117 protein-coding genes and 1 tRNA gene (2 of these 118 running past the window's edge) are annotated in these 109,460 nt (G+C 62.1%); 69 read left to right on the plus strand and 49 right to left on the minus strand.

The features are described 5' to 3' along the window. On the plus strand, positions 1-373 hold the final stretch of the coding sequence (locus C443_RS16810; protein WP_005537872.1) for an MFS transporter. 977 nt of this gene lie to the left of the window's left edge; only the last 373 of its 1,350 coding nucleotides appear in the window; its start codon lies beyond the left edge, outside the window; the stop codon is at positions 371-373. Between the two features lie 15 nt (positions 374-388). On the opposite strand, the gene C443_RS22225 is transcribed toward C443_RS16810, so the two are convergent. Beyond that, complete coding sequence (locus C443_RS22225) at positions 389-517, minus strand: hypothetical protein (RefSeq protein ID WP_275039445.1); 129 nt, start codon at positions 515-517, stop codon at positions 389-391. A 146-nt stretch (positions 518-663) separates the two neighbouring features. On the opposite strand from C443_RS22225, the gene truD reads away from it, so the two are divergent. From truD to C443_RS16830, 4 genes are all read left to right on the plus strand, one after another. Continuing rightward, on the plus strand, positions 664-2,046 hold the full coding sequence (gene truD, locus C443_RS16815) for a tRNA pseudouridine(13) synthase TruD (protein WP_005537873.1): 1,383 nt from the start codon (positions 664-666) through the stop codon (positions 2,044-2,046). Positions 2,047-2,116: 70 nt separating this feature from the next. After that, positions 2,117-2,812: a phosphoribosyltransferase gene (locus C443_RS16820; protein WP_005537874.1), complete on the plus strand. Its 696-nt coding sequence runs from the start codon at positions 2,117-2,119 to the stop codon at positions 2,810-2,812. A 391-nt stretch (positions 2,813-3,203) separates the two neighbouring features. Continuing rightward, positions 3,204-3,866: a hypothetical protein gene (locus tag C443_RS16825; RefSeq protein ID WP_005537876.1), complete on the plus strand. Its 663-nt coding sequence runs from the start codon at positions 3,204-3,206 to the stop codon at positions 3,864-3,866. A 333-nt stretch (positions 3,867-4,199) separates the two neighbouring features. After that, positions 4,200-4,460: a hypothetical protein gene (locus C443_RS16830; protein ID WP_005537877.1), complete on the plus strand. Its 261-nt coding sequence runs from the start codon at positions 4,200-4,202 to the stop codon at positions 4,458-4,460. A 255-nt stretch (positions 4,461-4,715) separates the two neighbouring features. Here C443_RS16830 and C443_RS16835 read toward each other — a convergent pair whose 3' ends face one another. Further along, a complete protein-coding gene (locus tag C443_RS16835; protein WP_005537878.1) occupies positions 4,716-6,968 on the minus strand; it encodes an NADP-dependent malic enzyme in 2,253 nt (750 codons plus the stop codon). A gap of 116 nt (positions 6,969-7,084) precedes the next feature. Continuing rightward, positions 7,085-9,040 (minus strand): methyl-accepting chemotaxis protein, encoded by a 1,956-nt coding sequence (locus C443_RS16840; protein WP_318249603.1) that lies wholly within the window; start codon positions 9,038-9,040, stop codon positions 7,085-7,087. 128 nt (positions 9,041-9,168) lie between these two features. On the opposite strand from C443_RS16840, the gene C443_RS16845 reads away from it, so the two are divergent. From C443_RS16845 to C443_RS16865, 5 genes are all read left to right on the plus strand, one after another. Then, a complete protein-coding gene (locus tag C443_RS16845) occupies positions 9,169-9,657 on the plus strand; it encodes a COX15/CtaA family protein (RefSeq protein ID WP_005537880.1) in 489 nt (162 codons plus the stop codon). Positions 9,658-9,721: 64 nt separating this feature from the next. Further along, a complete protein-coding gene (locus tag C443_RS16850) occupies positions 9,722-10,522 on the plus strand; it encodes a basic amino acid ABC transporter substrate-binding protein (RefSeq protein WP_005537881.1) in 801 nt (266 codons plus the stop codon). Between the two features lie 3 nt (positions 10,523-10,525). After that, entirely contained in the window at positions 10,526-11,206 is a 681-nt protein-coding gene (locus C443_RS16855; protein ID WP_005537882.1) for an amino acid ABC transporter permease, read from the plus strand. Further along, a complete protein-coding gene (locus C443_RS16860; RefSeq protein WP_005537884.1) occupies positions 11,203-11,955 on the plus strand; it encodes an amino acid ABC transporter ATP-binding protein in 753 nt (250 codons plus the stop codon). The genes C443_RS16855 and C443_RS16860 overlap by 4 nt, the downstream gene beginning before the upstream one ends. A gap of 3 nt (positions 11,956-11,958) precedes the next feature. Next, a complete protein-coding gene (locus C443_RS16865; protein WP_005537885.1) occupies positions 11,959-12,939 on the plus strand; it encodes an amino acid ABC transporter permease in 981 nt (326 codons plus the stop codon). On the opposite strand, the gene C443_RS16870 is transcribed toward C443_RS16865, so the two are convergent. Beyond that, a complete protein-coding gene (locus C443_RS16870; RefSeq protein WP_005537886.1) occupies positions 12,940-14,466 on the minus strand; it encodes a replication factor C large subunit in 1,527 nt (508 codons plus the stop codon). 98 nt (positions 14,467-14,564) lie between these two features. Between C443_RS16870 and C443_RS16875 the strand changes: the two genes are divergently transcribed. Further along, complete coding sequence (locus C443_RS16875; protein WP_080505491.1) at positions 14,565-15,113, plus strand: type IV pilin; 549 nt, start codon at positions 14,565-14,567, stop codon at positions 15,111-15,113. A gap of 52 nt (positions 15,114-15,165) precedes the next feature. Next, positions 15,166-15,873, plus strand: coding sequence for a helix-turn-helix domain-containing protein (locus C443_RS16880; protein ID WP_005537888.1), 708 nt, complete (start codon positions 15,166-15,168; stop codon positions 15,871-15,873). A 121-nt stretch (positions 15,874-15,994) separates the two neighbouring features. Here C443_RS16880 and C443_RS16885 read toward each other — a convergent pair whose 3' ends face one another. The 3 genes from C443_RS16885 to C443_RS16895 all read right to left on the minus strand — a co-directional run bounded on the left by C443_RS16885 (position 15,995) and on the right by C443_RS16895 (position 18,953). Continuing rightward, complete coding sequence (locus C443_RS16885; RefSeq protein ID WP_005537889.1) at positions 15,995-16,516, minus strand: GrpB family protein; 522 nt, start codon at positions 16,514-16,516, stop codon at positions 15,995-15,997. Positions 16,517-16,830: 314 nt separating this feature from the next. Continuing rightward, positions 16,831-18,168, minus strand: coding sequence for a hydroxymethylglutaryl-CoA synthase (gene hmgB / locus C443_RS16890; RefSeq protein ID WP_005537891.1), 1,338 nt, complete (start codon positions 18,166-18,168; stop codon positions 16,831-16,833). Positions 18,169-18,266: 98 nt separating this feature from the next. Further along, the gene (locus C443_RS16895; RefSeq protein ID WP_005537892.1) at positions 18,267-18,953 is read right to left on the minus strand and encodes a hypothetical protein; all 687 of its coding nucleotides are present in this window, start codon (positions 18,951-18,953) and stop codon (positions 18,267-18,269) included. A 181-nt stretch (positions 18,954-19,134) separates the two neighbouring features. On the opposite strand from C443_RS16895, the gene C443_RS16900 reads away from it, so the two are divergent. Continuing rightward, complete coding sequence (locus tag C443_RS16900; RefSeq protein WP_005537894.1) at positions 19,135-19,884, plus strand: CAP domain-containing protein; 750 nt, start codon at positions 19,135-19,137, stop codon at positions 19,882-19,884. Positions 19,885-19,917: 33 nt separating this feature from the next. On the opposite strand, the gene C443_RS16905 is transcribed toward C443_RS16900, so the two are convergent. Together C443_RS16905 and C443_RS16910 are read right to left on the minus strand one after the other, a co-directional pair. Continuing rightward, positions 19,918-21,915, minus strand: coding sequence for a PKD domain-containing protein (locus C443_RS16905; protein WP_005537896.1), 1,998 nt, complete (start codon positions 21,913-21,915; stop codon positions 19,918-19,920). Between the two features lie 46 nt (positions 21,916-21,961). Then, on the minus strand, positions 21,962-22,543 hold the full coding sequence (locus C443_RS16910) for a DUF2150 family protein (protein WP_005537897.1): 582 nt from the start codon (positions 22,541-22,543) through the stop codon (positions 21,962-21,964). A gap of 212 nt (positions 22,544-22,755) precedes the next feature. On the opposite strand from C443_RS16910, the gene C443_RS16915 reads away from it, so the two are divergent. Beyond that, positions 22,756-23,064: a hypothetical protein gene (locus C443_RS16915; protein WP_005537899.1), complete on the plus strand. Its 309-nt coding sequence runs from the start codon at positions 22,756-22,758 to the stop codon at positions 23,062-23,064. Between the two features lies 1 nt (position 23,065). Here C443_RS16915 and C443_RS16920 read toward each other — a convergent pair whose 3' ends face one another. Next, the gene (locus C443_RS16920) at positions 23,066-24,289 is read right to left on the minus strand and encodes a mechanosensitive ion channel family protein (RefSeq protein WP_049944114.1); all 1,224 of its coding nucleotides are present in this window, start codon (positions 24,287-24,289) and stop codon (positions 23,066-23,068) included. Positions 24,290-24,383: 94 nt separating this feature from the next. Continuing rightward, a complete protein-coding gene (gene pdxS / locus C443_RS16925) occupies positions 24,384-25,292 on the minus strand; it encodes a pyridoxal 5'-phosphate synthase lyase subunit PdxS (RefSeq protein WP_005537902.1) in 909 nt (302 codons plus the stop codon). 166 nt (positions 25,293-25,458) lie between these two features. Here pdxS and C443_RS16930 point away from each other — a divergent pair, with 166 nt between their 5' ends. Continuing rightward, complete coding sequence (locus tag C443_RS16930; protein ID WP_005537903.1) at positions 25,459-26,229, plus strand: DUF1405 domain-containing protein; 771 nt, start codon at positions 25,459-25,461, stop codon at positions 26,227-26,229. Positions 26,230-26,263: 34 nt separating this feature from the next. On the opposite strand, the gene C443_RS21830 is transcribed toward C443_RS16930, so the two are convergent. Together C443_RS21830 and C443_RS16935 are read right to left on the minus strand one after the other, a co-directional pair. Next, positions 26,264-26,440: a hypothetical protein gene (locus C443_RS21830; protein ID WP_005537904.1), complete on the minus strand. Its 177-nt coding sequence runs from the start codon at positions 26,438-26,440 to the stop codon at positions 26,264-26,266. 93 nt (positions 26,441-26,533) lie between these two features. Next, positions 26,534-29,206, minus strand: coding sequence for a valine--tRNA ligase (locus tag C443_RS16935; RefSeq protein WP_005537905.1), 2,673 nt, complete (start codon positions 29,204-29,206; stop codon positions 26,534-26,536). 281 nt (positions 29,207-29,487) lie between these two features. Here C443_RS16935 and C443_RS16940 point away from each other — a divergent pair, with 281 nt between their 5' ends. Beyond that, complete coding sequence (locus C443_RS16940) at positions 29,488-31,140, plus strand: M48 family metallopeptidase (RefSeq protein ID WP_005537906.1); 1,653 nt, start codon at positions 29,488-29,490, stop codon at positions 31,138-31,140. A 183-nt stretch (positions 31,141-31,323) separates the two neighbouring features. On the opposite strand, the gene C443_RS16945 is transcribed toward C443_RS16940, so the two are convergent. Then, entirely contained in the window at positions 31,324-32,229 is a 906-nt protein-coding gene (locus C443_RS16945) for an HFX_2341 family transcriptional regulator (RefSeq protein ID WP_005537907.1), read from the minus strand. 514 nt (positions 32,230-32,743) lie between these two features. On the opposite strand from C443_RS16945, the gene C443_RS21295 reads away from it, so the two are divergent. Continuing rightward, positions 32,744-33,541: a hypothetical protein gene (locus tag C443_RS21295; RefSeq protein WP_152423058.1), complete on the plus strand. Its 798-nt coding sequence runs from the start codon at positions 32,744-32,746 to the stop codon at positions 33,539-33,541. Between the two features lie 52 nt (positions 33,542-33,593). Continuing rightward, positions 33,594-34,766, plus strand: coding sequence for an ISH3 family transposase (locus tag C443_RS16950; protein WP_005537908.1), 1,173 nt, complete (start codon positions 33,594-33,596; stop codon positions 34,764-34,766). Positions 34,767-35,209: 443 nt separating this feature from the next. On the opposite strand, the gene C443_RS16955 is transcribed toward C443_RS16950, so the two are convergent. The 5 genes from C443_RS16955 to C443_RS16980 form a co-directional block, all read right to left on the minus strand. Continuing rightward, positions 35,210-35,980, minus strand: coding sequence for an FkbM family methyltransferase (locus tag C443_RS16955; protein ID WP_005537909.1), 771 nt, complete (start codon positions 35,978-35,980; stop codon positions 35,210-35,212). A 748-nt stretch (positions 35,981-36,728) separates the two neighbouring features. Further along, positions 36,729-37,157, minus strand: a complete 429-nt coding sequence (locus C443_RS16965; RefSeq protein WP_005537911.1) for a YgaP family membrane protein — start codon at positions 37,155-37,157, stop codon at positions 36,729-36,731. A 101-nt stretch (positions 37,158-37,258) separates the two neighbouring features. Next, positions 37,259-38,785 carry a sodium:solute symporter family protein gene (locus tag C443_RS16970; RefSeq protein ID WP_005537912.1) on the minus strand — a complete coding sequence of 509 codons (1,527 nt, stop codon included), beginning with the start codon at positions 38,783-38,785 and terminating at the stop codon, positions 37,259-37,261. Position 38,786: 1 nt separating this feature from the next. Further along, positions 38,787-38,996, minus strand: coding sequence for a DUF3311 domain-containing protein (locus C443_RS16975; RefSeq protein WP_005537913.1), 210 nt, complete (start codon positions 38,994-38,996; stop codon positions 38,787-38,789). A gap of 75 nt (positions 38,997-39,071) precedes the next feature. Beyond that, on the minus strand, positions 39,072-39,416 hold the full coding sequence (locus C443_RS16980; protein WP_005537914.1) for a tRNA-binding protein: 345 nt from the start codon (positions 39,414-39,416) through the stop codon (positions 39,072-39,074). A gap of 51 nt (positions 39,417-39,467) precedes the next feature. Here C443_RS16980 and C443_RS16985 point away from each other — a divergent pair, with 51 nt between their 5' ends. Both C443_RS16985 and dnaG read left to right on the plus strand, forming a co-directional pair. Continuing rightward, positions 39,468-40,178, plus strand: coding sequence for a sugar phosphate isomerase/epimerase family protein (locus C443_RS16985; protein ID WP_005537915.1), 711 nt, complete (start codon positions 39,468-39,470; stop codon positions 40,176-40,178). A 179-nt stretch (positions 40,179-40,357) separates the two neighbouring features. Beyond that, on the plus strand, positions 40,358-41,680 hold the full coding sequence (gene dnaG, locus C443_RS16990) for a DNA primase DnaG (protein WP_005537918.1): 1,323 nt from the start codon (positions 40,358-40,360) through the stop codon (positions 41,678-41,680). On the opposite strand, the gene C443_RS16995 is transcribed toward dnaG, so the two are convergent. After that, positions 41,677-42,093, minus strand: a complete 417-nt coding sequence (locus C443_RS16995; RefSeq protein WP_005537919.1) for a GNAT family N-acetyltransferase — start codon at positions 42,091-42,093, stop codon at positions 41,677-41,679. The two genes, dnaG and C443_RS16995, sit on opposite strands and share 4 nt — an antisense overlap. Continuing rightward, a complete protein-coding gene (locus C443_RS17000; protein ID WP_005537920.1) occupies positions 42,090-43,448 on the minus strand; it encodes a DUF92 domain-containing protein in 1,359 nt (452 codons plus the stop codon). Before C443_RS17000 ends, C443_RS16995 begins: the two co-directional genes overlap by 4 nt. A gap of 95 nt (positions 43,449-43,543) precedes the next feature. Between C443_RS17000 and C443_RS17005 the strand changes: the two genes are divergently transcribed. Continuing rightward, positions 43,544-44,152 (plus strand): undecaprenyl diphosphate synthase family protein, encoded by a 609-nt coding sequence (locus C443_RS17005; protein ID WP_005537922.1) that lies wholly within the window; start codon positions 43,544-43,546, stop codon positions 44,150-44,152. On the opposite strand, the gene uppS is transcribed toward C443_RS17005, so the two are convergent. After that, positions 44,153-45,079 carry a polyprenyl diphosphate synthase gene (gene uppS, locus C443_RS17010; protein ID WP_005537923.1) on the minus strand — a complete coding sequence of 309 codons (927 nt, stop codon included), beginning with the start codon at positions 45,077-45,079 and terminating at the stop codon, positions 44,153-44,155. It lies immediately after the preceding gene. A gap of 115 nt (positions 45,080-45,194) precedes the next feature. Between uppS and C443_RS17015 the strand changes: the two genes are divergently transcribed. The 3 genes from C443_RS17015 to C443_RS17025 all read left to right on the plus strand — a co-directional run bounded on the left by C443_RS17015 (position 45,195) and on the right by C443_RS17025 (position 46,170). Further along, a complete protein-coding gene (locus tag C443_RS17015) occupies positions 45,195-45,389 on the plus strand; it encodes a cold-shock protein (RefSeq protein WP_004517065.1) in 195 nt (64 codons plus the stop codon). A 2-nt stretch (positions 45,390-45,391) separates the two neighbouring features. Then, complete coding sequence (locus C443_RS17020; protein ID WP_004957702.1) at positions 45,392-45,586, plus strand: cold-shock protein; 195 nt, start codon at positions 45,392-45,394, stop codon at positions 45,584-45,586. A gap of 173 nt (positions 45,587-45,759) precedes the next feature. Then, positions 45,760-46,170, plus strand: coding sequence for a DUF5778 family protein (locus C443_RS17025; RefSeq protein WP_005537929.1), 411 nt, complete (start codon positions 45,760-45,762; stop codon positions 46,168-46,170). A gap of 5 nt (positions 46,171-46,175) precedes the next feature. On the opposite strand, the gene C443_RS17030 is transcribed toward C443_RS17025, so the two are convergent. Continuing rightward, positions 46,176-46,466 carry a DUF7577 domain-containing protein gene (locus C443_RS17030; protein WP_005537930.1) on the minus strand — a complete coding sequence of 97 codons (291 nt, stop codon included), beginning with the start codon at positions 46,464-46,466 and terminating at the stop codon, positions 46,176-46,178. A gap of 101 nt (positions 46,467-46,567) precedes the next feature. Here C443_RS17030 and ahbB point away from each other — a divergent pair, with 101 nt between their 5' ends. From ahbB to C443_RS17060, 6 genes are all read left to right on the plus strand, one after another. After that, entirely contained in the window at positions 46,568-47,623 is a 1,056-nt protein-coding gene (gene ahbB, locus C443_RS17035) for a siroheme decarboxylase subunit beta (protein ID WP_005537931.1), read from the plus strand. A gap of 40 nt (positions 47,624-47,663) precedes the next feature. Further along, on the plus strand, positions 47,664-48,311 hold the full coding sequence (locus C443_RS17040) for a precorrin-2 dehydrogenase/sirohydrochlorin ferrochelatase family protein (RefSeq protein WP_005537933.1): 648 nt from the start codon (positions 47,664-47,666) through the stop codon (positions 48,309-48,311). Beyond that, positions 48,308-49,654, plus strand: a complete 1,347-nt coding sequence (gene hemA / locus C443_RS17045) for a glutamyl-tRNA reductase (RefSeq protein WP_005537934.1) — start codon at positions 48,308-48,310, stop codon at positions 49,652-49,654. Before C443_RS17040 ends, hemA begins: the two co-directional genes overlap by 4 nt. Positions 49,655-49,695: 41 nt before the next feature. Next, positions 49,696-49,974, plus strand: a complete 279-nt coding sequence (locus tag C443_RS17050; RefSeq protein WP_005537935.1) for a 4a-hydroxytetrahydrobiopterin dehydratase — start codon at positions 49,696-49,698, stop codon at positions 49,972-49,974. A gap of 10 nt (positions 49,975-49,984) precedes the next feature. Continuing rightward, complete coding sequence (lwrS, locus tag C443_RS17055; RefSeq protein WP_005537936.1) at positions 49,985-50,404, plus strand: LWR-salt protein; 420 nt, start codon at positions 49,985-49,987, stop codon at positions 50,402-50,404. A 108-nt stretch (positions 50,405-50,512) separates the two neighbouring features. Beyond that, positions 50,513-51,160: an HAD family hydrolase gene (locus tag C443_RS17060; protein WP_005537938.1), complete on the plus strand. Its 648-nt coding sequence runs from the start codon at positions 50,513-50,515 to the stop codon at positions 51,158-51,160. Here the strand turns inward: C443_RS17060 and C443_RS17065 are convergent. After that, positions 51,148-52,074 carry a molybdopterin-binding protein gene (locus C443_RS17065; protein WP_005537940.1) on the minus strand — a complete coding sequence of 309 codons (927 nt, stop codon included), beginning with the start codon at positions 52,072-52,074 and terminating at the stop codon, positions 51,148-51,150. The genes C443_RS17060 and C443_RS17065 overlap by 13 nt on opposite strands. A 110-nt stretch (positions 52,075-52,184) precedes the next feature. Between C443_RS17065 and C443_RS17070 the strand changes: the two genes are divergently transcribed. Genes C443_RS17070 through C443_RS17080 form a run of 3 tightly spaced genes read left to right on the plus strand, consistent with a single transcriptional unit; the run spans position 52,185 to position 55,102 of the window. Beyond that, positions 52,185-52,961 (plus strand): GIDE domain-containing protein, encoded by a 777-nt coding sequence (locus tag C443_RS17070; RefSeq protein WP_005537942.1) that lies wholly within the window; start codon positions 52,185-52,187, stop codon positions 52,959-52,961. 47 nt (positions 52,962-53,008) lie between these two features. Further along, the gene (locus tag C443_RS17075; RefSeq protein WP_004957670.1) at positions 53,009-53,365 is read left to right on the plus strand and encodes an Hsp20/alpha crystallin family protein; all 357 of its coding nucleotides are present in this window, start codon (positions 53,009-53,011) and stop codon (positions 53,363-53,365) included. 18 nt (positions 53,366-53,383) lie between these two features. Further along, on the plus strand, positions 53,384-55,102 hold the full coding sequence (locus tag C443_RS17080; RefSeq protein WP_005537943.1) for an ABC1 kinase family protein: 1,719 nt from the start codon (positions 53,384-53,386) through the stop codon (positions 55,100-55,102). A gap of 18 nt (positions 55,103-55,120) precedes the next feature. On the opposite strand, the gene C443_RS17085 is transcribed toward C443_RS17080, so the two are convergent. Then, positions 55,121-55,648, minus strand: a complete 528-nt coding sequence (locus C443_RS17085; RefSeq protein WP_005537945.1) for a GNAT family N-acetyltransferase — start codon at positions 55,646-55,648, stop codon at positions 55,121-55,123. A gap of 167 nt (positions 55,649-55,815) precedes the next feature. Then, positions 55,816-56,586: a class I SAM-dependent methyltransferase gene (locus C443_RS17090; RefSeq protein ID WP_005537946.1), complete on the minus strand. Its 771-nt coding sequence runs from the start codon at positions 56,584-56,586 to the stop codon at positions 55,816-55,818. 338 nt (positions 56,587-56,924) lie between these two features. Here C443_RS17090 and C443_RS17095 point away from each other — a divergent pair, with 338 nt between their 5' ends. Both C443_RS17095 and C443_RS17100 read left to right on the plus strand, forming a co-directional pair. Beyond that, complete coding sequence (locus tag C443_RS17095) at positions 56,925-58,343, plus strand: sulfatase (RefSeq protein ID WP_005537948.1); 1,419 nt, start codon at positions 56,925-56,927, stop codon at positions 58,341-58,343. A 6-nt stretch (positions 58,344-58,349) separates the two neighbouring features. After that, positions 58,350-58,760, plus strand: coding sequence for a GtrA family protein (locus tag C443_RS17100; protein ID WP_005537950.1), 411 nt, complete (start codon positions 58,350-58,352; stop codon positions 58,758-58,760). On the opposite strand, the gene C443_RS17105 is transcribed toward C443_RS17100, so the two are convergent. Next, entirely contained in the window at positions 58,757-59,704 is a 948-nt protein-coding gene (locus tag C443_RS17105; RefSeq protein ID WP_004591469.1) for an AAA family ATPase, read from the minus strand. The two genes, C443_RS17100 and C443_RS17105, sit on opposite strands and share 4 nt — an antisense overlap. An 85-nt stretch (positions 59,705-59,789) precedes the next feature. Here C443_RS17105 and C443_RS17110 point away from each other — a divergent pair. After that, a tRNA-Ser gene (locus tag C443_RS17110) sits at positions 59,790-59,874 on the plus strand. A 72-nt stretch (positions 59,875-59,946) separates the two neighbouring features. Here the strand turns inward: C443_RS17110 and C443_RS17115 are convergent. From C443_RS17115 to C443_RS17130, 4 genes are all read right to left on the minus strand, one after another. Then, a complete protein-coding gene (locus tag C443_RS17115; protein WP_005537952.1) occupies positions 59,947-61,803 on the minus strand; it encodes a DUF2070 family protein in 1,857 nt (618 codons plus the stop codon). A gap of 55 nt (positions 61,804-61,858) precedes the next feature. Next, positions 61,859-62,428 (minus strand): GMP synthase subunit A, encoded by a 570-nt coding sequence (locus C443_RS17120; protein WP_004517046.1) that lies wholly within the window; start codon positions 62,426-62,428, stop codon positions 61,859-61,861. A 69-nt stretch (positions 62,429-62,497) separates the two neighbouring features. Next, positions 62,498-63,595, minus strand: coding sequence for an ATP-binding protein (locus C443_RS17125; protein WP_005537953.1), 1,098 nt, complete (start codon positions 63,593-63,595; stop codon positions 62,498-62,500). 70 nt (positions 63,596-63,665) lie between these two features. After that, positions 63,666-64,214: a DUF7097 family protein gene (locus C443_RS17130; protein ID WP_005537954.1), complete on the minus strand. Its 549-nt coding sequence runs from the start codon at positions 64,212-64,214 to the stop codon at positions 63,666-63,668. An 81-nt stretch (positions 64,215-64,295) separates the two neighbouring features. On the opposite strand from C443_RS17130, the gene C443_RS17135 reads away from it, so the two are divergent. Further along, a complete protein-coding gene (locus tag C443_RS17135; protein WP_005537955.1) occupies positions 64,296-64,643 on the plus strand; it encodes a DUF192 domain-containing protein in 348 nt (115 codons plus the stop codon). A gap of 193 nt (positions 64,644-64,836) precedes the next feature. Further along, complete coding sequence (locus C443_RS17140; RefSeq protein WP_005537956.1) at positions 64,837-66,345, plus strand: (R)-citramalate synthase; 1,509 nt, start codon at positions 64,837-64,839, stop codon at positions 66,343-66,345. Positions 66,346-66,413: 68 nt separating this feature from the next. Here the strand turns inward: C443_RS17140 and C443_RS17145 are convergent, their stop codons facing one another. From C443_RS17145 to C443_RS17165, 5 genes are all read right to left on the minus strand, one after another. Next, positions 66,414-67,382 (minus strand): terpene synthase family protein, encoded by a 969-nt coding sequence (locus C443_RS17145; RefSeq protein ID WP_005537957.1) that lies wholly within the window; start codon positions 67,380-67,382, stop codon positions 66,414-66,416. A gap of 429 nt (positions 67,383-67,811) precedes the next feature. Continuing rightward, entirely contained in the window at positions 67,812-68,111 is a 300-nt protein-coding gene (locus C443_RS17150) for a HalOD1 output domain-containing protein (protein ID WP_005537958.1), read from the minus strand. Between the two features lie 99 nt (positions 68,112-68,210). Next, a complete protein-coding gene (locus C443_RS17155; protein ID WP_005537959.1) occupies positions 68,211-70,664 on the minus strand; it encodes a PAS domain S-box protein in 2,454 nt (817 codons plus the stop codon). 90 nt (positions 70,665-70,754) lie between these two features. Then, positions 70,755-71,429 carry an HAD family hydrolase gene (locus tag C443_RS17160; RefSeq protein WP_005537960.1) on the minus strand — a complete coding sequence of 225 codons (675 nt, stop codon included), beginning with the start codon at positions 71,427-71,429 and terminating at the stop codon, positions 70,755-70,757. Between the two features lie 43 nt (positions 71,430-71,472). Then, entirely contained in the window at positions 71,473-71,934 is a 462-nt protein-coding gene (locus C443_RS17165; RefSeq protein WP_005537961.1) for a bifunctional nuclease family protein, read from the minus strand. A gap of 314 nt (positions 71,935-72,248) precedes the next feature. Here C443_RS17165 and C443_RS17170 point away from each other — a divergent pair, with 314 nt between their 5' ends. Next, positions 72,249-72,758 carry a hypothetical protein gene (locus C443_RS17170; RefSeq protein WP_005537962.1) on the plus strand — a complete coding sequence of 170 codons (510 nt, stop codon included), beginning with the start codon at positions 72,249-72,251 and terminating at the stop codon, positions 72,756-72,758. 78 nt (positions 72,759-72,836) lie between these two features. Further along, positions 72,837-73,163 (plus strand): hypothetical protein, encoded by a 327-nt coding sequence (locus C443_RS17175; RefSeq protein WP_005537964.1) that lies wholly within the window; start codon positions 72,837-72,839, stop codon positions 73,161-73,163. Positions 73,164-73,216: 53 nt separating this feature from the next. Here C443_RS17175 and C443_RS17180 read toward each other — a convergent pair whose 3' ends face one another. Then, positions 73,217-73,453 carry a hypothetical protein gene (locus C443_RS17180; RefSeq protein WP_005537965.1) on the minus strand — a complete coding sequence of 79 codons (237 nt, stop codon included), beginning with the start codon at positions 73,451-73,453 and terminating at the stop codon, positions 73,217-73,219. 4 nt (positions 73,454-73,457) lie between these two features. Continuing rightward, complete coding sequence (locus C443_RS17185) at positions 73,458-73,847, minus strand: prefoldin subunit beta (protein ID WP_005537966.1); 390 nt, start codon at positions 73,845-73,847, stop codon at positions 73,458-73,460. A gap of 259 nt (positions 73,848-74,106) precedes the next feature. Between C443_RS17185 and C443_RS17190 the strand changes: the two genes are divergently transcribed. Then, complete coding sequence (locus tag C443_RS17190; protein WP_005537968.1) at positions 74,107-74,409, plus strand: hypothetical protein; 303 nt, start codon at positions 74,107-74,109, stop codon at positions 74,407-74,409. A gap of 13 nt (positions 74,410-74,422) precedes the next feature. Here the strand turns inward: C443_RS17190 and C443_RS17195 are convergent, their stop codons facing one another. The 3 genes from C443_RS17195 to C443_RS17205 form a co-directional block, all read right to left on the minus strand. Continuing rightward, entirely contained in the window at positions 74,423-74,740 is a 318-nt protein-coding gene (locus C443_RS17195) for a hypothetical protein (RefSeq protein WP_005537970.1), read from the minus strand. 129 nt (positions 74,741-74,869) lie between these two features. Then, positions 74,870-75,379: a hypothetical protein gene (locus tag C443_RS17200; protein WP_005537971.1), complete on the minus strand. Its 510-nt coding sequence runs from the start codon at positions 75,377-75,379 to the stop codon at positions 74,870-74,872. Beyond that, a complete protein-coding gene (locus C443_RS17205; protein WP_004517029.1) occupies positions 75,376-75,678 on the minus strand; it encodes a UPF0175 family protein in 303 nt (100 codons plus the stop codon). The genes C443_RS17200 and C443_RS17205 overlap by 4 nt, the downstream gene beginning before the upstream one ends. Positions 75,679-75,836: 158 nt before the next feature. Here C443_RS17205 and C443_RS17210 point away from each other — a divergent pair, with 158 nt between their 5' ends. Beyond that, positions 75,837-76,673, plus strand: a complete 837-nt coding sequence (locus C443_RS17210) for a pantoate kinase (protein WP_005537972.1) — start codon at positions 75,837-75,839, stop codon at positions 76,671-76,673. Positions 76,674-76,734: 61 nt separating this feature from the next. Then, entirely contained in the window at positions 76,735-77,463 is a 729-nt protein-coding gene (locus C443_RS17215) for a DUF2103 domain-containing protein (RefSeq protein ID WP_005537973.1), read from the plus strand. Between the two features lie 40 nt (positions 77,464-77,503). Here C443_RS17215 and C443_RS21520 read toward each other — a convergent pair whose 3' ends face one another. Together C443_RS21520 and C443_RS17220 are read right to left on the minus strand one after the other, a co-directional pair. Beyond that, complete coding sequence (locus tag C443_RS21520) at positions 77,504-77,677, minus strand: hypothetical protein (RefSeq protein WP_160163362.1); 174 nt, start codon at positions 77,675-77,677, stop codon at positions 77,504-77,506. Between the two features lie 45 nt (positions 77,678-77,722). Then, positions 77,723-78,367, minus strand: coding sequence for a hypothetical protein (locus C443_RS17220; RefSeq protein ID WP_005537974.1), 645 nt, complete (start codon positions 78,365-78,367; stop codon positions 77,723-77,725). 75 nt (positions 78,368-78,442) lie between these two features. Here C443_RS17220 and C443_RS17225 point away from each other — a divergent pair, with 75 nt between their 5' ends. The 3 genes from C443_RS17225 (at position 78,443) to C443_RS17235 (ending at position 79,262) form a co-directional block, all read left to right on the plus strand. After that, complete coding sequence (locus C443_RS17225) at positions 78,443-78,751, plus strand: 50S ribosomal protein L37ae (RefSeq protein ID WP_004591489.1); 309 nt, start codon at positions 78,443-78,445, stop codon at positions 78,749-78,751. 26 nt (positions 78,752-78,777) lie between these two features. Next, entirely contained in the window at positions 78,778-78,912 is a 135-nt protein-coding gene (locus tag C443_RS17230; protein ID WP_004517024.1) for a DNA-directed RNA polymerase subunit P, read from the plus strand. A 98-nt stretch (positions 78,913-79,010) separates the two neighbouring features. Continuing rightward, positions 79,011-79,262, plus strand: coding sequence for a KEOPS complex subunit Pcc1 (locus C443_RS17235; RefSeq protein ID WP_005537975.1), 252 nt, complete (start codon positions 79,011-79,013; stop codon positions 79,260-79,262). A gap of 24 nt (positions 79,263-79,286) precedes the next feature. Here the strand turns inward: C443_RS17235 and C443_RS17240 are convergent, their stop codons facing one another. Next, the gene (locus C443_RS17240) at positions 79,287-79,889 is read right to left on the minus strand and encodes a metal-dependent hydrolase (RefSeq protein WP_005537976.1); all 603 of its coding nucleotides are present in this window, start codon (positions 79,887-79,889) and stop codon (positions 79,287-79,289) included. Positions 79,890-79,964: 75 nt separating this feature from the next. On the opposite strand from C443_RS17240, the gene C443_RS17245 reads away from it, so the two are divergent. The 7 genes from C443_RS17245 to C443_RS17275 all read left to right on the plus strand — a co-directional run bounded on the left by C443_RS17245 (position 79,965) and on the right by C443_RS17275 (position 86,902). Then, positions 79,965-80,606, plus strand: coding sequence for a hypothetical protein (locus C443_RS17245; RefSeq protein ID WP_005537977.1), 642 nt, complete (start codon positions 79,965-79,967; stop codon positions 80,604-80,606). A 17-nt stretch (positions 80,607-80,623) separates the two neighbouring features. Then, the gene (locus C443_RS17250; protein WP_005537978.1) at positions 80,624-81,229 is read left to right on the plus strand and encodes a hypothetical protein; all 606 of its coding nucleotides are present in this window, start codon (positions 80,624-80,626) and stop codon (positions 81,227-81,229) included. A 238-nt stretch (positions 81,230-81,467) separates the two neighbouring features. Then, the gene (locus C443_RS17255) at positions 81,468-84,227 is read left to right on the plus strand and encodes a PAS domain S-box protein (RefSeq protein ID WP_005537979.1); all 2,760 of its coding nucleotides are present in this window, start codon (positions 81,468-81,470) and stop codon (positions 84,225-84,227) included. Between the two features lie 159 nt (positions 84,228-84,386). Then, on the plus strand, positions 84,387-84,746 hold the full coding sequence (locus C443_RS17260) for a DUF7344 domain-containing protein (protein ID WP_049944117.1): 360 nt from the start codon (positions 84,387-84,389) through the stop codon (positions 84,744-84,746). Between the two features lie 80 nt (positions 84,747-84,826). Then, positions 84,827-85,588 carry an aldo/keto reductase gene (locus C443_RS17265; protein ID WP_005537981.1) on the plus strand — a complete coding sequence of 254 codons (762 nt, stop codon included), beginning with the start codon at positions 84,827-84,829 and terminating at the stop codon, positions 85,586-85,588. Positions 85,589-85,756: 168 nt separating this feature from the next. After that, positions 85,757-86,587: a halorhodopsin gene (gene hop / locus C443_RS17270; protein WP_049944118.1), complete on the plus strand. Its 831-nt coding sequence runs from the start codon at positions 85,757-85,759 to the stop codon at positions 86,585-86,587. Between the two features lie 132 nt (positions 86,588-86,719). After that, complete coding sequence (locus C443_RS17275; protein WP_005537984.1) at positions 86,720-86,902, plus strand: hypothetical protein; 183 nt, start codon at positions 86,720-86,722, stop codon at positions 86,900-86,902. Positions 86,903-87,407: 505 nt separating this feature from the next. Here C443_RS17275 and aspS read toward each other — a convergent pair. After that, entirely contained in the window at positions 87,408-88,712 is a 1,305-nt protein-coding gene (aspS, locus tag C443_RS17280; RefSeq protein WP_005537985.1) for an aspartate--tRNA(Asn) ligase, read from the minus strand. A 190-nt stretch (positions 88,713-88,902) separates the two neighbouring features. Between aspS and C443_RS17285 the strand changes: the two genes are divergently transcribed. From C443_RS17285 to C443_RS17310, 6 genes are all read left to right on the plus strand, one after another. After that, positions 88,903-89,802, plus strand: coding sequence for an ABC transporter permease (locus tag C443_RS17285; protein ID WP_049944119.1), 900 nt, complete (start codon positions 88,903-88,905; stop codon positions 89,800-89,802). Next, complete coding sequence (locus C443_RS17290; RefSeq protein WP_005537988.1) at positions 89,799-90,548, plus strand: ABC transporter ATP-binding protein; 750 nt, start codon at positions 89,799-89,801, stop codon at positions 90,546-90,548. Before C443_RS17285 ends, C443_RS17290 begins: the two co-directional genes overlap by 4 nt. After that, positions 90,545-91,117 (plus strand): hypothetical protein, encoded by a 573-nt coding sequence (locus tag C443_RS17295; RefSeq protein ID WP_005537990.1) that lies wholly within the window; start codon positions 90,545-90,547, stop codon positions 91,115-91,117. The genes C443_RS17290 and C443_RS17295 overlap by 4 nt, the downstream gene beginning before the upstream one ends. A gap of 149 nt (positions 91,118-91,266) precedes the next feature. Next, positions 91,267-91,758 carry an Lrp/AsnC family transcriptional regulator gene (locus tag C443_RS17300; protein ID WP_005537991.1) on the plus strand — a complete coding sequence of 164 codons (492 nt, stop codon included), beginning with the start codon at positions 91,267-91,269 and terminating at the stop codon, positions 91,756-91,758. Positions 91,759-91,884: 126 nt separating this feature from the next. Further along, entirely contained in the window at positions 91,885-92,349 is a 465-nt protein-coding gene (locus C443_RS17305; RefSeq protein WP_005537992.1) for an NAD-binding protein, read from the plus strand. A gap of 2 nt (positions 92,350-92,351) precedes the next feature. Then, positions 92,352-94,556 carry an APC family permease gene (locus C443_RS17310; RefSeq protein WP_005537994.1) on the plus strand — a complete coding sequence of 735 codons (2,205 nt, stop codon included), beginning with the start codon at positions 92,352-92,354 and terminating at the stop codon, positions 94,554-94,556. Here the strand turns inward: C443_RS17310 and C443_RS17315 are convergent, their stop codons facing one another. After that, positions 94,557-95,270 carry a phosphoglycerol geranylgeranyltransferase gene (locus tag C443_RS17315; RefSeq protein ID WP_005537995.1) on the minus strand — a complete coding sequence of 238 codons (714 nt, stop codon included), beginning with the start codon at positions 95,268-95,270 and terminating at the stop codon, positions 94,557-94,559. It abuts the gene before it with no gap. 154 nt (positions 95,271-95,424) lie between these two features. Here C443_RS17315 and C443_RS17320 point away from each other — a divergent pair, with 154 nt between their 5' ends. The 3 genes from C443_RS17320 to C443_RS17330 all read left to right on the plus strand — a co-directional run bounded on the left by C443_RS17320 (position 95,425) and on the right by C443_RS17330 (position 96,558). Further along, on the plus strand, positions 95,425-95,901 hold the full coding sequence (locus C443_RS17320; protein WP_049944120.1) for a hypothetical protein: 477 nt from the start codon (positions 95,425-95,427) through the stop codon (positions 95,899-95,901). Between the two features lie 67 nt (positions 95,902-95,968). Next, positions 95,969-96,370, plus strand: coding sequence for a Rieske (2Fe-2S) protein (locus C443_RS17325; RefSeq protein ID WP_005537997.1), 402 nt, complete (start codon positions 95,969-95,971; stop codon positions 96,368-96,370). Further along, entirely contained in the window at positions 96,367-96,558 is a 192-nt protein-coding gene (locus C443_RS17330; RefSeq protein WP_005537999.1) for a hypothetical protein, read from the plus strand. The genes C443_RS17325 and C443_RS17330 overlap by 4 nt, the downstream gene beginning before the upstream one ends. 12 nt (positions 96,559-96,570) lie before the next feature. On the opposite strand, the gene C443_RS17335 is transcribed toward C443_RS17330, so the two are convergent. Further along, complete coding sequence (locus C443_RS17335; protein ID WP_005538001.1) at positions 96,571-99,054, minus strand: DNA topoisomerase I; 2,484 nt, start codon at positions 99,052-99,054, stop codon at positions 96,571-96,573. Between the two features lie 226 nt (positions 99,055-99,280). Here C443_RS17335 and C443_RS17340 point away from each other — a divergent pair, with 226 nt between their 5' ends. Continuing rightward, on the plus strand, positions 99,281-99,826 hold the full coding sequence (locus C443_RS17340) for a hypothetical protein (RefSeq protein WP_005538003.1): 546 nt from the start codon (positions 99,281-99,283) through the stop codon (positions 99,824-99,826). 170 nt (positions 99,827-99,996) lie between these two features. Then, the gene (locus C443_RS17345) at positions 99,997-100,293 is read left to right on the plus strand and encodes a hypothetical protein (protein WP_005538004.1); all 297 of its coding nucleotides are present in this window, start codon (positions 99,997-99,999) and stop codon (positions 100,291-100,293) included. A 53-nt stretch (positions 100,294-100,346) separates the two neighbouring features. Here C443_RS17345 and gatB read toward each other — a convergent pair whose 3' ends face one another. Continuing rightward, positions 100,347-101,864: an Asp-tRNA(Asn)/Glu-tRNA(Gln) amidotransferase subunit GatB gene (gatB, locus tag C443_RS17350; protein WP_005538005.1), complete on the minus strand. Its 1,518-nt coding sequence runs from the start codon at positions 101,862-101,864 to the stop codon at positions 100,347-100,349. 108 nt (positions 101,865-101,972) lie between these two features. Here gatB and C443_RS17355 point away from each other — a divergent pair, with 108 nt between their 5' ends. From C443_RS17355 to C443_RS17375, 5 genes are all read left to right on the plus strand, one after another. Beyond that, positions 101,973-102,764, plus strand: coding sequence for a hypothetical protein (locus C443_RS17355; RefSeq protein WP_005538007.1), 792 nt, complete (start codon positions 101,973-101,975; stop codon positions 102,762-102,764). Positions 102,765-102,841: 77 nt separating this feature from the next. After that, positions 102,842-103,144: a DUF7518 family protein gene (locus tag C443_RS17360; protein ID WP_005538008.1), complete on the plus strand. Its 303-nt coding sequence runs from the start codon at positions 102,842-102,844 to the stop codon at positions 103,142-103,144. A 21-nt stretch (positions 103,145-103,165) separates the two neighbouring features. Beyond that, a complete protein-coding gene (gene smc, locus C443_RS17365; RefSeq protein WP_005538009.1) occupies positions 103,166-106,753 on the plus strand; it encodes a chromosome segregation protein SMC in 3,588 nt (1,195 codons plus the stop codon). Continuing rightward, positions 106,746-107,771: a segregation/condensation protein A gene (locus tag C443_RS17370; RefSeq protein WP_005538011.1), complete on the plus strand. Its 1,026-nt coding sequence runs from the start codon at positions 106,746-106,748 to the stop codon at positions 107,769-107,771. The genes smc and C443_RS17370 overlap by 8 nt, the downstream gene beginning before the upstream one ends. Positions 107,772-107,852: 81 nt before the next feature. Next, positions 107,853-108,956, plus strand: a complete 1,104-nt coding sequence (locus C443_RS17375; protein ID WP_005538013.1) for a site-2 protease family protein — start codon at positions 107,853-107,855, stop codon at positions 108,954-108,956. 21 nt (positions 108,957-108,977) lie between these two features. Here C443_RS17375 and C443_RS17380 read toward each other — a convergent pair whose 3' ends face one another. Continuing rightward, on the minus strand, positions 108,978-109,460 hold the 3' portion of the coding sequence (locus tag C443_RS17380) for a hypothetical protein (protein WP_005538015.1). It continues 168 nt past the right edge of the window; only the last 483 of its 651 coding nucleotides appear in the window; the start codon falls outside the window, past its right edge; its stop codon occupies positions 108,978-108,980.

Consider the following 109,460-nt stretch of genomic DNA (forward strand, 5'->3'; position numbering starts at 1 on the left):
CTTTCTCGTCTACGCCGTCTTCCCGCTCTTGCTCATCTTCGCGCCGGGCAACCAGTGGGTGCTGGTGCTTCTGTTCGCGTTCTCCGGCCTGCGCTTTGCCGGCCTGCCTGCCCACAAGGCGCTCATCGTCGGCCCGGCAGAACAGGACGCTGGCGGCCGCGTCACCGGGACGTACTACCTGCTTCGCAACACGCTGGTCATCCCCAGCGCCGCGCTCGGGGGATGGCTCTACGGCAGTGAGTGGGCGGTGGCCATGGGCGATGTCGTCATACAGGCCGGTCCGGAACTGGCCTTCGGCGTCGCTACGGTCATCGGCCTCGTCGGTGTGGCCTACTTCATCGCCTTCGGCCGGGAGTTCGAGGCATACGAATAAACCGCGGTGCTGTGCCTACCACTCGTCGCGTGGCGGGAACTCCTCGCCACAGCGTGGACAGTACCGCATCGGTGCGCGGGACTCCTGGCCGTCCCTGTCGAACGTAATCTCTCGTCCGCAGCTCTTACATGCTAGCTTTGGCATCGTGGTGCTCTCCGGTCGCCCGCATAGCCACGACCTGTGGCTAGATAGAGTGTGTCCCGTGATAACACTAGGTATCGACTGAGAGACGGACCCACGCCGAGTTCGCAAACGCCAATCATAAGCGCCGAGCCGCGAACAGTCGACCAATGCAAGCGGCCCACCCAATCGAGCAGGCGGTCGGTATGGAGTATTACGTCAGCGACGCCGACGGGGTGGGCGGCCGCCTCCGCTCGTCGCCCGCGGACTTCCGCGTCCGGGAACTGGAGGCGTTCGACACCGAACCGGTCGACGCCGACACCGGCGCGTACCCGCATCTCGTCTTCCGGGCGGAGCTACGGAACTGGGAAACCAACGACTTCGCCAGCAAGCTCTCCGACCGCCTGGGCATCTCCCGTGAGCGGGTGTCGTGGGCGGGAACGAAGGACAAGCGCGCGGTCACGACACAGCTATTCTCAGTGAAAGGGGTCGCAGCCGGGGATCTGCCGGAGATCGGCGGCACGGACGTTGAGGTCATCGGCCGCGCCGGCCGCCCGATTCTCTTCGGCGACCTGGCGGGCAACGCCTTCGAGATAGTCGTCCGCGACACCGAGAATACCGATAACGCCGCCAGCGTGGTGGCGGACCTCCGGGCGTTCGCCAACGGGGACGACTCAGTGACGAGCGAAGGCCGGTCCAGCGACGCCACGCTGCCTGACGGCGACACGACGGTCGGCGTGCCCAACTACTTCGGCCAGCAGCGGTTCGGGTCGCGGCGGCCGGTCACCCACGAAGTCGGGCTGGCCATTGCCCGTGGCGAGTGGAAAGACGCAGTTCTCGCCTACGTCGGAAACCCGAACGAGCGCGAACCAGAGTCGACGCAGGAGGCGCGGGGATACGTCGACGAAACCCACGACTGGGCCGGTGCGCTGGACAAGCTCCCCGGCGCGCTGGGTTACGAGCGCTCTATCTGCCACCGGCTGGTCGAGAACGGAGCCGACGAGCCGGAAGATTTCCGCGAGGCACTGGAGGCGCTTCCGTCGAACCTCCAGTCGCTGTTCGTCAACGCCGCCCAGTCGTACGTCTTCAACCGCATCCTTTCCAAGCGGCTGGAACGGGGGTTGCCCTTCGACCGGCCCGTGGAAGGCGACGTAGTCTGTTTCCGGGACAGCGACGCGCCCGAGGACTTCCCGATTCCGGACGCCGGCCGCACCCAGCAGGTCACGGCGAAGCGGCTGTCGACCGTCGAGCGCCACTGCGAGCGCGGGAGGGCGTTTGTCACCGCGCCACTGGTCGGGACCGAAACCGAGCTAGGCAGTGGCGAACCGGGCGATATCGCCCGTGAAGTCCTTGACGACGTGGGCCTTGAACAGAGCGACTTTGACCTTCCCGGGGCGTTCGACAGCGACGGGACGCGGCGGGCTATCTTGCTCCGGACGGACTTGGGAGTGGAACGTGACGGCGCCGACCTGACGTTCTCGTTCTCGCTGCCAAAGGGAAGCTACGCAACGGTCCTCCTCCGGGAGTTCCGGAAAGGCGACCCGGGCGCGTAGCGGTTCAACCGTACTCGGCAACTGATGCGGAATATGCAACGGTTAAGTCCGGCCACACACGCCATCTCGTATGGGCGAGCTACCGGACGAGTTTTCGTGTACCATTACCGACTGGGAGTATATCTACGGCCTCTGTCGGGACGTGGCCGACGACGTGAAAGCCGCCGAGTTCGAACCCGACGTGGTCGTCGCGCTGGCACGGGGCGGCTGGTTCGGCGGGCGCTGTCTCTGTGACTTCCTCGGGCTGGACGACCTGGCGAGTCTGAAAGTCGAACACTACGTCGGGACCGCCGCGAAAGGCGAGGAGGCGCAGGTGAAATACCCGCTGGCCGACGGCGCGGTCGAGGGAAAGGACGTGCTGGTTGTCGACGACATCGCTGACACCGGCCAGTCTATCGAAACGGCCGCCGAATGCGTGCGTGACCGAAACCCCAGCAGCGTCCGAACGGCGACGCTCCAGTTACTCCAGACCAGCGACCACGAACCGGAGTTCGTGGGCGAGTCCCTCGACGAGTGGACCTGGGTCGTCTACCCTTGGAACTTCGTCGAGGACATGGTCGAACTCGTCGCGGGTGTGATGGACAAGAGCGGCCAGCAGACCCACACCGAGGACGATATCCGCCGTCTGCTGCGGGAGTACCACGGCGTTAGCCGCACGAATCTAGAGATCGCACAGCCGAACCGACTGAGTGAGGTCACGACCGAGATGGAGCGGCGGGGCGTCGTCGAATCGGTCGGCGACGGCTGGCAACTCACCGACGACTGAGCAGGTCAGCCGCGGTAGCTCGACAGAGATCGCTCAGATCCGCTAGTCTCGCCGTCCACTATCGCTAGTCGCGCGTCCTCCGCTAGTCAATAAAAAGCCGATTAGCGACGGCTGCGACCGTCGTCTCGGACGTACTCTAACGCGCTGACGAACAGCTCCGTGTCGACCCGGTCCTCTGACTCTTCGAGTCGTTCCCGGATTTTTGTTGGAGTCATGTGTATTGGTAACATTGTACTACGTCGATATAACTCTTTCTCACCCGCTAACATATTCCGTGCGGACACAAGTCTGAGACGGTAAATGAGCCGTCCGGTGGTCCGCCAAACCGCTGTACCGAGGTGACACCCCTGTCGAGGGAATATATTTATACCTTGCTCACCCAACGAAAAGTATGGCCGCTTACGGCCGGCCGTCACTTCGAGACCTGTTCGATGAATCACCGACGCCGCACATCGCGCATCCACCGCGGAGTCACCATCGAGACTTCTACATCGCCACAGACGGGTCGTTCAGACCCCACAACGGCACGACATCGCCCGACAGCGAGTCGGACAGCCCGACGGGCGGGCTGGGTGTCGTCGTCGAAACTCTCGACGGTGAGCGCGTTGTCAGGCTATCTGTCCCGGACACCTGTCCCGACAACAACGTCGCGGAGTATCGGGCGCTCCATCTGGGACTCGACGTGCTTGCGAGACGGGCCCCGCCCAACGCCCGCGTCGGCTTACTCATCGACCACGACCAGCTCGCTGAGAACGTGAACGCAGAGGTGCTAGCCTCCCACGGCTCCGCCTACGACCCGCCACACTCCGTGTCGGTCCCGCCGGCGACGGGGCTGCACTGGCGCGGGATCCAGGCGCGGATCAACGGGTTCGGTGAGGTCCGTGCCGCGCGGATCTCCGGCGACCGCAACCCTGCCCATCCACTGGCGAACGCCCCCGACCAGTACGCACACGTCAACGGCGAGCCGGACCGGTGTGTCCTCCCTGACGCGCCGACCGTAAACGAACGCGTCCCGCCGCCGTCACGTGCGGAGCGTGGCGGCGCATCGGACTGACGGGACCCGCCCGGTAACTGCCGACCGGCGACATCGTCTTCTTTCACATCGCTGTCGACAGTCGCGCGTCGCCGTAGTACCACCTCGCTCAGCACACGGCTGTCGTGCTTGAAATATCACATACGACTGCAGTTCTGAAAGGAAGATCGACTACGGATAGAAATACTTGTAGCAGGGGGCTCCGAGGCTTTCCGCCAGTCCCCTTTCACAGGTAATAATCTTCATAAGTTATCGAAATAGTTGCACCAGTTACTACGTACGTTCGGGGAACGTCACACAGACCAAATTTTATGTATTAGAAATGGGATAGTATGCGGTGGGAGGTGCGTTACGTTGAGTACCAGAACTAACGGACCGGACGGTTTCAGCGGACAGTACGTCGAGCAACTGTTGCCGCGTCAGTCGCCGACGCGGCACGACCTCGTCCTCGCCGTCATCCCCGCGGTGTTCGTCCTCACGCTCGCCGCCGCGGTCGTTCTGGACCTCTCGCTGCAGGTGGCAATCGCCGGCGGCGCACTCGTCGGTGCTGTGGCGGTCCTCGATGCACTCTTCCTCCATCCCCCGACTCGCGGTCGACGGCGAGACGATACGTGACATCGCGTTCCGGCGACGGGCCTGAACGCTGATCTTTTCTGAATTGGCTTCAGAACGAACCGAACTCAGTACCTTCCTCAGTAACCGCTGGCAAAAGCCGGCCGTATCGATTACTCCTGTTGTGCGTCGACGACGGCGACGCCAGCGAGGTTCACGATGTCGCGACCACCTTTTTCAGCGTCGGGTCTGCTCGCGTCGCTCGCACACTACTCCTCGAAAAACGTGGGCGAAAAAGCGCTCGCTCTGCTCGCGTCGCTACTCCTGCTGTGCGTCGACGACAGCGACGCCGGCAAGGTTCACGATGTCCTTGACCTCGTCGCCACGCTGGAGGACGTGGACCGGTTTGTCCATGCCGACGAGCATCGGGCCGATGGCCTCAGCGCCGCCCAGCCGCTGGAGGAGTTTGTAGCCGATGTTCCCGGCTTCGAGGTTGGGGAACACGAGGACGTTCGCGGGGTCGTCGAGTTCGGAGAACTCGTAGGTGTCTTGCAGGATGTCCTCGACGACAGCGGTGTCGGCCTGCATCTCGCCGTCGACCGGGAAGTCGACGCGGTCGTCGTCCTGCAGGCGCGAAACCGCCCGACGGATCTTCTTGGTCCCGGGGTTGTCGACGCTGCCGAAGTTCGAGTACGACAGCATCGCCGCCCGCGGCTCGACGTTGAACCGACGCGCCAGTTCCCCGGTGTGTCGGGTTACCTCCTCCAGCACGTCCGTATCGGGGTCCTGATTAACTGTGGTGTCCGCACAGAAGATGACGCGGTTCTTGAACGTCAGCATGTACACCCCGGCCGCGTAGTCGGCGTCGTCGGCCGTGCCGATGACCTGCAGCGGTGGGCGCAGGGCGGAGGGATAGTGGTGGGTCAGGCCGGTCAGCATCGCGTCGGCGTCGCCCATCTCGACCATCACACTGCCGAGGTAGTTGCCGTCCCGAATGAGTTCGTCAGCCTCGCGACGCGTGATGCCTTTCCGCTGGCGGAGTTCGTACAGTCGGTCGGCGTAGTCGGCCACGTCGGCCGTCTCGGGGTCGACGACGACAGGGTCGAACTCCAGGCCGAACTTCCGGCGCGTGGACTCGATGCGGTCGGCGTCGCCGATGAGTATCGGCTCGGCGATACCCTGTTCGACGAGCTGGTAGGCCGCGCGGATCATCTTCTCGTCGTGGCCCTCGGCGAGCACGACCCGTTGGGGGTCGCTCTTGGCCTTATTGAGCACGACGCGCATCATCTCGCGGGACTTGCCCAGCCGCGCTTCGAGCTCCTCGACGTAGGCTTCCGTATCGATTTCCGTCCGTGCTGCGCCGCTCTCGATGGCGGCCTCGGCGACCGCGGGAGTCACCTCGAACAGGACCCGCGGGTCCAGTGGTTTCGGAATGATGTAGTCAGGGCCGAACTGTAGCGGTTGGTCGCCGTAGGCCTTGACGACCTCGTCGGGCACGTCCTGCTTGGCGAGATCAGCCAGTGCGCGGGCCGCTGCCACCTTCATCTCCTCGTTGATTTCGGTCGCCCGCACGTCGAGCGCCCCACGGAAGATGAACGGGAACCCGAGGACGTTGTTGACCTGATTCGGATAGTCTGAACGGCCGGTCGCCATAATGACCGTGTCGTCGCGGGCGGCCTTGGCCGACTCGTAGTCGATCTCCGGATCCGGGTTCGCCATCGCGAAGATGATGGGGTCGCTGGCCATCGACTGCACCATCTCCTGATCAACGATGCCACCGACAGAGAGACCGACGAACACGTCCGCCCCCTCCATCGCGTCGGCGAGGTCACCCTCCGGGATGTCGCGTGCGAACTCCTGTTTGAACCGGTTGAGTTCCTCGTGAGTCGCTCGTTCCTCGGTGATGATGCCCGAGGAGTCACACATCGTGATGTTATCCTTCGAGACGCCCAGCGAGACGTAGAACTTCGCCGAGGCGATAGCCGAGGCCCCCGCCCCGGAGAAGACGACCTCCAGGTCCTCCAGTTCCTTGTCGGCGATGTCGGCCGCGTTGACGAGCGCCGCGCCGGAGATGATCGCGGTCCCGTGTTGGTCGTCGTGGAACACCGGGATGTCGAGTTTCTCGCTGAGCCGGCGCTCGACCTCGAAACACTCTGGGGCGGCGATATCTTCGAGATTGATGCCGCCGAAGGTCGGCTCCATCGCCTCTACCGTCTGTATCATGGCGTCGGCGTTGTCCGTGTCCAGCTCCACGTCGAACACGTCGATGTCGGCAAACCGCTTGAACAGCACGCCCTTTCCCTCCATGACCGGCTTCCCGGCTTCCGGACCGATGTCGCCGAGGCCGAGCACGGCGGACCCGTCGGAGACGACGCCAACGAGGTTCCCTTTCGCGGTGTACTCGAAGGCTTTCTCGGGATCTTTGTCGATCTCCTCACACGGCGCGGCCACGCCGGGTGAGTAGGCTAGCGAGAGATCCCGCTGTGTGTTCGTCGGCTTTGTCGTCGCAATCTCTATCTTCCCCGGCGGCTTGCTCCGGTGGTACTCCAGTGCGTCCTCGTCAAGTCCCATACCCGGATGTCGAACCCAACTGTAAAAAAGACAAGTTTACCGTCAATGGACGAGCGGTATAACGACGTTTGTCGAATGTCGGCTTGTTGCAGCGGTTTTGTCCCGCTCATATCCCATCAATTGGAAAATACCCATCGCCGGGACATCGTCGTGCTGGACCACCTTCGAAGCTCAGTTCTTGCTCTGTCTCTTATACACATCTCTGATGGNTCTTCCTGCTGGTCGGTCGCCTCGACGATCTCTTTCGTCGCCGCCTCGGCCTCTTGAGCGTGGTTCTGTGCGTCTTCGACCATCGAAGTCACGTTCTCGATAGCGCTCGCCTGGTCGTCGTTGGCGTCGGCGACCTCTTGGATACCTCTCGTCGCCTCCTCGACGGCGTCGGAAATCTCGTCCAGCGCATCCAGCGCGTCTGTGATCTCGGACTCCGCACGCTCGACCTGCTCGTGGGAGGTTTCGACCATGTCGGCCGTTTCGGTCGCCTGATCCTGAATCGTCGTGATGCTCGTCGAGATCTCGGAGGCGTACTCGCTCGTCTCGTTTGCGAGCGTCTTCACCTCGTCGGCCACGACAGCGAACCCGCTCCCGCTTTCGCCGGCCCTGGCCGCCTCGATGTTGGCGTTCAGCGCGAGCATATTCGTCTGCTCCGCCACGTCGGCGATTATCTCGACGATCTCGCTCACTTCGTCCATCTGGTCGTCGAGGTCTGTGACGGTGTCCACGAGGTCTTCGCTCGTCTCGGTGAGGCCATCGGTAACGTCCATGACTGCTTCACCGGCATTTGATCCGTCTTCCGCAGCCGCCTTCGCGCGCTGTGCTGCTGACGCTACTTCGCTAGACGTTGCGGCGACCTCCTCCATCCCAGCCCCGATGTCCTGAATGTTGTCGGCCGCCTGGGTGAGGGAGTCGGTCTGTTCGGCGACCCGGGTCTCGACGGCCGCTGCGGACGAATTCGCCTGCTCGATAGTGGTCGCAAGTTGCTGTGCCTGTGCGTCCACTTGGTCCGCCAACTGCTCGACCTGTTCGGCCATGTCGTTGAGCGAACCGACGACCTCGTACAGCTGGTCGTCGACGTACTCGCCGCCGTCAGTCCGGTCGAACGACGCCCGGGCGTCGAGGCGGCCATTTTTGAGTGCGGCCATGGTCGATTTGACTTCGTCGACCAGGCTCGTCACGGCCTCGTGGCGGTTAGCCTCGTCAGTTCGGTCCTGGACCATCTCGACGACCGCGATGAGTTCGCCGTCGCCGTCGTAAATCGGGGCAGCGCTGAACGAGATGTGGCGTTCGTTCCCGTGCTGGTCGGCCATTACGCTCGTGTCGCGGTACAGCGTGAAATCCTCGTCTTCGACCTTCGGCACGTCGTACTCTGTGTGGGTGGTCTCCGGGACATCGAGGACTTTGTCGGCGAGTGTCTTTCCGCGTCGGCCGTCCGGATAGAACGCCATACTCGCCATCTCCATCTCCTGTGCTTCGGCCTCGGAGACGCCGGTAAGGTTTTCTATCGAACTGTTCCAGCTGAGGATATCGCCGTTCGTATCCAGAACAAAGAGCGGCGTCCCGATATGCTGCAGTACGTCGTGGTAGTCGAACCCTTCGTTAGAGCCGCTTTTAGCTGTAGAGCCGGTGAACGAATCGATGCCGGCCTGGGAGACGGACCGTGTCGTTTCCAGTCCTTCGTGAAGCTCCGCCTCGACAGTGTCGATGGCGGCCTGGGCATCCGGGCCGAGTTCATCCCGAAGCTGCTCGAACGCACCTTCGACGAGCGATTCGGTGACGAAGCCTTGGGTTGCGATGAACTCGCGCTGGCTGATTCCGGCGCTTTCGTAGTCGCCGATCAGCGCTCGGAGTTCGTCAGGCTCGAGTTCGAACTGTCGCTCGACGTGCTGTGTCCCGGTAGCGGCCTTCTCGGGGTCGTCGAAGCAGTCGTTGAGGCGTGGCGAGTCCGGGTCAATGGCGTCGGCCAGAAAGCGAGTTTGCCCGTCGCTCGTGACGAGTCCGCCATCCGCCCGTCTGGCCGCAGCGTCCGGAGAACGGGACCGCTGGCCGTAGAGATAGGTGCGGATCTGTTCGAGCATAAGGTAGCTATGTTCCATTCCAACACACCTGTAGATAAAGATGACTCCGGGAGTATCAGCAAAGATAATTGTACTTGTCGGCAGAGCGGGAAAAGAGAGCATAAGTACGTGCAACCGAAGTGCTAGATATGACCACCCGTTTCCGCCGACTGGTGGCGACGACGACGGTGCTGACGTTCGCACTCATCCTGCTCGGCGTGTACACCGGTGCTATCGGTGCCGGGCTGACCTGTGAGGCACGCTGGCCGTTCTGTGACGGCTGGATGGGGCTGTTCCCCGCAAACTGGGCAAGCTTCGTCGAGTGGTTCCACCGTCTAGTCGCAATGGTTACCGGCTTCGGCATTCTCGGATCGACAATTGCCGCGTGGCGTGGCGAGTACAGCCGACGGATCAAGCTCGCGACTGCCGTCGCAACGGTCGTACTCCCAGTGCAAGTCCTCCTCGGCGCGAACACCATCTTCAACTTCGGTGCCACGGCGCAGGTGCTCCACCACGGGGCCGCACAGCTCATCTTCGGCGCGATGGTCGCGGCGACGGCGTGGGCCTACACCGATACGGCGGAGTCGCGGTCGGTACAATCGGCCGATACCCAGCACACAGCACGCGCTGACGATTGAATACGAGTCCCACCTCCGTGGGTAACACGTAAGATATATTCGGGTCTGTCGTGTGGTGAGGATTATGTCAGACAACGGCCTTTCGCGACGCCAGTATCTCTCCACGGTCGGTGGAACCGCAGTAACCGTCTCGCTTGCCGGCTGTTTCGGCGGCGGTGGCGGTGACGGCGGCGACGGCAGTACCGAAATCACTGCTGGAACTGCACCGGGGTTCCCCCCGTTCGAGATGAAGCAGGACGGCGAACTCGTCGGGTTCGACATCGATCTGCTCGAAGCGGTCGTCGACGAGACCGACTACACCCTGGCCGGCTGGGAGGAGTTCGAGTTCAAGTCCCTGATTCCGGCGCTGACCAACGAGAACATCGACGTGGTCGCCGCGGGGATGACGATCAACGACGAGCGCGACGAGACCATCGACTTCACCGATCCGTACTACAGTTCGAATCAGGCGATTGTCGTCCGTGAAGACGGTGACTTCTCACCGGCGTCACTGTCGGATCTCTCCGGACGTGCTATCGGCGCACAGAAGGGGACAACCGGTGAGAGTACGATCCAGTCGGAGCTCATCGAACCGGGGAACCTCGACGAGTCGAACTACAACTCCTACGGCAACTACGTGCTGGCAGTCGAAGACCTCCAGAACGGCAACATCGACGCCGTGGTCATTGACGAACCGGTCGCCCAGACCTTCGCCGCCCAGCGCCCGGTCGCCATTGCCTTCACCTACGAAACGGGCGAGAACTTCGGCTTTGGCGTCCGCGATGGCGACGACGAGTTCACGCAGGCGCTCAACGACGGCCTGTCCACCGTCAGGGATGGCAGCACCTACCAGGACCTGACGAACAAGTGGTTCGGCCAGCAGTAACCGATGCCACCCTTCCCGTTGCAGAGTGACTGGGCGTTCGTTGCCGGGAACCTCGACCTGCTACTCGCAGGCACGGGTATCACGATCGGCCTGACAGCCGCGAGCATTCTGCTCGGCTTTCTGCTCGGTTTCCCGGCGGGAGCCGTCGAGGTGTACAGCCGTGGCCCGCTCAAACGCGCCGTCGAGTCGGCCGGCGTCGTGCTCCGCGGAACGCCGCTGCTCGTCATCATTATCCTGCTGTTCTTTGGCCTCTCGGTGTCAAGCAGCGCCTTCGTGACGGCGACCATCGCGCTCGGCCTCCGGAGTGCTGCATACCAATCGCAGATCTTCCGCGGCGCGCTCCAGAGCGTCGACGAGGGGCAACTGGAAGCCGCGCGCGCCATCGGCATGGGTCGGCTCCAGGCCATCCGTAGCGTCGTCGTCCCGCAGGCGTTGCGCCGGAGCGTGCCCGGCTTCCAGAACGAGTTCACGATCGTCCTCAAAGACACGAGTATCGCCATCGTCATCGGCCTCGGCGAACTGCTGACCGTCGGCCAGAACCTCTATCAGGGCGGTCAGAGTACCGCTGCACTTGAGATTTTCCTGACTGTGAGCCTCATTTACTTCGTTCTCACGTTCGTGACGAACCGCTCGCTCGATTACGTCGACGACCACTTCAGCATCCCCGGAGGTGAGCGGGCGTGAGCGACCCGTTGCTGGAGCTTGACGATGTGTACAAGTCTTACGGCGAGGAACAGGTGCTCTCCGGTGTCAGCTTCGAGATGGACGCCGGCGATGTCGACGTCGTTATCGGCCCAAGCGGAAGCGGCAAATCGACGATGCTCCGTTGTGTGAACCGCCTCACCGAGATCAACGGCGGCGACATCTACCTCGACGGTGATTGCATCACTGACGCCGACACTGACGTGAACGAACTGCGAAAGCAGGTCGGGATGGTGTTTCAGGATTTCAACCTCTTTGCCCACCTCACGGCGCTCGGGAACGTCACACTCGGCTTGCGGAAAGTCCGCGACATGGACAAAGCGACAGCCCAAGAGCAGGGCTACGAACATCTGGAGCAGGTCGGGCTGCTGGATCAGGCGGACTCCTATCCCGCCGAACTTTCCGGCGGACAGAAACAGCGTGTCGGCATCGCCCGCGCGCTGGCGATGGACCCGAAGCTCCTCCTGTTCGACGAGCCGACCAGCGCGCTGGACCCCGAGCTCGTCGGCGAAGTCGTCGAGGTGATGCGCGACCTCGCCGCCGAAGGCATCACGATGCTTGTCGTCAGTCACGAGATGGGGTTCGCGCGGTCTGCAGCGTCGGACATCATCTTCCTTGACGATGGGCAAATTGTCGAACACGGCCCACCGGAACAACTGTTCGAGAACCCTCAGGCGGCCCGGACCGGTGAATTCCTCAGCCGTCTAGAGACAGCCCACGAGGAGGAGTGACCGATGGGGACGCCGGAGTCCACGACTTCCGGGCGAACGCTCCGTGCCCGCGCCGCCGGGCTGACAGACCAGCCACTGACGCTACTTACCGTCGGGGTCTTCTGGACGTGGCTCGTCGTCCGGTGGACGAACGACTTCCTGCTGGACGGCGCGCTCATCGAGCGCAACACGTCGTTCTTCCCGGTCGGGCCGTTCGAGGCAGCCGCGGCGACGCTCGGCGCTCTCGCCGCGAGTCTCGGTCCGGTCGGGTTCCCCGTCGGCTGGCTCGCCGGCTTCTTCGAGTTTCTGGCAGCGTCGATCCCCTACTTGCCGCAACTGGCGACCGGCGTGTGGGCCACGATACTGCTGACGGTACTTGGCATCGCGCTGGGGTTCCTCATCGCCGTCCCGCTCAGCGTCGCTCGGGTGTACGGCGGGAGTGCCACTCGTTTGCTCGCGCTGGGGTACACCGAACTGTTCCGCGGGACGCCGCTGCTCGCCCAACTGTTCGTCCTCTACTTCGCGACGCCGCTGACGACGATCATCCGTGAACTGCCCGCGGTCGGGACCGGATTCATCCCCGCGCAGGCGTTCTGGGTGGCCGTCATCGCGTTCATGCTCAACAGCGCCGCCTACCAGTCGGAGTACATCCGCTCGGCGCTGAACTCCGTCCCGGAGGGGCAACTCACCGCCGCACGTGCCATCGGCCTCTCGAAGGTCGATGGGATACGCCACGTCGTCCTGCCCCAGGGCCTTCGCTACGCCATTCCGGGCTGGTCGAACGAACTGGTGTACCTCATCAAGTACTCGTCGCTGGCGAGTTTCATCACCGTCCGCGAACTGTTCGAGCGGACCGACGCCATCGCCAGCGAAACCTACCGGTACACGGAGCTGTTCGTCCTCGCCGGCCTGCTGTATCTGGCGCTTGTTATCTCGGCGTCACTGGTGATGGAATACGTCGAGGACCGGGTCGCGATTCCCGGTCTCGGCACGACCAGTCGATGACTACATAAAGTCAGAAAGGCCGGACTGCTGGTCGTCGTCTTCGGCTGCGTCGCTCGCTGTTTCCGTCTCGTCATCGGTAGCGGTGCCGTCACTGGTGGCGTCGGATTCAGCGCCATCGTCCGCCGCAAGGGTCACCTGCTGGTCACCGCTCTCCTCGCCGGCATCGGTATCCGAAGCATCGCCACCTGTATCGCTTTCTCCGTCACCGCCTTCCGCACTCGCACCCTCGAAAACCCCGCCGGAGTGCTCGACGGCGGCTTCCTCCTTGAGTGCCTCGGCGTCAGCGACGATGTCCTGCACCTTGTTCGTGTCTTTGCCCGACCCGGTGACGAAGGAAACGTGTTCGGCCTCCATGTCGTAGGTCGCCGCCATTGCCACCGTTAGCTCGCGGTTCCGGCAGTGGTGAGTCATCGTCGAGAGGAACGGCATGATTTCCCGGCGAGCGGTCCGCATCGAGACGCCGTCGATAGCGGCGATCTGCTGGGCGACGTAGTCCCGCGTGTTTCGGGTTCCCTTCGACCGGCCGAGTTTCGACCAGTAGCTCGGCGGGCCGTAGCGGGTCCAGCCGCCCTTCGTTCCGTCCCGCGCCGCGGCGACGCCGGCGGTCATGTTGTCGCCAGCGTACCGCCAGAAGGAGTAGTTCTGTGTCTCGCGGACGCGGCCGAGCCACTGGTCGGCGTTCGAGAGGAACTCGTATGCGCGGACCAATTCGGTGCCCTCGTAGTCCTTTGGCATGTTGTCCTCGATCCAGTTGATGAGGTCGTCTGGCGTCTCGTCCACGTCGTAACTGGCCTCTAGCGCTTCCTGCGCGCCGGCCTCCTTGAGCACCACGTCGAGGTACTCGAAGATGCCCTCGGTCGTATCGCGCTCGCCGGTCACCACGTCGTCGGCGGTCAGGCGCTCCGTCGTCTCGGCGATAGCCTGGAGGTCCTTGACCGCGCCCCGCAGGTCGCCGCTGTTTTGCTCGGCGAGTTCCTGTAGCGCGTCGGACTCGTACTCGACGCCTTCCTGGCGACAGAGGTCACGCAGGACGGGGACGATAGAGCGGGGCGAGACATCCCGGAACTCGATGTCCTGGCAGTTGTTCCGCAGGCCGTTTGACATCTCGTAGTACTCGTTGGCGATGAGGATCATCGGCTGGCTGGCCTCCTTCACGAGGGCCGTTATCGCCCGTGCACCCCCGCGGTCGGCGTTGCCGTGGATGTTGTCCGCCTCGTCCATGATGACGAGTCGGCGGCCGCCACCGCCAGCGGTCAGTGTCCCGGACTTGGCGGCTTCGCCGGCCACCCGATTGATTACGTCCTTGGTCCGGGAGTCGCTGGCGTTGAGTTCGATGGTCGGCCACCCCATGTCGTTTGCCAGCGCGTGGGCGGCCGAGGTCTTCCCGATACCCGGGGACCCATAGAGGATGACCGCCTCGCGGTGGTCGTCCCACGTGTCCGCCCACTCTTTGAGTGCGTCGCGGGCCTTGTCGTTGCCCCGCACCTCCGACAGCGTCGTCGGGCGGTACTTCTCCGTCCAATCCATTTGATTGTGGTTGGCGCGACCGGCGTTTAGTGATTGCGGAGCAGTACCGGTCTACTGCTGAGGTTTTTATCGGAAGCAACGGACAGCGTGTCTCACCAGTGGCCGGACGAGATCTCCATTGTGACCCTCGCGGCGTCAGTCCCGTCATCGGCGTGGTCCTCATGCTCTCAATTACTGTCCTTCTGGCCGGGACAGTCGGCGGCGTTGTGCTCACTGCAAGCAGCGACCTGAACCAACGGACGCCCACCGTCGCCCGCTCGACCGGAAACTTCGTGACTGGCCCATCGGGGGGATGCGGCGGAAACACAGTAGCGGTTCGACACGACGGCGGCGACTCGGTCCCAGCGGACGAACTGGAAGTCGCTGTTGCACTACCGGACACCGACGCCCGCATCGTCGACCTGCCAGTGTCCGGGACAGCGCTGTCAGCGAGCAATACTGACGATCCGGCCAACGTCGTCTACGACTACTGTGTCGGTGGTGTCATCGCCAACGGGGGCCAACAGTGGTCGGCGGGTCGGGCCATCACCTTCCAGTTGAACGCCGGCGGCGGGACCGTCGAACCGGGCGATACCATCGAAATACGCGTCGTTCACACTCCGTCGAACGGTGTCCTTGCTGCCGTCGAGCTGACCGCCCGCCGGTAAGCGCCTGTGGTTCCGATACCCTTTTATTCGCGACCCTCCAGCGTGTGAACTAATGGCAGGGGGCGCACGCGATGACCTCGCGGAAAAAATGGCGGGTGAGGTGGCACTGAGCGACGACCCAGGGGCGACCCTGCGGAAGTGGCGCACTGACTTCGGCGTTGCACAGACCGAACTCGCCGACGAACTTGACGTCTCCCCGTCGGTGGTCTCGGACTACGAGAGCGGGCGGCGCGACAACCCCGGTATTGGCGTGGTCAGGCGACTCGTCGTCGCCCTGCTCGACATCGACGAAAACCGCGGCGGCGACCACATCCGCCAGCACGCCCGCGTGCTTTCGGCTGGGTTCGACAGCGACGTGGTCCACGACCTCCGCGAGTATTCCGCCAACGTCGGCGTCGAGCGCGTCTACGACGCTATCGACGCCGAAGAACTGTTCCGAGGCAGTCAGGACACCGTCGCAGGCCACACCGTCATCAACTCCATCGCCGCCATCACACGCCTCTCCTCGGACGAGTTCTACCAGCTATACGGTCAGTCGACGAACCGCGCGCTCGTGTTCACGAACGTGACCCGCGGTGAGTCCCCACTCGTCGCGCTTCGGGTCGTCTCGCCGACGCCAAACGCCGTCATCCTCCACGGGCTCGACGACGAGGCCGTCTGGGAGCACGCACAGGACCTCGCTCGCATCGACGACTTCTCGCTGGCGGTCACCGACACCGATCTGGAGGACTTGCTGGGCGGCCTGCGAGAGCTTCCCTGAACTCGCCGTTTCTGGCCGTACTGTTTTGCGCCCGCCAACGCACTTTCTGGAAAACGACTGCTGCCGTGACTGCGATCTCTTTGTGCACCGGACAGCGTGACATAACTGCTCCGTCAGACTGCTACTCATTCATTGCACTGTCAAGTACATCTCGAATGAAATCACTTTTTTCAGCAGTGTATTTCTCTCGTCTTTTCGGGTATTTCTCCGCTAGCGCCCTCTTTAGCGACGCATATTGTTCAGCGACCTCTGGATGTTCTCTGAGGTACTCTCTGAAGGCGATTTTTTCGTGATAGAAATCACTATCACATTCCACGAGTGAAAGGTAGTGCGTCCGTTTCGTACGTGGACCTTTGGCGAAGAATAGCCGATCGCATACGTCTTCATCGGGACGGTGCTCGTACCCGCTCTGTTCAAGAACTGGAACCAACGCTCCCGCTTCTTCCAGACTCTCGACAACTGCAAGGATATCGATTATCGGTTTCGCTGGCAAGCCTTCAATTGCGGTACTACCGATGTGTTCGAAATCAAGCAGTCGCTCACCAGCAACGGTTTTTAAGCGCTCAACTTCTTCCCCATAGGAGGCTTTCCACCCCTCTTGATACTGTACGAGTTCGACTGTCCCTCGTTCCAACCCGATCATTGGCTCCTCGGTTACGGTTCAAGTACGCATCTGGTGGAGAGCTGATAAATAGTTGCTGCATACTGCTCACTGCCGACGCAAATAGTGCTAGTATATTCACAGCAGCCGATAATATGTCCCTCGCTACTCCCCATGCCTATCGTCGCTTCTTTTCGAGGATTCCCCCTCGGTCACGGCCTCGGTATTCTCCACGGCTCCCTGCGGTCGGCGCTTCGATACGAGGTTCTCGCTCGCGTTGCCCGCCTCGAATTTCGCTATTCTCGCGGCTATGCCTCTCTTCGTGTCCGAGACCCCTCGCTTTGCTCGGGCTTTCGCTATTCCACGTACCGATATTTCCGCTCACCCATCCGGCCCCAGCCGTCGAAGGCGAACTCCTTTTCTGGTGCGGTGAACTCCTCGACATCGGTTTCAGTTTCGTGATTGTGGACGTCGTGGACCTGTTCGTACTCGGCGAAGGAGAGGTCGTAGCGGTTCCGGATCTGTTCGTCGATATCGAGTGCGCCGATCTCTTCTTCCCAGCCGGGGACAACGGTTTCGGCGTGGACTTCTGCCTGTGCGCCGGACCCGTAGGAGGCAACTAACAATCGGGCCTCGTCCAGATCCAGTCCGTTCTCGCGGGCGTGTTTCAGGCCTGCGGCGCGGGCGATGTGGACGGAACCGGTGTACCAGTTCCCGACCTCCCGGGAGATTTCGAGCGTTGGCTCGATGCTGTTGGCGTACCAGTCCTGATAGCGCTCGGTTTCGGTGAGTGCGTCCGTGTACTCCTTGATGGCCGCGTGGAACTCGTCGTCGGTCTCGAAGTCCGAACGCATAGGCTGGCGGCCGATTTCTTCGGCCATCAGGTCGCCCACGTCGGTGCCGCGGATAATGTGTCGGTAGCCCAGCGCCGCGGCCTTCCGGACCATCCCCGGGAACGGCGTGTGGAACGGAATCATCTCGTAGTCGCCCGGGTGGATGTCGCCGGCCACCTCGGCGAAGTCCTCCAGCGCCTCGCGCATACGGGCGAGGTAGACGTTCACCGAGCGCTTGCCGTCGACGGACGGGAACTGCTGATTGGGCTTGAGGAAGTCAGTTTCGTCGGCGCTACCGTACCCCTGCTCGGTCGAGAGTTCGACCAGATTCGGGTCTTCGTCGACGAGCATCGCCACCGCACCGGCTCCCTGCGTGGCCTCGCCGGGATCGTCGCGGGCGTACAGTGCGGTGTCAGTTGCGATGACGAGCGCGGCCCGACCGCGGTTCCGTCCGGCGCGGATCCAGTTGTATGCGTCGTCGAGGCTCTGTGTCCCGGAGATACAGGCGAACTTCCGCTCGCCCTTGTTGGCGTGGTGGAAGTTCTCGTCGTACACCTGTTCGAGACAGCCCGCGATGTACGTCGAAACGGGCTTCGAGTTGTCGAAAGCACTCTCAGTCGCCACGTCGATACGGCCGATGTCCTCGGGCGTCAGCCCCTTGCGCTCCATCAGACGATGGGCCGCGTTCGCCCCCATCGTGACGATGTCCTCGTACACGTCCGGGAACGACGACGCGCGCAGGCCGAGCCCCTTCGTGTACTTCCCCGGATCATCGCCTTGAGCCGGCGCGAACGTCTCCGCGAGGTCGAGTTTGAGCTTCCCGGTCCAGATCTCCATGGCATCGATACCGACTGCAGTCATGAGTCTAGCGTCAGCGTGGATGTATATGGGCTTGTCGACTGGCGTTTCGACGGTTGACTAGTATTGCGCAGATGGGCCACGAACCCGCTGTGAGACAGTTACTCGCTGGTCGCCGGTTCCGTATTAAAAGAGAAATCGACCATGCATTCGCCTTCGAGAACGTCGTACGGCTCGTCCGGTGACGGAACGGCACGTGACCAGTCGGTGTTGTTGACGACGAGCCGATACGTTCCCGGCGAGAGGGTAATTCGGTTGTCGGGGACGTTCGTCTCGTGGAACCGCGACACCTCGCCAGCGTACCGAGCCCGGTGGCGGCTCTGAAATGCCCGGTACTCGTCTTCGGTGAACAGAATGACGTCCACGGCCGGGCCACGCCGAACGATGAGGTCGTAGGTGAGCGTCGTCTGACCAGTCGCGTCAACTGTGAAGTCCTCGTATTCGTCTTCCTCCAGTCGGAATGTCGTATCGACCGACCGGTGGTTCGGCTCGGGTGTCGGCGTCGGTGTCTCAGTCTCGACCTGAATCCGTGCCGACGTCTCCGTAGAGTTGTTCGTCCGCGACGCCTCGGTGCGCTGCGCTGTTGACGTGTTCGCCGGAGCCGCAGCGCGATCTGTTGCTGGGGTCGAGGTAGTACCGACGCGATCAGTTGTAGCAGTCCGCTGTGACGCTGCCGGTTCCGGGACTGGCGTCGTCTCGGACTCCTGTGCAGGTCGATTCCCGAGACAGCCGGCGGAGAGCGCGGCGAGCACCGAGGCCCCGAAGCCGCGCCGCGACAGGTCACCCATACTTCAGGACACTCATCCACAGTAAAGATGTTTACGGGCGGGTTTTCGCCGCTGGTAATCGGAGCGCCAACACTGTCCAAACATATTTGTGGGGAGAGAGCCGAATCTACCCCGTTCGAGACGGTTCCGAGACAACTGTGACTCAGATATCAGTTCTCGGAACGGGACAGGAACGTTTCATATGAACAGATCGGTCATCACACTCGGTTTGGTAGTTCTGGCGGCACTCAGTGTCTTGGGACTCGCAGGAGTAGCGGTCGAAGGGACGCTTGGTGCAGACGCAACCGAGTCAGCACCGGCGGATTCCACGGAACCATCACCAGCAGCGACGCCCAGTGCAGAACGTGTGTCACCGGCGACGCCGAGTAGCCAAGAGACTGTGGCCGGAGTGACGCAGTCCGCAGAACCTACCGCGACGCCGGATGCGGCACAGACCACGCCAGCTGGTTCGGGGACAGATATTGATACGGACCGGCTTGAAAGCAGGCTCGTGGCAGCAATCAACGACCGGCGTGGCAACCCGGTTGCCAACGACGCCTTCGATGGTTCTCTCTCAGATGAGACTAAAACCGGGCAAAAGTTGTCGGCGATGGCCGGAAACCACAGTGAGCGAATGGCTGCACAGGGGTCGGCCTCCCCGATTGCGAACGGGTCAGACACGACAGACCGGTACGCAGCCGCCGGACTGTCTGAGCAGTGTCGCCTCCGCCACGAAGGGAACGCGTACTTCCGCCCGGTGACCGACCTCGAACTGGTCACGAGTGTCGACCCGAACGGCGCGAACGCGACCCGTATCGCCGACACCGTCGCCGACCACTGGTTCGACCTCTCCGGTCCCCGTGACACGTTGTACATGGCGAACGCGAACCACATCGGCGTCGGCGCGGCGACTGCCGACGGTGTCGTCTACATTACCGTGAATCTCTGCTGAGGTCGGTGACGGGACGGAATGACAAAACGGACGTTATGGCACTTCTTTGCGAACCGTGTCGGCGTTCCCTTCTGCGTCGACGACACGGAGCGCTACTTTCGTGCCAGACGACACCCGTCTCTTCTCTAATGTCTGGCCGTTCGCATCGTCGAAGATACCGTCGCCGTCGAGGTCCCACTCGTAGGCCGCGATGTCTCCCTGCGGGTCACTGGACTGGCTGGCATCGAAATCCCATTTCCCGTTCGATTCTCCCCCGTTGGAGGTTATCGTGAAGTCCGCGTTCGGTTGCGCGCTCGTGTTCGCGCCACCGGGGGTGACCGTGAACATCTTCGAATCGGTACCGCCACTCGATAGCTCGTAGGTGACGGTTATGGTGAGGCTTTCGCCGGTCATCCCTGTCTGGACACCGAACCGTTCGAACTCGAATAAATGAAACGTCGCAATCGAGCCGTCGGACATGACTGGATTCGGCCCGGCTAGATCTCGCTCTTGATTGTCGACATCGATGACACGTGGAATGTCTGTCCCACCATTGAAATCAGTGTAGCCGTCGGTGTCCGCTTCGATGTACAACTCGTTTTCTTGGGGCGCTGGGTCGCGGTAATTGCGGTAACTGTCACTAAGAAAGTCGATATTTTCGTCCACAGCGTCGATAGCAACCGTTGTTATAGTGATCGTATCACCTACCTCATTTGTGACGCTAAACTGCACACCCCCATCAGGACCTCCGTCACTGTCGAGGGCAACGGCGTCCTCGTTGTAGATGAGGCCACTGTTGCCGGACCCACCACCAGAGCCTTGGTTCGCCTCCGTCACCGTCACCGGAATCGAAACGTTTTCCGGAGTCTCACCGACGAACGAACCGTCGATTTCATCGAGGCTGAACTGGACGGTGTATGTTCCAGTTGCCGTTGACTGGCTTGCGTTGTAGACGAATTTGACGCGACCGTCGCTGTCAGACGATTCTGTGTCCGGGGTAAGCGACCCCGTGTTACTCCCTTCGACTGAGCCGTTGACTGTGACACCGCTTACAGGGTTGTTGTACGCGTCCCGAACCTCCAGTACGATTTCTCCGTCGCCGCCCTGCTGGACGCTGATCTCGTTATCATCGACAGTCGTAAGATACGCGTCGTTCTCCGCAGTTACCTTCGTCCCGACACCCGCCTTCGCCATCTTCAGGCGGTACGTCGCCCCTCGCTCGAAGACGATAGTGATGTTGTAGAGCGATCCCGGTCCCTCGGACTGGGTGACGTTCGCTACGTACCGTTCGTTGCTCATATTGCCCGGATTCGTGTCGAGTTCCTCGTCGAGCGTTTCGTTCCACTCTGATGCCGGAAGCCGTGAGAGAAACGAGACCGACACGTTCGATGTCCCCGTGGTATTTGTTACGCGGACCGTCCGGGAGGACTGGGATTTCGGCTCTACGTCGACCGTGACTGAGTCGCTTGCCGAGCGGCTCAGTGACCCGTTGAGTGCGACGAGCGTGATGTCGCGTCCATCGACCATTGCCTGTTCCGAGAGCGTGATGTTGCCCTCGCGGAACTGGTTGTAGACGACCGAGTGCTCGTAGACAGTTTCGGGGGCCTCGCCGTAGACGTTGTACTCCGGCTTGTACGCGATAGCTCCCGTGTTGTAGTGCCGTGGCGTGGCCCCGTCCCAGTAATCCGCCGTCTCAGGCGTAATTGCCTCGGCGTTGCGAACCGTGAGGTTCTGCGATTCGTTCGTCGTGCCGTCCGTGTACAGCAATCCTGACGGCGGCCCGGGATTCGTCGCTACCAGCCGACTCGGGTATCGCGTCCCCAACTGGACCGAGACGGCCTGCCGGCTCGGCTGTCCCGGGACTGAGATGATGGCGTTTCGCAGGTCCTGCAGTTGCGTCTGGACCTGCTGATTGTGGTTAAACTCCACCTCCCGGTTTTGCTCCGGGACAGCAAACGCCTGATACGAGGAGAAGGCGATGATAAGCACGCCGAACAGCAGTACAGCCCCGACCTGTACTGACTGCGCGCGCTCATCGCCCGTGAAAGTCATGGCGATGAGTTGCGGAGACGGCGGTAAAAACCTGACTGCCGAATTATCAACTCTCGTCTTCTTCGACGACTTCCGGGTCGCTCATCGCGGTCTGGAGACTGTCGAGTCCGTTGACCCACTCGGAGACGAGTCCGTATTCGAGGTCTTCGGCGACCTCCATCGGGAGCTCCGACCCGCCGATGATCTGCGTGCCGGCCTGCACACAGTAGCCCAGCGCCGCGTCGAGGTCTTCTTCGGCTTCCGCGTCCGCGGCGGCTTCGATGTAGTCCGTGATGGTCGCGTCGTCCGCGGCCCCTTCTGCGACGAACTCCTCGGCCGCGTAGAACACGCACAGTAGCGAGGTTTGGACCCCGTCGATCAGCATCACGGTCTCCTCGTCGTCGATGTCGATGTCGTCGAGGACGATCTCCCGGACGCCGGCAAGCTCGTCGAGCGTCGCTTCCTCGTCGAGCGGCCCGTCCTCGTAATCGGTGAGAATCTTCGCGACCGCGATCGCGGCGTCGTCCTGGAGGTTCAACAGGAGCCGCGCCGAATCCTCGTCTTCAGGGTCGACGTCTTCTTCCTCGATACGGTCTAGCCAGTTCTGCCAGCGTTCTTCGGTGTAATACTCCCCCGGCGGAGTGCTCATACCAGTCCGTTCGTCCCGTTGGGGATAGTAGTTTCGACCGGCGGCCGCTCCGCCGCGGCGTCTCTACAGTAAAGACCGACCAGCGATCCACGATGTTAGCGCCTGAAACAGCTCTTCCGTAGGTTTCCCTGATCGCTTGCGCACCCCGAATCAATATCATGGCCTCCGTCGAAGAACGTACTTTTATGTCAACAAACATGCTATGAAGTAGCATGGCACAGCGACAGCCGGTCTCGACCTGTGACCGACCCCTCGACCCGGCTGCAATCGCCGCGCTGGCCGAACGTGTCGGTCTGGTGCTGATCGCCGTGGCACTACCAGTCGCCGTCGGCGCATTCGCCGGATTGACCCTCACTGCCGGGTCGCTCTCGGCCGCGATCGATGCCGCGACCGCCACGCTGAGCGGGCCGCTGACAACAGAGCATAGGCTGTCCTGGCTGTTCTACGTCAGCACGCTCGGGACCGCACTGGGATGCTGGGTTCTCGGACTGGGGCTCCTTCTCGACGGTCTCGATCTGTAGGTCAGCCGTCGCCGTCCGGACGCATCTCCACGCCGCCTTCCAGCGCCTCCTCGTCCGCCGCGTCCACGCGGTTCGAGAGGGTCCGCTGTGGGAACGGGATGGAGATGTCTTCCTCGTCGAAGGTAGCTTTCACACCCCGGACGACTGCCGAGATGGCGCGCCACTTCCGCGGCGGTGTCGGATGATCGATCCAGAACCGGAGTTCCATCACCACGGCAGAGTCTCCGAAGTCCTTCGGGACAACGTCTGGCGTCGGCGAGTCGACGACGTGTTCGATGTCGGCCATCGCCTCACGAGCGAGGTCCATCGCCCGGTCGACATCGGTGTCGTAGTCCACACCGATGTCGACCGTGAGGCGCAACAGCCCCTTGCGGCTGCGGTTCGTCACCGCGCGGTCGCTCACGCGGTCGTTCGGGATGATGACGAACTCGCCGTCGAAGTTCTCCAGCCGCGTGTTGAAGATGGTGATATCCGTCACGATCCCTTCCTGGTCGCCGACGAGCACCCAGTCGCCGATAGTGAACGGGCGGGAAAACATCAGGACGAAGCCGGCGATGAGTGAACCGAGCGTCTGTCTGGCAGCCAGACCGACGACGATACCGAGGAACCCAGCCCCGACGAGCAGGCCGCTGAGGTCGATACCCCAGACGGCGAAGACCGTCGCACCGATAGTGACGAAGACGGTGACCTGCCCCAATCGGAGGAGAATCTCCTCCTGGTGTTCGGTGAAGCCGGTAACAGCCTGACTGAACCGGCCGATCCACCGCTGCATCTGGTCGGACAGGACAAAGGCCAGCATGACGAGAACGATCGTCTGTATCGTCGCCAGTACTGACTGATCGCTCCCGTCGAGGTACGGCCCAACCGTCTGGACGATATCGAGAACGCCCCAGACGATGAGAAACGAGATGACGACGAGAACGACCATCGAGAACTGGGCGATCCGGAGAAACACGCCCCGGATGGTCGTCGGCGTGTAGTCGGCCATGACCTGCAGCCAGTCGCCGGTTCGGTCCGACGTGGTAGACCGAAGCCGGGAGAGGACTGCTGGAACGACGACGACACTGACAAGCAGGACGATCAAGAGGATGAGCGTCGCGACGAGTCGACCTTGCGCCGCGACCAACTGGTCCAGCGACCGCTGTAACACGGTAAAGAGTTCCAGAAGGCCTTCACCGGTATCGTTGGCCGCTGGCGTGGGCGTTGCCGTCCCCTGCACAGCCACCTATCGCCGCCGTAGGAACTTGTGTCTTCGTCTTTGTGCGGCAGTCTGTACGGTGTCTGCTACCGAAAGAAAAGACGACTGGTCGCGGTCCCCGTTAGACGCCGCGGCCCTGCAACTGCTCTTCTTCGTCTAGATCCGCGTTCGCCTGGCCTTTCATCCCCTTGCCGGGGTTCTTCGCGATCTCCTTGAGCTGTTCGGGGTCATCGTAGTTGTTGACCGCTGCGACGACGGATTCGCCCATCGCCTGGGGGTTCTCCGCGCCGAAGATACCCGAACCGACGAAGATGCCGTCACAGCCGTGTTGCATCATCAGTGCGGCGTCGGCGGGCGTCGCGATGCCGCCGGCCGCGAAGTTGACGACCGGCAGCCGGCCGCGGTCCGCCGTCTCGTGGACGAGCCGGCGGGGCGCACCGTGTTCGCGGGCCCACTCGTCGCGCTCCTCGTAGGCCATCCCTTCGAGCTTGCCGATGGAGCGCTGGATGTTCCGCTGGTGCGTGACGGCCTGGTTCACGTCACCAGTACCCGCCTCGCCCTTCGTGCGAATCATCGCTGCGCCCTCGTCGATACGGCGCAGCGCCTCGGCGAGGTTCCGCGCCCCGCAGACGAACGGCGCGGTGAACTCGCGCTTGTCGATGTGATAGCGGTCGTCGGCCTGGGTCAGCACTTCCGATTCGTCGACCATATCCGCGCCAGCGGCTTCCAGAATCTGGGCCTCGGCGGTGTGGCCGATGCGGGCCTTGCCCATCACCGGAATCGAAACTTCCTCGATGATCTCTTCGAGTTTGGTGGGGTCAGCCATTCGGGCGACACCGCCCCGCTTGCGGATGTCGGCCGGGACCGACTCCAAGTGCATCACGGCGACCGCGCCGGCGTCCTCGGCGATTCGGGCTTGCTCACGGTTGACAACGTCCATAATGACGCCGCCCTTCTGCATCTTCGCGAAGCCGCGCTTGACGAGGTCAGTCCCGCGACGGAGGTCCTCGAGGTCGGTCTCTTCAGTCATTACCCAGACTTAGGACTGGATTTACTTAACGCGTGTCCTTTCGAGGGACAGAACGGCGTTTGACCCGCACGCGGGGGACCTGATATCGGACCAGCGACTGCGATATTATCCAGAAGACGGGGCTGAGACCACTACCGTTTTCATCGCGTCTCCCCACTGCATCGACATGGCTCCGGACGAGGGTGTCGGCGGGCGCATCGACGCGGCTGTCGCGCGGGTGTTCAGCCGGCGGCTCCCCGATACCGAGGGACTCCCGCGGTACGTCGCGCCGCTACCAGCGTGGCTGGAGAATGTCGGGCTCAGACTCGCCTGGCCCATCGCGCTCGTCAATCTGGTCGGGACGCTGTTTGGCTTCTGGTACTACGCCGGCCGGCCGCTGAACACAGCGCCGCCGCTCGTGGAGGGCCAACTCGGTGCGGCTCCGCTAGCCGCCTACCCCCTGATTCCGGACTCCCCAGTCGCGACGATGTTCATCGGGCTCTCGCTGGTGGCCTGGCGGCTCGACTGGAATGCCCAGTGGCTCCACATGCTCGGCTTCTTCGGCTGCATCAAGCTCGGCCTCTGGACGCCGTACGTCCAGCTCGCTCTCAATGGTCCCGGCGGGATTCCGCTGTGGCTCTACTGGTTCCTGGTTCTGAGCCATCTGGCGATGGCCGCCGAGGCATTTCTCATCCACCGCTACGCGAGTTTCTCTGTCATGTCCGTCGCCGTTGCAGTGTTCTGGTACGGCTTCAACGACATCGTGGACTACTTCGTCCCGGTTCTCGACGGGCCACACCACACCTGGCTCCGGGCCGAGCCAATTGTCGCTGCCGGCGGGTTCGACCACACGGTGCTCGCCCACGACCTCGCGGCGGGCTGGGCGGTCGTGTTGACGCTCATGGCGACGTTTCTCGCACTTGCGACGCGCATAGAGAAAGTAAAACGACAGGCGTGACCGACGCTGTCCTCCGCCAGTGTTCTGTCGCGTCTTAGGTCGTGAACCCGTCCTCTGCCTCGCGCTCGTCGAGGACCCACTCCAGTTCCTCAATAGCACGCAAGATGGCAACCTCGGCCTCGTCTTCTAGCTCGGTCGACGGCGGGTCGTGCCTGTCGTACTCGTCCTGCAGCGCCTCGATGCGGTCCCGAATCCGCTCCTCTGTTCGCATGGTTCAAATGACCGGACCCGCAGGTCTTGATGCTACTGGTCCCGGCGATAGGTGCGAACACGGTGATTCTGTAACGGCAAAAACGCGCCGAGCTTACCGAACCACGACGACGGCGCTCTCGGTTTCGGTCATCTCGCCCTCGCCGGAGTAGGTCCGGGACTCCTCGACGGTGAACATCTCGTCGTCGAGTTCGACGCCGGCGACCTGCAGCGTGTCGCCGTCGATCTCGTAGTCACCGTCCTCGATAGCGGCGTCGATAGCGCCGACTTCGCTGCCGAACTCGGGACCGACGAGCGAGTAGTCGAGGTCGATACCACTGACCTCCGTCGTGATGTCCGGGGCCTCGTCGTAGGTGTCCAGTTGGGCGACGTGCATCGCCTCGCCGACCGCGTCCTCGAAGCCGGCGATGTGGCCGAACACCTCGACGTGGTCGAGGTCGGCGTTCAGCGGCAGCCCGTTCTCGGTCTTGTACCGCCGGAGCGCGGAGACGACCTCCATCGCCGTCTCGCCCGCTTCGAGGTCGGCATCGTAGCCGCCCGAGGTCGGCCAGTCCGTCGTGTGGATTGAGCTATCTTCCTCATAGCACCGCTCCCACAGCTCCTCCGTGATATGCGGGAGGAACGGTGCGAACAGCTGCAGGAAGGTCCGGTGAGCCTGCAGGAGCGTGAACTCGGTCGACGTATCTTCTCCATCCGAAAGCCGCTGCTTGGCGATTTCGAGGTAGTCGTCACAGAACGTGTTCCAGAAAAAGGACCGGAGTTCGTTCCGGGCCTTCGAGAACTCGTAGTCCTCGAACTTCGTGGTGACTGACTCGACGGTTGCGTCCAGTTCGGCCAGCAGCCACTCGTCGACCGCGGCGAGGTCGTCGGGCTCCTCTGGCTGACTCGCAGGCGTGAGCTGGTCAACCAGCCGCGAGGCGTTCCAGAGCTTCTGGAGGAGCCGCTCGCCTGCTTCGAGGTCCCCCTCCTTGTACGGGAAGTCGTCGCCGATGGAGGTTCCGGCAGCCCAGTAGCGCGTTGCGTCGACCGGGAACTTCTCTAAGACCTCGCTGGGCGGGATGACGTTGCCCTTGGACTTGGACATCGCCTCGCGGTTTTCGTCCAGCACCATCCCGTTGATCATCACGTTCTCGAATGGCACCTCGCCGGTGTGCTCGTAGCACTTGACGACGGTGTGGAACAGCCAGAAGGAGATGATGTCGTGACCCTGCGGACGCAGGTCGAAGGGGTACAGCTCCGGCAGTTCCATGGTGAACGACTCGCTGTCCGCGTCCCAGTCCCAGCCGGCATTCACCAGCGGGGTTAGCGACGAAGTCGCCCACGTGTCGAAGACGTCCTCCTCGGGCGTCAGCGAGTCGTGGCCACACTCGGGACAGCTATCGACCGGCGGGTCGTCCGACAGCGGGTCGACCGGGAGCTGCTCGCGCTCGGCCATCACGGGCTCGCCGCAGTCGTCGCAGTACCACACCGGAATCGGGATACCCGAATCGCGCTGGCGGGAGATACACCAGTCCCATTCGAGCCCCTCGATCCAGTGCTCGTAGCGGGTTGCCATCTTCTCGGGATACCACTCCATCTGGCGGCCAGCCTCGATGTATTCCTCTTTCTTGTCGAGTAGCTCGATGTACCACTGTTCGGTGACGAGGTACTCGACCTCCTCTTCACAGCGCTCGTGGACCTGCACGGTGTGGTCGTGGTCGCGGCTCTCAAGCAGCGAGCCCTCTTCGCGCAGGTCCTCGATGATGGCCTCGCGGGCCTCGGTAGTGTGCATTCCCTCATACTCGCCGGCCACGTCCGTCATCGTCGCCGACTCGTCGATGGCGAGCCGCAGCGGCAGGTCGTGGGCCTGATACCACTCGATGTCGTTCTGGTCGCCGAACGTACAGCACATCACGATGCCGCTGCCGGTCTCCATGTCGACGCGCTCGTCGGCGATAACGGGAACCTCCTGCTCGAAAAGGGGCACCCGCGCACTGCCGCCGACGAGGTGTTGATTCTCGTCGTCGTCGGGATGGACGAAGACGGCGACACACGCCGGCAGTAGCTCGGGCCGGGTCGTCGAAATGGTGAAGGTTGCGTCCTCGTCGGCCGGTCCGTCGCCCGTCTCGACGAGGTCGAAGGCGATGTCGTTGAACAGCGTCGACTTGTCCTTGTCCTCCTGTTCGACCTGTGAGATGGCCGTTTCACAGTCCGGACACCAAATGGTCGGCGCGCGCTGGCGGTACTCCCGACCCTGCTCGTAGAGATCGAGGAACGACAGCTGGGAGACCCGCTGGACATCCGGCGCGATGGTCTTGTAGGTGTTGTCCCAGTCGATGGAGATCGCAAGCGACTGCACGTCCTCGGTGAACTCGTCCTCGAACTGCGTACACACGTCGCGGCACTTCTCCTGGAACTCCCGTCGCGGATAATCCTGATGTCGGATGTCGAGCTCGCGCTCGGTCAGTCGCTCCGAGGCGATGCCGTTGTCGTCGTAGCCGAATGGGAAGTAGACGGTGTCGTCGCGCATCCGGTGGAAGCGAGCGACGAAGTCCTGTAGCGTGAACTGGTAGAGGTGGCCCATGTGGAGGTTCCCCGACACCGTCGGCGGCGGCGTGTCGATGGTGAAGCGGGTATCAGCGTCCTCGTCGTAGGCGTAGGTCTTGTCCGCGACCCACTGGTCCTGCCACTCTGGCTCTACCTCACGAGGGTCGTACTCCCCGTCGAGGGTATTCTCTGATTGGTCTGCGGTCGATTCGTCCTGCGGTGGGTCCTGTGTATCACTCATGTGTCTGAAGCTGAAGCAGTCGTAGAACGGTTCGGTCGCCGAGAGGTGGTGTTAGTGGGGCATAGGAGCCCCTACTACGGGTACGAACGCGGCCGTGAACGTGGCTCGGCGCGTCATCTAAATCGAAGTATACTGGACGAGGCGTTAATGACTTCGGTTTTTGTGTGGTAGTAGATCGGATCGATGCTCTGTCTCGTATCGAGGATTTTATTCAAAATGAAGATGAGTGAATTTACATGCGCAAGAGCTTATTTATATTTGGAATCGCTATTCTGTGCGTCGTGAGCGTCGCCTCGTCCGTCGGTGCGGCACAGGCGCAACAGACTTCCGAAGTCGACACCATACGGATCGAGATCAACCCGGAATCGACAGACACAGTGACGCTCTTTTTCCGTGTCGCTGAGACCGACGACCCGAAGGTACGGGCATCTGAACTCGCCGCTGACGCCGATATACCGGTTTACGATATCAGCGTCACGAAGCAACGGGCAACAGTTACACAATTTGCCAACGGGCAGGTCGTTTCCGGGGGTGATCTCTACCGGACGTCTATCGCGACGAGCGTTGGGAGCCGAACTGGACTGCTCGGCGGACAGATTGAGGGAGAATCACTGGCCAGAATCGCACCGACAGACTCGCCCACATTTGTTGTCGTCGTCACGGACGGCATGTCGGTGACCCCTGGTGAACCGCGCTCGCTGTTTGGAGAGCAGTACGAACTGACGACGGCAGAGATGTCTGTCGGAACAATCAATTACGGCTTTAGCGGTATGACATTGGCAGCACTGGGAACTGTTCTGTGTGGGTCGTTTGGCGGAGCGTACGGACTGATCCGAGTTCTCACGCACCCACGAGAGCGGGGGGATGCGCGGCTGGTCGACTGGGCACACGTGATTCGGAAGACGATGACGGAGGGAAGGCTGTTTGCGCCGATTGTCCCCGCGGCGGCCGGTTTCCTGCTCGGCGCCGTGCCACTCGTCTCGTATGTCGCTAGTGAGGTATTTCCGGCTCTTCCCGCATCGCCATGGGTGACTGTGACACTGTGGTTCGTCGCATTGACTCCATTCGTCTGTGCCACGTGGCTCGGATCGGCACTGGCAGCGAAGCGTTCGTACTACGAACTCATAGCCATCGAATACGACGTACGGAGCGTCCTTGCAGAGTGCGGACGAAGCACCGTGTTTTCGGTCTTCTGGCACTGGGCGGCTGCCGTTGTCATGCTGACGTTCGCATCTCAGATTACACGGCAACCAGTGGTAGGTGCAGTCCTCGTGACACTCCTGCTGATCTTTCGCCAAACTATTGCACTGCTCGTACGGCGTTCGGTCATTGACGGTGAACCGCTCTCTGATGAACTTCGAGACGACATCACCGATTTCGCTGCTCAACAGGGGGTATCGTTGCGGTCAATCCGCCGGCTGGAGACTGGAATCGAGCCGATGGCTAACGCGTTCGCGACCAATCTGCCCAGATATCACGGGATCTGTCTCACTGCTGACCTCATCGACGAACTTCCCCGCAGCGAGTTACGCGCAGTTGTCGCACACGAGCTCGGACATATCGACAACCATCACCACCTCAAGCAATATCTGTTCACTCTCGGGTACTGGTATATAGTATTCACACTCCACACACACGTCTTTCCGAACGCTTTGGTAATTGCGGTCGGTACAGTCGCGTATTTGCAGTTCGCAGCCGGATGGGTCTCACAGCGTCACGAATACGAAGCGGACGAATACGCAGCGACGGTCACCAGCGAGGAAGCTGTCGTCGGCGCACTGGACCGAATCGTTTCCGTCAACAACGTTCCGAAGGACGTGACGATGGGCCACAATCTTACGACCACGCATCCATCCTTCGACGACCGGACTGAGAAACTGCTCGGTGAACAGTCGCCATCACAGGTACCGGACGCTGATCAAAGAGACAGCTGATCGTTCGATAAATGGCCTAGCCCGCTCTCTGTGATAGTCGCACTCAGCACTGAGTCATGTTTGCTCTGCGAGTCCATTCCACAACGAGATCGCGGACCCGCGAGTCAAACGCGATGTCGGATGTATGTAATCCCGGAGAGACGAGAGGGAACCACGAGAGCGAGGTACGGATAAGAATCGCTGTCAGGAATGGGGCTGGCGTTCCTCGTCTGAGTGAGCGCGGACCCACAGCTGTCCGATCCGCGAGAGCGTTGTCCGGTAGGATTTCCCGTGTTCCTCCTGCTCAATGTATCCCTTTCCGCCGGGGCCGAGCCGGTCGACGTTGTAGATGACCTTTGAGCGGAAGGAGTCGGTGTATTCCTCACCCAGATCCCGGGCCAGCTGCTGTGCGAGTTCGGAGACGGACTCGAACTCACCGTGTTCGCCGAGGGTAAAGAGGATGACTTCCTCGAAGGGCTTGACATTCGAGAAGGATGCGACGGGGAGCTCTACCACGTGGGAGCCGTCGATCTCCTTCGCGCCGATGGTCGTCCCGCGCTCGTCGAACTCCGCCAGCAGGTCCCGTGCGGTTTCGAGTCGGTCGTCGACTCGTTCGTCGACATCCTCGCCCGTGCGCATGTCCTCCAGCATGTCGATCTGCTTGCGCAGTTCTTCGGCGAGTTCTGTCTCCAAGTACTTCTCGGGGACCGTGTAGTAGGTGTGGATGCGGTCCCGGTCACCCTCGCGCTCGACCATGATCGAGTGGGCCGCGGTCGCAAAGGCAAAGGAGACAGTCCGGGGCATCGCGGAGACATTGACCCACACCTCGCTGCCCGCGTCGAGTTCGGCGTTGATGAGTTCGAATGCCTGCTCGAAGGCCTCATCGTAGTCGTACACGTCGGCAACGACGAACCGTTCGGTTTCGGCCCCGAGCAGGTTCTGGTAGTCCTTTTCCAGCTTCTCGGCGAGGTTGCGAGAGTACTCGACGTTGGCTTCGCTGCCGACCGCCCCCTCAAGTAGGATGACGCGGTCAACGTCGAGTTGCTCGCGCACCAGCGGCGCGATGAGCCGGTCGTAGTCGAACCCGACCGGGACGATGTGGGTCTGCATACCCAGAACAACGGTATGGTGTTTAAATAAAACACCAGTTTCGTTACCGGTGTTTGTGACCTGCCCCTCTCGGGCTTCTATGAACCTGTAGGGGAAATCACCATTCCGCCCTTTCTCCGATTCCGAAGTGAGTACGTGGGTTAGATCCCGCTAATGGGGTTATTTGATGGGTTTTGGAGAAAGTTCGTTTTCCTGTTACCCAACAGAAGCCCATTCTATGATTTATCTTCGGTAATTCGTGTGGTTCTGAGACCCGAGTGCGAAAGAGAATTGCCACTGGAGTGCCGACAGCAGTCATACAATCGCCGAGGGGATTCGTGAGGTAGATTGGACACCTCTGCTGTGCCCGCTTGTGACTCACCCACGGTGGTCAAGAACGGTCGTATCTCAGGGGCGACCGCAGGTCGTGGGCCAGGCGAGGCAATTCGCTGGTAGCTAGTGTGGCACGGGGGATACCGCAGGAATTAGTGCCTCAGAGCGCACTACTTTTTACATGTACTCCTGAAGAGTGAGTATGCTCCCCGAGCGATATAATATAAGTAATATACAACGAATTTTCGATAATCCGTCACTTGTCAGACGAGAACTTGGACGTCTGGTTTCAAAATTTATATTCCCTATAAATAACCGCTTGTTTGAAAGGAAGTACGGGAATGGAATTGATGTAATGTCTAAAGACTGGGATAACTTGATTATCCTTGATGCGTGCCGATATGATTATTTCTCAGAACAAAATACGATCCCAGGTTCGCTGGATCGAGTTCTCTCCAAAGGAGCACACAGTTGGGAATTTATGAGGGGAAATTTCGCCGGTGAGTCGCTTCATGATACGGTTTACGTAACGGGGAATCCACACACACCAAAGTTACCTGATAATACATTCCACCATATTGATATGCTACATAACCCATCTAAGCCCGAAAGTACGGTAGAAAGGGCGATCAACGCTCATGAGGAATATCCTGACAAGCGTCTCATAGTCCACATTATGTCACCTCATGCACCTCATCTTGGGAAAACTGCCAAGAAACTTAGAGAGCGAAATTCTGCGCTGAATATGTCAGAAAATGACGGCGGAATCAACATATGGAAAGCAGTAATAGAAAAACAAGTTACACGAAAAGAACTTTGTCAGGCATATCAAGAGTCGGTTGACATTGCCTTAGAATGTGCTGAAACACTAACTAAGGAACTTAACGGTAAATCAGTTATAACCTCAGACCATGGCGAAATGCTTGGCGAAAAGACGTTTCCATTAACCCATCGTCAATACTCCCACCCACATAATTTCGGTACTTCCCGAGCGGTGTAACCAGCTGAATTGAATCGACGAACTGACCACACGAAAGTGTCTGGATCTGGATGTGTTCAAGATCCCCGATCCAGACGGTTACCTTTCGGCGTCGGACGTAAAAGACGTAGCGGAAGCAATCATTACCCCGCTTCCATTGCCGGGCGTCGAGGGGAGCCCCCTCGACCCCGGCGACATCTGGCTCGTTGTCATCCTAGCCTGCACTAATCAGAACTCAATTTGGGACACCTGCAACGATACCGACGGTACACCGTGTGACGACACCGTTCTCACGTGGCTCCACACAATCAACCGCCAGTGGCTTGAGGTCGTTGCCAACCTTCTGCTTGGACGTCTTGCCATGACGATTCTCGACCCTGACCGGTCGAGAATCGTCTCTATCGACTTCATCGATAACCCCTATCACGGCAAGCACTACGCCGACGAAGGCGAACTCTGTTCGATGGCTCCCAAAGACGGAACAACGACCTGCCACCGCTACTGTACGGCGTACGTCGTCTCGAATGGGAAGCCGGTGACGTTGGCAATGACCTACGTCCGCAACGACGAAGACGAGGCCGACGCGGTCGAGCGCGTGCTCGCCCGCGTCGAGAACTATCCCTTCGATATCGAGCTTCTGCTTGCCGACAGCGGTTTCTACAACGAGCGCGTCATCCGCCGTGCTCGTGATATCGCCGCAACGGTCGTTCACGTACCCAAGAAGGGTGAGCGGATGAAGAACAAACTCGACGTACACAAGTCGTACATGACGACCTATCGTATGTACAAGGGTAGCGAGCGGGAACTGCGCTTCCCGCTCGCGGTCACTGTCTCCTACCAGAACGGAGATCGGGGCAAGCACGGCGAAGTTGTTCGTGGCTACGTCGCCTGCGGCGTTACTGATCGATCAGCAAAGCAGGTCGAACGCCTCTACAGAAAACGTTCAGGCATCGAAACGACCTATCGCTTGCTGCGGCAAGCACGCGGGATCACGACGACACGTGATCCCGTCGTGCGGTTTGCGATCATGCTCGTAGCAGCACTGCTGGAGAACCTGTGGCTGGTGCTGCGGTGGGCGGTCGTCGCCCGCCCGCAACGGGGCGGGCGCGACCTGCCCGAAGAGTTCACGTTCAAGACGTTCTGTGACTGGATTCGTCATGAGCTGGAAGAGGAGTTACGCCGCCGGTGGAAGATCAAGGCGAACGGGGTTGGTGTATCGGCGTCACAGGCAACGGCCGCGGGCTGACCGGGGTCAGCCCACGGCCTGCCCACTCGGCGGTGAGCAACAGCTTTCGTCAGATACCGCCGAGATTCGGTTGCTATCGTCTGTTCGGAGCGGTGGATTGGACTTGCCTCGACCTACTCGGCGGTAGCAGTCGAGACTGATCGTCAAATCATATAGAAAGTGACTATTTCGTGGCATTCAGGCAGCGTTCCCTCGACTCGTTTGGGAAGTACCGAATTTGTACACCAGTGATTTACGATTTGTTCCTTGGCTTGAGGTGGAAGAAATTTCAGAAGATCGACGTGAAGTGGTCAGCGAACCACCTACGGAGTTCAATAGGCCAGATAAGGAGACTGTTGACGATCGTCTTGAAGCATTAGGTTACAAATCGTAAAATATTCGATAGCGAATGCTTTTGCAGAAGTCTACCGACAGTCCTCGATCCCCTGCATTATGATGTGTACCTAATCCAGCAACTTCTCATTTTTAAAGGCGTGAGTTCCGCCTACTTCATCCAGTTCGACAAACCCGGCGGAGAGTATCTTATCGACATATTCTTTTTCACTAAATCCCTCAAATGGGTGAAATTCGATAATTGCAAAAGGAACAGACTCAGAAATAACGCCGATTTCTTCATCAATCATTCTGAATTCTCCTCCTTCCATGTCAGATATCAATACGAATTCTTCCAACTCATACTCAGAACATATTCTTGATATGCTGACCCCTTGAACACTAACTTTTTTACTCGACATTTTCTTTTCTGTGCTTCCAGAAGAAAATTTACTGTCCAAGCTCAATTCCACGTCCTCGCCATGTGGAGAGTATGCGCCTTCTAGCAAAAAATAGTCACACCCATTTAGACTCCTTGTCGTTTTATTACAATTAACGTTCTCCGGATTTGGTTCTACAACAACCTGTATCTCGCCTTCGCTGAGTTTGTTATTAATATAGGCAGAAATATACCCGATTCCGCCACCGAACTCAATTACCGAATAGTCCACTGGAAGGTACTTATCGATGAGGGTCTTTTCTCTTATAGAGTGTTCATTGCGGAAATAATACGTAAAAAAACGGGCTTTATTTTTGGTTCTTATCGCCCCACAGTTTGTATCTATTTTTATGCCGTTGTAATTAACCGGATTTAAGAAATTCTCAACAGCATAGCCAGACCCCATTTGATATATATCTATTATTTCATTCTTGATTGAGTTTAATAGCGTTTCCTGCGACATACGATATAAAGTGTTAGAAGTGAACATACATAATCATATGCTTAAAATTCTGCCAGCAAATTAAAAGAATAGTTGACATGTTTCCAGAACTTGTCGGTACCTGTGACCCTCTCTGTAGGCCCGATTATAGGATCGAAACATTCTCAAAAGATTCGTGCCGTGTATCTATGATCTAAATATGTTGATTAGGGTATTCCCTCTCACAAGTCGCTAATCGAATTTGCGATTGCCAAATCTTTCTCCTGCTCGGACTATTACATCGTTTTCATCGCTATCGACAGGTATGTCCGGGCAAGCCGGGCATGGCTACCCAAGAAGAGGGTCACTTTGATTTCGTTCTGGCTCCCTCAAGATATCCTGACCCTGTTCAGGTCTTGTACGTGATACTCCTTGAACCACAGCAGGTCACGTCCCGAGAGCGAATTCAGGTCCTCTACGTCTCCCGCATCGCACCACTCTACAAACTTTTCGAGTTCGTATCGGTAGGTGTCGATGGTCGGGTCAGCTAACTCGGTCCGTTGGCCGCGAAAGTAGGGGAGCCACCTCGTCTAGTGCAATGGGTTCGAGCATGGACTCGGTCACTCGTGAAAACCTCCGAAAGCCCGAAAGAGGCCGTGAGCGACTCAGGGTTCCATAACCCAGTCGTAGTCGAACCCGACTGGGACGATGTGGGTCTGCATACGTGAATGACTGGGACGGTGATTATAAAAAGAACCAGACTCGGGCCGCTGAGCGGTCGGGGCCGACGTTACTCGCAGGTCTCGTGGACGATAGCGCCGTCGTCGTTCGGCCCACGGCGCTCACCGGGAACGATAGGGTCCTCACAGACGGCACAGGTCAGCTCGCCGCTGGCGTGACCGTTCGCGGTTTCGGTGTCGTCAGCGGAGGTAAAGTCGACGCTCACGTCCGTCGACTCGTCGGCTGCCGACTCGTCGTCCATATCCGGCGCGAACACGTCGTCGTCTTCACTGGCCGTCGTATCGATATCGAAGGTGTCGTTGAATCCACAGTAGCCCGTCGAAGCGTTGAATCCCAGGCCGAGCGCGCCGATGCCGGCGAGCAGGCCGCGCTTGCGCTTCCCGCTCCGAAGCCAGCGCAGGGAGACGATTGTCAGGACGACTGCCAGCACCGCTCGAATGAGGCGGTCGCGACCGCCGACGTTCTTATCGGAGTCCATACCTGCACATTGGGCTGGATGCTTTTGTAGGTTTACATGTCCGCCGGTGGCCGCTGTCCGGTGGTTGTCGCGGTGAACGGTCAGCACGGACCGACGGCGTTTCAGTCGCTTTCGATGCCGGTGACGGCGTAGGCGGTGCGGTTCTCGGTCGCAGCGGGGGCAGTCACCAGCGAGATGGCGACCGTCAGCACGAGGCCAACCAGGATGCCGACGATGCCGGGCGTCCAGCCCAGGTACGCCGTCGGCAGGGCGACGTCAAGGCCGACAAGTCTGCCAAGTGTCGAGAGGATCGGGAAGACGTGCAGGCCATAGAACACCTGGCTGCCGATCACGCCGGCGTACATCCCCGAACGCGTCGTTCCCTGCCAGTACAGCGCAAGTGCGACAGGAATCGTAAGCTGTGCGAAGCCGCTGAAGGCCGTGTCGCCGATCTGGACCAGCGTTCCCGGCGTGTAGAGACTCGCAACGAACGAGAGGGTAGCAAAGATGACGACGCCGACGCGGGCGACGAGCGCCTCGCGGCGGTCGGTCGCTTCGTCGCTAGCATCGCTGCGGCCAGTCAGCGGCCGGTAGAGGTCCCGCGTGAGGTACGACGAGCCCGACAGCAGCATCGAGTCACTGGAGGACATCATCGCGGCCATCGCGCCGGCGATGACCAGCGCAGTGAACCACGTCGGCGTGTACTCGCCCAGCAGCGCCGGGATGACGTTGCCACCCTCCGGGACGGTGACGCCGAGTCCCGCGGCCCACGCGCCCAGCATGAACGCCGGAACGAACAGGAGCAGGACCAGCACCGGCCAGAGTGCAAACGTGCGCTTGAGCACTTTCTTCGAGCCGGCGGCGAAGAAGCGCTGATTGATCTGTGGGAACATTGTCACGCCGAAGGCGATGCTGACCGCGGTGGAGATGATGTACTGGGGCGTGTAGAGTCCGCCACCAAGGCCGACGAAGGCGGGCTCTTCGGACGCCAACAGGGCCGTTGCCTCGCCAGCGCCGCCAACGGCAGAGAGGACCCAGGCGACGGCGACCCAGATTAGCGAGAGCATGAACAGGCCCTGGAGCGTGTCGGTCCAGGCGACGCCGCGCATCCCCGAGAGCGCGACGTAGAGAATCATAAACAGCGTGATGCCGCCGGCCCCGACCCAGAACCGGACCGCACCGTTCGTGAGGCCGACGATGGCCTGGCCGGCCCCCTTCTGCTGGAGCATCACGTACGGGAACAGCCAGACCAGGCTCACGCCGGCGACGACGACCCGCAGCGCCGTCGACCCGAATCGGTCGCCCAGCATTTCACCAAGCGTCACGTAGCCGTGGCGCTTGCCGACCAGCCACTGCTTGTACCCCAGCACGTACCAGAGGACAGCAAAAATAACGCCGTCCATGAGCCCCATCACGAGAATCCATTCGGGGCCGGCGCTGAACGCGAGGTTCGGGCCGCCGAAGAACGTAAACGCCGACAGTAGCGTCGCGAAGGTCGTAAACAGCAGGACGACCGTGCCGAGCGTCCGGCTAGCGAGGTAGTAGTCCTCGGCGGTCCGGTCGGTGAGGCGGTAGGCGACAGCACCCACCGCGAGTGCGACGATCATGTACGCGCCGACGATACCCAGTTGGAGTGCGGTGTCAGCCATCTCACCGCACCTCCTCGACGCCGAGGCCCCAGTCGGTGCGCGCGAACACGGCGAAGACGACGCTGGCAAGCGCCATCCATCCGATATGCCACCATAGCCACACAGGCAGTCCGGCCGCGATCGTGCTGGTGTCCCAGAGGAACCATGGCACTGCCAACGCCATCAACACGAGCGCGACGACTGTCCACCCAGCGGCCCTGACCGTACTCATATTACGACAGTCTAGCCGCTGGCGGTACTAATGGGTAACGAATCTTCACCGACAGTCGTTGAAGAACTATATTCTTCAATACACGCGGGTCCCGGGTTCGACGTCCCTTTCGGGTGTCAGGTGGACGACGCCGTCCTCGCTGTCGACGCCGGTCACCAGACACTCGCTCTCGAAGCCGGCGATAGAGACCGTCCCGAGGTTGACGACGGCAACGACCTGCGATCCAAGCAGGTCCTCAGGATCGTACACGTCTGTCAGCCCCGCGGCGGACTGGCGCGTCTCGTCGCCGAAATCAACGTCGAGTTTGTACACGTCTTTGCGTGCTTCGGGGAACGGCTCAACGGCAACGATTTCACCGATACGCATCTCTACGTCTTCGAGGAACCGTGCGGGGTCGATCTCGGTTTCAGTGAATCCCATGCCCCCCGATTGTCCGTCCAGTTATTTTATGACAGCGTTCGCAGCAACGGTATGCAGACAGCGATCCAGCTCTGGACGCTCCGTGAACTCCGGGAACCGCTCTCGGACGTGCTCGACCGCATCAGCGCCGCGGGCTACGACGGCGTGGAGTTCGCCGGTATCGGCGACCCGGGTGCGTCCCGGCGCGCGCTCGACGAAGCGGGACTCGGCATTGCCGGCGTCCACGTCCAACTGGAAGACCTGCAGTCCGACCCGCGCACCGTTGGCAATCAGGCCCGGACACTCGACGCGCCGTACATCGTCCTCCCGTATCTCGACGACGACCACTTCGCCAGCGAGCGGGCAGTCGAGTCGACGGCGACCCTGCTCGGGATGCTTACGGCTGACCTCGACCGACCGCTACTGTACCACAACCACGACCACGAGTTCGTCCCGTTCGGCGACGGGACCGCCTTCGACGCGCTCGCCGACCAGACGACCATCGGCTTCGAGTTCGACGCCGGGTGGGCGCACGCGGCGGGGCAGGACCCCGTCGAACTGATCCGGCGACTTGATGGGCGCGTTCCTATCGTCCACCTCAAGGATATGACAGCGGACGGGAAGCCGACGGTGCTCGGCGACGGTGTGGTGCCGCTCCAGGCAGTAGTTGATGCGGCCCGCGAGGCCGGAACTGACTGGCTCGTCTTCGAGCACGACGACCCCAAGGACCCGGTCGACGCCATTCAGGCCGGTATCGACGGCATGAGTTCGTTACTAAACTGAGTGGCCGATCTGTCGGGAATGGCGCGTTTCACAGAAGCGGTGTCGGGTCGCTGCGTCCCTGCGAGAGGGTTTGATCCTCGACTCGCGTGCGCAAGGTTATTCCGCTGTACTACCCAACATCAGTATAGTGACAGCAGTCCGTCGGAACACCGGTTGACGGGCTGGAAAACAGGATAATCATGCAAGATACGGCGAAATATCTGATACATGCCGACATCACGGCGGCGGGAGTCGTCGAGCGCAGCGACGTCGTCGGCGCGGTGTTCGGCCAGACGGAAGGATTACTCGGCGACGAACTGGACCTGCGGGACCTGCAGGACTCGAAAAAGGTCGGCCGCATCGACGTGGAGATACGCTCGGAGGGTGGACAGTCCTTCGGCGAGATTACCGTCGCGAGCGGGCTCGATAGAGTCGAGACTGCGATTCTCGCCGCGGCACTGGAGACCATCGAACAGGTGGGGCCGTGCCGCGCCGAGATCGAGGTCGCCGAGATCGAGGACGTGCGCAGCGCCAAGCGGCGCGAGGTCGTCGAGCGCGCGACGGAGCTGCTGAACGACTTCGAGGAGAAGTCTATCCAGACTGCAGACATCGTCGAGACGGTCAGACAGCAGGTCCGGGTCGCCGACGTGACCGACTACGAGGGGCTCCCGGCCGGACCGCGGGTGGCCGACTCCGACGCGATTGTCGTCGTCGAAGGGCGCTCTGACGTGATGCAACTGCTGAAATACGGTATCAAGAACGCCGTAGCTGTCGAAGGTACGGATGTCCCGGATGCTATCGCGGACCTGACAGCCGGCCGGACGGTGACGTCGTTCCTCGACGGCGACCGCGGCGGGGATCTCATCCTGAAGGAACTCGCGCAGGTCGGCGACGTGGATTACGTCGCCGTCACGCCCACTGGCAAGTCCGTCGAGGACCTCTCCCGGAGCGAGGTGATGTCGGCGCTCCGGGACAAGGTGCCTTACGAGACGGTCGCAAGCGCCAAGAGCCTCGACAGCATCCGCGAGGAGATGTCTCAGACAGGGGAGTCAACGACCGCCGATGGCGGTGCCGTGACCGCCGCGATATCGGACGACACCGCTGACAACCAGCCCGCGCCCGATGCACAGACCGGGTCGGCGCAGACAGAGACAGCCGACGGAGCGACGAACGGCGCGAACAGTCCGAACGCGGCCGCCGTGACGGATGCCGCGACCGAAAGCGATGACGGACCGACCATCCCGTCGCTCTCGGACCACATCGAAGCCGTCATTCGGAACCACAGCGAGACGGCCAGGCTGGTCGACGAGGACGCGACACTGCTCGCAGAGGGCGTCGCCGACGACGTCGTCTCGTTGCTTGAATCCACCGAGGACGTTCCCAACACTGTCGTCATCGATGCCGACTGCTCGCAGAAGCTCCTCGACGTTGCCGCCCAGCGCGGTGTCGATGTCGTCGTCGCGGCCGGCCACGGCGAGTACGTCAAACAACCGACGGCCGTGCAGGTCCGAATCGAGGGCTAGAGGGCTCGAACGAGCAACACCCCGTCGCCGTCGTCGTAGTGATCGGGGAGTTCATCGGCGACAGAGAACCCGAATCCATCATAGAACGAGCGCGCTCGCTCGTCGTCCGCGCGCGCTGTGAGTCTGATTGTCTCGAACCCACCAGTCCGGAGCCTGTCCAGCAGCCCGTCCATCAGTGCCGTCCCGAGGCCCTGCCCCTGTTTGCCGGGTGCGATTGCGAACTCCGCTAGGTACGCGATCGGATGGTCCGGCACGACCAGCGCGTAGCCGAGCGGTTCGCCAATATCGAGCACCAGCACGAGCGGCGGGCCGTCGATTCCGACACCCAGGAGTTCCGGCCACGGCTCGTCAAGCGCGTTTGTCTGAATAACCCGGAGCCGGGATTCGTCCCCGGGACGGGCCTCGCGAATCATGGGAGACCGACGACCAGCACGACGCCGACCCCGGCCAGTGCGGCCGCCAGGGTTGCGAGCATATTGACGCCCTGGTTGCCGACGACTGAGCCCTCGACGGTGGCGCCAAGCAGGCTGTCGACGATCATCCCGACCAGCCCACACAGGAGTATGACGCCACTGCCCACTGTGGTGATGTCTTGTGTGAGCGCAGCGATACCGGCGATGATGCCCGCGCCGACGGCCCCGGCGGCCACACCCTGCCAGGTGACGCCGCCGTCAGTGCCCGGCTCAACGGGTTTGAGCGTCGTAATGAGCCGTGGGTTGTCGTAGAGCCCGCCGAACTCACTGGAGAACGTGTCGGTCATCGCGGCGGCGACAGCCCCGGCGAAGGCATAGAAGAACAAGAGCGGGTTGACAGCGATGTGGCTCGGACTCGCCGCCGCCGCGACGACGGCGAACAACGCGACGATGGAGTTTGCGAGTACGTTCCCACTCCCACGTGCGCCCTCGTTCTCCTCGGCGATGCCGCGGTCCAGTTTCTCCTCGTAGCGGAACTTCGTCGAGAGGCCACCGAGCGCGAAAAAGGAAATCAGCATAGCGAACCAGCCGAAGCCGCCGAGTACGATGGTCAAAAAGGAGAGGAGAACGCCAGTGAGCATCCCCGGAAGGGATGCGGTGTCGAGCGCGTAGGAGAGATAGCCGAGCAGGACTGTCACGGCGAGCGCGATGACGACGCGCTGTGCCGTCACCGACGGATCGAGTTCGAAAAACAGCCACAGTAGCAGTCCCACAGTGAGCATCACCAGCGGGTCGTCCCGTTCGAACAGGACCGACCGAAGCAGTGCGGCGACGAACGCGCCGCTGGCGGCGAGAAACAGCACGAGTGGAATATCGACAGCGGCCGCTCCCTCGCCGACAGCGGCCTGAATCTGCGCCCCGAGAACCTGCCCCGCGACGCCGGCGACGAAGCCAACGAGAACGAAGCCCGCAGTTGCGACCACATCGTCGGAGCGGACGGTGTATGCGAGCCGCTGGCCGAGGTTGCCGTAGGCGACGATGACAACGACACCGACGAACACCGGCACCGGTAAACTGAAGCGAACGGCAAGCAGTGCGAGCCCGGCGGCGGCAAGCGAGAAGGCCGCTAGCCCGTACAGTTTCCCGTCCTCGTAGTCACCGGGGCGCGCGAACAGGTCGAACAACCGCGAGTCCTGCCCGATGATCGTCACGCCGAGCGCGGCGACGAGGACGAAAGGTGCGATAGCGGCGACAGTCGCGAGTTCGAGCGAGCGAAAGCCCGTTGCGGCCGGAACGGCGACCGCAAGGGTCCCCACGGCGGCGAACGCGCCTGCCCGACGGACTGTGCCAGTCACGTCCCACCGGTATCCCCGAGAGGCACTTACCCTTTCCGAACTGTGGAGGCGACGGTACCGTGAGATTTACTGGGGCTGTCAGCATACCGGCGGACGTGGGACTATACGACCGATATCTCGCGACGCGCGTTCGGCGCAGCGACGCCGACCTGCCCGAGACGGTCGCGCTGGTGATTACGGAGCGGGATCTGCTTGGAGACGGTGCATACCGGACCTTGGAGCGATTTTTCGACTGGGCGGTCCAGTACGGCACCGATACCGTCGTCGTCTACGTGAGCGTTCTCGACGAGGAAGCGATTCCGACGCTGCAGCGCGAACTCGAAAGTGTCACCGCGCCACGGGAGATAGCGGTCAGAGTACCGGACGACGAGACGACGGCTGATGCCCCGATTCAGATTTCAATCGGCCTCGGCGGACAGTCTGAGTTCGCAACGGCCGTCCAGAAACTGGCAGAAGATGTCGATGCGGGATCGCTCGACCCGAGCGACATCGACGAGGCCGCAGTAGAGGAACATCTCGTCTTCCCGGCCGACCCGGATCTGGTGATCAAAACCGGGGCCGAGCGGCTCTCGGATTTCATGATCTGGCAGTCCGTGTATTCGGAACTGTACTTCACAGACGTGAACTGGCAGAACTTCAGACTGCGGGATTACCTGCGGGCGTTACGGGATTACCAGGAGCGACAGCGTCGGTTCGGGCGGTAATCAGTCCGCGAGATCGTACTCCTCGTCGAGTTGCTCGCGTTCGGTACTCGGGAGCGCGTCCCGGAACCGTCCGAGCATCCGTTTAGCCGTCGGGAGTTCCGACTGCTCGATAGCACGAACCAGTGCGAGCGAGCGCTCAGCACGGGTCGTCCGCCAGGACTGCTCGCGGTTCTGGTACGTCCGGATCGCTCGCAGGAAGTCGACTTTCCGGAACTCGGGCCAGTAGGGGGTACAGAAGAACGTGGCGGCCTCGTTGCCGTTGGCGTGCCACGGCAGGAAGTTCGAGGTCCGCTCGTCGCCGCCGGTCCGGACGATGAGGTCGACATCGCGGGTCGGCCCCTCGTACAGTCGCTCCTCAATGGCTTCCGCGGAGACATCCGTCGGGTCAAGCGTCCCGGCCTCGACGGCAGTGGCGACGTCGCGAGCCGCACCGAGCAGTTCGGCCCGGCCGCCGTAGGCCAGCGCGATGTTGAGGTTGAGCTGATCGTACTGGGCGGTTCGCTCTTCAGCGTAGTCGATAGCGTCTCGGACCCGCTCGGGCAGCATCTCCGTCTCGCCGATGGCGCGGATACACACGCTGGCCTCGTGGACCCGTTCGGCGTCGGCAAAGGTCCGGAGCTTCCGTTCGACGAGGTCGAAGATGTGTTCGCGTTCCTCGGGGTCGCGGTCGAAGTTCTCCGTCGAGAACGTGTACAGCGTCACCTCACGAACGCCGAGTTCGTCGCACCAGTTCAACAGCGCCTCCGTCGTTTGGGCCCCTTCCCTGTGGCCCTCCTGCTTTTTCGCGCCCTGCTTTTCAGCGTATCTTCGGTTCCCATCCATAATGACGGCGACGTGGTCGGGCGTCCCTGACAGTTCCCACTGGAGCAATCGCTCGTAGGCCGCATATCCCAGTCGCTTCCCCCTCGATAGCATCGTTGTGTACATTTCAACCACTCAATAAGGGCTTTGTGGAAGGGATCGGGTACAGTTATTTCCTCCCTAATCTATCGAAATATATGCGCATAGTTTTAATATACCCCGGCTTAACGTTCAAATTGCAATGGCGACCGGTACGGTAGACTTCTTCAACGACACAGGCGGTTACGGTTTCATCGATACCGAAGACTCCGACGAGGACGTCTTCTTCCACATGGAGGACATCGACGGTCCTGACCTCGAGGAGGGGCAAGAAGTGGAATTCGAGATCGAGCAGGCCGACAAAGGCCCGCGCGCGAAAAACCTCACGCGGCTGTAACCATGGCGACAGGCACTGTCGACTTCTTCAACGATACGGGTGGCTACGGTTTCATCGAAACCGACGATGCCGACGAAGACGTGTTCTTCCACATGGAAGACGTCGGCGGCCCGGACTTAGAAGAAGGACAAGAAGTCGAATTCGACATCGAACAGGCAGACAAAGGCCCGCGGGCGAAGAACCTCGAGCGACTGTAAGCGAGAACGACTCGCTTTTCAACAGGTTCGCTACTGACCGAGCGGCGCGACTCGGCAGCGCGTGGGTTCCCACCGCTGTGGCCGCGCCGTCTCTCGATCCGAATATCTTCGGGTAGACCGATCAGCGCTCCGAATCCGAAGTGTCTTAGGGACAGCAACACCGACCGCAAGGTATGAGCGAGGCCGACGCACTCGACGATGACCTTTACCGCCGGACCAAGCAACTGCTCGAACCGGGCGAGATTCAGCTCAACGGCGCTGTCGTCCACACGGAGTACGACGGCAGCGACGAGATCGAGATGATGCAGGCCACCATCGAGGTCGGCGAACTCATCGCCGAGGGCACGGGCTTGGACCCGACCGACACGTACGTCTACTCCGGCAGCGATGATCCGGAATTCGCGTCGAACCAGCACCAGGGCCTCACGCTGGACGGCGAGGAGTTCGTCTGGGAGTGCCAGCAGCTCCTACGCAACGGCTCCTTCGATCTGGTGTTCTACTACGAGGCGAGCGCCGACCACGATGGGATTCTCGAAGCGATCGAGGACGCTGGCTACGCGGTCACCGGCGTCGAAGGCGAGTAAACGCGTCAGTCGCTAGCCGACAACCGTTCTTGACAGTTGTGACAGTAGGTGTAATCGGGGCCGTTCGCCGCGCCACAAATACGGCAGTCCGTGGCCTCGACGGCGGCCTGTTCGAAGTAGGCGTTGAGCTGGCCGGTGTCGCGGCCATTGCGTCGGCCGCTGAACTGCTCGACGAGCGTGTCATGAGCGGCGTAATCCATGAGCCGGAACATCAGCACGAACCACAGCGGCACCCCTACCAGGACGAACAGGTAGACCAGCAGCCGGACTGTCAGTTCGGCTGTCGAAATCTGCACGTGTACGGTTGGGACGTGAGCGGCTAAAACGCTCCGACGACCCGGATACTGGTACCGGCTATCCCGGACTGCTTTTATTCGCAGAACCCCCAGCTTTCCGTATGAGCGAAGACCTCGGGACGGTAGACCGGGCGGTGTTGAACGCCTTCCAGGGCGGCTTCCCGGTCGTCGAACGGCCGTTCGAGCCGGCCGCGGCGGCCCTCGCCGACCACGGCGTCGACATCGACGCGGACGAGCTGCTAACGCGCGTACAGGACCTCGACGACGCGGGCGTGCTCACGCGGTTCGGGGCACTCATCAACGCCGAAGCGATCGGCGGCACTGCCACGCTCGTCGCAACCCACGCCCCCGAGGACAGCTACGACGAACACGCCGAGATGATAAACGCGTACCCGGAGGTCGCGCACAATTACGAGCGCGAACATCCGCATCTGAACATGTGGTTCGTTCTCTCGGTGGCCGAGGAAGGACGGGTCGAGGAGGTTCTGGCCGAAATCGAGGCCGAAACTGGCGAGGAGACGTACAACCTCCCGAAACAGCAGGAGTTTCACGTCGGCGCGAAGTTCCCCGTTGAGGGGCCACAGACGCAGGATATCGACTGCTCGGATCTGGGACCGGACGTAACACCGACGGATAGCCAGTCCCTGACCGCCGACGAACTGGACCTCGTGCTGGAAATCCAAGACGGTCTCCCGGTCACTGCCACACCGTACGCCGACGTGGCCGACGAAATCGACGCTGACGTTGATTGGGTACTGGAGACGATCAAGCGCTTCAACGCGGAGGGGAAAGTCCGCCGCGTCGGCGTCATCCCGAACCACTACGCGTTGGGCTACAGCGAGAACGGGATGACCGTCTGGGACGTGCCCGACGAGGTCATCGACGAGGTCGGCCCGGCCATCGCCGAGTTCGACTTCGTAACCCACTGTTACGAGCGGCCCCGTCACGACGGTGTCTGGCCGTACAACTTCTTCGCGATGACCCACGGGCGAAGCGAAGCGGAGAGTCAAGAGCGCATCCAGCAAGTCCGCGACCGGATGGCCGACCACTGGGACGTGTCCGAGGACGACTGGGACACGCTGTTCTCGACGCGCATCCTGAAGAAGACAGGTATCAGACTGGACGAACGAGCGCGGCAGAACACAGAGACGGCGTGACCGAACCGATGCAGTGGCTCCTGGCGGGAGGCGGTTGCCGATGATTCCGCTTATGCACGATTTCGAGGGCGAGACAGTACTCGTCGTCGGTGGCGGTCCAGTCGGTGCGCGCAAGGCCCGAACGTTCGCCGCGGAAGCGAGCGTCGTCGTCCTCAGCCCCGAGTTCGGCGACCGGACGTTCGCTGACGCCGAAAAGGTCCGGGCCGCACCGGCCCCCGAGGACGCCACGGAGTGGGTCGAGCGGACCGACCCGGCGCTGGTCGTCGCCGCGACGGACGACTCCGACCTGAACGACGCCTTCAGCACAGCCGCTGAGGAGCACGGCGCGCTCGTCAACCGCGCCGACGACCACGGCGACCAGTCGTTTGGCAACGTCGTCGTGCCGGCCACTGTACGGGACGACCCGGTGACGCTCGCGATTGCGACCGGCGGGCGCGCGCCGGCGCTATCGAAACACCTTCGCGAGCGGTTCGAAGACGAGTTCGGAAACGCTGGTCTGATGGCTGAGGTCGTCGGCGACCTCCGTGAGGACCTGCGCGACCGGGGGGTCCCGGCGGCCGAACGGCGCGACGCCGTCAGGTTCGTTGTCAGGTCACGGGAAGTTTGGAAGGCTTTAGATAGTGGCAGGTACAAGGGAGAGCAAGTAGCTAGAGACGTGATCGGAGAGTTACCTGGTGATCAAACGTGAGAGGGGACACTGGTGCAATCGTTGGGGTCTGTATCTCCCATGAGCGCGCAAGCGTCGACCAATTAGAGACCGCTGCGGCGGACAGCGAGCGCCACGCCGTCGAATCCCTGCTCGCCAACCCAGAGGTCGAAGAGGCGATTGCGCTGCAGACGTGCAACCGTACCGAAGGGTACGTCGTCGTCTCTGATCACGAGGACGGGCTTGACGCGCTCGAACTGTTCACCCGTGCCGTGCCCGATGACGTCGTCGTCGAGATGGGTCACGAGGAGAGCCTCCGTCACTTGCTCCGAGTAGCCGCCGGGCTCGAATCGATTGTGCTGGGCGAGGACCAGATCCTCGGCCAGCTCCGGACCGCCTACGAGACCGCCCGCGGCGTTGGCGGCATCGGACCGATGCTGGAAGACGGTGTCACGAAGGCGATTCACGTCGGCGAGCGCGCCCGCACGGAGACGAAAATCAACGAGGGCGTCGTCTCGATTGCCTCCGCCGCGGTTCGCCTTCTCAAACAGGAGAGTTCGCTAGCGGATGGGACAGCGCTCGTTGTCGGGGCCGGCGAGATGGGCCAACTCGCTGCGGAGGCGCTCAGCGAGGAAGTCGACCGGCTGCTCGTGGCCAACCGGACGGTCCCACACGCGGAGCACATCGCTGAATCGGTCGATATCGACGCCAGCGCACTCGCACTCGACGGTATCGAAGCCGCCGTCTCCGAGGCCAGTGCCGTCATTTCGGCAACGGGAAGCGGCGATCAGGTGTTCGATATCGGGACCTTCAGCGATTCCGGCGACGTATCCATTGTCGATATTGCCCAACCGCGTGATGTCCCGGCGGGCGCGGACCGCCTCCCGTCGGTGACGGTGTACGATCTCGATGCGCTGGAGTCGGTGACCGCCGAAACACGGAACAAGCGCCAGAAAGCCGCCGAGGCGGTCGAGCGCATCGTCGACGAGGAGTTCGACCGCCTGCTCACGCAGTACAAGCGCAAACGCGCAGACAGAGTTATTTCGACGATGTACGAGAGCGCCGAACAGGTCAAGGCGGCAGAAATAAACAGCGCACTTTCGGCAGCTGACTTCGACGATGAGCAGGCGGAGGTCGTCGAAGCAATGGCCGACGCCATCGTCTCGCAGATCCTCGCCGCGCCAACCAAGAGCCTGCGCGACGCCGCGGAGGAGGACGACTGGTCGACGATCCATACGGCGCTCCAGTTGTTCGATCCGGACTTCGGCGGCCCGGATCAGGCCACGCCGCCCGAGTTCACCCAGGGTATGTCGGTCGACGACATCCCCGACGGCATGCGCGACGAGATCCCGAACGCGATGCTCGACCGACTCTCTGACGACTGACCACGCCCACCTTTTTGCCCACGCCGCCCGACGTAGCCGATATGGCAGACTTGCTCTCTGACGACGAGATTAGCGACCGACTACCCGAGCAATGGACCCGCGAGGGCGACGAAATCGTCCGCGCCTTCGAGTTCGACGGCTATCTGGACGCGTCGGGCTTTCTGAGCGCCGCAGCCGGTCTCGCCGAGGACGCGTGGCATCACCCGGAGATGACAATTCGCTGGGGTGAGGTCGAAGTTCGACTCACGACCCACGACGCCGGCGGCATCACGGAAAACGACATCGACCTCGCCGAGCGGCTGAACGGCATCCACGACTGACGGTGTAACCGTGGACACGACCGACGGACTCGCGTCGCTCCAGCCGACTGACCCCGACGGCGCGACCGTACAGTATGTTTTCCGGGTAGAAATTCGACTGGAGCCGGACGCAGATGGGCTGTGGACCGACCCTGACCGCTTCGAGACGACGCTGTACCGGACGGCTGACGACCCGGGCAAAAGCGGCTGGCTGTTCTTCTGGGACACGCTCTGGCGGGGCGAACTCGCTGACGAACCGCACTTCCGTCGGCTCGTCGAGGATGAACTCGGCTGTCCAGTCATCTCGGCGTCGTTCAGTGAACTCCGGACCGACGAGGCGTATCTGGATTCGCTGAAAGCCGAAATTGCCGACGATCTGGCTCTGTTCAACGCTGACTCGGTCAGCGAGGTGCTCACCAAGTATCTCGGAAGTTCGATACGGGTGACATAAGCAGAGCCGCTGCTGTGTAGTCAGTGACTACAGGTGTGTTATACACCTCAAAACTGACAGTAGGGCCCGAAAGACTATATTCGAAAATCTCCAATAAATCTACCTCTCATGACCACCGACTACGACTTCTGGCTGTTCGACCTCGACGGGACGCTCGTCGACATCGAGCCAGCGTACCCCCGGAAGGTAATGGGCGCCGTCGGCGACCGCCTCGGCGTCGAGTTCACCGACCGGGAACGGGATGCACTCTGGTACGGATTCGGTGGGACACGGTCGCGGACGCTTCGAGAACGCGGCATCGACCAGCAGGAGTTCTGGCGGCTGTTTCATGAGGAGGAAGACCCCCTCGCCCGGGCCGAGGCGACGTACCTCTACGACGACGCCGAGACGTTTCTCGCCACCCTCGACACACCGGTCGGACTGGTCACACACTGCCAACAGTACCTCACCGAGCCGGTGCTCGACCATCTTGACATCGCCGACTGGTTCGAGACGGTCGTCTGCTGTGACGACGACATCGGCTGGAAGCCCGACCCGAAGCCGGTCGAACTGGCGATGCGGGAGATGGATGTCTGGTACAACGGCCACAGCGGCGTGCTGGCGGGAGATAATCCGTCAGACATCGGCGCGGCGTGGAACGCGGGCCTCGATGGCGTCCACGTCGGCCGGCGGTCCCCGGCAGAGACAGGTCGGTGCGTGCGTGGTGACAAACGCGTCGCTACGTTACTCGACCTGGCGTCGTCTCAGGGCAGGTAGTCCCAGTTTTCCACAGAAACGGTCGTTCCGGCATCGATACCAGCCTCGTCAGCGGCCACGGATACCCAGCCGTCAGCCCGGGTCGCCGTCGCCAGGTCAACGCCGGGCAGCGGCGTTGCTGTCCCGTCGTTCACGGCGACCGGCGTAAACGTCCTGACACCGTGTTGACTGTCGATGGCCGCCGCCAGCGTCGCTCGTGTCTCCGGGTGTGCAGACAGTGGTGCATCGGCAAACGCCTTCAGTAGCGGGCGAAGGAGCTGTACCGCGCCGACACGGGCTGCACTTGGTGACTTCGGCAACAGCAGGACCGGACGGTCCTCGACGACGGCGACGCCCGTCCGCTGGCCCGGGTCGATATCGACGTAGTCGGTGAACACCTCACCGAGATCTGCAACGACCTCGCGAAGCGTATCCCCCGGCTCGGTCCCGGTGATGACGAGCGCATCACGGGTGAGGTCGCGCTGGACAGCCATCCGAAGCGCCGGAGCATCGTCGGCGACGGGGTCCCGGTAGGTCACCTTCCCACCCCACCGGTCGACGTACTGAGCCAGCGTGAACCCCGCTGTCTCGACCTCGTGAGCGGCGCTGGCCTCCGCTTGGAGTTCGTCACCAGTCGGTACGATTCCGATCTGCGGTCGCTGGCGGACGAGCAGTTCGGAGACGCCGGTCGCCCGCAGCAGTCCCACATCGCCGGGCCGTACCTGATGGCCCCGGTCGAAAACGGTATCATCGACCGAGATATCCGCTTCCTCCACGGGTTCGTTCGCCGTCGCATCTGTCGCCAGAACTCGTCCGACAGCGACGGAGAGCGGAATTCTGTCCGTTCGGTCGACGGGGACGGCGAAGCTGCCGAGCTGTCTGCGAGCGGTCTCCAGTGCGAGCGACTCGGCCTCCGACGGCGGGGAGCCAGCCATACCCTTGCTAGTGGGTACTGTGGCAAAAACGCCCCGAGTGGCCACGGCACATCCGTCACATCTCCACACGGACTGGGAACGTTTTTCCTCGGTCGGGTCGGCATCGACGTATGGTCCTCCCGCAACTGGTTGGCATCGTGTTCATGACCATCGGCGGTTTCGTCCTCTTCCGCGGCGGCCGGGAGCTCAAAACGGTGTTCCACATTCTTCGAAACGACCCAGTCCCGGTGCGCTCACTCGACGGGCACACTGGTCCCGTCGAAATCACTGGCACAGCCGTCACCAGCGATGATGCCGGAACCGTCACCGCCCCTTTTACCGGTAGCGAGTGTCTGGCCTACACCTACGAGGTCGAGGAGTACCGGTCGTCGGGCAAACACTCGAACTGGGAGACGCTGGACGAGGGGCAGGACGGCGTCGACTTCATCGTCGACGACGGGAACGCGCGCGTCCGCGTGAACCCAGATGGAGCGGACGTACGGTTCGAATCACAATCGGTGACGGTGTCCCCCGGGACTGAGCTTCCCGACCGCCTGGCCGACTACGTCGAGCGAACGGAGGGCGTCGAGGCCCAAGATGGGTCGGTGAACCTGCTCGTGACGGAAATCAGCCTGGGGAACAAACAGCGCTTTACCGAGCGTCGGCTGGACGTTGGCGAGGACGTGTACGTCTACGGCCAGGCGATGCGTGGCCCCGCAACGGCGTGGGGGAGCAATCTGGTCGACGCTATCGTCGGGGACGGCGACGGGACGCCGGTGTTCGTCATCTCCGACACCAGCGAGCGTGGCACTGCGCGGCGGATTGTTCGGGGTGCTATCGCCGAGACTGTGTTCGGTCTTGCCGCGGTTATCATCGGCAGCGTTGCCCTCTTGTCCGGGCTTCTGTAGTGGCCGAGACCGTCGGGTTTACCACTGCGTACCACTTAGATGGGCGCATGTCTGCCCTGCGTGAAGCGCTTCGGGACCTTCCCGACGCCGTGTTCGCGGACGTGCTCGAATCCGAGGACGAATACCTGCTCGTGCTCGATCTGCCGGGCGTGACCGCGGAGACAATCGACGTAACGGTTGAAGGGGGCCGCCTTCGCATCGACGGGCAACGGACCAAGGACGTGCCCGGCGAGTTCACGTTCGTCCGCGAGGACCGCTCCGTGTTCCTCGACGCCGAGCTCCCGCTCCCGCCGGACACGACCGGGCAGGGCGGGGAGGGGACCGTGGAAAACGGCGTCCTCGAACTCCGCCTGCCGAAGGCGACAGCCGCACCGAGCACGACAATCCCGATCGACGGGGACTGACCCAGAGGTGGCAAGCCGGTGAATCTTCGCGCGTACTGGCGGTTCCTCGTCGTTGCACGCCACTTCCTGCCCCTGTTGGTCGCGTACGCACGAGACCGAAAGCGGTTCTTCGTGGTCGGCTCATCGCGCCGGGTCACGTCCGAACAGCGTCGCAAACGTGCACAGCAGCTGCTGGATTCGTTGCTGACCCTCGGCCCGACGTTCATCAAACTCGGACAGATTCTCTCGACGCGGCCGGACGTCCTGCCACCGGAGTACATCGAGGAGTTTTCGAAGTTACAGGACCGCGTGCCGCCGGCCGACTGGGACGAGGCACGGATTGTCATTGAGGACGAACTGGGGTCTGTCGACGACCGCTTCGACGAGTTCGAGACGGAGGCGATAAGCGGCGCGTCGCTCGGTCAGGTGTATCTGGCAGAGATCGACGGCGAGAAGGTCGCCGTCAAGATTCGCCGTCCCGGTATCGAAGCGCTCGTCGAGGCCGACCTGCGGGTCGTCCGCTGGTCGCTCCCGCTGTTGATGTACTTCATCGACGATTCCCGGTCGTTCTCGCTTGAGACGCTCGCCGACGAGTTCTCCAAGACCATCCGCGAGGAGATGGACTACCAGCGAGAGGGCCGGATGCTCACCGAGATCCGGGAGAACTTCCGGGACAACGACCGCATCTGCATCCCCAAGGTCAAGGAGTCCCACTCCACGCGGCGCGTCCTGACGATGGAGTACGTTCCCGGCACGAAGATCAACGACATCGACAGCCTCGACGCCGGCGGTATCAACCGGACGGAGCTGGCCGAGACGCTCCAGCGGGCGTACCTCCAGATGATTATCGACGACGGCGTGTTCCACGCCGACCCGCACCCCGGAAACCTCGCCGTGCAAGACGATGGGACGCTCGTCTTCTACGACTTCGGGATGTCCGGCCGTGTCGACCCGTTCGTACAGGACAAGATCATCGACTTCTACGCCGCCGTCGCCGACCAAGACATCGACGCCATCCTCGATGCCCTCATCGAGATGGGGACGCTCTCGCCGGAGGCCGACCGGCAGGTGATGGGCGACGTGATGGAACTGGCCATCGCCGACGCCCGTGGCGAGGACATCGAGCAGTACCGCGTCCAGCAGATTATTCAGCAGGTCGAGGACACCATCTACGAGTTCCCGCTTCGCCTGCCGGCGAACCTGGCGCTCGTGTTGCGCGTCGCCACGGTCGTCGAAGGCGTCTGTGTCACGCTCGACGAGGACTTCGACTTTATCGGCGTCGCGACTGACTACCTCCGTGAAGAGGGGTACATCGCCGAAGGTGTGCGGAACTTCGTCGAAGACCGGGCGACCGAAGTGTCCGATGCCGCCCGGTCAGCCGTCCGAATCCCCCCGAAACTGGAGTCCGCGCTCGACAGGGTCGAACGAGAGGACTTCCGCGTGCAGGCCGACATCGAGGACTCCGATGGCTTGCTCGCAACGATGACTAAGCGACTCATCCTCGGGATGTTGCTCGCGAGCACGCTGTTCTCGACAGCGTTCCTGTACACGCAGGCGTCGCTGCCGGCCACTGGTGTCGGCATCGCCGGAACCATCGGCCTCTCCCTGGCGCTGTGGTGGTCGTTCCGCTCGAAGAAGGCCGTCCGCGCCAAGCCGCAGTTCACGCGCCAGAGTATGCGCGAGCAAGACCGGGAGAGCCCGGGTGGGCTCAACACCTCCTTTGGCGAGGACACTGACGACGCCTACAGCGGCGACTGAACGCCGACTGGGAAGCGGTCAGAGCCGCTTTTCGAAGTGGACGAGTTCGTACTCCCCCTGCGTCGACCGGCCGACCTCTTGGTACCCCTCGTCGCGGTAGAACGCGACTGCGGCGGGCTGGCTCTGTGATGTCGTCGCAAGCAGGACCTCGTACCCCCGCTCGGCCACTTGCTGTTCGAGCTTGTGGAGGAGGTTGCGACCGTAGCCGCGCCGCTGCCGGGAGGGAGCGACTCGCATCCGGTGGAGTTCGGCCGCGCCGGGGACGGTGCGCTCGTCCGCGTGGCCGACGTCGTTCGGGAGGAACCCGCCCATCGCGGCTAGGCCGCCGTCGAACGTCTGTGGGAGTTCGTCGGTGTCGTCGGGAACGACACCGACGAGAAACGCGCCGCCGCTGTCGAAATACCGCGTCTCGATGTTTTCCAGGTCCGACGTTCCGGGGATGTCGCTGGGGTCGTTGCCAGTCGCTCGTATCGCCCATTCGTGGAGACGCCAGACAGCGTCGGCGTCCCGGTCATCGTAGGACCGAAATTGAATCTGGTCGGTCATCGAATACGTCCAAGATTGTCATTGTCGGAGAGGGGGTTTAATTGGCTCTGTTGAAACTCTCAGGCGGTGATACAAACGGTGCGGTGAATAGAGAGCTTGTAGTCAGCAATCATCCAGACGATCACACGTAAACATTGTACACCCCCTACAGAAGTCCGTTCATACGTTCACTCTGCAACGGCCCAGAAGCGAACGCTCCCCGGCACCCTCCACAGTAGTTCGGGGAGATCGCTATCGTTTCGATCATCGAGTGTGGTCTGGTGGTGCCGTGGTTCGAGAAGTCGCTTGACGGTGAATCCGGCATCAACGAGGGAATTGTGAAGATCGGCAACCGTGTGATCAAAGGCGATCAAGTTCGCTTCGTAGTCGTCGTTAATCGTGATTTCCCGCCGACCGGTGTCGTAGTAGCTGCGTTCGAAAATCTCTTTTTCGACATCCAGACTCTCGTGTATGGGGTGTGGCACGCTGAGGACGAAGATGCCGCCGTCTCGGAGAACGCGGTGAACTTCTCGAAACGCCTCATCGAGATGCTTGATCATCTGGTAGACTGTCTCGGAAGACGCTACATCGAAGCTGTCGTCGGGGAGCGGGAGGTTCGTGATATCTCCTTTGAGAAACTGTGCATCAACATCGTAGAAATCTCGCAACTGCCGTGCGTGCTGCAGTTGTTCGCCTGAGATATCCACTCCGACGACGGTTTCCGCACCAAGCTCAGCGGTCCCGATACTTGCTTGGCCGCCTCCACATCCTAGTTCGACGTAGTCCTTCTCTGCAACTGAATCAAGAATGTCGGGTTGAGGCTCGCCCGGACCATCCGAACCGAATGGCGATGGCGCCGGCGGAAGCTCCCCATCCACGGTATTTGCGTTCCATAACGCTTGGAAATCATCGCTCCATTCGTTCCAGAGTTGCTGGTTTTCGTGTTTGTGTTCGGTCATCAGCCCTGTGTCTGGGTCATTCTAGTCGCCTTGTATCAATTGTTTCGTTAATTTCACTTTTCAGTCATTCTCTCATAGAACACTGCACGAGATATACCACCCTGTATTCAGCCGCCTGCTGAGACCTATCGGCGTTTGAGGGTTTCACAAGACTGCTTAATTCTACCTTATCAGTGTATGGTTCTATTATACGCCTTTGAATTTATCCGGAACGTTCAGTATTCAGTGTCTGGTATAGGGGGTATGAGAAAACACGGTGGCACGTGCTGGGTGCAACCCCCAGTCTGCGGACGCGATACGTCGGTAACATTGCGAGTGAGGGGGAAGGTGGGTCGGTTATGACGGCTTCAGCAACCCAGAACGTGGTGCTAGTCACGGTTGACTCGCTGCGGGCCGACGCGCTGGGTGGCGCTGACAGCGTCTCCCCTGTCATGGATTCTCTCGCCGACTCGGGCGTCGTCTTCGAAAACGCCGTGGCACAGGGGAACTGGACGCCGTTCTCGTTCCCTAGCATTCACGGATCACGCCCAGTATTCTCGGAAAGCGAGGACATCGGTCTGGCGTCAACGCCGACGCTGGCCGAGCAGGTGTCCGATGCCGGTATCGAGACGGCTGGGTTCAACGCCGCAAACGGCTTTCTCACCGACCACTGGGGATACAACCGCGGATTCGACGAGTTCGAGCCGTTCGTCGACAGCGACGGCTACAGCAAGTACCTGGCAGCTCACCCGACGATTCAGGCATGGGTCCAGCTCGGCACTTCACCGTTCCGTCGTGCCGCGACCGTCCTCAGCGGGGGGTCCGACGAGCGCCCCTTCGCCGACGTGTCTCGTATGGGGGACCTCGAAGACCACGCCACCGAGTTCCTAGAGACGACCGACGGACCGTTCTTCCTGTGGGTCCACTACATGGACACGCACACGCCGTACGTCCCGGCCCCGCGGCATATCCGCGAGGTATCGGACAACCACTTCGGCGTCCTCCGGATGCTCAGCTCTCACCTCCGAACCGGGCTGGGCTGGGAGGTCGACGACCGGACGCTGGAGACGCTCCGGACGCTGTACGAGGCGACAGTCCGGCAGGTCGACGCCAGCGTCGGTCGGCTTCTCGACACTCTCGAAACCGAGGGGCACCGCGACGACACAGCCGTCATCGTCGCCGGCGACCACGGTGAGGAGTTCCTCGAACACGGTCACCTTGCTCACTATCCCAAGCTCTACCGGGAGCTCATCGATGTTCCCTACATCGTCTCAACGCCGGAGAGCGAGGGCCAATCGGTCGAGACGCCGGTCGGCCTCGACACGATCGCACCGACGGTGTGTGATCTGCTGTCGCTCACGCCGGCGACGGAGTGGGACGGGGCGTCCGTCGCTCCAGCGATCCACGGCGAGACCATTGAGGATCGCGGCCCCATCGTCTCCGCGGCGGTCCGGGGCGAGAGCGTGACCAGTCAGCCGATTCCGCGGAGCCGTGCGGACGGCGAACTCCTCCTCAGTGCGCGCGACGAGCGGTACACGTACATCGAGTTCACGGAATCAGGGCGCCAGGAACTGTACGACCGGACGAACGACTCTGAGGAACAAGTCAACCTCTGCTCGGACACGACGGACGCCGACCCGCCCGCGACCGTCCTCGACCGGCTGTCGGATGCCGTTGCCGACCACCTCGCCGAACTCGACAGCGACGGGAATCGGGCTGGAAACACTGAAGCGTCCGACGAGATAACAGCACGGTTAAAAGCGCTCGGTTATCAGTAAGGCTGTATGGCGTCCGCTGTCGTCACACCGGCCCGGCGACAGCAACTCATCCGGTTTTTCCTCGTTGGTGTGTTTGCCGCGTCGGTTCAGCAAGCGCTGCTATGGTTGTTCAACGATATCGGTGGCCTGAATTACATTTTCGCAGCCGCTATCGCAATTGAGTGTACGATTTTGCTCCAGTACGTCCTCAACAACGCCTGGACGTTCCACCGGTCACAGCATTCGGATCTGCGGGAGTACGTCGTCGGGTTAGGGAAGACAAATCTCGTTCGTGGGACGGCGATCCCGCTCCAGTTAGGCCTCCTCTACGCCTTTGTCACCTGGGGTGGCGTCGTGCCGCTGGTCGGCAATGGTGGGGCTATCGTCATTACGGGTGTGTACCGGTACGCGCTGGACACCCACTGGACGTGGGGTTAGACGGTTGGGACGGGGACCTCGTCGAGCACGCTCTGGATGACTGTTCCCTTGTCGACTTGCTCGACGCGGGCATCAGGTGTCAACACCAGCCTGTGGGCCAGCACCGGCTGTGCGACCCGCTTGATGTCGTCCGGCGCAACGTACTCCCGACCGGCAATCGTCGCCATCGCTCGCGTCGCCTCGAACAGTCGCTGGGTCCCGCGCGGTGAGACCCCGACGTCCACGCGGTAGTCGTCTCTGGTCGCCCGGACGAGGTCAGCCATGTACTGCAGCAGGTCGTCGTCGACGGTAACCGTCTCCGGTACGCTCCGGAGTTCTTTGACTGATTCCGCGTCGAGTATCGGTTTCACCGTTGGACTCTGTGTCGTCCGGCCGGCACGCCGCCGGAGGAGTTCGACCTCGCCTTCGTCGTCAGGATAGCCAAGTGAGGTTTTTGCCAGGAACCGGTCGACCTGCGCCTCTGGTAACTCGAAGGTCCCCTCCATGTCGACTGGGTTCTGCGTGGCGATGACGAAGAACGGTTCGGGCAGGTCGTACGTGTCCCCGTCGACAGTTACCTGTCCCTCTTCCATCGCTTCGAGCAGCGCGGACTGGGTCTTTGGCGGTGCGCGGTTGATCTCGTCGGCCAACAGGACGTTGGCAAACACCGGCCCCTCAGTGAATTCGAAGCTCCGGGATTCCTCGTTGAAGATGTGTGTCCCAGTGATATCGGCCGGCAGGAGGTCCGGCGTGAACTGGATACGGGAGAACGACAGTCCCAGCGCGGTCGCAACGCTGCGGGCGGTCAGCGTCTTTCCCGTGCCGGGCACGTCCTCAAGCAGGACGTGGCCCTTCGCGACGACTCCCAGCAGCACCGTCTCGAAGAAGCCACGGTCAGCGATGACGGCACTCCCGATCTCGTCGAGGATCTGACTCGACACTTCGCTTGCCTCGGTAGCGTCCATAGCCTGTCATGTTACGGGTTCGATAAAGGGGTGTCGAGTCCGAAATCGAAACCCCTAAAGAGCAAACGGCGGTACTGATGGGTGAGCCGAGGTAGCCTAGCCTGGCCAAGGCGGTTGCTTCGAGAGCAACTGTCCTCACGGACTCAGGAGTTCAAATCTCCTCCTCGGCGTTCTCTGTAACAGAACCGACGAGCGTGGCGAGTCGGCAGTGTTACAGAAGCGGATCGTATCCGGTCGAGCCGTCAGGTCAGCAGGAAGATCAGCACGCTGATCGTCATGACGATGAGAATAAACGCGCCAGCCAGCGCGCCACCCATCGAGACCATCGCGTTGGCAGTCGAGGCCAGCGTCTCGGTCCGGTCGTTGCCGAACACCGTCACGGTCGCCTGTTCGCTCGCCATCCCGGCCTCGACGGGTTCGAGGTCGGCGACAGCTCTGTCGACGAGGTCGCCGATGAGCGCAACGATCTCCTTCTCGGAGATCGCCTGTCCGACCTGGTTCTCGGCCTCGACAGTATTGACGATATGGGTGTCACTGGTCATTACCTCCACTATATCCACGCCTTCGGTGGCGTCGATGATGCGCTGGCGGAGGCCCGGCTCCATGTTGTTGCCGTCGATGAGTACGTACGCCGTTCGCTGGTCGTTGACCTCGAAGACACAGACACGGATCCCGAGTGGGCCGATGCCATCTTTGGGTTCCCAGGGGGTTTCGTCCCAGGCGACGCCACAGCTGAGTCGGCCAGTTTCGGCGTCCGTGAGCAGGCTTCCAAGCTGTCCGGCTCCGTGGAGCATATCGAAGGACCGCTGACTGCCGGGAACGACGTGGCCGAGGTCGTCACCCTCGAGTCCGTCGTTGGAGTTGTGTGCGTCGACTAGAAGTACGTCCTCGAGCCCGTCAGCCCGCGCTTCCGACATCGCCGAGAGTCCGACAGCGTACTCAACGTCGTCGGCACAGCCCGGCGCGTACGTGTTCACGACGAGCGCGTCGTCGCCGAAGGCTTGGCCGGTCAGCGTGGCTTCCCCTTCGGTGACGCGAGTCCCTGCCGTCGCCTGGTCGTCGTATTCGAGGTTCTGGTACGCCGTCTCGGCCGTCGACAGGATGGTGTCGACCTCCCGTTCCGTGACGAGGTTGAAGTCGTGGCCGGCGGTCGCGTGTGGCGGGAAGGCCAGACCCTCAGCCGACTCGGCGACGCGTCTGGGGAGGTTCCCACCGCCGATTTCGCCCATCGGGCCGGGGTGAATCATCGGCAGGACGAATCGGGCTTTCTCCTCGCCGCCCGACCGGCGGACCGACAATACGGTGACCGGGACGACGGCTTCTTCGCCGATGTCCTCGAAGAATTCCTCCAGTTCTCGCGTGCCTTCGGCGATGTGCCCGATGAAACCACGGAGGAAATCCAGCGCGGAAACGCCGAGAGAGGAGCGCCACGGTTGGTCGATGACAACGAGGAACAGCCAGACCGCCAGCGCGTAGATGACACAGATAACCGCGAGAATGATGAAATCCTGTGGAATAAACCCCTGTACCTGTGGCGGAACCTCTTCCGGGCGGGAAAGGTACTCCCGGAGCATCGGGTCTTCAAGGATGAACGCGGTCGCCCCGCTGTATATGGCCAGCAACACGGCGGCAGTGACTGTCTGGACACTCGCCGGGATCGCCGCTTTCAGCAGTGAGTGTCGCGAGACGGCCATCAGTATCAGTAGCCGGAACGCGAATATCGACGCTAGCGCGACTAGCAATACGTCGAAGACGAAGTTCTGCCCGAGGCGGACGGTAAAGATGGCGATAACGCCGGCAATGGTCAGCATCGCAATCGTGATGAGCTCACAGATGACCGCAAGCAGGGTAGCCCGGTTCGGGGTGAGTTGTCCGCCCAACTGCCGGTCGACCCACGGCGTCACGGCACTGGCGATTGAGGTCGGCAGACCGATGAGAAACACGCCCTGCCAGGCGTCATCGAGAATGAATCGTGAATCAAACGCAACAATGCCGGTCATCGCGGCGATGACCAGCGCGAAGGCTAGGCTCGTATACCAGGTCGGAGCCCTGAAAATAAATCGCGAAAGGCTAGCAAGATTGCCCTGTGTCGCCGTCATTTTTGTATCACACCCTACGAGCGAATATAAAACCAGTTACATTCTTCCCCGACGGTTACTGGCGAGCGACAGACTGCTGGTCACAGACCGACAGGAAGTTCTCGAACACTTCCTCGCCTTCTTCGGTGTGAGCGACCTCCGGATGCCACTGGACGCCGTATATCGCTTCGTCTGTGTTGCTCATCGCCTCGACGCCACAGACGTCGGAGGTCGCGGTCCGCTCGAATCCGGGCGGGACTTCCTTCACTTCGTCGGCGTGGCTGGCCCACACGCGCGTTTCGGGATACAACGAGCCCAGAAGCGGGTCGTCCTCGTCGAGGATGTCGACCGTCACGTCCGCGTAGCCGCCGTACTCGCCGCCGCCGACCCGGCCGCCGAGTTCGTCGGCGATGAGTTGCATCCCCAGACAGATACCGAGTACGGGAACGTCGAGGTCGAGGTACTCGGGGCAGTTCCCGATATCGTCCATGTCCGGGCCGCCCGAGAGGACGATGCCGTCGGCGTCGATTTCCTCCGGGGGTGTCGTGTTGTCCCTGAGCGAGACGTCGACACCCATGTCACGGAGCGCGCGTTGCTCCAGATGTGTGAACTGTCCGTGATTGTCGATAACGTCGATTCGGGTCATTACTGACGCGAAGGCTACGAAGGCGTATATATCTCCTGATGCGGTCGACGGATGGCTTCGTGTCCGGCTTCAGGGCCACTCTCGAAGGGTTTGGCGAATCTCGTCGATCACGGTTGGGCCACACAGTTCTAACGTCACGACATTGCCGTCGTCCGAGGTCGTGAGGTGTACCGCCCCGCCGTAACTCTCGACGATCCACGTCGTCAGCCACAGCCCGACACCCTTTGAGTGGCGCAGTTGCGTCTCAGCGCCGCTGTCGAGGACCTCCTGTTCGTGCTGTGGAATCGACGGACAGTTATCGCCGATATGCACGAACACGGTTCGGCCGTGCTCCTCGACGGAGACATACAGCGTCGGGGTTGCCTCACAGTGGACGACCGCGTTCTCGATGACGTTCTGTAACACCACGTCGAGCATCCAGTCGGCATACACTTTCGACTGGTCCGGGAGGTCGAGATCAACAGTCGTCTCCGGATACGATTGTGTGATCTTTTTCGCCTGTTCTCTGACGCATGGCACGAGGTCGATCGGTTGCTGTGCGCGATGGTCCGCGTCGAACGCGAACTCTATCTGTCTCGCCTTCTCCGTAGTGTCGATGATATCGTCGATAGTGTCGTTCAACTGTTCGACGTGTGCACGCGATTTGGGGTCACCACGCTCTGCCGTTTCCCGCTGTAGTTCGCCGAGGTGGCCGAGCGCGACGTTGAGATCGTTCCGGAGGTCGTGTCGAAGCACCCGAAACAACACCTCGTTGCTCTGGGCGAGTCGGCGTCGGGACCGCCGGAGTTCGAGTAGCCACCCGAACAAAATGCCGCCGAACCCGCCGACCGCAACCCCGCTTGCGAGTATCGACGGGACCATCGAGGACTGCGGTACCGGGGCGAGCAACACGACGATTTTGATGAGCGTAAACAGTGCGATACCGAGTCCACACCACTCTGCAGCGGTCCATATCTGGTCGCCGGACAGCCCACTCACCGGGAGCCAGTAGTTCGCCGCTACCAGAGCTAGCGCCGGTGTCAACCCCACGCTGAGGATGACCACGTCTATCGGGGACGGCCGGACGAGAGACATGCCGTGGGCGAGTAATGCGCCGGAAATCACGACGCCCGTCGCGACGACATATCCCGTCCCCAGCGACTGTTTCGTGAGCGCTGGAGAGGTCACTTTAGTAACTGGTTACGACGTGCCTACTTATCTGTGCGGCAGTAATTATCAAATAAGATATTCGGCGCGCCTACGAGTCGTCGTAGCGGTCGGCTGCCGATTCGAAGCCCAGTTCGGATTGCTCCTTAGAGCGGCGCTGTTCCCGCTGTGCGATGGCTTCCGGGTCCGGATTCACGTCGTCGTCGAGTCGCGCCCACGACTGGTGAATCTTCGCGTGACACCACCGGCAGAGAAAGACCGTTATTTCGTGTGATAGCTCGTCACCGCCTTCGCGGTACGAGAGGTGGTGTTCCTCTAGTAGCGGCTGCTCGTCGGAGTGGGCCATCCGCCGCTCTTCGAGTCCGCAGCGAACACACTCCCGGTCGTGGTTCCGGGAACGGAAATGCGGGCAGTCGGCCCAGTCCCACTCCGGCTCCGCGTCTGCGTCCGTGTCATCGGGCGCAATCGCCGCCGGACAGCGAAAGTTGTCGGCACTCCGTGCGTTGGCGAACTCGGGATCGTGGCGGCCGTGTTCGCGCGCCCAGCGGCACTTCCCTTCGCTGGTAACGAAGTCACACCGCTTCACATGGTCGTACGGGTCGTCGACGCCGACGGACGTTCCCCCGGGAGCCTTCTCCATATCATGTAGCCCGTGCCGTACCCCCTCAAACCCTCCGTTCCGACAGAAGCCTTTTTGCCCACCTACGACTTCCGCGGTGGTATGCGGCTCGTTCACGACCCCGATGGCGCGGCTCGCCCCCTCGCGACGGAGGTAGAGTACGCCGAGTCGATGCTCGAACAGGGCCGGGGGTTGATGTTCCGGGCATCGATCCCCGACGACTACGCGCTCGTCTTTCCCTTCGACCGCGCGAGCCGACAGTTCATCCATATGCTGTTCGTCCGGTTCCCGCTCGACGTGCTCTGGCTCGTCGACGAGGAGGTCCAGGCCGTCGAAACCCTGCACCCCTGGCGCTCGGTCGGCTACGCGAATGCGGACACTGTCATTGAGCTGCCCGGTGGCGCGGCGTCGGCTGTTTCTGAAGGTGACACGGTCCGTCTGGAATCCTGAATGCGACAGGCATGAGGTGTGGTAGTCAGTTCCGTCACCTTTTAGACCGTGAAGAGTAGAGTAGACACCACTATGTCGGAACACCCGACGGAGGATAGAGGAAGTCGCCGCGAGGCGGCTGGCCGCGAAATTCGTGGCGCGTGATGGAGCATCTTCTGTGAGTCAGAACACATTGTTCGAGGGGCACCCAGCGATGCGTGCGCTCTCAGATGTCGGTGAGGTACAGTTTCTCGACACGACACTGCGCGACGGTGAGCAAGCCCCCGGCGTCTCGCTGACGCCGGACGACAAGGCCGATATCGCCCGCTCGCTCAATGCGGCGCGTATCGATGTCATCGAGGCCGGAAGCGCCTGTACCGGCCCCGGCGAACGCGAGACGATTTCTCGCGTCGCGGGGCTCGACCTCGACAGCACTGTCACCAGCTTCTGTCGCGGTATCCAGAACGATATCGACCTCGCGCTCGACTGTGGTGTCGACGGCATCAACCTCGTCGTCCCGGCCAGTGACAAGCACGTGGAACAGAAGGTCGGCACCTCCAAGAGCGAAAACGTCGACAACACCGTCGAACTGGTGGAGTACGCCGTCGATCACGGGCTCTGGGTCGAGGTCATCGGCGAGGACGGCTCGCGAGCCGATCTGGACTACCTCGAAGAACTGCTCGGCGCTGCCGTCGAGGCCGGCGCGGACCGCATCTGCTGGGCCGACACTGTCGGCCACGCGACGCCGGACCGCGCGCTCGAATGCGTCTCACGGCTCTCTGATCTGGGTCCGGTCAGCACTCACACCCACGACGACTTGGGGCTCGCAGTGACGAACGCCCTGGTCTCCATCGCGGCAGGTGCAGACCTCGTCCACGGGACGATAAACGGTATCGGCGAGCGCGCCGGCAACGTCGCCCTCGAAGAGGTCGCCATCGCGCTCGACCACGGTTACGGCGTCGAATCGATGGACCTTACCGAGGTGTACGACCTCGCGCAACTCATCGCCAACCGGACCGGTATCCCGCTGGCTCCCAACAAGGCGGTCGTCGGCGAGAACGCCTTCACCCACGAGTCCGGTATCCACACCGACGGCACGCTCAAGGACGACTCGATGTACGAGCCGTACCCGCCGGAGAAGGTGGGCCGCGAACGCCGCCTGGCACTCGGCAAGCACGCGGGCCGGGCCGGTGTCAAGGCTGCACTCGACGAGCACGACGTCGAGGTCACCGATGATCAGCTCTCGGAGATCGTCAGCCGCGTCAAGGAGATCGGCGACCGCGGCAAGCGCGTCACCGATGCCGACCTGTTGACCATCGCTGACGAGGTGACCGGCGACGCGCGCGACCGACGGGTCGAACTGCTCGGCCTGACCGCCGTTTCCGGCTCCGATACGCCGACTGCAAGCGTCCGGCTCGCGGTCGACGGCGAGGAACGCAAGGAGGCAGCGGTCGGCTCCGGGCCGGTCGACGCCGCGATGAACGCCGCCGAGGTGGCACTGTCACACACCGCCGATGCGACGCTCGAAGACTACCACGTCGACGCTATCACCGGGGGGACGGACGCGCTCGTGACGGTCGAAATCGAGATGTCACGCGGCGACGACCACGTCGTCGTTTCCGCCAGCGACTCGGACATCACGCGAGCGTCCGTACGTGCGATGGTTGACGCGATGGACCGCCTCGTCGCCGACGACGAGGAACCGCTCGTCGCTGACGACTGACGGCACAGCATCCGTTTCAACTGATATTCCGTAGAATTAGACGCCAGTGTTCCCGTGGATGGGGTACGTTACTTGTATCCGCGGCTGGCTTCGTGGTACTGAAACACGGTTTCCATGCCCTGCACCAGCGCGTCCAGATCGACACTGTCCGTGTCGAACTTGCGATCACGAACGGATTGATAGATATCGGCCCACCGGTCTCGGAACCTAGCCTCGAACTGCTCGGCTTTGATTTTGTCGATGAGTTCGGCTTTCCCGTCGGGGTTTTCCAGTTCTTCGGGAGTGACGAACCCCTCTTGGAGGGCCAGCACGACGATTCCCGCGGTGTAGTCCCCTTCCTTGACCTCTCGTTCCCAGGTGGTGAGCCAGTTGCCGATGCGGGCCATCTCCTGCAGATCCCAGATGAGGTCCCGGACCGTGCCGTAATCGGCGAGTTTGAACTCCGGCGAATACATGAGGTCAACGGCCGCGTAGGGGAACATTACCATGTTATGTGCCCCATAGGTTTCGGCCCCGCTGAGGTTCGCAATCCGTGGGTTCTCGTTGACGACGGCGCTGTAGTCCATCGCGTTTAGCGTCTGTCGCATATCGTAGGTGAACACGTCGTAGAACTCGTCGACGCGCGGTGCGTCAGTCAGGCCGCCCTCGAACTCCCGCCACACACGCTGGATAAAGGAGAAGAAGTCATCGCTTACCGCCGCACGACTCGGGTTAACGGACGACGGGTCCTGCACGAGTCGTCGGGCCTCTTCGAAGGTGTCTCGGTCCCCGTCGTTCTCGACGATGTCGTCCAGAATCGTGACGTACATCGTGAGTATCGTCTTCTGTGTCCGGACGTGGTCGGCGTGATCCGGGTGGACAGAAGAGAGCGTGAACTCGGGGAACAGCGAGTAGATCCACTGCCAGAGGAACCGGTCACGCTCGCCACAGACCCGCTCGTACTCGTCTGCCAATTCTGTAACCCGTTCCGGAAGGCTGGTCGTCCGAACCTCTTCGAGGAGGTCCTGTGTCTCGACCGAGGGCGACTCAACGCTCATTGTGACTGTCCCCCAACGCTTGCACCCCGAACCTCGGCACAGCCAGCGGAATAATGCTCGATTAACTGAAATTTGGGTATTTCTACTTCTTTAGATTGATTGGTCACTGCCTCGATGCTCTTGCCCGACTGCGAGCCGGTTTCGATCAGTTGGCGTCCACGGTCCATATATTCGAGAGGCGAAGTTGCGCTTATAGTGGTACTGACGTGTGGGATGCTAGTAGTATACTATTAACAAAGCATTTGGTCGACTTTACTCCAATTTACGTACCAGTTTTTCAATTGCTACCGCAAAAGAAATATCTACTTACTGAAAAATACCGGCAGCATGTGAGATGAAGAGGAAAATAAGGTGACATTAATAGCTCTGTCATCGGCAATGCTACTCACAACAGAGAGTGCCAGCAGAACAGCCGCACGCGGAGCGCAGTTACGCTTCGAGTCCAGTTGCCGCCGAGACGTCGCGGGACGGTGTCACCAGCACCGAACGATTCCCTTCGACTTCGATACGACAGCCAGCCATACTGAACACGACTAGCCCGTCAGGACTCGGAGTGCCATCCGTATCGGGACGGAACAGCCGGTCCAGGGCATCAGGGTCGATACAGTCACTGATTCGGTCATCGAGGTCGACGGGGTCGACACCCAGTGTGTCGGCTACGGCGTGGACGATGGTTTCGCTCAGCGGTTCGTTGGGTGTCGGTCTGTAGACCAGTTTTGCCTGGGACATGGTTCGTCGCTGTTTATCCTTTGATGAGTGATTGAAAAGGTGATTGTGGCTATACAGATACAGCCCGCCGGACTGGTCACTAACACTATAGCGACGGCCTCAGCTATCGCCGAACACGAGTTCGAGCAGTTTTCGCTCGCTGACGCGGAGGTGCCGGTTGACCGTCGGCTGTGACACGTCCAGGCTGGACGCGATTTCCTGACCGGTTGTCTCCCGGGGCCAGTCGAAGAAGCCACTCAGATACGCTGTCTGGAGTACTTCGAGCTGTCTATCGGTGAGTTGCTCCTCCAGTGCTGACCGGACTGTACTGTCTCGCTGGCCATTGGACTGTGTGCCGTCACGGCGCGCGATCAGCGTGACGTCCGCATAGCGCTCGCCGAGTTGTTCGACGAACTGGCGAATATCGGTTTCGCCCGAAACGACAACTGTCACCGTGAGTCCGCCCGTCGACGTTCGGATCGTTTTCAACCGCCCGCCCTGTTCCAGTAGCGTCTCCGCGACGGTCTGGCCCGTCACGACGACCTCGTAAAGCCCGTCCAACTGGTCGGTCGAGATCGCTCGTGCGGTGTCGACACGAGCCATCGACAGCATCCGTTCCTTGACGACAGCCGGGTCACAGTCCGAGATAGCGAGGAAGAGACGGATCGCACCGTCGTTCCGCTGTACGGCCCCCTCACAGATGACCGGGACGCCGACCCGGTCTGAGAGGTGCGTCAGGAACGACTGCGGGGCCGACAGCGACAGTTCGAGTTCGACAGTCCCGTCGCCGGCCCGCCGCTGTCGGGACTCGACCTCCCGTATCGCGTTCGCGATGGTTTCACCGAGTTCGGTAAACACTTCTTGGAGCATCTCGTCGAACCCGTCTTCCTGCCCGGCGTACACCGTCAGGACGCCGTAGACGAAGTCGTCGTATTCGAGCGGGATGCTGAGCGCCGACTGGAACTCGCGGGAGAGCGCTTCCGTCCGCCAGTGATCGCCCCGAAGGTTGTCAGCCACCGACGGGACAATAGTCATCGCTTCGGACTGTGCAGTCTGGACGGCCGGCGGCCCGCCCTCGCGCTCAAGCGACAGCGAGATAGCGTCCAGATAGCTGGCGGTGTTGCCCGCCCAGGCTCTGGGAACGAGTTCCGTCGCGTCCTGTCGGCCGATCCAGGCGAAGGAGAACCACTGGGATTCGGCCAACTGGTCACACACCGCCTGTTCAATCTCCTCGGTGGTCTCCGCTTCGACGAGCACCTGATCGATCCGACGGATGATCGCGTTGACCTGCTTGAGCCGTCGCAGTTCGCGGTTCTGTTCGCGGCGCTCGGCCTCGCGTTCGCGGAGCGTCGTCTCGCGATCCACGCGCGCGAGCGCGGCTTCCGCGCTGGCGGCGAGCAGGTCCACCATCTCTCGGGTCCTGGCGTCGCTGTGTTGCTCGCCCAGTTCGATGTAGAACACGCCATGGTCTTCGAGCGGGAGGCAGAGCCGTTTCGCGTCGGTTGTGACCGGTCCCGCCCCAAGGTCGATGCGCTCGCCGGGGGCGACCTCGACGGCACTGTCCTGCACGAACACGTCCCACACTGTGCCCTCTCCCGGCCCGATTGACGCGCTTCGGTCCGCCTCGGTATCGCCGACGCTACGAAGGGTGTTGTCGCTTCGGTCGAACAGGTAGATCTCTACGCCGGGGAGTTCCAGCACGTCGACGGCCGTCTCGAGTATCTGTTCGGCTACGGCTGTCTTGGTTTCCGTGTGCAGCAGCTTTCTGGTCGACTCGTGCAGCGCCGCGAGCGTCTCCTCGAACCGCTTCCGGTCCGAGATGTCCCGAACGACGCCGACCTGCCGGTAGCTCCCGTCTTTGCGGTCGTATGTCGTGAACTTGGTCTCTATGGGGAGCGTGTCCCCGTCAGCGGTTCTGAGGTCCGTCGTCAGCGTCCCGACGTCGCGCTCGCCCTCGATGAACTGCCGCGACATCTCCGCTGCCTCCTCGATAACGGATTCGTCCGCCAGCAGCGTCGCGTTCGATCCGATCAGCGTGTCCTTGTCGTAGCCGGTCATCGACTCGACAGCGCTGTTGACCGTCTGCATCGTGAACCCTTCGTCGAGCGTGTAGATACCGTCCTCTATCGTCTCGACGATCCGCTCGTACTGCTCGAGCATCTCCGTCCGCTCGTGGCGCTCGGTGATGTCGTGGACGATTCCCAGATACAACTCCTCGCCGTCCCACTGCTGGGGCTCGAAGGAGATCTCGACCCACCGTTCCGTGTCGCCGACCGAACACGACGACGTCAGCGGTGATTCCGGTGACTGACTGCAGTGGGTTCCGAGGTCAATGTCACGGAGGTCCGGGAAGAGCTCAGCTATCTGGCTTCCAAACACGTCCGACGGGTCCGAGTCGAGGAGGTCACAGAGGTGATCGTTACCGGTCTGTATCTCCCCGTCTGCGGCGGTGACGACCACCGGTTCGGGCATTCGTGCGGCGAGTGTCTCCAACAGCACAGGGGGGGACTGCTGTGCCGGTGTGTCACGTGCCGCTTGTTCGTTCTCATCCGTTCCACCGACCGGCTTCTCCATACCGTTCCACGGCACTTGCCATGGGAAAGGTTGTTTTCAGTATACGTACCAGAACACGAAGAGTGCGTATTCGTTAGGTCCGGATACGGCTCAGTCGCTCCCGCTGCGTCGACTGGCGAGCTGAACCACGTCTTCGAGGCCGGACACGTCGTGGTCCGGCGTCACGTCGAGTCGGGTGTCGGTCCGGTGCGGACGACGGATGAACGCCGAGTCGATTCCAGCCCGGTGTGCTGCCTCGATGTCGGATTCGTTGTCGCCGACGAACAGGGCGTCGCTGACACCGAGGTCCTCCATCGCCCGCTCGATGTAGTACGGCTGCGGTTTCTTCCGATGGAGGCTCTCGACTGTCGGCTCGCGCGCCCAGACGGTGTCGAAGTAGTGGCCGATATTGAAGTGCTCAAAGGCGAAGGCGACGGTGTCGAGCTGATTCGAGGAAACCACACCCAGCGGACAGTCTAGCCGGTCGAGCACAGATACATCGGCGTAGGGCTGTTTCTCTCCAGCCCGGATAAGCGCCCGCTGCACCGCTGTCAGAGCCTCGTCACGAGCTCGGAAGAGCCGCTCGGGGTCGATATCGTACTGCGTACAGATGTCAGTGAGTTCGGGCACCGTCACGCCGATGCTCATCGCCTCGACGTGGGCTGTCGACGGCGAGACTACGCCCAGTTCCTCGAATGCCTGGCGCGCGCCGACGTAATGTGCATCCATGTCCGTCAGCGTCAGCAACACGCCGTCGTTGTCGAAGATGACCGACTCGTACCCCATCACGTAGTTTCAGGGCGGACAGACGCAGAAAGGTTTCGCGTCCTCACAGCCCAAGATCCTCGCTGCCACTCCCGCTTTGGTCGAACTGCTCCGGCGATCGCCCAGCCTCGTCGATAACATCGTCTGTCACGACGACCGGACAGTCTACTCGGAGGGCAATCGCGATGGCATCCGAGGGGCGAGCGTCAAACACCATGTCCTTGCGCCGGTCGTCGGTGTACTGCTCTGCGTCGATCTTCCCGTAGAATGTCCCGTCAGCCAAGTCGTCGATACGGACCCGGTCGATAGCTCCCCCGAACTCTGTCACCATCTCGACCAGCAGGTCGTGAGTGAGGGGGCGCTCGAAGGGTTCGCCGGCAATCGCCAGTTGCATCGATTGGGCCTGGTCCTTGCTGACGAAGATGGGGACGATCTCCTCGCGTGCACGGAGCAAGACGACCGGCGTGCCGCCCCCCTCTTCGTTGACCCCGACGCCGACCCCTTCGACCGTGGCATCGTGTTCCATGGACCAGTGTTGGGTTCGCGGGTATGAAAAGCTACCCCGGGGCGGTTTCAGCGGTCTGTCCTGTCCGTTATTCTTCGCTGACTCCGGATACGCTATCGCGACCGGACCGACCGTGCGACGCGCACGACAGCTATCCCGCCCAGCAGTCCAGTCTAGACGCGACGGAGTGGCGAGCGCCCGCTGAAGCGGAATTAAACCGAATTAAAACGGGCAGTAGATCGGCCAATTCGGATAAATTCGACTTAAATCGCCTTTTGGGCTTGCCCCCTTCATATGCCACTGGGCCAGAGAGACGAGCGGAGGCAACGATCAGAATGAAACTCACTACGATCGCCGGCGGCCTGCTTGCCGTGCTCGTCATCACGGGCTCGGCGGCGGCACTCCCCGGCGCAGCAGGCGCACAGGCCGACGACCATGCGGACAACGCACAGGCAGACAACGCTGCCGAGCAGGCGGCGAACGAAACAGCGAACGCAGCCGAGAACGAATCCGACGGCGCTACCGAGGCGGCTGACCGCCGCGGCCCGCCCGCTGATGCCGGTCAGGCAGGCGACCAGCGCGGCCCGCCGTCGGATCTCCCCGAACAGGTCCCTGACTTCGTCAGCGAGATCCACACGCTCATCGGGCAGAAGCAGGCCGGCGAACTCACGGGCGATCTGGGCGCACAGATCAGCGACCTGACGCCCGGTGACGAGAGCGACGCGACCGAGAACGAGACCGAATCGCCGTCTGAGAGTGGTGGCGCGGACGATGCTGCTGCGGAGTCGACTGAGGACGCGGATAAAGACGATGAGCAGTCCACCGACGACGACAGCGACGCGTAATCCCCCTGACCTGACGGCTCTTCACCTGCCGAGTAACCAAGCGCGGTTTTTTTGCTTGCTGAACTCTGAGTGATGGCTATGGATGACACCGCCGAGTCCAGCGTCCACGCTGGCGACGGAACCCGTGACCGCACGACGGCAGACCTACTTGCGGGTGACGAGGACTCGTCGGCGTCGGAATCGTCGGGTGAGATGAACCGGAAGCGGGCTCTCCTGTTCGTCTCGCCGTTTCTCGCTATCGGACTGTTCGATCTGGCCCTCCTACTTGGCTGGGGACTGGACCCGCTATGGGGGTTCATGATTCTCCCGCCGATACTGTTCGTCTCAGTGCTCGGCTGGATCGCCTTCCGAACCGGGTTTGCGAGCGACCGGACCGGGGATCCAGCCGTCGATAGCCACGACTGACGGTTCGCGGCGTCGATAGAACACCGAGTGACTGCCCGCTCCGGTGCGGGTCCCTATTCCTCGAACAGGTCGTCGACAGCGGCCCGGGCAGCAAGGGCAGCGTCGTCCGCGACCTGTGCCTCGTCCTGTCGACTGTCGGGCGCGTTGACGTACACGTCGACGTCCAAGACGCCGTCTTCGAAGGTGACAGTCACGTCGAGGTCCTCGACCGCGCTGACATCGTATCGCGAGAAGACAACGTCTTCGGCTGCGGTCGAGGCTGTCTCGACGACCTCATCGTCTGTCGGCATCGCCTTATGCGCCGCCAGCGCCGGGGCCGCCGGCCGGACCCGCGCCACCTGCGCCGCCGAGCATCTGCTGGAGCTCGCTCTGGAGATCTTCGAACTGCTCCTGCACGCGCTCTTCCTGCTTTTCGAGCGTTTCCACGCGGACTTCGAGGCTGTTGACCTTCTCTTCGAGGTCGTCCTGCGCCTCGTCGAACTCGGTCTTCACGAGGAGTTCGCCGACCTCGCGGTACATGGTCGAGTCCTCGTCGATGTCGTCGAGCTCGTCCAGCGCCGTCTGGGACTCCTGGAGCTCCGTCTCAGCCTGCTGTTTCTGTGCGGCGACCTGCTGTGCTGTCTCTTGAAGATCCTGCAGTTCCTCGAGCTTCTCCTGTGCTTCAGGCGGAAGATTACCCTGCATACCTCCAGAGTTGGGAGCCGGAGTGTTAAACCCATGCATCTAGCTCCGAACGATGGTGGCGGCATCCCGGCTCGCTCAGGGTCCGAAACGTCTGAAACCGGCGTATGTCGTCGGAATTGGCGGGCAGAGTCAGTACACGCACCGATAGCGGAATGACATGGGCCTGGGCCAATTTCTGATACCATGGCATTATACCGGTGTCGGGACACGGTACCCGAGTCGGCGTAACACGTTTGCGTCTCACAGCCTTTACTACGGTATGTCCCACCCGTCACCGGAGACAGCCGCTGACCCGGAGGAGTTGGTCGCTGCACTGCCGACTCCGCCGGCACCGTGGCAGCGAAGTGACGCCAACGGCGGCATCGTCGAATATCGGATTCCGGACGACGATGGCGTCTGTGCTGCGGCCAAACTCGTCGTTCGCCCCGAACTTTTCGACGACAGCGCGGTCCGGGTCGATAGAAAACAGGGGTGCAAAGACGTCGGAACGGGGCGACATCCAGATATCGAGAGCGCCGTCGACGCCGTTACCGCGGAACTGGCCGCCGCAGTCGGCGAATAGCTGTCGCGGCTATCTACGCTGGCCCGTCGGTCAGCCCGGCGACCGTGACGTACAGTCCGAACGTCGAGATGACCGTTCCGGCAAGCTGTGTTCCCGCAGTCGCCAGAAACCCGATATCCGTGTACAACAGCGGGGCGAGCATGAACCAGCCGCCGAAGATCGTCGTCAGGACAGCCGGTGGTAAACTCGGTTCGCCGGTCGCACGGAGCAGTTGGAGGTTTCGAACCGTAAAAACGAGTCCGAGAAGCCCGCTCGAAGTCACGCTCCCGGTAAACGCGGCGGTCGACCCGACGACGATCGGGAGCAGCGCACCGACGAGACAGCCCAGCACGCAGATGATAGCTGAAGCCACGAGGAACTGAGGCGCAGATTGTTGTGACACGATAGGAAGTACGGACGATATTTATTAGTTCCTTGTCCCGGCATAGATAGGCTGGCTCCGTCCCGGCTTCGGTCGATCTTATGCGACCTCACCGACTGCCCGCTCCCGCAGTTCCCCGGTCAGATGCATCCCGTGTTGATCGATCCGCCTGACAATCCGCTTCGCCTGGGTTGGTTTGAGGTACTTGTCCTCGATAGCGGCCCGGACCACGACGCCGAAACTGCTCGTCACCTCTGCGCCGAGGCCCTGCGCCATCCGGCGAACAGTGCGGTCCTCGGAGACGACAGCTACGGCGGAGCGGTCGTCGCTATCGCGGTGAGCTAACACGCCGGCGAGCACCGTCACGGCGGCTCCGAGGTCGGCGTCGCCCAGCAGGGACCTGGCCTGGTCAATATGGTCCTCGTCGACGCCGGTGTCGATGCCGTTCTCGCGGTATTCAGCCAGGTTCGTCGCGGTCGGCTCAACGTGCACCTCGTCGATGACTGGCTCTGGGATGACGATCTCGCCGTCAAAGGCGTCCAGCAGCGACAGCTCCCCTACCTGCCCCAGCGAGTACAGCGCCGTCGGCCCGACGTAGATGCGAGTCATAGCTCCGCGGCCGTGTCGGCATCGAGCTCCAGATCGGACAGCTCAAGCTGTGTCGTCAGGTTACGCTCGCGGGCCACGTCGAGCCACTCCGCGATGGAGAGATCAGCGAGCTGTGCGGCTTCGGCCGCCGACACGTCGCCGGACTGATACTGCTCGACGGCGACGCGGAGTCGAAGCGTCTCCAGTCCCTCCCGGAGGGCCTTTCGAATCGTGGTCGACCGGTCCTCAGAGAGCAACTCGGCGACGTCGTCCAGTTCATCTTTCTCTTCACTTGGGAGTCGCGCGCTTATTGTCGGCATGTTTGCACAGTCATCCGCCGTAAACACACATCAAACTACGGGTCGGAGAACCGCCTGTCGGTCGTCTGAAACTCTGTACGGAGAGAACGTCCGACAGCCTGTGTGGCCGGAGCGGCCGATCACCAATCCTTAACGCCACCGGGTCCCACGGAGAGGCAATGAGCGACGAAGCACACGCGTTCGTTCCCGGTCACATCACGGGCTTTTTTACCGTTGACCGGGGCGATGACCCGATCGAGACCGGCTCTCGCGGGGGCGGACTGGCCCTGTCTGACGGTGTTTCTGTTACCGTCAGCCGCGGGGCTGAAACCGAGATAACGCTGAACGGCGAGCCGATTGAGGTGGAGGCCGTCGAGCGAGTGCTGGACGCCCTGCGAACCACGGCGACTGTCACCGCCGAAACGCCGCTCCCGCTCGGGTCCGGTTTCGGCGTCTCCGGCGGACTGGCACTCGGCACGGCGCTGGCGGCCAACGCCGTCTTCGGCCATGGACTCTCGTACAACGAACTGGTGACCATCGCCCACGGCGCGGAAGTTCAGGCCGGTTCGGGCCTCGGCGACGTCGTCGCGCAGGCTCGCGGCGGCGTGCCGCTCCGCCTCGAACCCGGTGGGCCGCAGTTCAACTACCTCGACGCCATTCCAGCCCGGAGCCGCGTCGAGTACGTCACGCTCGGCGAGCTATCGACGGCGGACGTGGTCGGCGGCGACACGGAGACACTGACGGCCGCCGGAGAGCGCGCGCTCTCTACCGTGGTCAAAGAGCCGAAGCTCTCGACGTTCATGCAGGCCGCCCGGCAGTTCTCCCGTGAAGCGGACCTGCTGACGCCGGAGGTCAAGGCGGTCATCGATGACGTGGCCGAAGCCGGCGGTGACGCCGCGATGGCAATGCTCGGTGAGACGGTGGTCGCGCTCGGGACTGGCCTCTCCGACGCCGGCTACGACGCTGCTGTCTGTGCCATCTACCCGCCGGGCGCGACCATCGAAGACGAGGGCTGAATCTGTCGTTGCGTAAGATGTGAACCGTCTCGCTTATCAGCACGGACCCGTAGCCACAGCTATGGACTGTCGGCAGTGTGCCACGCCGCTCGACCGACCGGGCGACTACTGCCTGGTCTGTCACACTGCCAATACGGACGCCGCCGTCCTCGAACTCGACCGTGAGCGGGCGACGGTGACCTCGCTGCTGGACGGAGCAGTCGTCGGCCAGCGGACGGTGACGACGACGCCGGAGGGCGATGGAAGCGACGAAACAGTTGTCGTCGAACTGCGGAACTTCGCCGGCCTCGTCGCGGACGAGGTACGACGAAAACGGCCGGAGGAAGTGTACGTCACGGGCGACCGCGACGTTATCGCCGCCGTCCGCCCACAACTGCACTACGAGTTCTTCCGCGTTGAGGGCGACGACCCGGTTCAGCGGGTCATCGACCGCCAGGGCGAGCCCGCGCTCGAAGTGGTCGACGCCGCGCCGGCGGAGAAACTGGGCGGGAGCCACTCGACGCTCATCGGCGGCCGGTCGGGCCAGCGGGTCATCCAGACCGTTGCCGGCCACCCCCACGTCAAGAAGGTTATTCCCGGTCCCATCGACGCTGGCGGCGCGAGCTCGCCGACGGGCGTCCGGGCGAAGGCGACCCGCGCCGACGCCAACGGCAACGTCCGGGTGCTCATCCGCGACGGCTCCAGCGTGCAGGAGAACCGCGTCGTCACGACGGCCGGCGACCGCGAACTCGGCGAACACGTCCGGGCAGATCTGAACGAGGCACTCAAGGAAGCCGAACTGCAGGAGTAGCCGGCCAGTGGCTCGGCCGCTATGTCTCGGTCCCGGCGGCTCAAACTTGTACTGGCTGGCCCCGCGTATACCACCAAGCGACGACCGCGATGAAACCGTTCAACACCATCGAAGCGGCGAGCAGCAACCGATTAGAGAAGAGGAACCAGCCGCCACTGAGCAACAGAAACACCGCTGCAAGCCCCCAGAACACGTCTTGGTGCGAAATCTCCATACAGGGACCTGTTGGCGGTGAATAAAGAGCCGATTGGTTCCAGCGTTAGGCAACTATAACACCAGCAACGAGCACCGCGGCCACCGCGACACCGACGACACCAGTCCGGTGAACAGCCGGTAACGCTGTTCGAACGTCAAGGACCATCGGGAGCGCATGGAGCGCGGCGAGCGCCAGATAGCCGGCTGGGGTGACAAGCGGATACGCTACCGCCCCGACGGTCAACAGACCGAGCCCGACGACGCCCGCACCCAGATAGCCGCGCCCGCGAGCGGGCTGGCCAGCCCCTTCGAGAACGCCACCGGTCCAACAGTAGCCGACGGTTGTCGATGCCACCCACGCGTGCCAGAACGCCAGTTGCCCGGGCACGACACCGAGGAGGCCGCCGACGGTCAACGCCATCGCAGTGGTGTTGACCGTCCCCCAGGCGAGCATCGCGTCGGAGAAGCGGACGGAGTCCGGCGCGTGCAGAACCGTCAGGCCGATGAAGCCGCCGATCAGGACGACCCACAGCGCCGTGGCGAGCAGCGCGCCGACAGCGCGGTCCGACCACGCAATCGCCTGCGTGCCACCCCAGCCGAACAGACCCGCCGCTGCGCCCGAAAGCAAGAACTCCGAGGCGGTAAGCCGCCCGCTCGTGGCCGGTGCGACCCGTTGGAGGTGACTACGGAGTTCGTCGAGCACTGCCATCGCTTGCTGGTTTGCCCGCCTCCCTCTTGAGTTGTGTCGCCGTGGGGTCATCGGGAACCGAATCTCGAAGGCCTTATGTGGCCGCTCGGCGGACAACAGACCACTATGGCTAGCAAGAGCGGAAAGACCGGCAGCTCGGGCCGTTTCGGCGCTCGCTACGGTCGCGTGTCCCGACGCCGCGTTGCGGAGATTGAATCGGAGATGAACGAGGACCACGCCTGTCCGAACTGCGGCGAAGACCGCGTCGACCGCCAGGGCACGGGCATCTGGCAGTGCAGCTACTGTGACTACAAGTTCACCGGCGGCAGCTACAAGCCGGAGACGCCTGGCGGCAAGACTGTTCGACGCTCCATTCGGGCCGCACTGTCCGAAGACGAGGAGTAAAGGACCTCCATCCCTATCTCTCAGCTATGAGCTACAAGTGTTCACGCTGTAAGCGCGACGTGACGCTGGACGAGTACGGCGGCGTTCGCTGCCCGTACTGCGGACACCGCGTCCTGCTGAAGGAGCGGTCGCCCGACGTCAAAGAGATCAACGTCAACTAAGGCAGTCGGGACGCGGCCGACAGTCGACGGCCGACTGCGCCACGTTGCACGCGGCTTTTCTGGGGCAGTCCGGCAACCGATGCGATACCCCAAACAGCATGACTGCACCACATCAGACCTCCCTCACCGCCGAATACGATAGCGCTGACCGGGCTTGCGCCATCGAGCGAAGCATCCGTCCCGAAATCGACGATATCGAGGGCGACCGGACGACGGCGCGGCTCAGCCGGAATGGACGGCAGGTCGAACTCGCTGTTGAGGCGGCCGACCTCGTCGCACTACGGGCCGGCATCAACACATGGCTGACGCTGCGTGGTGTTGCCGAGGACGCTCTCGCAGGACATTCGTGAAGACAGCGGCGCGGCAGTCAAGCGTTACTTCCGGTAGCGGTCCGGGACGTGGCCTGCAATCGATTCGGGAACGTTGCCGAACACGACCGGGGCAAGGGCTGCCAGTCGACGACGCAGGAGCCCGTAGGTCACGCCGGTGAGGAGGGCCGCGGCGACGGCCCACCGGAACGGCCCGTCCAGAACGAGGAACAGCGGCGCACCGACGAGTACCATCAGCCCCACGTCCGCGGGCGAACCGTCGTACAGTATCCATCGCTTCGGCGACCGCCATCGGCCGCGGACGTGGTCGTACACGGCGCGCTCGGACGTGGCCTCCCACGGACGGAGTTCGAGACCGCCGCCGTACCGGTCCATCCGGCAGTGGAGGGCAGCGCCCATCAGAACGAAGGTGAGCGCAACGAGCAGTGGTGTCTGGAGGATGGCGGCGAACCCAGCAGCCGGGACAACCGCGAGCGTGTACCCGCTGGGGTAATGCAGCGTGCGCCGGTGGCCCGAGTACAGGTCGAGGTCGGGCAGGACGCCACCGACGAGGCCGCCCGCGAGCGCGACCGCGGCGTGGTCTGGCGCAAGGACGAGCAGCGGTGTCGCAATGGCGAGCCCCGCTATCGCGTGCGTCGGCAGCATCATATACCTGTGTAAGGGCCTGTTAGTGGTATAAACACGTCGCTGGGTTTATTCGCCGTCGTGTCCCAGTTGAACGCAATGACGGATGGGTCCGAGCGTCCCGAGGGCAGCCTCGGGAACATCGACCTCGACGACACGTTCGAGAAGCTCTTCCGCGATGGGCGAACAAACGCACTCATCGCGTGGCTGTTCGTCGCGATTCTCACGGCTGTGTTCGTCGAAAGCGTCCTCGATATCGACTATCAGTGGATACTGCTCGTCGGTGTCGTGGGCGCTGTCGTGCTTGTCCCCCCAGTCGCCTACCGCGAGTGGCGCGTCATGCTGCCCTGGGAACTGCTCTTTCTCGCCTGCCTGCCGATCTTGGTCCGCGGCCTCGTCGGCGGGACGGTCGGGACCTTTGCCACGTATCTCTCGTTGGCAGCACTGTCGCTGCTCGTTATCGTGGAACTGCATATGTTCACTGAACTGGAAGTCACACACTGGTTTGCCGTCTGTCTCGTCGTCCTGACGACGCTCGCCGCCGTGGCGGCCTGGACAGTGTTCCGGTGGAACGCCGACCGGTTTCTCGGAACGTCGTATCTCACGACCAACGAGGCGCTGATGACCGAGTGGCTGTACGTCACCCTCGCTGGACTCGTCGCAGGTGTGTTGTTCGATGGCTACTTCAGACGACGGGACCGCCGCCTCTGGCGCGTCATCAGACGTATGGTGCGACGATGAGGCTGCCCCGGCCGTCGATGCGGAACCAGCGGCGGGTCACCCGCGCGATGCAACTCGTCTTGCTCGGGCTGGTCGGCTACGGCATTGTCACCGGCCGGCCGAAGCCGATTACGAACGGCAGTGTCGGCCTGCTCGTGACGTTCCTCCCCGCAGTGATGCGGCGAAACTACAATCTCGCGCTGGACCCGTGGCTCGCCCTCTGGATCACGACCGCGGTGTTTCTGCACACGCTCGGGTCGGCCGGGCTCTACGGACAGATCGGCTGGTGGGACCACCTCACCCACGCGATGTCAGCCTCGCTCATCGCCGCGTTCGGGTACACGACGGCCCGGACTATCGACCTCCACAGCGATTCGATTCACATTCCCAACCGCGTCTTCTTCGTGTACATCTTCGTCGTCGTGCTCTCCTTCGGGGTGATCTGGGAACTGTTCGAGTTCGCACTCGATATCGTCGCCGCCGAAACGGGTCTCACAATGCCGCTGGCGCAACACGGTCTCGACGACACAGTTCGGGACACGATGTTCAATTCACTCGGGGCGCTGCTGGTCGCGGCGTTCGGACAGGCCCATCTCACCGACGTCGCCGAAACTCTCCGGGAGCGGCTGCTCGTTGTCGACTGATCTCAGGTGTTCCGCTGGGTTCGATGGCCGGGATACCAGCTAGCGAGGATATGTGGCCGAGCACAGTACACAATCAGCCCGAGCGTTTTGTGTCCGATAGGCCACGACAGGAGCCGTGGCACTCCCGACTGTCTGGCCACTGTGACTGCCGAACGTGTGATCTGACCGTCCGGACATAACTGTCGCCGCCGAACAGTTATTACGTCTCAGCAAAGTGATTGAACAGCATACCAGGGTGATGATTGGAAACGACCTCGACAACATCGCGTTTGCGGGAGCGAGACAGACCGACGCTGCCAGCCGAGAGATCGAAGTCGTGTATCTCGATTCCGACCCGACGGCACGAGAGCAAATACACGAGGGGCTGGCGGACCACGACGCTGAGATAGCGGTGACGAGCGTGGCAACAACAGATGCCGCCTTGGAGGCCGCCGCGTCGACGGATGTCTCCTGTCTCGTCCTCGACCCGACCGGGCTGGGCGATATCCCGGCTGCACTGGTGTCGAACGACCGCTACCCGGTCGTCCTCTACACCGACGCCACTCCGCCAAACAGCGTTGCGACTGTCTTCGACGACGCAGAGACAATCGTCACAAAACAGGGGGACGGACAGCTGCGGCTGCTGGCGGAGAAGGTCGTCGGCGTCGCATCAGCGTCAGTCGATCGGACCGAGTCCGCCCTCCGAGATGCAGTGTCCGGAATCGAATCGCGTGCAGAAGCGAACGAAATCGCCATCCTACTGTCGGATGACGGGTCGGTACAGTGGTCGAGCGAAGCGGTGTCGGCGTTCGTCTCCGGTCTCGACGACACTGTCGAGGTCGAGGATTTTTACGACACCATGGCTGGGGCACTTCCTGATACGCCCAGCGGCCGTCGGCAGCGACAGCGACTACGGGACTCTCCGACCGAATCGGTTGCTATCCGGGTTCCGGGAAACGACCGCGATCAGTGTCTTCTTCGACGTGGGTACGAGCTACCGGACGTAGCTGGTGGGCTCACGCTCGTCCTGCTGCGAGACATCACCGAAACTGCTCGGCGTGGCGCTCGCATGGCGCTGCTTGATCTTCTCGTCGAGCGAGCACAGGACGGGCTCTACACGCTTGATGAACGCGGCGTCATTGGTTTCTGTAACGATTCGTTTGCGGCGACCCTCGGGTACGAGGCAGATGACCTGTGCGGCAAACACATCTCAGCAGTCCTTGCACCCGGTGAACTTCCGAAGGGACAGGCGGCTGTCGAAGAGCTACTCGAAGCACCTGAACAGGGGAGCACGACCGTCGACCTGACGTTTCGCCGGAAAGACGGTGCCGAACGGGAGTTCTCATTCAACCACACACTGACTCGCGACGACGCCGGCAACTACAACGGGGTCATCGGCGTCGCACGGGATGTTACGGAGCGAAATCGTCGTGAGCGAGAGTACCAGGAGATGATGGAGCGATTTAACTTTGCACTTGAGGGCGCGGAACTCGGCGTCTGGGACTGGAATCCCAAAACCAACGATGTCACCTTCGACGAGCGCTGGACTGGAATGCTCGGTTACACTACGGCCGAACTGGAGCCACACTACGAGACGTGGGCTGACCTCGTCCATCCAGACGACCTCGACCGAGCGGAACAGGCGCTCGAGGAACTGAAAGACGGAGAGACCGACCTGTATCAGTGCGAGTTCCGAATGCGGACGAAAGACGGGGACTGGCGATGGATCCGGGACATCGGCAAAGTGTTCGAATGGAACGACGGCGAGGCGATCAGGGCAGTCGGAATCCACCAGGATATCACTGAAGAGCGGAAACGCCAGAACGCAATCGAACGACAGCGTGACGAGCTGGTAACGCTTGACCGGGTTAACGTTCTGGTTCAGGATCTCGTCCGTGCGCTGGGAGCGACGACAACGCAGGACGAACTCGCCGTGACAGTATGCGACCGGATCGTCGAGTCTGAGCTGTGGGATCTGGCCTGGATCGGTGAGCGATCCGGGGTCAACGACAACCTCACTCCAACGGCGGTCGCCGGCGGCGATGAAGGGTGTTTTGATAGCATTACCAGTGACAATCAGACCGACTCCAGTCCGGGTGAAACGGCGCTTCGGACGGGAACAATTCAGACAACGACAATTAAATGCGGGTCCGAAGTCACGTCAGGGGAAGGGACTGGGAATGACCGCGGAACCCGCTCTATTGCGGCGATTCCAATCGTTCACAGCGACATAGTCCACGGAGTCCTGTGTGTGTGTACCGACCAGCCAGATGCGTTCACCACACGTGTCGAGGAGAGTTTCGCCGTCCTCGGAGAGATGCTCGGCTTCGCGTTCACGGCTGTCCAGAACCGGCGGCTGCTTTCCCACGACAAGATTCTCGAACTGACTTTCGAATCGCAAAACGCTGATACGCCCCTCGTCTCGGCGGCGAACGCATGCGGTTGCCGAATCGAGGCCGTCGGATCCGTCGATATCGGCCCGGCCCATCTGCTGTATCTCGCTGTCGATGGAGGACCAATTGATGCAGTCTCGGAACAACTTCGCTCTCACGAGGACGTTCTCGACTCGCGGGTCGTTTGTACAGATGACGACGGTGGTGTCCTTGAACTGCAGGTGACGGAAACCATCCAGTCTCTCCTGCTGGATGTCGGCGCTCGCCGCCAAACGCTGGTCGCAGAGGAAGGGGCACTTTCGGTAACGGTTGAGGCACCACTCGACGCTGATTCCCGAACAATACAGGAGGCACTCGCTGTCTGTACGTCTGACTTTACACTGACGGCGAAACAGGAGCGTGAACAGGCAAACGACGTACTCGACGCCGAATCGGACCCGCGTGATCACCTGACTGATCGCCAGCAAGAAGTCCTTCGCACGGCGTTTCTAGCCGGGTACTACGCGTGGCCACGAGATACGAACGCAGAGCAACTCGCGGCTACGCTTGATATCGCCTCGTCGACACTCCTCCAGCATCTCCGGCGGGCAGAACGGAACCTCATTGCTGCTATTTTTGATATCTAGTCGTGTAGTATAGTTGTATTGTTGGGTGATTCATACCTGTGTCTCGGACACTACCTAGTAATCTAGGCGTGTGATTGATGATTACTGCGGCAGTTAATTTATTGCGCACAAATGAGTAACCAAAGGAATGCTGGGCCACAAAGTGACCAGTGGTGTGGGATGAGGCCGTCAGACAGGACACTGTCTACGGCAGATGTAGATAACGTGTTCGAGGTTTTGGCTGACTGGCGGCGCCGTGCCGTCTGTCACTACTTTACGAGCGCTGACCAGACGGCCGCTGACGTTGGGGCGCTCGCATCGGCAATCTCGGAGCTGGGGGGCACGAGCACGGTCGATGCAGCAGATACGTCACCCTCGACTATCCAAACACAACTGGAAGAGGAGCACCTGCCAGTGCTCCATCGGATCGGACTCATCGACTACGACGAGCGAAGCGGCGCAGTGAAGTACTGGGGATCGCCTACTGTTGAAAAGTGGGCCGATCACGCGGCGGCTGTCACGCAGCAGACCGATTTCTGACCGATCGGCGGGCCGCATCTGGGGGGATGTGGGCCGACGAAGCCGCTACTCCTTTTTAAGCGCGGTCCGAACGCTGGAGCATGGACCTCCCGCCAGTCGGGCTCGGCACGATGGGTATCGAAGACGAGGCTGTCGTTCGGACAGCGATCGACTGTGGGTACCGCCATCTCGACACCGCGCAGATCTATGACAACGAGCGCACTGTCGGTGCGGGTATCGCCTCCGCCGAAACCGACCGGGTCGACCTAACCGTCGCGACGAAGCTCTGGATCGATGCACTCGGGGCGACCGCCGTCCGTCCAGCGACGGAAGCGAGCCTCGACCGACTCGGCCTCGACGCCATCGATCTGCTGTACATCCACCGCCCACGTGGGGACTACGACCCAGAAACGACGCTACCCGCCGTCGAGGCCCTGCGCGAGAGAGGACTGACTGAGCACGTCGGGCTCTCGAACTTCGACCCGGACCAGTTGGCTGTCGCGCGCGACCACCTCGATGGGATTGCTGCACATCAGGTCGAGTTCCATCCACTGTTCTGGCGCGAACCGCTGCTCGCTGACGCCCAGAAACACGGCTACCCGCTGGTCGCGTACGCACCGCTGGCCGGCGGTCGCGTCTTCGAGAACCCGACCATCGTCGACATCGCTGACCAGCACAACACGTCGCCGGCCGCTGTCAGCATCGCCTGGGTGACCAGCTACGAAAACGTCGTCACGATTCCAAAAGCCTCCTCCCGATCCCATCTCGAAGCCAACCTCGCTGCTGCCGACCTAGAGCTGACCGACGCCGAAATTGCGCGCATCGAGGCCATCGAGCGTGAAGAAGAGCTGTTCCCGGAGTGAGTCGCCCGGTCGCTAGCGAGCCGGCAGGCGTGGTCTGAGGCTGTTTAGCACGGTGATTCCACCCTCGTGTCCGGGACTGGCCCGGCCCTTCCGAAACCCGAATCCAACATCGGATACCGATACCGTTTGGCTACGCGTCTTTAAGTGCTCTCTTCGTAGTTAGCATACATGACAGCTGCCAGTACCACTGCAACGACAATGCTTCAGGCGACACAAGCAGACGTACTTCAGGAGATACAGTCGAATTTTCTCCTGAACTCATCGATCTGGGTGAACATCGCGCTGGCGGGCGTCGTCATCCTCCTGTTCGTCGCGATGGGTCGAGACATCGAGTCGCCCCGCGCGAAACTCATCTGGGTCGCGACGATGTTGGTCCCGCTGGTCTCGATTTCCAGCTACGCCGGGCTGGCCTCCGGGCTGACGGTCGGGTTTCTGCAGATGCCGCCGGGCCACGCCCTCGCCGGCCAAGAGGTCCTGTCACCGTGGGGCCGCTACCTGACGTGGACGTTCTCGACACCGATGATTCTCCTGGCGCTGGGCCTGCTGGCTGACACCGACATCGCGTCGCTGTTCACCGCCATCACGATGGACATCGGGATGTGTGTGACCGGCCTTGCCGCCGCGCTGATCACCTCGTCACACCTGCTGCGCTGGGTGTTCTACGGCATCAGTTGCGCGTTCTTCGTCGCGGTCCTGTACGTCCTGCTTGTCCAGTGGCCGGCCGACGCAGAAGCTGCCGGGACGAGCGAGATATTCGGGACGCTCAAGATTCTTACCGTGGTGCTGTGGCTCGGCTACCCGATCCTGTGGGCGCTGGGTTCCGAGGGCGTTGCCCTCCTGAGTGTCGGCGTCACCTCGTGGGGCTACTCCGGGCTGGACATCCTCGCGAAGTACGTCTTCGCCTTCCTGCTCCTGCGCTGGGTTGCCGCCAACGAAGGCACTGTCTCGGGGTCCGGAATGAGTATCGGCTCCGGCGGTGCTGCGCCCGCAGACGACTGAGTCCCGTGCCGTGACGTGAGCAGTATTCACCCTGCTTGCGTATTCTCGGTCGTATTCTGGCTGCTCTCCACCCTGCCCGCACAGTAGCAGATGCAGAAAAAATAAGCTATGTCGCCCAAGTGACTAGTCTGTATGCCCTCCCCTTTCGATAACCCAGCCATTCGCTACGGTCTCCCACTGGTCAGCGCCTCGGTCGTCGCGGCTGTCGCGTTCCTCTTCCTTGAGGGAACAGTACGGTATGTTGCACTCGGTATCGCTGTCCTCGAAGTTGTGGTCGCCCCACAGATTCTGAAGCAGGCGGCGGCAAACGCATAGTCAGGGGCAAGTCGGCCCTCCGCCGTTGTGCCAGTCCGGTGTGCAGCCCTGTGGCTGTCCACCTCTGGCACTCTACGCTTGGCAAAATTGAATCACTGCGAGACAGGGCGAGGGCTTCCCCGGGGTCAGACCCTCGCTTTCTACGGAGAGAGTCGCTGTCGGTCCTGCGGGACTCACTACGCTCGTCCCGCTGGCTCTCAGGTCTTCGCCGCTCGCGGGTCGTTCCTCCCCGCTCGCGTTACCGAGGTTCTTCCCTGCGGTCAAAACCTCGCTTCCTACGGGCTCAGACGGTGACGATCTCGCGGGAACACTGTCACTTCGCTTCGCTCGTGACAAGTTCCCGTTCGGCAGTCGCGTCGTCGCCTATGGCGACAGACGCTGCCGGTCTCGAACCGCTGCGAGACAGTGCGACTCTACGGAGAGAGTCGCTGTCTGTCTCGCGGGAACACTGTGAGACTCGCTCCGCTCGCCTCACAAGCTCCCGCTCGACATGGACAGCGCTGTCTCAGGGAGACAAGCGCTGCCGGTCTCGCGGGAACAGCACCGCTTCCCGGATGTTCTCTAGCCCGAGCATCGTCATGATGAGGCGCTCGCCGCCGAGGCCCCAGCCGGCGTGTGGCGGCATACCGTACTTGAACATCTTGGTGTAGTACTCGAAGGCTTCCGGGTCCAGCCCTTGCTGTTCGAATCCTTCGACGAGGTGGTCGAAGCGGTGCTCACGCTGGCCACCAGAGACCAGTTCCATCGACGGGTGCATCATGTCGAAGCCGGTCGAGATCTCCTCGTCGTCGTCGTGGTCCTTGATGTAGAACGGCTTGATCTCGCTGGGCCAGTCGGTGATGAAGTAGTGCTCGCCGACCTCCTGACCGAGGACGTGCTCGGCCTCCGTCGAGAGGTCGTCGCCCCACACCAGCGGCTCGTCGAGTTCGCCGGTGGCGTTGATTTTGTCGAGCGCTTCCTCGTAGGTGAGCCGTGGGAAGTCACCTTCGGGGGCCGCGAACTCGTCTTCGAGGCCGAGCGCTTCCAGTTCGTCCTGACAGTTCTCGGCGACGCCCTCGTAGGCGGACTGGACGACGTGTTCACAGGCGTCCATCGCCTCGGTGTGGTCGTAGAAGGCCGACTCGAAGTCGATGGAGGTCGCCTCGTTGAGGTGCCGCGGCGTGTTGTGCTCCTCGGCGCGGAAGATCGGACCGATTTCGAAGACGCGTTCGAGGCCGGAGCCGACCATCAGCTGCTTGAACAGCTGCGGGCTCTGGTTCATGAACGCTTCTTGGCCGAAGTACGTGATCGGGAACAGTTCGGTGCCGCCTTCGGTCCCCGTGGCGACGATCTTCGGTGTGTTGATCTCCGTGCAGTTGAGGTCGCGGAACGCCTCGCGGACCGACCGCAGGACCTCAGCACGGATCTCGAAGATGGCCTTCACTTCGTCCTTGCGGAGGTCGAGCGTCCGGTTGTCGAGGCGGGTCGGCAGTTCGGCGTCGACCTTGCCCGACGGGTCGAGTGGCAGTTCGGGGTCGGCTTCCGAAATCACGTCGACGGACTCCGGCGTGACCTCGACACCGGTCGGCGCGCGTGGCTCCTCTTCGATGTCGCCGGTCACCGAGATGACCGACTCGCGCTGGACGTTCAGCCCCGTTTCCACGAGGTCGTCGTCCATCTCGTCTTTCTCGAACTTGACCTGTATCTTTCCGGTGGTGTCTCGAAGGATGAGGAAGGCAATACCACCGAGGTCTCGGATCTCGTGGACCCAGCCGGCGACGGTGACCGTGTCACCCGGCGCTGCGTCCGCCGTGTAGGTTCGGTTTTCCATGGCTGTTCGTTCTTGTGGCCGTAACTTAAGAACAGTCTTTCGAGGCGAGGGAAGGTTGCTCGCAGACCACGGTTGGTTTTAAAAAGGACATAGTACCGCTCAGGTCCGACCGAAGCGATAGCCCGTTTTCGTTTAAACATAGCAGCAGTTGATAGTGTGTTTTATATAATACACTTTCAAACCCGACCATATGGCCCTCCCCCGATGGTTCCCTGTTGCACGGAAAGAGGCAACCACGTTACTCAAATCCAAAGGCACCTGGATACTTGCACCCCTGCTCGTCGTCTGGGGATACGGTCCCACTTACATCAGTTGGGATACCCTTGGCCCGGACGTTACGGTCGGGTTCGTGCAGGTAGCCGGGTCGCTCCTCCTCCCGCTCTGTGTACTGTTACTGACGTATCGGTCGATTATCCAGGAGCGCACGTCGGGCAGTCTGAAATTCCTGCTGGGGCTGCCACTCACGCGGACTGAGATCCTCATCGGCAAAGTCTTCGGTCGGAGCGTCGGCGCTGTGGTACCATTTGCCGTTTCAACAGTTGTTCTCGGCGTGATTGGCGGTTTCAAGTTCGGGTTATTCTCCCCGTTACGTTTCATCGGCGTGTTTCTGGTGACGGTGCTGTACATCGCTGTGCTCGTGTCGGTCGCAACAGCGGCATCGGCGGTGACGACCAGCACAGTCCGCGTGACCGCTGTGGTCTTCGGCGGTTTCTTTCTGCTGCTGACACTGGGGTGGAAAATTGTCGGTGTCCGTCTCTACTCGGCTGTGACCGGTAACCCAGTCAATCCGCTTGATCCGCCGGCTGACGGCCTGTTGTTCGCTATCCTTCGGTTGTCGCCGGGTCGAGCGTACCGAACTGTCACGAACTGGATACTCGGACTGGCGAACTCCGGTGGCCAGTACACGTCAGTCGCCACGGTACTGTATCCCGGGCACTCGGTCAACGAGTACGTCGTCGACGCAGCGTTCAGTGGACAGCCAGTCCCAGCCTATCTCCACGAATCGATCGCTCTCGTCGTATTGCTTCTCTGGGGAGTCGTCCCGCTAGCACTGGCCAGCTATCGATTCAATCGAGGTGACCTCGCATGACGCCACCGGCAATCGAGACTGATGGGCTTTCGAAACAGTACGGCGACGTTGTTGCGCTCGATGAACTGAACATGACTGTTGCACAGGGCGAGGTGTACGGCTTCCTCGGCCCGAACGGCGCCGGCAAGTCGACCACGATCAACCTGCTGATGGACTACATCAAACCAACGTCGGGGACAGCGCGCGTTCTCGGCCACGACCCGTGGAACGATGTCGTTGCCTGTCATCAGCGCGTTGGTATCTGCCCCGACCGTTTCGAGACCTACGAGTCGCTGTCGGCGCGGCGGCATCTCGAACTGGTGATTGATACGAAGCGTGCGGACGACGATCCACGGGCACTGCTTGAACGCGTCGGACTGGCCGACGCCATCGAAAGGCCCGCCGGCGAGTTCTCACAGGGGATGGAACAGCGGTTGGCACTTGCGATGAGTCTCGTCGGGGAGCCGGACCTCCTGATTCTCGACGAGCCGTTCACCGGGCTTGACCCCCACGGTGTCGCGCTGGTGCGAGATGTTGTGGAAGCGGAGTCCGAACGCGGTGCGACGGTGTTCTTCTCCAGTCACGTTCTCGGGCAAGTCGATCTAGTCTGTGACCGCGTCGGGATTCTCTATGAGGGGGATCTCATTGCCGAAGGGACCCTGCCGGCGCTCCGAGACACCTGTGACCTTTCGTCTGACGCGACAGTCGAGGATATCTTCATGAGACTGACTGACGGCTCCGCACACGCCGGGGAGGTGGACGCGTGAATCGCCGCCAATATCTGGCCGTGTCGACGGCGGCACTGTCCGGGCTCGCCGGCTGTTTGGGTGAGCCCGAGTACACTATCTCCAGCGTGGAAACCGGAGATGATTCGCACCCGCTCGCGCTCGACGTGACAGCAGTCGACCGAAACATAGCGATCGAAAGCCCCGGGCAACTGGACATAACGCTTCGGAACACTGGGACACAGGACGTTATCATCAAGAACACCGGCGTCTGGCCACTTGGGGTGTTAGGACTGGATTCTGGAGGAGAGTCGGTGTCTGCTGACATTCTACTGCTGGCTGACGAGTATGCGGAGGCAGATACCGTCGAGGTACGGCCAAACGGGGCGAGTAAAGATAATGCCCCACTCACCGGAACACTGGCAGCTGCTGAATCTATTCAGCGGCAGTATGAAATCGACGGGCGGCGGGTGTCATCTGCTGGCGCGTACACGCTACAGGGCTACTTTGACGAAGTTCCGCTCTCCTACCGCACAGGCCAGAACGCGGACTGGGTCGCATATCACCCGTCAGTGACCGTGACACTCACCGAACAGTCGATGCTTCCCTGAGACACAGCGGCGTCTGTACCTCGAACCCGCGTAGCGAGTCCGTATGCTACTGTTGAGGCACAGGTGAGTGTCGAAAACGGCCGGACAAAACCACAGCATCCGGGCCAATATCCTGAACCTTTGTACTGGTAGCCATCAAAACAGCCGCCATGGCCGACGCGGAGTACCCTATCGACGACCTAGACCGGAACATCATCTACGCGCTCCAGCAGGATGCGAGACACACGTCAGCGAGTGAAATAGCCGAATCGCTTGACGTCTCCGCACGAACCGTTCGGAATCGCATCACGAAGCTCGAAGACGCCGGCGTCATCGCCGGCTACGATGTCGATGTCGATTACGAGGCCGCGGGGTATCAGCTCCATACGCTCATCGTCTGTACAGCACCAATCCACGAGCGCGAGGAGGTCGCACAGCAGGCACTCGACGTGTCTGGTGTCGTCGCCATCCGGGAGGTCATGACTGGGGCCGACAACGTCCACGTCGAGGTGGTTGGAACCGACGGAAACGACCTGAGCCGTATCGGCAGGGACCTCAACGACATCGGACTGGAGGTCGTCGACGAGGACCTCATCCGGAACGAGTACACCCGGCCGTTCCACCAGTTCGGGCACGACGATGCTGAGAGTGCGTCTAAATAGTATAAACTTCCGAAAGGTGCTTATATAATCATAATAGTCCGGAATCGGAACTCTAACCTAGATATTTATCGCCTTCCGGAATCAATAGGTACGTACCGGCCGGCTCGATCCGGCTCTACGAACCCAATGATATCCCTTACCGGACTCCGCGAACGTGTGGACGACGACATCGACCCCCCGTCGGTACTGGTCATCAGCGACCGGCACGTCGGGTCTGAGGTAGTAGCGACGTTAGATCGAGGCACCGATGCCTGTCTCGTCACCGACCACGACGGTGTTGCCGGGCAAACGCCCGACGACACCCGCGTGGTAGTCGGTGACGAGCGGGAGTGTGCTGTTCTCCGGGACGCTGGGGCCCAAACGACCGATATCGCACTGGTCTCGATGCAGACGGACCGCGGGGCGTTCCTCGTGACACAACTGCTTCGGACGCAGTTCGATGTTGAAACCGTGGTCGTCGTGCTCAACGACCCGCAGCATCGACCGGCGTTCGAGTCAGTCGGCTCTGAGGTGGTCTGTGGCTCGCAGATCCTGGCGACCGAACTGGAACGCACTGTGGAAACGACGCTCCAGACGCACGAAACTGCGTAATAATGGCCAAGGATCTGGAACGCGACCTCGGACTGCTGTCAGTGGTAGCGATATCAATCGGCGCAATGGTCGGCAGCGGCATCTTCATTTTGCCGGCACTGGCGGTGAAAGACGCCGGGGCCGGCATCATCGCCGCCTACCTGCTCGCGGGCGTGCTCGTGCTCCCTGCCGCACTCAGCAAGGCCGAGATGGCGACAGCAATGCCCGAGGCTGGCGGCACGTACGTCTACATCGAGCGGTCGATGGGGCCGCTGCTGGGCACAGTTTCGGGACTCGGAACGTGGTTCTCCCTCTCGTTCAAGGGCGCGCTCGCGCTCGTCGGTGGCGTGCCGTACCTCGTCCTTCTGTTCGACCTGCCGATCCGTCCGGTCGCGATCACGCTTGCCGTCGTTCTCGTCCTCGTCAACATCCTCGGGGCGGAACAGACCGGCCGACTCCAGATTGGCATCGTCGCGGTGATGCTCGTGGCGATCGGCTGGTTTGTCGCCGGCGGCGGCCCGGCAGTCAATACCGCGACGTACGGCGGGATGTGGGACTACGGTGTCGAAGGGATCTTCGCCGCGACCGGCCTCGTGTTCGTCTCCTTCGCTGGCGTGACAAAGATCGCCTCCATCGCCGAGGAGGTCGAAGATCCGGACCGTGTCATCCCGCTGGGGATGCTCGGGTCGCTCGCCTTCACCACGCTGCTGTACGTGCTCGTTGTTGCCGTCGTCGTCGGCGTCATCCCGCTCGATCAGCTCGCCGGGAGCACGACCCCGATTGCGGACGCGGCAGAGGCGACGCTTGGCACCGCCGGTGTCGCAGCCGTCGTCCTTGCGGCGATTCTGGCGCTGGTCAGTACGGCCAACGCCGGTATCCTTTCCTCGTCGCGCTACCCGTTCGCCATGAGCCGCGACGGCCTCGCGCCCGGTCTGTTCAGTACGGTCAGCGACCGATTTGGCACGCCGGTGACCGCTATCACGCTGACCGGCGGCGTGATGTTGCTGCTCATCCTCTTCGTTCCGATTCTGGAGATCGCGAAGCTCGCGAGCGCGTTCAAAATCCTCGTGTTCGCGCTCATCAACGTCGCGCTCATCGGCTTCCGCGAGAGCGACGCCCCCGACTACGACCCCTCCTTCGAGGTGCCGCTGTACCCGTGGACGCCGATATTCGGTACCCTGACCGGCTTCGCCCTGCTGACGCAGATGGGCCTGATTGCGATCGTCGGGGCCGTCGGCATCGTCGTCGGCAGCGTCATCTGGTATCTGGGCTACGTCCGACCGCGAGTCACCAGAGAGGGCGCGATCAAGGAATCCGTCCGCCGGAGCATCGGCGACCGCGCGCTCGACCGGACTGAGGAAACGCTCGATGAGACGGCGGAGACCTCCGTCCTCGTCGCGCTTCCCGAAGGTGCTTCGCGGCAGAGCGAAGCGACACTGCTTGAACTCGGGGCTGCGCTTTCACCCACCGGCAGCGGTCTCTCCGTCGTCCAGTTCGACGAAGTGCCCGACCAGCAGCCCCTCGATTACGCCTCCGGCGTGCAGTCTCCGGGCGACCTCGAATTCGAGTGTCGGACCGATACGCTGGCGGCTACACTCGATACCCCTGTCGAATACGGCGAACTCGTCAGCCACCACCCCGAGCGGGCTGTCGCCAATACTGTCAAAGAGCGGGATGTCGACGTGCTTCTGGTGGAACGTGGCGCGTCGTTCGAGGATTCGCTGTTGGGCGACAGTATCGACCGCATCCGCAAGCAGACCGACTGCGACACCATCGCCGTGGACGCACAACCGCTCGACGCGCTAGACACGATCACGCTGCTTACCACCCGCGGCCCGTACGATCCACTGAAAGTCCGGGTCGGTAACGCTGTCGCGACAGCGGCCGAGGCCAACCTCCAGTTCCGCTATCCGCTCGACGAGCGCCAGTCGGCCGAGGAACGCCAGCAACTCGAAGCGTACCACGACGACCTGCTGGACCTCTGTGATGTCCCGACGGAGCGAAGATTTGTCGACCGAAGCGACCTTTCAGATGCGATAGACGAGGCTGACAGTGACAGGACGCTGCTCGTACACGCGAACAATGGTGGGCTTTCAGCCCGCGCGTCAAACGACAGCGGAACCGCGGAGCCAGCAATCCAGGACAGCGATCACGCGTCAATGGAAGTGGATACGAAACGCCATCCCGGCGGCGTCGTCGGTCGGCTGCTCGAACGGCTGGCGTTCTAGCTACCGGACTGTCGCCGTCGCGTCCTTCGCGCCTTTCACCGTCTCCCGCACCGCGTCGACGCCTTCGTCGTGGACGAGGTCGCCGACAACGATGGTATCGGCGTGCTGTGCCATCGTGCGGGCGGACTCGTAGTCGTGGATTCCGCCGCCATAGAACAGCGTCGCGTCGTCGAGAATATCTGCGGCGGCGGCGACGATGTCGGTGTCGCCGAGCATCCCCGAGTACTCCACGTAGACGATTTCCTGCCCGAGGAGGTGTTCGGCGGCTTCGGCGTAGGCGGCCACGTCGGCCGCGTCGAGGTCGCAGTTGGCCTGTGTGTAGGACGCCACCGACGCCTCCGGGTTCATGACGATGTAGGCTTCGGTGAAGGTCCGCGACCAGTCGATATCGTCGTCGATGCGTATCCACTCCTTGTGCGCACCGGTGATCCAGGCCACGTCGCCGGCATTCATCACGACCGGAATGAGATACCCGTCGTGACGGTCGCTGTGGACGACTGACGCGGGGTTGGACGGCTCGATATACACGGGGATATCGTGTTTCCCGCAGGCATCGACGACCCGCTTCATCTTCTCCTCTGTCATTCCGGTGGTCCCGCCGACTTCGATGGCGTCGGTCCCTGTCGCCGCGACATCTTCGAACGTCTCTCCGTCGACCAGCGTCTTGTCGGGGTCTATCTTCACGATATGGTCCCAGTCCGCCCAGTCGCTCATACCTGCCAGACTTGCGCGTGGCCGTATAACCGCTTCGGATACACCCATCACAGTGGGTCACGCTGACAGCCCTGTACGGACAACCCGACCGGTGTCGGCTCCGGATATATACGTCTCCGAAGATTTATGACGGTTATGTTACAATCGTCAGACAATGACCGCGGACAAGCGTCGGTACGTCGTCGCTGCTATCCGGGCCGCGCTCGTTCTCACGGGCGCTGTCGTGACGGTGGCAGTGCTGTACTCGTTTTCGACGATGTCGACAGCGTCACCGTCCGACAATGGCTTCGTCCGTGGGCTCTCGTATCTGTTCGGTAGCGTTTTCTTTATTCTGGCGCTGGGCGGTGCCGGACTCGGTCTCGCCTTACCATCGCTGTTGGGGGCTGAGGACGCGCTGGCGTTCGACCGCTGGCAACGCCGCTGTCTCCAGGGCGCTGGCGGCCTTTTCGTCGGTGGGTTCGTCATCGGACTGGTGGTAGGACTACTCACCGAGTTGCAGTTCGGTCTCTTTCTCTGGCTCGTCGCTATCGTCGTTGCCGTGCTCGTCGTCAGTTGCGTCTTGATCTGGCGACTGTTCGAGGTGTTCGTTACCGCACTGGTGCGCCTCATCGCCGCGGAGACCGGCGAGTGACGTTCGCGGTCGCTGTTCGATGCGCCACACGATAACGCTGATACCGAGGGCAGCCCAATACGCCGCCGTGCAGCGACTTACGACAGTCGAGACAATACACGAGGACGGGTCGTGGCTGTTCACCGCCGAAGACCCATACGGCGATCTTGAGGAGGTCGTTCTCGTCCCCTGCGAGGACGGCGTTGAAGCGTGGGTGAACCGGTGTACGCACGAGGCTCAACGGTTCGACACCGGGCGGGGCGTCCCGATGCGCGGCGGCCAGCTCATCTGCCCCCGACACGGCTCGCTGTTCGACGCCTGTGACGGCGGCTGCGACAACGGCGACGCCGCTGGGACGACGCTCCCCGGCGTCGAAATTTCGGCGACCCACGGCGACGTGTTCCTCACGGACGACGACTATACGTTCGCCCACGAGGGCGGCATCGATGACGACGACGGTCCGAGTTCGACATCCCACCTCCAGTTGTGACCGACGGCAACAGCATTGACCGGGACCGACTGCGAGCGGGCGTCGTCGAATGTCCGCTCTGTGAGCGCCAGATTCCCGAGCCAGTAACGCATGCGGTCGTCTACGGTGCCGTCGACACAGTCACAGCCGACAACGCGGACGCCGTCGAGTGTCCGGTCTGTGACGGCGTGACGTTCGTCGCCGACTGACCGGCGGCCCCCTCAGGCTTCGAGTTCGTCCTGCCAGTCCCGGACCTGCGTGGCGCTGACGCCCTGTACCTCGGTCGCGACGATGTCGGGGTCGGCCTCCCGGAGCGCCGTCAGCGAGTCGACGCCAGCGTCGCCGAGCTTTTCGGCGGTCGCCGAGCCGATGCCGCTCAGATCTTCCAGGTCCTCGACGGCGGTCCGGGCCTGGTACTCTTCGTAGTTGCAGATCGGACACCCCAGCTCCCACGGGTCGTCGCTGTCGGCATCGATGACCAGCTCCGGCAGGTCGTGCTCCTCGCAGAACGCCTCGGTCACCGAGATGTCGCCGTTGCGGGGCAGCGGCAGCGAGTAGTCACAGTCGGGGTAGCGCGTACAGCCGACAAGCCGGGAGCCCGAGCGGAGGTGTTTGATGGCGAGTTCCCCGTCGTGTTCGGAGCCGCATTCAGGACACGGCCCGATGACCTCGTCCTCGCTCTCGTCGGCCTTCTCGGCCTCACAGCGGGGACAGCCGTGGACGAACGTGTCCCGGCCGGCGAGCATCTTCACGTGGTGCATGTCGTGCTCCTCACAGTGCTCTTCGAGCACTTGCGGCTCGCCCGTCGAGGGCAGCGGGAGCGTATTGCGACACTCGGGGAAGCCGTCACAGCCGACGAAGTACGACCCCTGGCGCGAGCGCCGAACCAGCATGTCCTCGCCGCACTTGGGACAGGGGCCGAGGGTCTTGTCTGCCTTCAGGGACTCCTGGAGGTGTTCGCCGATTTCCTCGCGAGAGTCCCGCAGTTCCTCGAACACCCGCTTGAGCATTTCGCGGGACTCGTCGGCCACGTCGTCGAGCGTCGCCTCGCCGTTAGCGATAGCGGTCATGTCAGCCTCTAGCTGGGCGGTCATCTCGTCGCTGACGACGTGGTCGGCGAACTCCTCGGCGGCTTCGACGACGGCCATCGCCAGCGTCGTCGGGCGGGGCGGGTCCCCCTCGATGTAGCCGCGGTCGTACAGTTTCTCGATGGAGTTGTGTCGGGTCGACTTCGTCCCCAGCCCTTTGTCTTCCATCGTTTGGATGAGCCGCGACTGGCCGTAGCGGCGGGGTGGCTGGGTCTGCTTGGCCTCCATCCGCACCTCTGAGATAGCCAGTTCCTCGCCCTCCTCGACGTCGGGGACGTGGTTCTCGCTAGCGCTGGAGTAGGGGTACACCTCGTGGTAGCCCGGTTCGACCAGGCGCTTGCCGTTGGCCTTCAGCGAGCGGCCACCAGCATCGGCAACGACGCGGAGGTGTTCCCACGTGGCGGCCTCGGCGACCGTCGCGAAGAAGCGCCGGACGACCAGTTCGTAGATCTCCCACTCGTCGTCCGAGAGGTCGACCTTCGGCGGAATCTCGCCCGTCGGGTGGATGGGTGGGTGGTCGGTCGTCTCCTCGTCGCCCTCGGTGGCGGTGATATCGTCCTGCTCCAGCAGGGTCTCGGCGTCCTCGCCGAAGTGTCCGGCTCCGACGAACTCATCGAGCAGGGCGTCCTCTTCGAGGTCGTCCGGGTAGACCGTGTTGTCCGTTCGCGGGTAGGTGATGTAACCGGTGGTGTACAGCTCTTCGGCGATCGACATCGCCTGCTGGGCGGAGTAGCCCAGCGAACTCGCGGCAGAGATGAAGGCAGTGGTGTTGAACGGCGTCGGCGGGCTGTCGGTGCGGGTCCGGCGGCGGACGCTCGTCACCGTCGCCGCATCGACGCCCGTCAAATCAGCGTAGGCATCGTCGGCGTCGTCCTCGACCCAGACCCGCTCGGCCTCTTTGCCGTCGTCGTCGTAGAAGTACTGGGCCTCGAAGCCCGAGCCGTTCTTCTGGAGATCGGCGAAGATTTCCCAGTAGTCCTCGGGGTCGAAGGCCTGAATCTCACGCTCGCGGTCGACGATGAGCTTCAGCGTCGGCGACTGAACCCGACCCACAGAGATGAAGTCGTCACCCAGTTGTCGGGCCGACAGCGAGAGGAAGCGAGTGAGTGCTGCGCCCCACACGAGGTCGATAATCTGGCGGGCTTCGCCCGCGGCCGCCAGGTCGAAGTCGATGTCGTCAGGGTTGGCGAAGGCGTCTCGGACCTCTCGCTCGGTGATCGAGGAGAAGCGGACCCGGTCGACGGGCACGTCGGTCTCCTCGCGGATGAGTTCGTAGGCCTCCTTGCCGATGAGTTCCCCCTCGCGGTCGTAGTCTGTCGCGATGGTAGCCTCGTCGGCCTCGCGTGCCAGTTGCTTGAGCGTGGTGACGATGTTCTCCTGCGTCGGTTCCTTCGTCACGTCGGCGTCGATGAGTTCGACCGGCTCCACGTCGCGCCAGTCGTTGTACTCCTCGGGGAAGTCGACGCCGACAACGTGCCCGGAGAGGCCGACGACGCGAGTGTTCCCCCACCGATAGACGTTGACGCCGTTTTGCCTGCTCGCGGACGCGCTCCCCTCGGAGAGGATCTCCGCGATGCGGCGGGCGGCGTTGTCTTTCTCGGTGATAATCAGCCGCATCAGACACCACCTGTCTCTATCATTACCCGTCGCTACGGAGTCAGTTATTCTAAAGACTTTCGGGAAAATCAGGCGACAGCTCGGGTGTGCGGGCGCTTGCGGGGCCGCTCGCGCTCGCGCGGAGGTAGCCTCCATTACCACTTCGGCAGCGGTCCCGCGCTCCCGCTGGACATGCCGGTACGTATCACTTCGATGCACTCTTGCCACTGCCACTCCGACTGCCAGTATGGATCGCCGGACGACCAAACTCCTCCGCGGAACCGCCGCCACACTCGTCTTCGCGACGGCGGCGTTTCACCTCTGGTGGGGGCTCCCGCGAAGCATCATCTACGCGCAGGCGATCGAGGGGCTCTTCGGACGGGGGCTCCCGCCGGACCCCCGACCGTTCCTGTTTGTCGCCTTCGCCGCGGTGTTACTCGCCGGCCCGTATCTCATCACCCGGGGAGTCATCGGCCTGCGGAACGCCTATATTGCCGGGACGCTCCTCATGATCGCGTCCATCGCCGGCTGGGTGTTCTGGCACGCTACCGGGCACGGCGCCTTCCTCGTCGAGGGGTTCTCCGCACCGTCGTCCGGTAGCGGCGGACACCACGGCGGGAGTACCGCGATGCTGATACTAGACCATTTCAACACTGAACCGACCGAATCAGCTATCAAGACCCTCGAAGCACTCGCCGCTGCGATCTTCGTCACGCTGCTGTGGAAGGACCCCGCGATCATCCCGGGCGAGCGGCGCGAGAGCGTCGAATCGAGCACGTCGAGCGAATCGTAGTACGCGGCGCAGCGTAGCGGATACTGGGACGGGCTCTCAAGCGAAACGCACCTGTACGATTCAGGACCGACTCGGCAAGGAAACGGCGGTATCGTGGCATTTATCATCAATAGTATGTCTTTTGTTACAGGATGGAAACCTCTATCCCGGACGTGATATGGGACCCAGGGATGGACCGGGTATTCGAGGCGTTGTTTACCCGCCGTCGCCGAATGATTCTGTTCATGCTGAAACAGGATAGTCCACGGCCGATTGTCGACTTTCTGCCAAGAAGTGTCGGGGCGCAGAGTACTGAAACTGAACTCCGCCACGATGACTTACCCCGTCTGGCCAGTTTAGCGTACATCAACTGGAACCGGGCAGCCGACGAGGTATCACGGGGCCAGCGATTCGACGAAATAGAACCGATACTCGAACTGCTTGCGAACCACGCTGATGAACTGCCAGACAACTGGCCACAGCAGTGACTGCGACAATGCAGACTCACCACCGCACCGCTCAGGCCGAGTAGAACGCTGTCTTAACTCTCCAACTCCTCGCGAAGCAGCCCGTTCACGTCCCCGGGATCGGCGCTCCCGCCGGTCTTTTGCATGACCTGCCCGACAAGGAAGTTGATTGCACCGTCCTCGCCGTTGTGGTAATCCTCGACGGCGTCGGGGTTCTCATCGATAGCGTCCACGACAGCCTGCTGGACCTCGTCGCCGGAGGTCTTGCCCAGCCCTTCGCGGTCGACGACGGTGTCGGGGTCGTCGCCCGTATCAAGCATCTCCCGGAGCACGGTCTCATGGGCGTTTTTGGCCGTTATCTCGTCCTCGGCGACGAGTTCCACGAGCCGGGTCACCTCGTCGAAGCGGTCGTCGATGTCAGTGATGGCCATGTCCCGGTAGTTCAGTTCGCCCAGCAGGTTGTCCGCGACCCACGTCGCAGCTAGGTTGGCATCGAAGCGCTCGGCCACGTCCTCGAAGAAGTCCGCGACCTGTTTCGTGCTCGTGAGTTTCGATGCGGCTTCCTCGCTAAGACCGTACTCCGTGACGAACCGCTCGCGGCGGGCGTCGGGGAGTTCCGGAATCGGCACTTCGTCCTTCCAGTGACTGACTCGCAGCGGCGGCAGGTCGGCCTCCCGGAAGTAGCGGTAGTCCTTCTCCTCTTCTTTCGAGCGCATCGACACCGTGTTGCCGTGCGTCTCGTTGAAGTGGCGAGTCTCCTGCTCGACGGCACGTCCCGACTGGATGAGCTTTCGCTGGCGGGAGGCCTCGAACGAGAGCGCCTGTTCCGCGCCCTTGTGACTGGAGATGTTCTTGACCTCGGTGCGGTTGGCATCTTCAAGGACGGACTCGTCGATGTCGCCGGCGTCGTCCACCTCGCCCGCGTCGACCATCGAGAGGTTCGCGTCGATGCGGAGGCTGCCGTCCCGCGTCGCGTCGAACACGCCCAGGTATTCGAGGACCTCTTCGAGCTTTTCGAGGAACGACCGGACCTCGCCCGGCGCGCGGAAGTCCGGTTCCGTGACGATCTCCATGAGCGGCGTCCCGGCGCGGTTGTAGTCGATGAGCGTGTAGTCCGCGCGCTCGATAGAGCAGGTGCGGGACTCCAGCGGGCCCGAGCCCTCGCGGACGTGTTTGATAGAGCCGGGGTCCTCTTCGAGGTGCGCCCGGCGGATGTCGACGCTGCGACGCTCACCCTCGACGGAAAATTCGAGTTTCCCGTCCTGACAGATCGGCGAGTCGTACTGCGTTATCTGGAAGTTCTTCGGGAGGTCGGGGTAGTAGTAGTTCTTCCGGTGGAAGGTCGTCTCCTCCGGGATGTCGGCATCGATAGCCTTGCCGACCTTCACGGCGGCCTCGACCGCACCCTCGTTGACCACCGGAAGCGCACCGGGAAGGCCCAGACACACCGGGCAGGTGTGGGTGTTGGGTTCGGCATCGGCCACGTCGGTCGAACAGCCACAGAATATCTTCGTCTCCGTCTCAAGCTGGACGTGGACCTCCAGCCCGATGACGGCCGCGAGTTCGCGGGCTTCGGACGCTTGCGCAGTCATTGTCCGGGGTTCGGTGGCGCGTGGCTAAAGGCTAACGACCCCATCCGCAACGACTCGCTCTGTATTCACCCGCGATAACGGCCCGCCACTTTCAAGACGGAGAACCAAATGTGTGACAGTGTGACGATATCGGCGTTCATCGATACGGTTCCGCTAGCTCGGCGGACGCTGACGGTGTTTAACGACGATGAACCCGAGCCGCTAGTGCGGATGCTCAAGCGGATGGTGGACTCACCGGCCGTCGATGTCCGGGCTGGCGAGATGTCGCCAGAATCCCCCGAAAACGCCGTCGTCAAGGACGCCGACGGCACGGAGCTGGCCGTCTCGTCGATCAGTGCGGTCGGCGCGTGCGTGTTGCTCGTCAACTCCGACCTGTATGTCACGGGAACGCGGTCTCTGGACGAGGTCGACACGCCGGCGGCGCTGTTGCACCTCGACGAGGCCCCCTTTACTGTCACGGGCAAGCGGAAGATGCTGCTCATCGAACTCTCGCAGTACATCGAGTCGCTTGGGTGGCAATCCGACGATAACACGCTCCACGCGGGGTTTCAGTACCTCTCTCGGATCGACGACGAGCGCGGGACCCGACGCGTGTACGAGCGACTGGCCGGCAGCGATACCGACCTACACCTGTACGGCCTTCCGGACCGTGTCCCCGAACTATCCGAGGACCCTTCTATCCATACCGAATCCTGTGACGAACTACGAGAATCCTGGTTTGTCGTCAACACCGACTGTACCGCCGATATGAAGGGGTACTCCTCGCCGATCGGACCGGACCGAGCCAGTGGCGTGGCTACTGGTCGTTCGACACCAACCACGTCGACGAGATCTCGGCGTGCCTCCAGAACCGTTACTCAACGTGACGCGGACGTACGGTCCGTGCCCTGTGTCTTCTGACAACTCTGTACGATGTATCAGTCGGACTGCCAATGTCTGACGTAGGTATAAGTGTCCACAATGGCTGGGTTACGGATATGTGCGGCAACCGAGTCGAGGAACTCGAAACGCGCGTCAGAGAACTGGAAGCGTCGGTCGAGGGACTGACCGATGAACTCGTCGAATGTAAGGTCCGTATCCGGGAACTCGAAGCCAGCGTCGATGAGGACAACGGATTCAGCGCTGACGAGCCCGACTCGGAGGAATCGGCCGCCACCCCGACGGAGGCCGACACACCTAACACCGAGGATACCGACGAGGTTGATAACAGGGAGGAAGCCGAGGCCGCGTCGGAGACCGAGACCGAAGAGGACTCGGAGTCCGACATAATCGTCGCGTAGGGCTGTCGGCCACACCACCGCATGCATATCAAAGAGCTCGTCCTCGACAATTTCAAGAGCTTCGGACGCAAGACCCGAATCCCGTTCTACGAAGATTTCACTACTATCAGCGGCCCGAACGGCTCGGGTAAGTCCAACATCATCGACGCGATTCTGTTTGCACTCGGACTCGCTCGTACCTCGGGCATCCGCGCCGAGAAACTCACCGACCTCATCTACAACCCCGGTCACGCGGACGAAGACGCCGAGTACGACGGCGAACGGCAAGCCAGTGTCGAGGTAATTCTGGCAAACGACGACCGGACGCTGTCACGCTCACAGGTCGTCAACGCCGCCGGAACCGAAGATGTGGGTGACGTGGACGAGATCGCGATCAAGCGCCGCGTCAAAGAGACCGAGGACAACTACTACTCGTACTACTACATCAACGGTCGCTCGGTCAATCTCTCGGACATTCAGGACTTGCTCGCGCAGGCGGGCGTGACGCCGGAGGGGTACAACGTCGTCATGCAGGGCGACGTGACCGAGATCATCAACATGACCGCCGGCTCCCGTCGGGAGATTATCGACGAGATCGCCGGCGTCGCCCAGTTCGACGCGAAGAAGGCCGACGCCTTCGACGAGCTGGAAGTCGTTCAGGAGCGCATCGACGAGGCCGAACTTCGCATCGAGGAGAAGCAGGAGCGACTCGACCAACTCGAAGACGAGCGAGAGACGGCGCTCAAATATCAAGACCTCCGTGACGAGAAAGAGGAATACGAAGGCTACCGCAAAGCCGCCGAACTCGAAGACAAGCGAGAGGAACTGGCGGCTGTCGAAGAAACCATCGCCGCGCTCGAAAGCGAACTCACCGAACTCCAGACAGAACTCGACGAGCGCCAGGGTGCGGTCATCCGGCTGGAAGACGAACTCCACGAACTCAATCAGGAAATCGAACGCAAGGGAGAGGACGAACAGCTCGCCATCAAACGCGAGATCGAGGAGATCAAAGGCGACATCTCCCGGCTCGAGGACAAGATAGAGTCCGCCGAGGAAACGGTCGAAGCCGCCGAAAACGAGCGTCGACAGGCGTTCGTCCAGATCGACCGCAAGCAAGAGACCATCGACGACCTCGACAGCGATATCCGCGAGACGAAAGTCGCCAAATCCAACGTCAAGGCCGATATCGCAGAGAAAGAATCCGAACTCGCGGAGGTCCAGCAACGAATCGACGAGGTCGGCGAGGAGTTCCAGGAGGTCAAGGACGAGCTAGAGGAGAAACGCTCGCGGCTTGAGACGCTCAAAAGCGAAAAGAACGACCTCCAGCGCGAGCAGGACCGCCTGCTCGATGAAGCCCGTCGGCGCTCGAACGCCGAGGACGAGAAGCGCGAGGCTATCGAGGCGGCCGAAGCCGAAATTCCCGACCTCGAAGCAGACATCAAAGATCTGGAGACAGAGCTGGAGAAGGCAACGCAAAACAAGGCGACCATCGGTGAGGTCGTCGATGACCTCCGGGCCGAGAAGCGCGAACTCCAGTCGGATCTTGACGACCTCGAAGACGAGATCAGCGCGAAACAGCAGGAGTACGCCCAACTTGAGGCAAAGGCTGGCGAGGACGGTGACTCCTCGTACGGCCGGGCGGTGACGGCGATTCTCAACGCCGGCCAGGACGGCGTCCACGGCACCGTCGGTCAACTGGGCGGGGTCGACCCCGAGTACGCCACGGCTTGTGAAACGGCGGCCGGCGGGCGACTCGCCCACGTGGTTGTCGACGACGACAGCGTGGGCCAGCGCTGTATCGAGTACCTCAAATCCCGTAGCGCCGGCCGGGCGACGTTCCTCCCGATCACGCAGATGCAGAACCGCTCGCTGGGCTCACTGCCCAGCGCCGACGGCGTCATCGACTTCGCGTACAACCTCGTGGACTTCGACCGCGAGTACGCGGGTATCTTCTCCTACGTGCTCGGCGACACCGTCGTCGTCGACAGCATGGACACCGCCCGCGAGCTGATGGGCGACTACCGGATGGTCACGCTTGAGGGCGACCTCGTCGAGAAGTCCGGCGCAATGACCGGCGGCTCCTCCTCGGGCACGCGCTACTCCTTCTCGGGCGGCGCTGGCAAGCTCGAACGGGTCGCCACGCGCATCAACGAACTCGAAGACAAGCGCGCCGACGTGCGCGATGACCTCCGTGATGTCGAGGAGCGCCTTGACGACGCCCGCGACCGCGAGTCCGATGCGACCGAACAGGTCCGGGATATCGAGACGAGCATCGAGCGCAAGCAGACCGCTCTCGAAGACACCCGCGAGCGAATCGAGCAACTGGAAGCCGACCTCGAAGAGATCGCCGCCGAGCGCGAGGACGTGGCCGACCAGATGGACGAACTGGAGGCTGACATCGAATCGAAGACCGGGGAAATCGACGCGCTTCAGAGCGACATCGACGAACTGGAGGCCGAGGTCGAGGATTCGGAGCTGCCGGACCTGACCGACCAGCGCGAGTCTATCAAGGACGACATTGACGCGCTCGAAGACCGTCAGGGCGAACTCGACGCCGAGCTCAACGAATACCAGTTAGAGAAGCAGTACGCCGAGGAGGCAATCGAGGACCTCCACGACGACATCGAGGCCGCACAGAACCGCAAGGCTGAACACGAGGAGCGCATCGACGACCTCGAAGCGAAGGTCGCCGAAAAACAGTCGCTGAAAGCCGAGAAGGAGCAGGCTGTCGCCGATCTCGAAGAGGAACTGGCCGAACTCAAGTCCGAGCGCGAAGACCTGAAAGCTGACCTACAAGAGGCCAAGGAGGCCCGGGACGAGCAGCAGGCCGCCGTCTCCGAAATCGAGCGTGACCTCGAATCCGAGCAGGAAACGCAGGAACGGCTGGAGTGGGAGATCGACGAACTCGAAGCGCAGGTCGGCGACTACGACCCCGAAGACGTGCCCGACCACGAGACAGTCGAACAGGAGATCGACCGGCTAGAAACGGCGATGGAGAAACTGGAGCCGGTCAACATGCGGGCTATCGAGGAGTACGACCGCGTCAACGACGACCTGCAGGAACTCGAAGACAAGAAGGCGACGCTGGTCGAGGAGGCCGACGGCATCCGCGACCGCATCGACACCTACGAGGCACGCAAGAAGGAGACGTTCATGGAGTCGTTCACGGAGATCAACGACCAGTTCCAGAACATCTTCGAACGGCTCTCGAACGGCACCGGCCATCTCCACCTCGAAGACGAGGACGACCCCTTCGAAGGCGGACTGACGATGAAGGCCCAGCCGGGCGACAAGCCGATTCAGCGGCTGAACGCGATGTCGGGCGGCGAGAAGTCGTTGACGGCGTTGGCGTTCATCTTCGCCATCCAGCGGCACAACCCCGCGCCGTTCTACGCGCTCGACGAGGTCGACGCCTTCCTCGATGCGGCCAACGCCGATCTCGTCGGCGAACTGGTGGACGAACTCGCCGGTGACGCCCAGTTCGTCGTCGTCTCGCACCGCTCGGCCATGCTGGAGCGGTCCGAGCGCGCTATCGGCGTGATGATGCAGGGCGACAACGTGAGCGCCGTGACCGGGATCGACCTCAGCGGTGAGGGCGACGGTGATGAGGAGGTTCCGGCTGATGACTAGCGAGCCGCCACGCGGCTCGGAACAGTCGAGCGGCGACCGTGGGGAGCCGCGAGACGATGAAGAGACCGACGATCAGGCGGATGACATCCCGCTCAACATCACCGGGCACGAGGACCGCGAGCCGCCAGGTGGCTCGGACGACGCGGCGGCGCTGCTGGGCGACTCCCCCGACCCAGACGACGAGACAACTGCACAGGACAGCCCCGAAAGCGACCGGACGACCGACGAGGACGAGGACGAAGACGTCGAACCGGTCGAAGTGCTGGTCCAGCTCGCGGACGACGGCGAAATCGACCCGTGGGATATCGACGTGGTGCGGGTCACCGACAAGTTCCTCCAGCGTATCGACGACGCGGACCTGCGCACGTCGGGGCGGGCGCTGTTCTACGCGAGTGTCCTGATTCGGATGAAAAGCGACGCGATGCTCGGTGAGGGCGAGACAGAAGAGGAGCCGGCCGAGCCGTGGGAGCAGGCGATGCACGAGGACGCCCCCATCGAGGACCCGGACCCCTTCGCTGCGCTGGAGTCGGAGATGGACCGACGGCTCGAACGCCGCCGCGCCCGCGGGATGCCACAGACGCTCGACGAACTCGTCCGGGATCTCCGTGACGCCGAGCGCGAATCGTGGTGGAAGGAGTCCCGCGAGTACGACACCAGCGACTCTCCGAGTGGGTACGGCCGCGGGACACAGGAACTGGACTACCGCGGGGCCGACGATATGCGACTGGACGAGGAACCGTCCGCCGCCGATGTGACTGGGACCGCCCACGCCGAGAACATCGATGATATCATCGCTGACGTGCACGACGCCGTCCGCGAGCAGTACGACCAGGGTCGAGAGGAGGTACTGTACCGCGAGGTCGACACGGCCGGCGGGACCCGCGTCGAGACGTTCCTCGGATTGCTCTTTTTGGCGCACCGCGGTCAGGTTCGGCTCCAGCAGGACGACCTCTTCGGCGACCTCTGGATTCAGGACCCCAGTGCCGCGACCGGGTCGGACGAGGCCGTCGCGGACTGACCGGGCCAGTCGCCGACGGCTTTACTGTGTCCAGTGGGGCCAGCAAACAGGTTCAAACGGGTCGAACCCTAAACGTAAGTAATGGCGACCCAGTCCTCGCAGCCGGAGTTGCCGGACCCGGAAGCGCTGGCAGACACGTTTTACGTGTACGAAATCGACAGGACCGCCGAGGACGGCGTCCGGTACTACGGCGAGCCGATGACCGAGTCAGAACAGGTCATCCACCGAATCGCGCCGGCGTTCCGCCAGCGCGGGTATCGCGTCGCGCTCAAGCGGGAGATGGGCGAGTGGGTACTGATCGCGCGGGAGCGGTCGCTTGGTGTTGACGGTATCCCGTGGTTGAACGTCGGACTCGCGGTTCTGACGCTGTTGTCGACGCTGTACGCCGGGACCCGCTGGTATGGGCTGTCCGTTCTCGAAGACCCGACAGCGATGCTCACGGCGTGGCCCTTCGCCGCCGCCGCACTGGGAATCCTCGCCGTCCACGAATTCGGCCACTACGTCATGAGCCGCTACCACGAGGTGGAGGCGAGCCTGCCGTACTTCCTGCCGTTTCCGAACGTCCTCGGGACGCTGGGTGCGGTCATCAGCATGAACGACCACATCCCCGACCGCAAGGCGCTGTTCGACATCGGCGTCGCCGGACCGCTGGCGGGCCTCGTCGCGACTGTCGTCGTGACTGCCATCGGCGTGACGCTCCCGCCGGTAGAGGTGACCCGTGGTATCGTCACGAACATCGAACTCGGCTACCCGCTATTGTTGCAGGGTATCGCCGCAGTGATGGGTGAACCGCTGGAGTACGCGAACCCGCAACTCCTTCCGAACCCAGTCGTCATCGGCGGCTGGGTAGGAGCGTTCGTGACCTTCCTGAACCTCCTCCCGGTCGGCCAACTCGACGGCGCACACGTCGCCCGGTCGCTGTTTGGCGACCGCCTATCGCTGGTCCAGCTCGCCGTCCCGCTCGCCCTGTTCACGCTGGCTGGCTACCTCGTCGTTTTCGAGGACGGCCGCGCGGCCGGACTGTGGGCGTTCTGGGGGATTCTGGCGCTTGTGTTCGGACGGCTCGGCTCCGCGACACCGCTGGACGAGACGCCGCTGGGCCCGGGTCGCTGGGCTGTCGGCCTGCTTACGTTCGTCCTGGGGATGCTCTGTTTCGTCCCGGTGCCGCTCGTCATCACGATGTAGCGGCATTGCTCTCCTGACCCTTCACAGCCCGTACGGGTCGTACTCGGGCCTGTTGTCCGCATCAGCAGGGAGATCATATCGGTCTCGGAACTCGGTCAGTAGATCGTCAGTGGCGGCAGTGAACAGCACGGCGACACCGTAGGGGCGTGAGTACGAGTCGGAATCGGGCGCGTCGGGGTCGATGAAGATAGCGTCCGTCGGCGGTTCACCGATACCGGGGAGTTCGGTCAGCAGCGATTCCATCGGCAGGAGCCCGGTGAGCACGCTCGGGACGAACGCGCCGCCGGGTAGCGGCGCGCGCGGCTGAACGAAACACTCCGCGACCGGCTCGCCGTCTTCTTCGAGTACGGCGCTTGCCGGGCGTTCCAGCCCCGGTTCCCAGAGGTCAGCCGCCACTTCGGGGACTTCAGCGTCAACGACGAAATCCATCGTCACGCGGTCAAGCCGCTCAAACGAAAGCAGCGACCAGGCTTCCTCCGAGTCGTCGGGGTCGCCGCCAAGCGT

Source organism: Haloarcula argentinensis DSM 12282 (genome assembly GCA_000336895.1).
GTDB classification, from domain to species: domain Archaea; phylum Halobacteriota; class Halobacteria; order Halobacteriales; family Haloarculaceae; genus Haloarcula; species Haloarcula argentinensis.

What these genes read in the sequence shown, in the direction of transcription:
- C443_RS22225 (WP_275039445.1), bottom strand. Translation starts at nt 517, where the DNA reads ATGCCAAAGCTAGCATGTAAGAGCTGCGGACGAGAGATTACGTTCGAC.
- truD (WP_005537873.1), top strand. Translation starts at nt 664, where the DNA reads ATGCAAGCGGCCCACCCAATCGAGCAGGCGGTCGGTATGGAGTATTAC.
- C443_RS16820 (WP_005537874.1), top strand. Translation starts at nt 2,117, where the DNA reads ATGGGCGAGCTACCGGACGAGTTTTCGTGTACCATTACCGACTGGGAG.
- C443_RS16825 (WP_005537876.1), top strand. Translation starts at nt 3,204, where the DNA reads ATGGCCGCTTACGGCCGGCCGTCACTTCGAGACCTGTTCGATGAATCA.
- C443_RS16835 (WP_005537878.1), bottom strand. Translation starts at nt 6,968, where the DNA reads ATGGGACTTGACGAGGACGCACTGGAGTACCACCGGAGCAAGCCGCCG.
- C443_RS16845 (WP_005537880.1), top strand. Translation starts at nt 9,169, where the DNA reads ATGACCACCCGTTTCCGCCGACTGGTGGCGACGACGACGGTGCTGACG.
- C443_RS16850 (WP_005537881.1), top strand. Translation starts at nt 9,722, where the DNA reads ATGTCAGACAACGGCCTTTCGCGACGCCAGTATCTCTCCACGGTCGGT.
- C443_RS16855 (WP_005537882.1), top strand. Translation starts at nt 10,526, where the DNA reads ATGCCACCCTTCCCGTTGCAGAGTGACTGGGCGTTCGTTGCCGGGAAC.
- C443_RS16865 (WP_005537885.1), top strand. Translation starts at nt 11,959, where the DNA reads ATGGGGACGCCGGAGTCCACGACTTCCGGGCGAACGCTCCGTGCCCGC.
- C443_RS16870 (WP_005537886.1), bottom strand. Translation starts at nt 14,466, where the DNA reads ATGGATTGGACGGAGAAGTACCGCCCGACGACGCTGTCGGAGGTGCGG.
- C443_RS16880 (WP_005537888.1), top strand. Translation starts at nt 15,166, where the DNA reads ATGGCAGGGGGCGCACGCGATGACCTCGCGGAAAAAATGGCGGGTGAG.
- C443_RS16885 (WP_005537889.1), bottom strand. Translation starts at nt 16,516, where the DNA reads ATGATCGGGTTGGAACGAGGGACAGTCGAACTCGTACAGTATCAAGAG.
- hmgB (WP_005537891.1), bottom strand. Translation starts at nt 18,168, where the DNA reads ATGACTGCAGTCGGTATCGATGCCATGGAGATCTGGACCGGGAAGCTC.
- C443_RS16895 (WP_005537892.1), bottom strand. Translation starts at nt 18,953, where the DNA reads ATGGGTGACCTGTCGCGGCGCGGCTTCGGGGCCTCGGTGCTCGCCGCG.
- C443_RS16900 (WP_005537894.1), top strand. Translation starts at nt 19,135, where the DNA reads ATGAACAGATCGGTCATCACACTCGGTTTGGTAGTTCTGGCGGCACTC.
- C443_RS16905 (WP_005537896.1), bottom strand. Translation starts at nt 21,915, where the DNA reads ATGACTTTCACGGGCGATGAGCGCGCGCAGTCAGTACAGGTCGGGGCT.
- C443_RS16910 (WP_005537897.1), bottom strand. Translation starts at nt 22,543, where the DNA reads ATGAGCACTCCGCCGGGGGAGTATTACACCGAAGAACGCTGGCAGAAC.
- C443_RS16915 (WP_005537899.1), top strand. Translation starts at nt 22,756, where the DNA reads ATGGCACAGCGACAGCCGGTCTCGACCTGTGACCGACCCCTCGACCCG.
- pdxS (WP_005537902.1), bottom strand. Translation starts at nt 25,292, where the DNA reads ATGACTGAAGAGACCGACCTCGAGGACCTCCGTCGCGGGACTGACCTC.
- C443_RS16930 (WP_005537903.1), top strand. Translation starts at nt 25,459, where the DNA reads ATGGCTCCGGACGAGGGTGTCGGCGGGCGCATCGACGCGGCTGTCGCG.
- C443_RS21830 (WP_005537904.1), bottom strand. Translation starts at nt 26,440, where the DNA reads ATGCGAACAGAGGAGCGGATTCGGGACCGCATCGAGGCGCTGCAGGAC.
- C443_RS16935 (WP_005537905.1), bottom strand. Translation starts at nt 29,206, where the DNA reads ATGAGTGATACACAGGACCCACCGCAGGACGAATCGACCGCAGACCAA.
- C443_RS16945 (WP_005537907.1), bottom strand. Translation starts at nt 32,229, where the DNA reads ATGCAGACCCACATCGTCCCGGTCGGGTTCGACTACGACCGGCTCATC.
- C443_RS21295 (WP_152423058.1), top strand. Translation starts at nt 32,744, where the DNA reads ATGCTCCCCGAGCGATATAATATAAGTAATATACAACGAATTTTCGAT.
- C443_RS16955 (WP_005537909.1), bottom strand. Translation starts at nt 35,980, where the DNA reads ATGTCGCAGGAAACGCTATTAAACTCAATCAAGAATGAAATAATAGAT.
- C443_RS16965 (WP_005537911.1), bottom strand. Translation starts at nt 37,157, where the DNA reads ATGGACTCCGATAAGAACGTCGGCGGTCGCGACCGCCTCATTCGAGCG.
- C443_RS16970 (WP_005537912.1), bottom strand. Translation starts at nt 38,785, where the DNA reads ATGGCTGACACCGCACTCCAACTGGGTATCGTCGGCGCGTACATGATC.
- C443_RS16975 (WP_005537913.1), bottom strand. Translation starts at nt 38,996, where the DNA reads ATGAGTACGGTCAGGGCCGCTGGGTGGACAGTCGTCGCGCTCGTGTTG.
- C443_RS16980 (WP_005537914.1), bottom strand. Translation starts at nt 39,416, where the DNA reads ATGGGATTCACTGAAACCGAGATCGACCCCGCACGGTTCCTCGAAGAC.
- C443_RS16985 (WP_005537915.1), top strand. Translation starts at nt 39,468, where the DNA reads ATGCAGACAGCGATCCAGCTCTGGACGCTCCGTGAACTCCGGGAACCG.
- dnaG (WP_005537918.1), top strand. Translation starts at nt 40,358, where the DNA reads ATGCAAGATACGGCGAAATATCTGATACATGCCGACATCACGGCGGCG.
- C443_RS16995 (WP_005537919.1), bottom strand. Translation starts at nt 42,093, where the DNA reads ATGATTCGCGAGGCCCGTCCCGGGGACGAATCCCGGCTCCGGGTTATT.
- uppS (WP_005537923.1), bottom strand. Translation starts at nt 45,079, where the DNA reads ATGTACACAACGATGCTATCGAGGGGGAAGCGACTGGGATATGCGGCC.
- C443_RS17015 (WP_004517065.1), top strand. Translation starts at nt 45,195, where the DNA reads ATGGCGACCGGTACGGTAGACTTCTTCAACGACACAGGCGGTTACGGT.
- C443_RS17020 (WP_004957702.1), top strand. Translation starts at nt 45,392, where the DNA reads ATGGCGACAGGCACTGTCGACTTCTTCAACGATACGGGTGGCTACGGT.
- C443_RS17025 (WP_005537929.1), top strand. Translation starts at nt 45,760, where the DNA reads ATGAGCGAGGCCGACGCACTCGACGATGACCTTTACCGCCGGACCAAG.
- ahbB (WP_005537931.1), top strand. Translation starts at nt 46,568, where the DNA reads ATGAGCGAAGACCTCGGGACGGTAGACCGGGCGGTGTTGAACGCCTTC.
- C443_RS17040 (WP_005537933.1), top strand. Translation starts at nt 47,664, where the DNA reads ATGATTCCGCTTATGCACGATTTCGAGGGCGAGACAGTACTCGTCGTC.
- C443_RS17050 (WP_005537935.1), top strand. Translation starts at nt 49,696, where the DNA reads ATGGCAGACTTGCTCTCTGACGACGAGATTAGCGACCGACTACCCGAG.
- C443_RS17060 (WP_005537938.1), top strand. Translation starts at nt 50,513, where the DNA reads ATGACCACCGACTACGACTTCTGGCTGTTCGACCTCGACGGGACGCTC.
- C443_RS17065 (WP_005537940.1), bottom strand. Translation starts at nt 52,074, where the DNA reads ATGGCTGGCTCCCCGCCGTCGGAGGCCGAGTCGCTCGCACTGGAGACC.
- C443_RS17070 (WP_005537942.1), top strand. Translation starts at nt 52,185, where the DNA reads ATGGTCCTCCCGCAACTGGTTGGCATCGTGTTCATGACCATCGGCGGT.
- C443_RS17075 (WP_004957670.1), top strand. Translation starts at nt 53,009, where the DNA reads ATGTCTGCCCTGCGTGAAGCGCTTCGGGACCTTCCCGACGCCGTGTTC.
- C443_RS17085 (WP_005537945.1), bottom strand. Translation starts at nt 55,648, where the DNA reads ATGACCGACCAGATTCAATTTCGGTCCTACGATGACCGGGACGCCGAC.
- C443_RS17090 (WP_005537946.1), bottom strand. Translation starts at nt 56,586, where the DNA reads ATGACCGAACACAAACACGAAAACCAGCAACTCTGGAACGAATGGAGC.
- C443_RS17095 (WP_005537948.1), top strand. Translation starts at nt 56,925, where the DNA reads ATGACGGCTTCAGCAACCCAGAACGTGGTGCTAGTCACGGTTGACTCG.
- C443_RS17100 (WP_005537950.1), top strand. Translation starts at nt 58,350, where the DNA reads ATGGCGTCCGCTGTCGTCACACCGGCCCGGCGACAGCAACTCATCCGG.
- C443_RS17105 (WP_004591469.1), bottom strand. Translation starts at nt 59,704, where the DNA reads ATGGACGCTACCGAGGCAAGCGAAGTGTCGAGTCAGATCCTCGACGAG.
- C443_RS17115 (WP_005537952.1), bottom strand. Translation starts at nt 61,803, where the DNA reads ATGACGGCGACACAGGGCAATCTTGCTAGCCTTTCGCGATTTATTTTC.
- C443_RS17120 (WP_004517046.1), bottom strand. Translation starts at nt 62,428, where the DNA reads ATGACCCGAATCGACGTTATCGACAATCACGGACAGTTCACACATCTG.
- C443_RS17130 (WP_005537954.1), bottom strand. Translation starts at nt 64,214, where the DNA reads ATGGAGAAGGCTCCCGGGGGAACGTCCGTCGGCGTCGACGACCCGTAC.
- C443_RS17135 (WP_005537955.1), top strand. Translation starts at nt 64,296, where the DNA reads ATGCGGCTCGTTCACGACCCCGATGGCGCGGCTCGCCCCCTCGCGACG.
- C443_RS17140 (WP_005537956.1), top strand. Translation starts at nt 64,837, where the DNA reads ATGCGTGCGCTCTCAGATGTCGGTGAGGTACAGTTTCTCGACACGACA.
- C443_RS17145 (WP_005537957.1), bottom strand. Translation starts at nt 67,382, where the DNA reads ATGAGCGTTGAGTCGCCCTCGGTCGAGACACAGGACCTCCTCGAAGAG.
- C443_RS17150 (WP_005537958.1), bottom strand. Translation starts at nt 68,111, where the DNA reads ATGTCCCAGGCAAAACTGGTCTACAGACCGACACCCAACGAACCGCTG.
- C443_RS17155 (WP_005537959.1), bottom strand. Translation starts at nt 70,664, where the DNA reads ATGGAGAAGCCGGTCGGTGGAACGGATGAGAACGAACAAGCGGCACGT.
- C443_RS17160 (WP_005537960.1), bottom strand. Translation starts at nt 71,429, where the DNA reads ATGGGGTACGAGTCGGTCATCTTCGACAACGACGGCGTGTTGCTGACG.
- C443_RS17165 (WP_005537961.1), bottom strand. Translation starts at nt 71,934, where the DNA reads ATGGAACACGATGCCACGGTCGAAGGGGTCGGCGTCGGGGTCAACGAA.
- C443_RS17170 (WP_005537962.1), top strand. Translation starts at nt 72,249, where the DNA reads ATGAAACTCACTACGATCGCCGGCGGCCTGCTTGCCGTGCTCGTCATC.
- C443_RS17175 (WP_005537964.1), top strand. Translation starts at nt 72,837, where the DNA reads ATGGATGACACCGCCGAGTCCAGCGTCCACGCTGGCGACGGAACCCGT.
- C443_RS17180 (WP_005537965.1), bottom strand. Translation starts at nt 73,453, where the DNA reads ATGCCGACAGACGATGAGGTCGTCGAGACAGCCTCGACCGCAGCCGAA.
- C443_RS17185 (WP_005537966.1), bottom strand. Translation starts at nt 73,847, where the DNA reads ATGCAGGGTAATCTTCCGCCTGAAGCACAGGAGAAGCTCGAGGAACTG.
- C443_RS17190 (WP_005537968.1), top strand. Translation starts at nt 74,107, where the DNA reads ATGTCCCACCCGTCACCGGAGACAGCCGCTGACCCGGAGGAGTTGGTC.
- C443_RS17200 (WP_005537971.1), bottom strand. Translation starts at nt 75,379, where the DNA reads ATGACTCGCATCTACGTCGGGCCGACGGCGCTGTACTCGCTGGGGCAG.
- C443_RS17205 (WP_004517029.1), bottom strand. Translation starts at nt 75,678, where the DNA reads ATGCCGACAATAAGCGCGCGACTCCCAAGTGAAGAGAAAGATGAACTG.
- C443_RS17210 (WP_005537972.1), top strand. Translation starts at nt 75,837, where the DNA reads ATGAGCGACGAAGCACACGCGTTCGTTCCCGGTCACATCACGGGCTTT.
- C443_RS17215 (WP_005537973.1), top strand. Translation starts at nt 76,735, where the DNA reads ATGGACTGTCGGCAGTGTGCCACGCCGCTCGACCGACCGGGCGACTAC.
- C443_RS21520 (WP_160163362.1), bottom strand. Translation starts at nt 77,677, where the DNA reads ATGGAGATTTCGCACCAAGACGTGTTCTGGGGGCTTGCAGCGGTGTTT.
- C443_RS17220 (WP_005537974.1), bottom strand. Translation starts at nt 78,367, where the DNA reads ATGGCAGTGCTCGACGAACTCCGTAGTCACCTCCAACGGGTCGCACCG.
- C443_RS17225 (WP_004591489.1), top strand. Translation starts at nt 78,443, where the DNA reads ATGTGGCCGCTCGGCGGACAACAGACCACTATGGCTAGCAAGAGCGGA.
- C443_RS17230 (WP_004517024.1), top strand. Translation starts at nt 78,778, where the DNA reads ATGAGCTACAAGTGTTCACGCTGTAAGCGCGACGTGACGCTGGACGAG.
- C443_RS17235 (WP_005537975.1), top strand. Translation starts at nt 79,011, where the DNA reads ATGACTGCACCACATCAGACCTCCCTCACCGCCGAATACGATAGCGCT.
- C443_RS17240 (WP_005537976.1), bottom strand. Translation starts at nt 79,889, where the DNA reads ATGATGCTGCCGACGCACGCGATAGCGGGGCTCGCCATTGCGACACCG.
- C443_RS17245 (WP_005537977.1), top strand. Translation starts at nt 79,965, where the DNA reads ATGACGGATGGGTCCGAGCGTCCCGAGGGCAGCCTCGGGAACATCGAC.
- C443_RS17250 (WP_005537978.1), top strand. Translation starts at nt 80,624, where the DNA reads ATGCGGAACCAGCGGCGGGTCACCCGCGCGATGCAACTCGTCTTGCTC.
- C443_RS17255 (WP_005537979.1), top strand. Translation starts at nt 81,468, where the DNA reads ATGATTGGAAACGACCTCGACAACATCGCGTTTGCGGGAGCGAGACAG.
- C443_RS17260 (WP_049944117.1), top strand. Translation starts at nt 84,387, where the DNA reads ATGAGGCCGTCAGACAGGACACTGTCTACGGCAGATGTAGATAACGTG.
- C443_RS17265 (WP_005537981.1), top strand. Translation starts at nt 84,827, where the DNA reads ATGGACCTCCCGCCAGTCGGGCTCGGCACGATGGGTATCGAAGACGAG.
- hop (WP_049944118.1), top strand. Translation starts at nt 85,757, where the DNA reads ATGACAGCTGCCAGTACCACTGCAACGACAATGCTTCAGGCGACACAA.
- C443_RS17275 (WP_005537984.1), top strand. Translation starts at nt 86,720, where the DNA reads ATGCCCTCCCCTTTCGATAACCCAGCCATTCGCTACGGTCTCCCACTG.
- aspS (WP_005537985.1), bottom strand. Translation starts at nt 88,712, where the DNA reads ATGGAAAACCGAACCTACACGGCGGACGCAGCGCCGGGTGACACGGTC.
- C443_RS17285 (WP_049944119.1), top strand. Translation starts at nt 88,903, where the DNA reads ATGGCCCTCCCCCGATGGTTCCCTGTTGCACGGAAAGAGGCAACCACG.
- C443_RS17290 (WP_005537988.1), top strand. Translation starts at nt 89,799, where the DNA reads ATGACGCCACCGGCAATCGAGACTGATGGGCTTTCGAAACAGTACGGC.
- C443_RS17300 (WP_005537991.1), top strand. Translation starts at nt 91,267, where the DNA reads ATGGCCGACGCGGAGTACCCTATCGACGACCTAGACCGGAACATCATC.
- C443_RS17305 (WP_005537992.1), top strand. Translation starts at nt 91,885, where the DNA reads ATGATATCCCTTACCGGACTCCGCGAACGTGTGGACGACGACATCGAC.
- C443_RS17310 (WP_005537994.1), top strand. Translation starts at nt 92,352, where the DNA reads ATGGCCAAGGATCTGGAACGCGACCTCGGACTGCTGTCAGTGGTAGCG.
- C443_RS17315 (WP_005537995.1), bottom strand. Translation starts at nt 95,270, where the DNA reads ATGAGCGACTGGGCGGACTGGGACCATATCGTGAAGATAGACCCCGAC.
- C443_RS17320 (WP_049944120.1), top strand. Translation starts at nt 95,425, where the DNA reads ATGACCGCGGACAAGCGTCGGTACGTCGTCGCTGCTATCCGGGCCGCG.
- C443_RS17335 (WP_005538001.1), bottom strand. Translation starts at nt 99,054, where the DNA reads ATGCGGCTGATTATCACCGAGAAAGACAACGCCGCCCGCCGCATCGCG.
- C443_RS17340 (WP_005538003.1), top strand. Translation starts at nt 99,281, where the DNA reads ATGGATCGCCGGACGACCAAACTCCTCCGCGGAACCGCCGCCACACTC.
- C443_RS17345 (WP_005538004.1), top strand. Translation starts at nt 99,997, where the DNA reads ATGGACCGGGTATTCGAGGCGTTGTTTACCCGCCGTCGCCGAATGATT.
- gatB (WP_005538005.1), bottom strand. Translation starts at nt 101,864, where the DNA reads ATGACTGCGCAAGCGTCCGAAGCCCGCGAACTCGCGGCCGTCATCGGG.
- C443_RS17355 (WP_005538007.1), top strand. Translation starts at nt 101,973, where the DNA reads ATGTGTGACAGTGTGACGATATCGGCGTTCATCGATACGGTTCCGCTA.
- C443_RS17360 (WP_005538008.1), top strand. Translation starts at nt 102,842, where the DNA reads ATGTGCGGCAACCGAGTCGAGGAACTCGAAACGCGCGTCAGAGAACTG.
- smc (WP_005538009.1), top strand. Translation starts at nt 103,166, where the DNA reads ATGCATATCAAAGAGCTCGTCCTCGACAATTTCAAGAGCTTCGGACGC.
- C443_RS17370 (WP_005538011.1), top strand. Translation starts at nt 106,746, where the DNA reads ATGACTAGCGAGCCGCCACGCGGCTCGGAACAGTCGAGCGGCGACCGT.
- C443_RS17375 (WP_005538013.1), top strand. Translation starts at nt 107,853, where the DNA reads ATGGCGACCCAGTCCTCGCAGCCGGAGTTGCCGGACCCGGAAGCGCTG.